Consider the following 103,673-nt stretch of genomic DNA (forward strand, 5'->3'; position numbering starts at 1 on the left):
CGCACGAGCAAGACGAGTGATAGAGTCAAGAAGAATCATTACGTCTCTTCCATGCTCAACAAGTCTCTTTGCTCTTTCTATAACCATCTCTGAAACACGCTTGTGATGCTCTGGGCTCTCATCGAATGTTGAGTAGATAACTTCAACATTTTTGCTGTTTCTCATAGTGTCCTTCATATCTGTAACTTCTTCAGGACGCTCATCGATAAGCAAAATGATAAGATGCATATCAGGATGCGAATAATTTACTGAAGTGGCAACTTCCTTTAGAAGTGTTGTCTTACCAGCTTTTGGCTGAGAAACGATCATACCACGCTGTCCCTTACCAATTGGGCTGACAAGATCAACGATACGCATAGCTACAGAACTGCGCTGACGCTCTAATCTAATACGTTCATTTGGGAAGATTGGTGTCAAATCCTCGAAATTAGGACGCTTTGTAGCAGCATCTGGTGTGTAACCATTTATAGTATCAATAATCATTAAGGCAGCAAACTTATCTGTTGGATTATTAAAACGCTTTTTACCAACAATAATATCTCCGGTCTTAAGATTAAACTTTTTGATTTGTGACTGAGATACATATACGTCATCTGTACCTGGCATGTAGTTATCACAACGAATAAAGCCGAAGCCATCCCCCATAACCTCCAAAATACCACTTGCTGGTATAAGGTTATCCATTGGGATGTCTCTTTCCTGCTTTTCTACCTTTTCAGTTTTCTCTACCTTATCAGCTTTTTCAACCTTTTCAGGCTTTTCAGCCCTCTCTGCTTTTTCTGGCTTCTCAGTTTTTTCTTCTGTAGAAGCAGCTTCAGCATTTTGCTTGTCGATTTCGTCCTGGGCAAGCATAGCCTCAACCAAATCAGCTTTCTTCATAGCAGATGCGCCTTTTATTCCCCTAGCTTTTGCTAAGTCGCGCAAAATTGTTACTGACAAGCTTTCATATTTTTCTCTCATCTAACTCTCCTTTAAATAATATAAACTCTGGAAATTAAAAGTCGAATCGACTATTGAATTAACTTTGATGATAAATGCATTATATAATGAAAATCGTCTTGTGTCTATAAGCAAAATAAGGACGGCAGTAGAAACTGCCGCCATTAATTATTCTTGTAATGATTCCATAATTGGTGGAATTAATTGCTTCTTTCTAGAAACAACGCCTTCTAATAGATAGCTATCTGAAGCAACAGGTAATCTGAAGGCATCGGCAATAATCTTATCTGCCCCATCACCAACAAACAATAACTCTGTTGACTCTTCTAAAATATCTGTAAGCATTACATATACAGCATTTAAATCTGATGAGCCTAATACTGTATCCATGTAATTCTGTATATCATCCTTTATAGCATTTAACTGACTCTTAGATACAGAACTAATCTGTGCAACACCAAACTTTGTATCTCCACTAGTGAAGATCTTGTAATCCTGGTGGAAGATTTGATCTGCTGTACGTCCCTTAAAGTCACTACCTGCTTCAAACATAGATGTTGCAAGCTCTGTAACATCTACACCTGCAATTTCAGCCAACTCCTTTGCTAAAGATTCGTCTGTTGGTGTACATGTAGGTGAACGGAACATTAATGTATCAGAAAGGATAGCTGAACAAAGGATTCCTGCTATCTTCTTAGGTATTTCTACCTTGCGCTCTTTGTACATCAATGTAACGATTGTTGCTGTAGAACCAAGAGGCTGGTTTCTAAATAAGATAGGTGAAACTGTCTCTAATGAGCCTAATCTGTGGTGATCAATAATTTCAAGCACATCTGCCTGATCAATACCATCAACCGCCTGTGATTTCTCATTGTGGTCTACTAAGATAAGTCTCTTCTTCTGCATGTTCAAAAGAAGACGTCTAGACACCATACCAATGTAGTGTCTGTTTTCATCTAAGATTGGGAAGTCACGATGTCTAACTGTCTTCATAACGTCTCTGACATCATCTACATAATCGTCTAATTCGAAGCTAACGATATCTTCCTTCTTCATAAAATACTTGATTGGCATAGACTGATGAATAAGTCTTGCCACTGTAAATGTATCGTATTCTGTAGTAATAAGTACGACCTGATGGTCTTCTGCGAGCTTAATAATATCATCAGAAACCACCGATGTGTTACATACAACCATGCAGCTACATCCAGCTTCAATACAGATGCGCTGACGCTCCTCAACATTACCTACGATAACTAAATCATCTTCTGTGATATGGTCCAATAAAACCTCACGATTGCTGGCAGCAATCACAACAGATCCTTTTACAAAATATGCATGTGGATTACCTGTTACAAGTGAACCATTCAAAGTGCCGATGATATTTGAATACTGAGTACGCGCTCTGGATAAAATGCTGTTGTCATATACATCCATATATGAATATGCAATGTCTCCGTTTACGATAACTCCTTCAAGCTTTCCTGACTTTGCAATTACAGGGAGTGTAACTACGTCATTCTCAAGCATAAGCTCCCAGGCCTGCTTTAGAGAAATGTGACTGTCTACTCCTTCAAGCTCTCTGTACTCAATGTCCATCAACTGAGCACCAACGTCGGTAATAGTCTCTGGCACTTTTACACCAAAGCGTTCCAACACATAGGCTGTTTCCTTATTAAGTTCTCCTGCTTTTTTCGGTACATAGTTCTCGCCTGTGCTAAGTGCATTCTTAAGATATGCATAAGCAATAGCAGCGCAGATACTATCTGAATCAGGGTTTTTGTGACCGATAATTAATATAGAATTCGGCATGGTCCCTCCATTTTTAAACAACTCCTAATGAAAGAATAAGTGAAAATATTGAAACCCCCAATGTAAGTACCAAAAGAACGATTACAACTACAGAAAGCTTTTTAAGAGAGCTGTAATGCTCAACTGCTTTAAGCGCCTGCTCTTCGCTGTTATCATGTTCCTTTAATAAATCTTGAATCAGTCTGTAAAGGTGAACTGATTCTGAATGTGTCTTCTCCGATAGCTCATTTTGGATTGTATCAAGACCTGCAGATACATTTTTAAGTGTGTCCTGAAGGTTCTTGTTATGTTCCTCATAAGACTCTTGATTATCGCTAACTTGGCCCTTAATGTCAAGTTCTAATTGATCCATGTTGTTTTTAACAACCTGCATCATCCTGTCAACCTGAGTTTCAACGTCAGCTACAAGATTGTCTGCTTCCTCCTGTTTCTTAGAAAGCTCTTCCTGAAGCTTAACATTGATTGCTTCCTTCTCCTTGACCAAAGCTTCTAACTCAGCTGCTTTGTGCTCTTTTTGAGCAATAAGCTCCTGAAGCTGTGTAGCCTTATCACGAAATGCATCAATCTGCTGTAAAAGAAGATCTTCCCCATTTTCGATAGGCTGCTGAAGCGATGCTGACTGAGCCTGTTCAGACTCTGCCTGCTGTGGGTGCGCTGGAATAATCACATTTTCCATAGCTTTTTCTCCTCCTAAAATGTAAATTTATCTGCAAAGTATGCATCTAAATCCGCAATAGCAATACGCTCCTGCTCCATTGAATCACGATGACGAATTGTAACCATATGGTCTTCCTCAGAATCGAAATCATATGTGATACAGAATGGTGTACCGATTTCGTCCATACGACGATATCTCTTACCAATTGTTCCTCTATCATCAAATTCGCAGTTGTATTTCTTTGAAAGCTCTGTAAATACTTTCTCTGCACCCTCGTTAAGCTTCTTTGAAAGTGGAAGCACACCAATCTTAACAGGTGCAAGTGCTGGATGGAAGTGAAGAACTGTACGAACATCGCTCTTACCGTCTTTTCCAACTTCTTCCTCATCATATGCAGCACAAAGGAATGCAAGAACTACACGGTCAGCACCAAGTGATGGCTCGATAACGTATGGCAAATACTTTTCATTTGTCTCATCATCGAAGTATGTAAGATCCTGACCAGATACATTCTGATGCTGTGTAAGATCGTAATCTGTACGGCTGGCAATACCCCAAAGCTCACCCCAACCAAATGGGAATAAGAACTCAATATCTGTAGTGCCTGTTGAGTAGAATGAAAGCTCCTCTGGATCGTGATCACGAAGACGCATCTCGTCCTCTTTCATACCAAGGCTGATGAGCCAATCACGGCAGAAGCTTCTCCAATACTGGAACCACTCATCCTGTGTACCTGGCTTGCAGAAGAACTCAAGCTCCATCTGCTCAAACTCACGTGTACGGAATGTAAAGTTGCCAGGTGTGATCTCGTTACGGAATGACTTACCAATCTGGCCAATACCAAATGGTACCTTCTTACGAGATGTACGCTGTACGTTCTTGAAGTTAACGAAAATACCCTGAGCTGTCTCTGGACGTAAGTAAACAGTGTTCTTAGCATCCTCAGTAACACCCTGGAATGTCTTAAACATAAGGTTGAACTCACGGATATCTGTAAAATTGTGCTTACCACATGATGGGCAAGGAACATTATTGCTTTCGATGAATTCTTTCATCTCATCTTTTGACCAACCGTCAACAGATGACTTGAGCTCAATGTTATTCTCTGCAGCAAAATCTTCGATAATCTTATCTGCTCTGAAACGCTCATGGCATTCCTTACAATCCATAAGTGGATCTGAGAATGAACCAAGATGGCCAGAAGCAATCCATGTCTGTGGGTTCATAAGAATAGCACAATCTACACCAACATTGTATGGATTCTGCTGAACAAATTTCTGCCACCAAGCTTTTTTAACATTGTTCTTAAGCTCGACACCAAGATTACCATAATCCCATGTATTTGCAAGTCCACCGTAAATTTCGGAACCAGCATACACAAATCCTCTTGCTTTTGCGAGAGCAATTATTTTGTCCATTGTTTTTTCCATGATAGATTTATTCCCTTCTAATTTGCTTTATATATAATGAAAACCATGTCAGAAGCATCCTCATTACCATCTGCCTGTGAAATAGCAAGTGTATCTGAGTCAATCAGCTCTACATTTGCTGTTGAAACGTAGGTGATTGTGCCTGGGACATTAACGGTAACATTTTCATTTACAACTACAACCTGAGAACCTGCAAATACTGAAGCAGCATCAACGGTATCAGCCTCTAATAATGCATCATCGGCAACCTGGCTATATAATGTAGCAAAATCATAGCCTGCGCTGACAGCATCTTCATATGAACCTGCATATGTCTCATAGGATGTAAACGAACTATAGCAAGCTGCATCCTTGTATGTGGTCTTTATGTATGCCACATCTCCTTTTACAGATAATTTATCTAAGCTAACAGCATTCTTTCCATTTGTTTCATTAAAGCTTGAAATCAAATCCTTAGTGTAAGCCTTAAGATCAGATTTAGAATATACAGATTCATCAAAATCTGTAACTTCTTCAAATACTACACTTCCATCTTCCTTAATTGTAAGAGTAGATGTATCAGCTGACTTACCAAGATTAAATACAAAGCCAAAAACCTTTACCACAAGGAATATAATAAGTGCCAGAATCAAAGCTAAACAAGCACCAAGTATTATACGATTGCGCATAACCTCTCGCTGTCTGCGTCTGCGTCTTGCTTCCTGGAGCTCCTTAGACGCGACTCCATTTCTAGGCCTGCTAGCATTATTTCTAGAGCGCATGCCACTTCCCTGGGATGGCCTATTACTTGTCATAAAAAAACCTCACTCTTATATTTGTGCGACCTATAGTTTAATCTATAGGCGTCCAAAATTCTAGTCAATTCTTCTTCAGTTTCACTATTCAACACAAAAGTATACAACTTTTCGACGCTTGAGGAAACAATAAATTGCATTGCATACAAAGTAGAAGCTGATATTTCTGTTCCAGCTTCTTTTAAAGAACACTCTTTACATATCATTCCATGTCTTTTCAAGGAAAATGCATATAGATTTTCTTTTTTGTCACAGCACATGCAACTAAAGACGTTTGGATACTCTCCATCGATGACCCATGTCTTTAAATCGTATATGTCTCTAAGTAATCTGTGACTAAACTTTCCAGATTCTACAGCCTTTAAACTCTGATATAAAAGAGCCAGACGATTTCTCTCATCAACACCTTCTACAGATAAAAAATCAGCGACCTCTAAAAAATATGAACCAAGGCATACCTTATCGTAATCTGTAGCCAAATCTCTAAAGTAGTTAGATATGTTGGCCTTGCTGATATGATAAGAGTTGCGACCCTCAAATGCATCAAATACACCAAAACAAAATGGTGAGCAGGCTGCAATGAGTGGATTATTCGGCCTTCTGGCTCCTTTAGCGAAGGCTGTAACCCTGCCAGCCTCTTTGGTAAGAATTACCATTCGTTTGTCGAATTCTCCAACATCAGAGACAGAAAGCACCAATCCTGTCAGCGTAACCAGTCCCATTTAGTTTAAGTCCTCTTTTTTGTATCCAAAGCTCTTGAGCTCGAAATCACTATCTCTCCAGTCTTTCTTAACCTTAACAAATAGCTTAAGATTTACCTTTGCATCCAAAAGCTTTTCTATTTCATAGCGGGAATTTGTACCAATCTTTTTAATCATGGCACCACCCTTTCCTATAATAATACCTTTGTGAGAATTTTTTTCGCAGACTATTGTTGCTTCAATATCCCACATAGGTCTTTTGCCAGGACGCTCTTTCATGCTATCAATAAGAATTGCGATACCGTGTGGCACCTCATCGTTAAGTGCATGAAGAGATTTCTCACGAATGATTTCTGCAGTGATTTCACGTAATGTCTGATTAGTAACTGTCTCCTCATCATAAAATGCAGGTCCTTCAGGCAAATGTTTAAATATTGTAGAAAGTAAATCGTCGCAGCCTTCTCCGTGCAATGCAGAAACAGGTACAACCTCTATAAAATCGCATAAATCCTTGAATGCCTGAATTGTCTCACCAACTTTTGCACCATCTGCCATGTCAATTTTGTTGATAACAAGGATAACAGGCGCTTCTACTGTGGATAAAAGCTCTGCAATTTTCTTATCACCTGCGCCTACCTTTGTGTCTGGCTCAATAAGCCAAAGAATCAAATCAACATCGTTGATTGTGCCCTTAGCTGCAGACATCATGTACTCACCAAGCTTATTCTTTGCCTGATGCATACCTGGTGTATCAAGGAAAACAATCTGTCCCACATTCTCATCTGTATATACAGTCTGAATGCGATTTCTTGTTGTTTGTGGCTTGTTACTTGTAATAGCAATCTTCTGACCAATAATATGATTCATAAGAGTACTTTTGCCCACGTTTGGACGTCCTACAATTGTAACAAAACCTGATTTAAAATTATTCATATAATGCTCCTATATTATCAAATATATCTTTGTTGGCTTCCACAACCGATTCGTTACCCACAACACAAATATAGCGCTGTTTCATTGCTGCATCAACCGGTTCAGCTAAAGCTCTGATATCATCCACTGTTGCATCAAGAACTTCGTTTCTAGTACGTTGTAAATCCTCATATGTAATACCTGAAAGATAACAATTTAAGCCGCGCAATCCTCTCTGGGATGGAGTAAGTGGTGTATCCATGCCACTTACAGTACCGATGATATATTTTGTCATATCTCTGTCATCTACATCAAAGTTGCGTAAATAATCGCCAGTCTCCTCAAATACCTTCAAGGTCTCCTTAAGGTTAGGGTCGCGATAAGAAACAAATACCATATCGCCCTGACGGCTAGAATTCATATTACAGCCATATGCTCCGCCCTGTACTCTGACTTTTATCCAGAAGTAATCGTAACCCAAAATAGTATTTAATAGCTTGAAAGCTCCATTATACTTAAATCCTGCTTTAACAAAATCTCCAGCCATTGCTACGTACTGAATCTGAGATGCATCTTTCAGAGCTTCTTTTACGGAATGAACTTCAAATGTATCTTCTCCTTCAAATGGTAGCTTCTCCTGTGCCAGTTTTGGTTTTATTTCGTTGACAAGCCTTCTAGCCTGACTAAGCACCTCAGTCTTTCCTGTAGAGGAAATTATCAGTCTATCCTTAGCAAATATGATTTTGCACAGCTTGTTAAGTTTAGATATAATTTCATCTTTTTTATTATCAAAGTTTTCTTCCAGATCCACTAGGAATCTATAGAATCTAACTCCATTTGCCAAATCTGAAATGTTAGCTTTTCTAGAGAAACCGCTTCTTGCTCTTGTTGCAGCAACCTGGTTGCCTCGGGAATTAAGAATATATTCCATATGAGACTTCTCAGCAGTAATGAGTTCTCTTAGTCTCTTCTCATCACTAAATTTGGTGTGACAAAGCATCTCGAGTGCCAAGTCACAAGCACTGTCCGCCTCTTCATAAATGAATTTAGAACGAACCTCAAATGTTAAACAAACCTTTTCGTGATCATTAAAGATTTCATGAACTGCTGTAGTTGTGTTGATACCACCTGTATGCAGATACATTTCATTAGTGAAATCTGCATAAGTATAATGCTCTGTATCAAGCAAGCCTATGAATCTTTCTAATAGAGATACATAAGGCACCTCAGAAAGTGGCATATCACTTATATCAAACACCATATTAAAATAATGGATGCCATTAGTGCTAACTTTATGATGTAGAATCGTAGTACCATCCTCATCATACTCAGCCAAATCAATCGGACGAGCCTCTCTAGTAAGATCAAAACGGCTAAGCATAGGAATCTTTGCTAAATCTTCCTTTGAGCTTGGAGTCTGCTGATATTCCTTAAGATAAGCTGTATGCTTAACAATCTCATCAATCTCTTCCTTTGAAAGTGAGGCCTTCTTAGCAGCAAGCTTGCTCTTAAGCTCCTCGTCATCCCTTGCTGTAAGTCCCTGCTTTGGTCTGAGAGTTACAATTGATTTATGATTGTTTGAAAGCAAATAAACATCTGCAATATAATCAAAAAGACCATTATCAACTCTAGTTTTAATTTTATCTAAAATCTCAACAGCATGCAGGTGTAGGAACGGTCTATTCTTATCGTAGAGCCAACTGTCAAGCAACTGAAGTCCTATAATAAGCCCCTTTGGTGCGCTACCAAAATCAAGCTCTCTGGCCCTAAACTGTTCTCCGTTAATTGCGGCAAACAATGTCTTTTTATCGATACTCTTTGCAATTTCATTCTTAAGAGTAGTTTCGATTATGTTTACGAATTTATCCTTATCTTCTTCATTTGCACCTCTGGCAACAATTGAAAAGTACATCTGTCGCTGAGAAGATTCAAATGAGCACTCCACATCTTCTGCAATATTAGCATCGATAAGCGCCTTATAAAGCGGAGCTCCTGGTGCCGATACAAGAGCATAATTGAGAATATCAAAGGCTCTGTACATATTAGGATCTAAAACGTCACCTATGCAGACATTATATGAAAGATACGCATTGTTCTTAACATCCTGATCTGCACCAATTGGATAATCGATAGTAAGCTCTACCGGCTTATCAAATGGCTTCTGCATCTGTATCTCAGAATCTACTTCAAGATAATCGTAGTGTCTAAGGTATTTTTTATCCAAATATTCTAATATTTCATCAATATCAACATCTCCATATACGTAGATATAGGAATTGCTTGGATGATAGTATTTGCTATGGAAAGCTAAAAAATCCTCATAAGTAAGACTTGGAATAACCTTTGGATCACCGCCAGATTCTATGGCATAAGTAGTCTCTGGGAACAGTGAATTAAGGATTTGCCTAGATAGTACATCATCAGGAGATGAATAAGCGCCCTTCATTTCGTTGTATACAACACCGTTGATGGTTAAATCGCTTTCAGGATTTTCCATCTCGTAATGCCATCCCTCCTGCTCAAATATCTCACGGTATTTGTAGATATTTGGATGGAAAACTGCATCCATATATACATCGATAAGATTCATATAGTCAGCATCATTTGTGCTGGCAATAGGATAAACTGTCTTATCTGGATATGTCATAGCATTAAGGAAGGTGTTAAGACTTCCCTTAACAAGCTCCACAAAAGGATCCTTCACCGGATATTTATCAGACCCGCAAAGAACTGTGTGCTCAACAATATGTGCAACACCAGTGGAATCCTTTGGAGGTGTTCTGAAACCTATGTAAAAGACCTTGTTTGTGTCATCGTTTGATATGAAACAGATTCTAGCCTTTGTTTTCTTGTGTTCAAAAATAAATCCTAAAGAATCAAGCCCCTCCAACTTTTCTTCTTTAAGTAACTCGTATGCTTTGTTCAAAATTATGCCTTTCTAATTCCCCAATTATAATTGTTTTAAATTTACATCAAGCTGATTGAAGCAAATCTCTATATCAGCTTCATCAAATCTTCTTTTAATTTCTTCAAGTGTTTCCCATTTTACAGGCCAATACTGGCTAGTGGCTACTGCAAAACGAAGCCCAATCTTAACAGAACTATCAGATAAGTCCGCAACGAATGTCTGTATTGGTGCAAGCTCTAATCTATGCTCAGTCTTCTCTGCAATATCCTGAAGAATTTCCTTTGCTCTCTTGATATCACTGTCATAACTGATTCCAACTGTTTCGTTGAAAAGCCTATACTCCTGGGCTGTGCAGTTTGTAAGAGAAGCTGCTGAAAGTGTACCATTTGGTATCTGAACTAATCTACCATCAACCATCTTAAGTGTTGTGTAGATGATATTGATTCTGCTAACTGTGCCTTCCTGGCCAGTTGCATGCTCAATAATGTAATCCCCTACTTTGAATGGATGCATCAAAAGAATAAGAATGCCTCCTGCAAAATTTGAAAGTGCTCCCTGCAACGCTAAACCAATTGTCACACCAAGACCTGCAACTGCCGCAGAGATAGATGTGGTGGTAACGCCAAACAATCCAAGGATTATAGTAATAAGAATGATGTACATAATCCATCTGAGAACAGACTCTAGGAATGTCTCAACACCAGGATCTACGTCCTTAAGGCTCATCGCCTTATGAAAAATCTTTATAATAGCCTTTATAATTCTTGTACCAATAAAAAATACAACTATCGCTAAAACTGCGCACCATAAAAAGCTCCAAAACTTTGGAATCAAGCTTTCTAGCTGCTGCTGAATTACGCCTTTTTGAATATCTTCAACCAAATCTTCTGGTAAAGGTGCCGCTGTATCTGCTGTAAGTAATAACATCATAAATCCTCCCTCTTCGTTACAATCCGTTAAATTATATCACACTTTAGGGCATGAAAAAAGCGGTAGAAATCTACCGCTCGTCTTATATCAAATGTATAAACAGTCCACTTCTAAGCTTTGGCTCAAACCAAGTAGACTTTGGTGGCATCAAAAGTCCTGCATCTGCCACATCAAATAATTCTGTAATACTTGTAGGATACATTGCAAATGCAACCTTGCAATCTGTAGCACAGCGTCTTTCAAGCTCTTCGAGGCCTCTGATACCGCCGACAAAGTCAATTCTATCGCTTGTCTTTGGATCATCGATTCCAAGTAATGGCTCTAACACTAGATTTTGTAATAATGAAACATCAAGACCTTCTACTGGGTCATCGCTAGTGAATTCTTCAAGCACCTGAAGAAGGTACCATGTACCATCCATGTACATGCTAAATTGTCCTTTTTTATCAGGGCGAATTGGTGTATCTGATGTCTTGAGAATGTCCGCTATATTCTCAAGTTCCATCAAGAATTCATCTTCCGCAAGCCCGTTTAAATCCTTTACAACTCTGTTGTAATCATAGATTTTAAGCTCATCATCTGGAAAGAGCACTGATAAAAAGAAATTATATGGTTCGTCTCCCTTATAACCTGGATTCTCCTGGCGGCGTTTCAAGCCCACCTTTACTGCGCTAGCAGCTCTATGATGTCCATCTGCAATATAAATCGAATCCATCTTGTCAAATGTTGTTGCAAGTAGGGCACAGGTCACTTTATCATCAATAACCCAGCAGCGATGTCCAATTCCATCTTCCGCTACAAAATCATAAATTGGAAGTCTGCTTTTTGCCTTTGCAACTATGCTATTTATGGTAGCATCACTTCTATATGCAAGGAAAATAGGTCCAGTCTGTGCACTGCAAGTGTCTACATGACGAATTCTGTCCTGCTCCTTCTCTTCCCTGGTATTTTCATGCTTTTTGATTACACCATTAAGATAATCATCTATTGAAGCGCAAGCAACAATCCCCGTCTGTGAACGGCCATCCATCGTAAGCTCATATACATAATAGAAGTATTGCTCGTCTTGAATAAATCTCCCTTGAGCAACCCATTCCTGAAGCATGCTGGCAGCTTTCTCATAGACCTCGTCAGAATACATATCAACATCAGGCGCGAACTGAGTCTCAGGTCTATCTATTGCTAGAAAAGAATCTGGCTGCTCTTTAACTTTTTCGTAGGCTTCTGCTCTACTGTATACATCATAAGGAAGCGCTGCAATCTTTGCAGCTTCTTCCTTTGTTGGTCTTACCGCTGGAAATGGAACTATATATGCCATTATTTAACCACCCTAACTTTGATTACTCCATCAACCTTCTCAATTTCTGCTATCTGCGCATCAGTAAGCTTTGTTCCAAGATCAAGTAACGTATATGCGAAGTCACCACGGCTCTTGTTGGTCATATCTTCTACGTTTACATCATCCTTACTGAGGATTGTTGTAAATGAAGCGATAAGGCCTGCCTTATTCTTATGAAGAATAGCTACACGGCTCTCTGTCTGGCAGATTCCCATATCGCAATCTGGATAGTTTACAGAATGGCAGATGTTACCATTTTCCATGTAATCCATAACTTCTTTAACTGCCATGATTGCACAGTTATCTTCTGCTTCTTCTGTAGATGCACCAAGATGAGGTGTACAAATAACACCCTTCTTGCCAGCAACCGTTGGATTAGCAAAGTCTGTAACATAATGACGAATCTTGCCTGATTCGATTCCGTTCATAACAGCCTGCTCATCAACAAGTAAATCTCTAGCAAAGTTAAGAATAACTACGCCCTTCTTCATCATCTGAACAGCTTCTTTATTAATCATGCCCTTTGTAGCATCAAGAAGTGGAACATGAACTGTAATGAAATCACATTCTTTGTAGATTTCTTCTACGTTTGTAACATGCTTAACATTTCTAGAAAGATTCCATGCTGCATTAACCGAAATATATGGGTCATAGCCGAGCACTTCCATGCCTAGTCGATTTGCATCATTTGCAACCTTAACACCGATAGCGCCAAGACCAATAACACCAAGCTTTTTGCCTGCAATTTCTGTACCTGCAAAAGCTTTCTTTGCCTTTTCAGCTGTCTTTCCTATATTTTCATCTGACTGATTTTCAAGAACCCAATTGATACCGCCAACGATATCACGTGATGCAAGAAGCATTCCTGCAAAAACAAGCTCCTTTACACCATTTGCGTTAGCACCTGGAGTGTTGAAAACAACGATACCTTCCTCTGCGCACTTATCAAGAGGGATGTTATTAACACCTGCGCCAGCACGAGCGATACAAGCAAGCTTTTTGCCAAGCTCCATGTCATGCATAGCAGCTGAACGTACTAAGCATGCCTCAGCATCGCTGATATTCTCTACCTTCTTATAATCTGTAGAAAAGTTTGTAAGTCCCTTATCAGAAATTGGATTTAAGCAATTATATGTAAACATTCTATATGACCTCCTGTAATTTGCAAGTTACAGAAACAAGCCTTAGCATTTCTCCGCTCAACTAGCATGTTTCGCTTGAGAAATCAAAGAGCTTGTTTCCTACTTGCTCATCTAAATCTCTTATGAATTTGCCTCTTCAAAATTACGCATAAACTCAACAAGCTTCTCTACACCTTCGATTGGCATAGCATTGTAAATAGAAGCGCGCATACCACCAACAGTTCTGTGTCCCTTAAGGTTTACAAAACCTGCTGCTGTTGCCTCTTTTACAAACTTAGCATCAAGCTCTTCGTTTCCAGTAACAAATGGTACGTTCATAAGAGAACGATCTTCTTTTCTTACTGTACCCTTGAAAAGCTTTGAAGAATCAAGATAATCATATAAAATCTTAGCCTTCTTCTCGTTAAGCTCCTTCATAGCTGAAAGGCCGCCGTTTTTAAGAAGCCACTTGAACACCTTGCCACAAATGTAGATATCGTAGCATGGAGGTGTATTGTAAAGGCTGTCATTGTCTGCCTGTGTCTTGTATTTAAGCATTGTAGGTGTGCCTGGAAGTACATCATCGCGGATAAGATCCTCTCTGATAATTACGATAACCATACCTGCTGGTCCTACATTCTTCTGAACGCCACCATAGATGATGCCGTACTTTGTAACATCAACTGGCTCTGAAAGGAAGCATGAACTTACGTCAGCTACCAAATCTTTCCCCTTTGTATTTGGAAGAGTCTTAAACTTTGTGCCATAGATTGTGTTGTTCTCACAGATATACACATAATCCATATCATCTGTAATAGGAAGGTCTGAACAATCTGGAATATAGCTGAATGTTTCGTCAGCTGATGATGCAAGCTCTACTGCCTCACCATACATCTTTGCTTCCTGATACGCCTTCTTTGCCCACTGTCCTGTGATGATATAGCCAGCTTTCTTATTCTTCATAAGGTTCATAGGAATTGCTGCAAACTGCTGGCTTGCTCCTCCCTGAAGGAAAAGAACCTTATAGTTATCAGGGATGTTCATAAGAGTTCTAATATCAGCTTCTGCCTCTTTGATAATGTCATCAAAAACCTTTGAACGGTGGCTCATCTCCATTACAGACATGCCACAGCCCTTGTAATCTAGCATTTCATCCGCTGCTTCTCTTAGGACCTCCTCTGGTAAAACTGCTGGTCCTGCACTAAAATTGTAAACTCTGCTCATTATTCTTTCTCCTTTTCTTTAGAGTTAATCTTCTTCGAAAAATTCGTTGATAGGTGCGCCCGGTGCTACCATTGGCCATACTTTGTCATCAGAATTGATGATACAGTCAATGAGCACAGGCTTCTCGGAGGACAGCGCCTCCTTAAGAGCCGATCTGAATTCTTCTTGAGTAGTAACTCTAATTCCCTTAGCCCCCATAGCCTCGGCTAACATAACATAATCCACTCCGTCATCGAGGACTGTTGCAGAATAATGCTTGTTATAGAAAATTGTCTGCCACTGTCGTACCATTCCAAGTACATGATTGTTAACAACAATCTCTATAATAGGAAGTTTTTCTCGAGATGCAGTCGCCATCTCGTTCATGTTCATTCTAAAGCAACCATCACCAGCAATATTAATTACTTTTTTATCTGGATTTCCTGTCTTGGCTCCAATAGCTGCTCCAAGGCCATAGCCCATTGTTCCAAGACCACCTGATGTAAGTAACTGATGTGGTTTCTTATATTTATAATACTGAGCCGCCCACATTTGATGCTGGCCGACTTCTGTAGTGATAATTGCATCACCCTTAGTCTGACGATATGTTTCAGCAACAATAAACTGACCTGAAAGACCTTCAGCTGGAACCACAAGTGGATACTTTTCTGAAAGCTCTTTAGTGTGCTTCATCCAAGCTTCATGATTCTGCTCGTCAAGAATCTTATTCATTCTAGATAAGATTTCTTTAACATCACCTATGATTGAATGATCTGTCATTATATTTTTATTGATTTCCGCTGGATCCACATCAAACTGTAAAATCTTAGCGTTGCTTGCAAACTTTTCTGGATTACCAAGGACTCTATCTGAGAATCTTGTTCCAATAGCGATAAGCAAATCACACTCAGAAACGCTTAAGTTAGAAGCTTTGCAGCCATGCATACCTAACATCCCAAGGTATCTCTCATCAGTACCATTGAAGGCGCCTTTTCCCATAAGTGTGTCGCACACTGGGGCATCAACAAGCTCAACAAATTTCTTAAGCTCTTTAGCTGCTCCTGCAATTACAGCACCACCGCCAACAAATACTACTGGCTTCTTTGCCTTCTTTATCATATTTACAGCTTCTACCAATGCAGCCTCTGTAATGCTCTTCTTAACTCGACCTACAGGAATAGGCTTCATTGGCATAAACTCACATTTTTTCTTTAAGTCTGTAACATCCTTTGGCACATCAATAAGAACTGGGCCAGGACGTCCGCTCTTTGCAATGACGAAAGCTCTACGAATTGTCTCTGCCAAATCTTTTATATCTTTAACAATAAAATTATGCTTTGTTATAGGCATTGTGATGCCTGAAATATCAATCTCCTGAAATGAATCTTTTCCAAGCAAAGAAACATTTACATTACATGTGATTGCAATCAAAGGAACTGAATCCATGTGAGCTGTAGCAATTCCTGTAACAAGGTTTGTTGCACCAGGGCCACTTGTTGCAAAGCATACACCTACCTTGCCGGTAGACCTTGCGTATCCATCAGCTGCATGTGCAGCCCCCTGTTCGTGGCTTGTAAGTACATGATGAATCTCATCCTTATGCTTATAAAGCTCATCATAAAGATTAAGGATTGCCCCACCAGGATAACCAAATACTGTATCTACCCCTTGTTCTTTCAAACATTCAATTATTATCTCTGAACCATTTAATAACATATCTTTACCTTTCTCGTATCGTATATACGCTGGCTACGTTCGCGAGCACCCCTTCGACTGTTACGCTCACAAGCATTATGATTTCTTCGCTTCGCATAGAAAGCTCCGCTCAAGAAATATAATAGCTTGTTAGCTACAGTCTTAATTATGTATATAATCCGCCAGCTCAGCTAATCTTGCGGCTACTCAACCTAGGCAAGCGCGAGCAGGGGATACCGTGCCGAGCGAGGGAGGACCTACGCCGGCGGTAGGACCCTCGCGAAGGTGCGGAGGGTGCCCTGCGGGAGCACGAAAACCTACGAAGCCGCGCTATTAGAATTCTGGTGTACGAAGGATTGCACCGCGGTTTCCTGAGGTTACCTGAGCTGCGTAGCGGCGAAGGTAGCCTGTGGTTACTTTAGGCTCGCGTGGTTGCCACTTAGCCTTGCGGGCTGCAAGCTCTTCGTCTGAAACTTTAAGTGTCATTGTGTAATTTGGTATATCGATGGCGATAATGTCGCCTTCTTCTACAAGTGCGATAGGACCACCTACGGCTGCCTCTGGCGAAACATGCCCGATGGAAGCTCCACGGCTGGCACCTGAGAAACGACCATCAGTGATAAGAGCAACTGATGAGCCAAGTCCCATACCTGCAATTGCAGATGTAGGATTGAGCATCTCTCTCATTCCTGGGCCCCCCTTTGGTCCCTCATAGCGGATGACTACCACATCACCTTCAACGATTTTGCCACCCTTGATAGCTGCAATAGCATCTTCCTCTGAATCAAAGACTCTGGCAGGACCTTCGTGAACAAGCATCTCTGGAACAACAGCACTACGCTTTACAACAGAACCGTCTGGTGCAAGATTTCCCTTAAGAACTGCAAGTCCACCTGTCTTTGTATATGGGTTATCCACAGGTCTGATAACCTCTGGATTTTTGTTTATCGCATTTGCGATATTTTCTCCAACAGTTTTTCCTGTAACTGTCAAACAGTCTGTGTTGAGAAGTCCGATGTCTGCAAGCTCCTTCATTACAGCCCATACACCGCCTGCCTCGTTAAGGTCTTCCATATATGTAGGACCTGCTGGTGCAAGGTGACAAAGGTTTGGAGTTTTTTCTGATATCGGATTTGCGAATTCAATATCAAAATCAAAGCCAATCTCATGTGCAATAGCTGGAAGATGAAGCATTGAGTTTGTAGAACAACCAAGTGCCATATCTACTGTAAGAGCATTAAGGACTGCTTCTTTTGTCATAATCTGGCGAGCTGTAATGCCCTTGTTATACATATCCATAACAGCGTAACCAGCACGCTTTGCAAGACGGATTCTTTCTGAATATACTGCTGGGATTGTGCCGTTTCCTCTCAAGCCCATACCAAGTGCCTCTGTAAGGCAGTTCATTGAATTAGCTGTGTACATGCCCGAACAGCTTCCGCATGTAGGACAAACATTTTCTACGAAGTTCTCTACCTCTTCCTCTGACATATTGCCAGCAGCATGAGCGCCAACTGCCTCAAACATAGAAGAAAGCGAACGCTTCTGACCACCCACATGACCTGCAAGCATTGGACCACCTGATACAAATACTGTAGGAAGATCAAGACGAGCTGCTGCCATAAGAAGTCCTGGAACATTCTTATCACAGTTTGGCACCATAACAAGCGCGTCAAACTGATGAGCAAGTGCCATACACTCTGTAGAGTCAGCAATCAAATCACGAGTTACAAGGGAATATTTCATTCCTATATGTCCCATTGCAATACCATCGCAAACTGCGATTGCCGGGAAAACAACTGGAACACCGCCTGCCTCAGCAACACCAAGCTTTACGGCATCCACGATTTTATCAATATTCATATGGCCTGGTACGATTTCGTTATACGAAGATACAATACCAACCATTGGCTTTTTCATTTCTTCTGATGTAAACCCAAGTGCATTAAACAACGAACGCGCTGGTGCCTGCTGCATGCCAGCTCTTGCATTATCACTTCTCATTTCTAGACTCCTTTCATAAACGCGGCCATTTTACGTTTCCATGCTCCCGCAAGCCAACTCCCATTGGGAACAAAAGAAACTCCCCGCCGGCGTGGGTCCCCTCTTTTGTTCCCATGGGGCCTTCTTGCTCGCGCCTGCCAAGACTGTGTAGCCGCTTATAAGTATTCTCATCGTAAGCTTGTAACTATCAATCTCTGAGTGTTGCTCAAGGAGAGCTTTCTTCAGCTCGACGGAGCAATATCTCAGGATTGAAAGTGTAACAAGCGTATATTCTAGATAACCTACAGGTTAGCCACGATTAAGTCGCCCATCTCCACGGTGCCGACGCGAGTTACGGCTGAGCCGTCACGAGGCATAATGTCGATTGTGCGATAGCCATCTTTAAGAACCTGCTTTACCGCATTTTCGATAGCATCGGCTTCAGCATCAAGGTCGAAGCTGTAGCGAAGCATCATTGCAGCCGATAGGATTGTAGCTATCGGATTTGCGATACCCTGTCCTGCTATATCAGGAGCGCTTCCGCCTGATGGTTCATAAAGACCAAACTTTGTATCATTAAGTGATGCTGACGAAAGCATTCCAATTGAACCGGTAACCATGGATGCCTCATCACTTAAAATATCTCCAAACATATTCTCTGTAAGAATAACATCAAACTGACCTGGATTCTTAACCAGCTGCATTGCACAGTTATCAACAAGCATGTGCTCATATTCAACTTCTGGATAATCTGCCGCAACTTCCTCAACTATCTTTCTCCAAAGTCGTGACGAATCTAGGACATTTGCTTTATCAACAGAAGTAACCTTCTTGCGACGCTTCATTGCAATATCAAATCCGCGCTTTGCAATACGTCGAATCTCTGTCTCGGTGTATGTCAAAGAGTCACGAGCAACAAGCTGGCCATCTTCTTCTTTTGTGGAGCGTTCTCCAAAGTACAATCCACCTGTAAGTTCTCTCATAATCATCATATCGAATCCATCACCGATGATGTCATCTCTAAGAGGACAAGCTTCCTTCAATTCATCATATAAATATGCTGGTCTGAGATTTGCAAATAGATTTAGACTCTTTCTAAGCTTAAGAAGTCCTGCTTCTGGACGCTTATCTGCTGGAAGCTTATACCAAGGACTGGTAGAAGTGTTGCCTCCAATCGAACCCATGAGGACTGCATGTGACGCCTTTGCTGCTTCGATTGCCTCATCGGTAAGTGGCTCACCTGTGGCATCAATTGAGCATCCGCCCATTAATATTTCAGTATATTCGAATTCGTGACCGAACTTTGTTCCTATGGCATCTAATACCTTAACCGCCTCAGTAACAACCTCCGGACCTATTCCATCTCCCCTAATTACACCTATTTTGTATGCCATATTACTCTGTCTCCTAGATAGTCTTCTATATAATAGTAACATTTTAGTACACTAAAGCGTGAAATTCAAGAAAGTTGAAAGTCATTTTAATATCTTTGACAAAATAGCATAAATACTTCTACAATACTGGTATATGGTTTAGTAAACTTTACCACTTTAAAGTGAGAAAACAATATTGTTATTCACAGTAATTAGGAGAAACCCATGACTTCAAAAGAGAAAATACTAGCATTTCTAGAGACAAATAAAGATACATATACTTCTGGCGAAGCTATGGCAAACGCCCTTGGCTTATCACGTAATGCCATTTGGAAAGCCATAAACGAATTAAGAAAATCAGGTTACCAAATTGATGCTGTAAGCAATAAAGGTTATCAGTTAGCCCAAAGCAATGACATCATTTCAAAGCAAGGTATTCTTTCATATATAAATACAGATATTTCAAATGTCACTGATAATATTTACATACATGACTCCCTTGCTTCTACCAACAGAACCGCCAAAGAAATGGCAATAGCTGGTAGTCCCCACGGAACTCTTGTAATCGCTAAAAAGCAGGAATCAGGCAAAGGCCGCCGCGAGCATAACTTTTTTTCACCTGACGGTGGTATATACATGAGCATAATTCTCTCACCATCAAAGCTTCCTTGCCTTGATCCTGATGTTATAACCGCCTACACTGGCGTATCAGTTTGTAATGCCATTAATGACCTCTGCTCAATCAACCCCAAAATCAAGCCAATCAATGACCTTTTTGTTGACGGCCGCAAAATCTGCGGAATACTTACAGAGTCTGGCATCGAATTTGAGACTGGACTTGTTCAATGGATTGTTGTTGGCATTGGAATTAACTTTGATTCAGATATTAGCGCCTTTCCTACAGAATTGCAGAACATAGTTGGCTCCCTCTACTCTCCTGGGAATGCACCCATCAGTAAAAACCAGCTGATAGCAAATATTTATGAGCGTCTGCTTTGCTGGGATAATCTTGATGCAGATAGGATCAAATCTGAATACAATAAAAGACTGATATGTAAATAATCAACATTCAATCTACATATTAAATGCTTAACCATTCTGATTTAATTTATGCCAACTTATACCCCAGTGCTTTAATATTCTTAAGGTCTTCTTCCATGGATACTCCTTTTACAGTTAGCATGTTTCCAGTGATAGTGGCGTTACAGCCCCCTGTAAAACACTTCATTCCGGAATCTTCGAGTACGTCACGGCCTGCTGCAAATCTGATAAAAGACTTAGGTAAAATGAATTTGAAAATAGCAATGATTCTACGAAGTTCATCCTCACCAATCATTTCTCTATCTTCCATTGGTGTTCCCTGGATAGGCTTTAACATATTAATAGGAATAGACTCTGGTTGAATTTCTGTCAGTGCAAATGCCATATCGATTCTATCCTGCCAGCTTTCCCCTACACCAAAAACTCCGCCGCTGCAAAGCTCAAGGCCTGCCTCATGAACCATCTTCATTACCTTTATTTTGTCGTCTGTAGTATGAGTACTGCAGAGATTTCCAAAGAATTCAGGGCTACTTTCAATATTATTGTGTACTCTCTGAAGACCTGCTTCCTTTAATAATTCAAGGTCTTCTCTATCAATTAACCCAAGTGACACACATGGCTTTAGATTAGTTTCTTTAACAATGCGTTTTATATTTTCAGCAATCTGAGCCACTTCCTTTTTATTGAGTCTACGGCCAGATGATACCTGGCAATACCTTGCCACTCCAATGCCATCATACTTTTTTGCATCTGCAGCCACGTAATCTTCATTTCGTACTTCAAATGAATCTATACTAGCTGATGAGCAGCTAGACTGGGCGCAGAATTTGCAGTTTTCAGAACATCTTCCTCCCTTAACACTAAGGATTGCACACATATCAAATTCATCACCATTAAAATGTTTTCTTAATCTATCTGCCTCATAACAAAGCTCATCAAGTGGCGCGTTCACAAGCTCCAGCGCCTCAGACTTAGTGATACTTCCCCCTGAAATAATCTTTTCTGTTAATGCCTTAATTTCCATAGTATTATTCTCCTTTTTTACACATCAATTTATTTATATATCTTAACCGAATCGTTCAGATTGTCAACCTGTGTAAAACTATAAGTTGACAATCGTTACCTGATTTATTATCCTATAGTTGCTAAAAAATTTACTAATCACACAAGGAGAATATATAATGGATAACACTTTCAACACAGCCACATCATCAAAACAATTACTATCAACTAAACACCTTGTTATATGCGGATTATTTGCGGCAATACTTTGCGTTTCCGCTTATTTAAGCATACCAACACCACTTCCAATGGCACCTAAGATTACACTTATGAACTTTGTTCTTTTCTTAATTGCACTACTATTTCCACTAACAGAGTCATTCTTGATTGGTCTTGTTTGGTTTTTACTTGGAGTCGTTGGCCTTCCTGTATTCATTGGTGGCGGTAGCGGTGTAGGATACCTTATCGCACCTTACGGAGCCTATACATGGGCTTTCCCAATTGTACTCATCGTACTTCCACTTATCCGTGGCAAGAAATACAACCGTGTCTGGTATACAATTTGCGGAATAATTGGTGTACTTATAATAGATGTAATCGGAATGTTTTGGTTACAGCATTCAATGAATTATGATTTAAAGACTGCCTTCTTAACTGGATTCATTCCTTTCATTCCACTAGATTTAGTCAAAGCAGTTGTTGTTGCTCAGATTGTTCCAGCATTCAAAAGAATAATGGAAGTTTAAAATGACCTCTACAATAATATTCACATAACCAAAGGGCCAACCTCCACAAAAGAGGTTGGCCCTATCTTTTTATTATTCAGTAAATAGTGGTGTTGAGTAATATCTGTCACCTGAATCTGGCAATAAAGCTACGATTGTCTTTCCCTTATTTTCTGGCTTTTTGGCAAGCTCAATTGCACCATGTAATGCTGCACCAGAAGAGATTCCAACTGAAATACCTTCCTTCTTAGCAAGAAGCTTTGCAGCTTCAAAAGCATCTGCGCTATCTGCAACAAATATCTCATCATAGATTTTTGTGTTAAGTACATCTGGAACAAAACCTGCACCGATTCCCTGAATCTTGTGGGCACCAGCACGTCCCTCTGAAAGAACTGGTGAATCCTTTGGCTCTAAAGCAACAACCTTAACCTTTGGATTCTGGCTCTTAAGGTACTCACCAACACCTGTAACAGTTCCACCTGTTCCTACGCCTGCAATAAAGATATCTACATTTCCATCTGTGTCTTTCCAGATCTCAGGGCCTGTTGTTTCGCGGTGAGCTGCTGCATTTGCAGGATTTACAAATTGACCTGGAATAAAGCTGCCTTCGATTTCAGCTGCAAGTTCCTCAGCCTTTGCGATTGCCCCCCTCATACCCTTAGCACCTTCTGTAAGAACGATTTCTGCACCATATGCCTTAAGAATATTTCTACGCTCAACAGACATTGTCTCTGGCATAGTAAGGATTGCACGGTAGCCCTTTGCTGCTGCAATAGCTGCAAGACCAATACCAGTATTTCCTGATGTTGGCTCGATAATTACAGAGCCTTCCTTAAGTAGTCCCTTCTTTTCTGCGTCCTCAATCATTGCAAGTGCTACTCTATCTTTTACCGAACCTGCTGGATTAAAGTACTCAAGCTTCACTAAAACTGTAGCCTCAAGTCCTAATTCCTTTTCAATGTTTGTAACCTCAACAAGTGGAGTGTTTCCAATAAGCTCACTTGCACCCTTGTAAATATTTGACATAACATGGTCCTCCATATCCGTTAAATTCTATCTATTACTATATAACTATTAAACACTGGCTGCAAAGCCTTTTTCTGCATTCTGAACATCTTGAATGTGTTCTTCTTCGATTGCTGCAAAGCCATTCTCAAGATCCTCAATGATGTCATCAATATGCTCTGTTCCAATTGAGAGTCTGATTGTAGACTGTGTAATGCCCTGATCAAGTAGCTCCTCTTCTGTGAGCTGTGAATGTGTTGTTGTCGCTGGGTGAATAACAAGGCTCTTAACATCAGCTACATTTGCAAGGATTGAGAAAATCTTGAGATTGTCGATAAACTTAAATGCTGCTTCCTTGCCACCCTTAATTTCAAATGTGAAAATGCTTCCACCATTCTTAGGGAAATACTTCTTATATAATTCGTGATCTGGATGATCCTCAAGTGAAGGATGATTAACCTTTGCAACCTTTGGATGATTCTTCAGGAACTCAACAACCTTTGTTGTATTCTCTGCATGTCTGTCGAGACGAAGTGGTAATGTCTCGATTCCCTGAAGAAGAAGGAATGCATTGAATGGTGAAATTGTAGCTCCTGTATCACGAAGAAGGATTGCTCTAATATATGTAACGAACGCTGCTGGCGCAGTTGCATCTGCAAATGAGATACCATGGTAGCTTGGGTTGGGCTCAGCAATTGCAGGGAACTTACCGCTCTTCTTCCAGTCATATGTGCCAGCTTCTACGATGACACCACCAAGTGTTGTTCCATGTCCGCCAAAGAACTTTGTTGCTGAATGAACTACGATGTCTGCGCCGTGCTCAATTGGGCGTACCCAGTAAGCTGCTCCAAATGTGTTATCAACTACCAGAGGAAGATCATGGCGATGTGCGATTTCAGCGATTGCATCGATATCTGGAATATCTGAATTTGGATTGCCAAGTGTCTCGATGTAGATTGCCTTTGTGTCTTCCTGAATTGCATCCTCAACCTCTTTAAGATTGTGAGCATCTACAAATGTTGCTGTAACACCATACTGTGGAAGTGTGTGTGCTAAGAGGTTATAGCTTCCACCATAGATTGTCTTCTGTGCTACGATGTGTCCGCCGCCTGCTGCAAGTGCTTCGATTGTATAAGTGATAGCTGCTGCACCAGATGCAACTGCAAGTGCTGCTGAACCGCCTTCAATAGCTGCCACTCTAGCTTCTAAAACTCCCTGTGTTGAATTTGTAAGTCTTCCGTAAATGTTGCCTGCATCTGCAAGACCAAATCTGTCTGCTGCATGCTGTGAGTCTCTAAACACATAAGATGTTGTCTGGTAAATAGGTACTGCTCTTGCATCAGATGCTGGATCTGGATTTTCCTGTCCTACGTGAAGTGCTAATGTTTCAAATCTATAATTACTCATAATTTTAATCTCCTTTTTATCAACTTTTTATCTATTACAATTTCAATTTATTTCTAACAACATCGACAACAGCAACAAAGCTGCATTCGCTCTATTCTATAATTATGTCTTACAAAATCAATTAATAACCGCTTCATTTGTACTGCCTGCCTTTCCTTTGTTTTCTTGTTGTGACTATAATATACGTTATTACCTACTAGGTCAATAGGTATTACGATAAGCAAAAATTATAGCTGGCTATAAATTCAATTTATAGCAGAGTGGATAGCGCAGTAAAAAAGCAGATAGGCCCACCTATCTGCTCACCTATCTGCTTTATCTTTATTCATATGCAAAAGTCTTTAAAAATCTTTTTGCTCTTTCAGTCTTAGGCTCTGTAAAGAACCCCTTCACATCATTGGCTTCTTCAACTATGTCTCCCTTGTCAAGAAATATGACCCTATCTGCTATTGCTCTGGCAAATGACATTTCGTGAGTCACTATAAGCATTGTGGAGCCAGCCTTTGCCAATGCAAGCATTGTCTCTAAAACTTCATGAACCATTTCTGGATCAAGAGCTGCCGTGACCTCGTCAAATAACAATATATCTGGATGCATCAAAAGTGCTCTTACTATTGCAACTCTTTGCTTTTGTCCTCCTGAAAGCTGACGTGGATAATAATCCTTTTTCTCTACAAGCCCTACTTTATCAAGAAGCTCTAAAGCCTCTTTTATTGCTTCCTCCTTCGAACGCTTCTGCACCTTAAGAGGGGCGAGGATTATATTTTCCAGAACAGTTTTGTGTGGGAAGAGTTCGTATGATTGGAACACCATTCCTATCTTCTGGCGAAGCTTTGTGATTTCTCTTTTTCCAGCCTCTACAGGAAGACCATCCACCACAATTACACCATCCTGGATTTCTTCCAATCCATTTAGGCAGCGTAAAAATGTGCTTTTCCCGCAGCCTGATGGCCCAATTATCACAACCACCTCACCTTTTTTAACTGTAAGATTTATGTCCTTCAGAACTACATTGTCACCAAATTTTTTCTGTAAGTGTGTAACCTTTAATAATTCGCTCATTACGCCCACCTTTTCTCTAAATATACTGCAAGTCTACTGATTGGCCAGCAGACAATAAAATACAACAGAAATACTACTGCAAAAACACCAAACGCTGCATTTGGCGAAGTCTTTCTATTAGCTTCTATTATCTGTTGAGCCACCTTCAAAACTTCTACTATACCAATCATCATTACAAGAGATGTTGTCTTAATCATACGTGTAATAAGATTGATTGAAAGGGGAATCAGTCTTCTAATTGTCTGTGGAAGGATGATGTAAAAGTAAGTCTGCTTTTTATCCATTCCAAGAGCAAAGGCTGATTCAAACTGAATTTTAGGAATACTTTTTATAGACCCTCTAACTAGATCTCCCATCTCAGCAATTCCCCAAAAGCTAAATACAAATATTGCAGCGCTCTCTGCTGACACATCCCAGCCAAACACTCGAGTAGTACCAAAATATACAATGAACAGCAACACCATCTGAGGCATTATTCTTACAATTTCCAGGTAGATTTTAAGAATGACTTTTAACCACATTTTTTCCAGAGTCATAAGTGCGCCTACCACAAGTCCAAGAATAATGCTAATCACAACTGAAACTATACTGATTTCCACTGATACCCAAAGGCCCTGCAAAAGTCTGATAAAATTGGTTCCTTTAAACAGAACATCAATCCCCAAATTGTCCATAGCGGGCCCTCCTTTCAATAATTGCTCCCAATAAAGAAACGGGAAGTAGCATTATCAAGTAAAATACAACTAAAAGGAACAGGCACTCTATAGTCTTTGCATACATTCCTATTAAATCCTTAGCCGTAAACATCAAATCCATCAAACTGATTGTTGAGAATACTGATGTCTCTTTCAAAAGAAAGATTACATTTGCAAGTAATCCTGGCACGCTCACCGAAACTGCCTGTGGCAGTATCACATGATAGAAAGTTTGGCCATTTGTCATTCCTAGGCTCAAAGCACTTTCAGTTTGAATTGTAGGAATTGATTCCAGTCCACTTCGAAAAGTCTCTATCATGTAGGCTCCACCTAAAAGACCAAGTCCTAAAACACCACAGGTTTCTGCAGTGATTTGTATGCCAACCTTTGGAAGCGCAAAATATATAAAAAATAACTGTACCAAAAGCGGTGTATTTCTAAATATTTCAATATAAATTCCAGTTATAGTTTTAAGCACTGGTACCTTAAAATGAAGAATGGCAGCGCCAATCAGTCCTAAAATCAAGCTTAAGAATATGCCCTGCCATCCAATCTTCAATGTAAGAATTAGTGCTTCTTTATATAACGGAATATACTCTTTAAGTATATCTATATCCATTATTAATCAAATTGCCTTTCGCTTATTTAACTTCTCCACCCTCAACTTGGTTAAAATGCAGTCAAAGAAAACTGCATTTTACGCTGAGCAATAATCTGATGATTATTGCTCAACTACTAGCTCATCCTCATAATCTGCGCCGTATGTATCAAGAAGTGTCTCTTCATAGTCAGCATGGAAGAACTGCTCGCCGCCAAGTGTTTTAATCTCATCATTTAACCATGTGAGAAGTGTCTCATTACCCTTTGTTACTGCTGGAGCAATTGTATCCTGATCACCAAGTGATGGAATTCCAACTGTATAGCCCTCATTTTCTATCGCAAATGCGATAACCTCTGTATTATCGTTTGCCCATGCAACTCCGTTGCCATTTTCAAATGCTGTCTTTGCCTCTGCATACGCATCATACTTCTGAAGCTTGATATCTGGATAATTCTTTGTAAGATATGTCTCTGCTGTTGTTCCTGAAATAACGATAACTTCATCATCAGCGCCTAAATCATCAAGGCTTTCTACAACTGCATCATCAGGTGATACAACTCCAAGGGCTACGTTCATATAAGGAAGTGCAAAATCAACTTCCTGGGCACGCTCTTCTGTTACTGTGAAATTAGCAAGAATGATATCTACCTTTCCAGTCTGAAGATATTCAATTCTATTAGCAGCTTCAGTTGAAACATAATTGATATCAACACCAAGATCCTCTCCGATTCTCTCTGCAAAATATACATCATAACCTGCATACTCACCATTCTCATCTACATATCCAAATGGGCTCTTATCAGAAAATACACCGATGTTGATAGTTCCGCTTTCCTTAATTTCATCAAGTGTTCTATATCCTGCATTTGAACCTGCTGCCTGTGCTGTTGTGTCATCGCCTGCAGCCTTATCAGATGCTCCACCGCATCCTGTAAGTGATGCTGCTAAAAGTCCTGTTACTAAAAGTCCGCTTGTTAATCTCTTTACAAATGTGTTTTTCATTTTTTAATCCTCTTTTCTATATTTTTATGCGCTTAATTTTTCAAAAATCGCCCCCGCGAGAAGCCTATGACCTTCTGCATCCATATGCTCCTGATCCAATTCTGAAGGCTTCGCCACATCAGATGCTGCCAAAAACTTACAATCATATTCCTCTGCCAACTTCTGAAATACAGCCTTTAATTCTTTGGAGGTAACCACTGAGTTTTCATTAAATTCAGGATCATACTGTTTCATCCAAACTCTTTCCCCCAGATGAATAGGTGATATCAAAATGATTTCCATATCACTTTTATATGCTCTAATTTGTTTAAGGAGAATTTCTATGCCTCTACCAATTACGGTAGCGCTTGCATTATATATAGTTTTGCAATCGTTAGTTCCAAGCATTAGTACCACTGTATCGATAGGATAATGTGACTCTAAGAAAACCGGTAAGTAAAGAGAGCCATTTCTTCCGATGCGAGTGTTATCCTCGAAAACTGTCGTTCTTCCACAAAGCCCTTCCTCGACGATTCTGTAATCATTCGTTCCAAGCTTCTTAGTAAGAATTCCTGTCCAACGATCATCGCTTGAATATCTATCACCATTATCTGGTCTAAGTCCGTATGTATTTGAATCACCAAAGCATAAAATGTTTTTCATGTGTTACCTCCTTTCTCGTTTGCTATGTCAGATATATTAAACCACATTACCTACTAGGTCAATAGGTTTTATAATCGCAAAAAATAATAGCTGCTTCTCAATTATATTTATAGCCACAAGCATTCACAGCCATGCTGTGCCCTGCCCCCTCTAACCTCCTACTGCTGCTCACATGAGGGGCGGACATTGAAGTTTATAGTGTACTTTTCAGACTGAGGGGACTTGGTTTCATATTCCGCTTGCTAAGTAACATGACAAAGCAGGTTTTGCATATATAATCACCGTGGCACATTCAACATCGTGTTTTAAGTGACCACTTGCGCTGCCGTCCATGGCAGCGCATGCTTATATATTGCAAAACCTGCTTTTATGTTACTAAGCTCGCTTCAAAATCAACCAAGTCCCCCTCAGTCTAAGAAGTACAATTTATACTATGTTGTGTGTCCGCCAATTAAAAACATTGTTTCAAACTGTACAGACCTGCAAAAGACACATGTAAATAAGGATGCCTAAATGGTCCATTAGAAAAACGTAATATTCATGCAATGTCCCCCCTCATGTGAGCAGCAGCCGACGGTTAGAGTGGGCAGGGCCCTATAAAAACTGTGAATGCTTGCAATCAATGATTGCAATTACCTACTTACCTATCGTAAAATAGGTTAATAAAGATATTAAAAAAATATAGGAGGAGCAAATATGTTTAGTACAAAAGGACGATACGCGCTTCGTGTCATGATAGATTTAGCACAGCAGAATCCTGAAGAATATATTCCTCTTAAGGATATTGCTGAACGTCAAGATATTTCAAAGAAGTATTTAGAGATTATAGTTAAAGAGCTTGTTCATGGTGGACTTGTTGCTGGTGTAAGTGGCAAGGGAGGTGGCTACAAGCTTACAAGAAAGCCTGATGAGTATTCTATTGGAGAGATTATAGAGCTGTTAGAAGGAAGCCTCGCACCCGTTGCTTGTCTTGCAGATGGCGCAACTGATTGCCCTCGGGAAAATGTGTGCAAGACGCTTCCTATGTGGACTGAATTTTATCTACTTGAAAGAGATTTCTTCTATGGAAAGAAGCTCAGTGATTTGGTTAATTCCTAGGGCTAGAAATCAAATAAATTCATTTGATTGTCAATCCAGGATTTCTGTGGGACATCATGAATGATATCGTCTTTACGATAATTGCCCACTAAGAATGGTGAATTATCATCGTGTAGCCTGTTGTTTTGGGCAACATAATCAAGATCATTATTGGCGTAACAATACCTGCAAAAATGCTTACATGTATCATATGCACCTATGTCTGCTCCTAAGTAGCAGGCGCAGGTTGCACGAGCAGGTTTGACATTTGATTTTGGTGCGATGATGTGTGCATCTATTGCTTTTTCATACATTTCTACTGTCATGCATCCGCTGCAATCAGCACCATATCTACCTAAAAAATCGCCTTCGGCACAAGGCTTTACTACCATGTCATTTTTTGCAGCTATCTCAATTATTTTCTGACCAAGCCTCACTTTGTCATCAGCCAATACTGGCACAGCTTCGGGAAAATTTCTCTTTACCTTGTCATATATATCAATAAAGCTTATTACTACATGATTGGTGTAACCTCGCAGGTTTGCAGCCATCTTCGTAAAAGCTTCAATGTGAAAATCCACTGTATATTTCTCATCAATAAAGATTGGGTCGTAGCGCCACCCGATTCGATTGATACCAACAGTCTTAGACAAAAACTTAAAGGATTCCATTACTGTAGATTTCTCTGGAACACCTGGCTCAATGTCTTTTCCATAAGGCGTGATTGTGATGTACCAATACTGTCCATATTCTTTTACAAGATTCAAGTACGGAAAAAAAGGTGCTGGATTCTTGCTGCAAAAGCCAATAGCATCCACCACCTCTGGATTCAATTTGTACCTACTTACCTGGGTAGGATTATAAGGATTACGCACGCATACCATGCCTTCCTTCAGCCTGTTTGCCAACCATTTAGGAAAAAAGGCCGGTATATCGGTGCGTTGCCCCGTATTAATAATCATTTTCTTATCCTTAATAACTTTCTATTAACAATTCGACTAAAGCTGAATATGACGATTCACTAGATTCTATTATATCATCAAATCCATTTTTTCTAATTTCATTACTGCAGCTTTTTCCGATAGAGTATATATAAAATGGAAGCTGCCCTCCTAGCGCATCTATACTTATGCTAGCTGCGCTTCCACTTGTAAATATAGCCCCATCACAGTTCATTATATCTGCTTTATGACTGTCATCTATTGTAAAGGAATTTGGCACATTTTCATAGCTTACAACTTTAGTAAGATTAAAGCGTTCGCTAAGATTATCTTCAAATCCACCTGCTTGCTTGGCCGCACAAATCCAGTAAACATCAGAAGATAGTGTCACTCTTCTATTGATAACATCTGCCAAATCTTTTCCAGACTGCTTCGTAGATACGATATCTGCACGAATACCGAATGAAGCTAATGTGTCATAGGTCTTCTTGCCAACAACTGCAAAATGGCAGTTGTGGATGGCACGCAAATCCTTTCCAGCTACCTCGAACAGATTATAGAAAAAAGCTTTGACACCGTTTGCGCTGGTGAAAGCAATAATGTCATTTTCTGTCATCTTGCTTAGAAAGCTTAAGTCGATACCCTTTGGCATAATCTTTCCTGTTTTAATGGAAATTATTTCTGCACCATTTTCCATAAGCTTCGATTCAAGCTCATTAGTAGAAGCAGGCTTTCTTTCCTTTAACGAATACTCAAAGCTTTCTATCTTTGGCAGAAAATATTTACGACCAAACAATGGCCGCTTTTCGAAGAAATTGAGAGTGTCCGATAGCTTTACTACCTCACCAACCACAATGATTGCTGGAGATTCCAATTCAGCTTCCACCACAAGCTTCTCTATTGTCTCTAAAGTGCCAACGCACTTCTTTTGATGATTTGTGGTTCCGTTTGAAACAACCGCCACTGGAGTGTCACTACTTCTACCTACATTAAGTAATCCCTGCGCAATTTCTCCCACATGGGCCAGTCCCATCAGAAAAACAAGGGTAATCTTCTCATCTGTCAGCTTGCTATAATCAATATCTGTTGCCTTATCTTTTCTACTGTGGGCTGTGATGACCTGAAAACCTTTGGCAAGTCCTCTATGAGTGATTGGAATGCCCGCTGCTGATAGTGCTGCAACCGAAGAACTAATTCCTGGAATAACTTCCACTTCAATTCCTTTATCAATGAGATATAAGGCTTCCTCTCCACCTCTTCCAAATACATATGGATCACCGCCCTTAAGGCGAACTACTAATTTATGCTCACAGGCTTTCTTAAACAAAAGCTCATTGATCTCATCCTGTGGAATTACATGAAAATGATTCTCTTTGCCAACAAAAATCTTTTCACACCCTTGCGGCGTCAAATCTAAAAAACCTTCATTTAAAAGACGATCATAAATTACACAATCTGCCTGTTTTAGAATTTCTGCTCCTTTTAAAGTGAGCAGGCCCCATTCTCCAGGACCTGCTCCAAGTAAAACAACTTTTCCACTCACTATTTATCCTCCAGCTGTCTTCTGATATCAGAAACAGCCCTATCTATCAATTCCTCTGTAGCATCAGCCGCTATCACTTTGGTGTTTGCAAGCCTGCTGCCATCCTCAGTTCCAAATAAGGCTCTAAGCTCATAACCATCCGATGTAACACTGGCGTAAGCGCCTATTGGCAAATGACAGTCGCCACCTATCTTTTTAAGGAATCCTCTCTCCAAAAATGTAATATTTTTGATTGTATCGTCGGAGAATGAATTCACCATATCAAGCAAATCTTTATTATCACCCTTTAGCTCTATAGCGAGTGTGCCCTGCGCTGGAGCCGGAATCATTTCATCCACATCAAAATATGCTGATATTTCATCTGCTCGGCCAATTCGCTTTATGCCTGCCGCTGCAATTACGATTCCATCTAAGTGAGTGCCATCCTCGAGGCCCTCTCTTAGCTTTCTAATTCTTGTATCAATGTTTCCTCTGATTGGAAAAATATTAATATCTGGACGAAGTGATAAAAGCTGATATGAACGCCTTTTGCTTCCTGTGGCAATATTTGCCCCCTTAGGCAGTTCATCAAGGGATTTTACTTTCTTACCATTTATAGGATTAAGAATCAGAACATCCCTGGCATCTTCCCTATTCCATGGATCTGCAAATATCAGTCCCTCTTTTATAGAATCTGGCATATCCTTCATGGAATGCACCGCAAGCTGTATCTCATCATTAAGTAATGCCTGCTCAATTTCTTCTGTAAAAATTCCCTTTGAACCGATTGCATCTAGTGGCCTTGTCTGGTCCAAATCACCTGTTGTTTTTATAACCACTATCTCGTACTCATTATCTGGAAATCTTTCCTTTAATGTATCAAGGACATAATTTGCCTGAGCTAAGGCCAGTTTCGAGCCACGTGTTCCTATCTTAATATTCATTATTACCTCTATGCATTTACTAAAACTATTTTCTTAAATGCAGGTATGAGCTGTGCCGAAAGGCTTGCTGCCAATACACATAGTATGAAATCCGGCAACACAGTAATTAGGCAATACTGAACCACTACTACTGCAAAAGACACTGCTTCACCCACATATAGATTCTTTATTAAATAAAAATATACCGCACCTACACTGTAATATGCAATAAGTCCAATGGTTGCCGGAATAATAAGATAAAGCAGATTTTTGGATGGTAGCTTTTCAGTGTAGTATCCAATTAAAAATGCAGCTAAAATAAATCCTAATAAAAAACCAAATCCTGGGCGTAAAACATAGCCAATTCCACCACCTGCTGCAAAAACAGGAACTCCCGCAAGACCAACTAATATATATGTCAATACGCTAAGACTTCCTAGCTTTTTGCCAAGGATAAATCCTGCTAATAATACAAATAGCCACTGAAAAGTAAAGTGCATTGTATAAAGTGGTAAAGGGATATCTATTTTAATAAAAGCTCCCACTGTTATAAGTGCTGCAAATAATCCTACAAATGATATTTCTCTTGCTGTTAATTTCATTCAATTTCTCCTCATCTAGTAATAATACTTTTCTGAAATGATTCTTAGATCTTCTTTTTCTACATTTTTATCTTCTATATGAAAGCTATTAAGCACCGGATTTGCTGCCATTAATGATAAAATCATATAACTGGCCTTGGAATCAAAGGCCAACCTAATGTCCTCTTCCGAAGGTCTCGACGGAGACTCTGGATGAGAATGCCAATTGCCTAATGGCTTTAAATCAAGACTTCGCATATCCTTAATTGCCAACATCTGATCTTTAGGGTCAAGAGTAAAATGGTCAGTAGAATGATCAATATTCTCTAAGTAGTATATCTTTTCTACAGTAAACCCGCCATCTTTTTCTTTTCCTGCAAGCAATCCACAGGCCTCTTCAGGAAGATGTTCAGTTGCATATGCTACAAGTTCATCGTATATACGATAATCCATTCTAATTATTTTCATTTTTAACCTCAAATCTGCCTGCTGTTTCCTCACAAACCTCCTGCTCATAATCAATAAGCTCTGTGATAGTAGGATTTGCCCCACACACAGGGCAGGTACTGGTGTCATGAGGAAGCTTAATCTTTCTAAAATCCTGATTTACAGCATCATAGGTAAGAAGCTTGCCTGTCAGCAAATCTCCTACGCCAACAATGTATTTAATAGCTTCCATAGCCTGAAGTGAGCCAATAACACCGCCCATAGCGCCAATTACGCCTGCCTGCTTACATGTAGGCACCGCATCCTTTGGAGGCGGATTCTTAAATACACATCTGTAGCATGGACCTTCACCAGGCACGTATGTCATAAGCTGGCCCTTAAAGCGAATAATTCCTGCATGAGAAAATGGCTTCTTCTCCATTACACAAGCATCATTTATAAGGAACTTTGCCGGAAAATTATCTGTACCATCAATAACAAAATCATATTCACGAATCAATTCTCTAATATTTGTTGAATCAACAAATTTGTGGTAGGTAACAACCTCAACATCCGGGTTCATTGCATTCATTGTTTCTTTGGCAGATTTAACCTTTGGCTTGCCTATATCTGCTGTGCTATGAATAATCTGACGCTGAAGATTGGATAAATCAACCTCATCCGCATCTACGATACCGATTTTACCAACGCCAGCCGCAGCAAGATACATTGCTGCCGGTGCACCAAGACCGCCTGCACCAATGATCAATACGCTTGAATTTAAAAGCTTCTTTTGTCCCTTTGCCCCAACTTCCTTAAGGATAATATGGCGGCTATAACGTTCAATCTGCTGATCTGTCATTGCCATTAGCAGCCACCTCCCATGAAGTAAAGAAACTCAACACTATCGCCTTCATTTAAGACTGTAGTATCTCTATTTTCTGTTAATATAAATTCATCATTAATAGAAACTGTAACATACTGAGGTGTCTCCACTTTCTCAAGCTCAATAAGCTCTGGCAGTGTTAACCCGTCCTTATATTCCTTCTTTTCTCCAGCAACAGTAATTGTCATAACAAATATCCTCCTGATTCATTAAATATATTCTTCAATCCAATCCACTAAATCATCATAGTCTCTTGGGCCAACCTGCTTTCCAACAGCCTTTCCATCTTTAAATAAGATAAGCGTTGGATTAGCCTTAATTTCATATTCTTCTACAAGCTTTGTATCATAATTAGTATTTACCTTAAACACGTTAAGCTTGCCTTCATACTCTTCCTCAATGACACAAAGTGTAGGCGCCAGCTTCTTACATGTAATGCATGAGTCTGAATAAAAATCCACCACAACTGGCACATTACTCTCAAGAACCTTTGCAGAAAAATCATCTGTATAAATTCTCACTGCCATACTATTCCTCCACCTTTCTCACAAACAAAGTATATGTTCCATCCTCATTATCAATTAGCTTCAAAATCTGATGGCCATCCTCCTTAAAGGAACGAGGCACGTTCTGAACTGGCTCACCATCATTCATGCGAACTGCCAACACTTCGCCATCCTCAAGCTCCTCTATTGCCACCTTCGCAGTAACAAATGTAAGCGGACAAACCTTATCCGTAATATCTACCTGCTCATCAAATTCTAAAACTTCACTCATATTCTACCTCCAGTCCGTCGGTTACGCTGACAAGCCTTAGTATTTCTCCGCTCAGCTGAAGAAAGCTTCGCTTGAGAAATCAAAGAGCTTGTCAACTACCGACTCATCTAATAATTTACTGTTCCATACGCCTTGTCCAGCACTTCGCGGAGGCCTTCGTCGCCGAGGCGAGTAAGGGTTCCGCGGAAGCGTTCAGATGACTTCGCGTTAGCCTCGAAGTAATCGATGGCTGCATCTGTGACGCGGAAGAGCGTTTCCTTATCACGAATGATTGGAACAAGCTCTTCGGCTTTGTGTATTTTGTTGCCAAAGGTGCCTCCAAAGGATACGATGTATCCCGGTGTGCCGAGCCAAGCATCTGTTGGGCAACTCTTTACGCAACGAGCGCAATGATTACACTTGCTCTCATCAATTTCAACCTTGCCATCCTTCATTGAAAGGGCGCTCTCACGGCAAGCCTTAACGCATACTCCGCAGGAAATACAAGCATCTTCCTTGTACTCTACAGTCATGCCGCCCTTGATTCCTACATCATTTTCCTCTGCCTTTAAGCAGTTATTCTGGCATCCTGTTACGCCAAACTTAAATTTATGTGGAAGCTCTCTACCAAAATATCTTGCATCCAATTCCTTTGCCAAAGTGTATGTGTCAATACATCCACTTGGACAGATTTCCGAGCCCTGACAGGCTGTAATAGTACGGACTCTAGGTCCACATACGCCGGCTCCAACTCCACCTGCTGCAAGTTCTTCTTTTACCTTATCCAAATCATTTACATGAATAAAAGGAATCTCTATTCCCTGGCGAGATGTCATATGCACATAGCCGTGACCATACTTTTCTGCCACATCAGCTACTGCCTTAACCCCCTTAACATCTAAATTTCCGCCCACAACCTGAATTCTTAGTGAGCCATATCCTTTTTGTACCTGCTTCATGAAGCCGCCAGCCTTCAAAGCCTTATAATCTATCTTTTCTGCCATATTTACTCCTTTTCTTACGAGACGCTTCTTAGTTTTTTAGTTTTACATGCTCCCGTAGGGCACCCTCCATACCTTCGCATGGGCGCCCTCCCGCCGGCGTAGGTCCTTCCCATGCTCGGCATGGCGCTCCCTACTCGCGCTTGCCCAGATCATGAGCGTCTCTAATTTAATCAGACACTAGAAAATCTAACTTATTGCGTTACGGAAGTCTTCGATGATATCTTCCACATCTTCGATTCCTACACTGATGCGTATTAAATCATCGTAAACCCCAGCATCCTCAAGTTCCTTCTGCGTACTATGTAACGAAATAGTCGAAGAGGGATGCACAACCAAAGTTTTTGTATCTCCTATATTTGATAGTATGTATGGAATGGTGAGCTTATTCATTATTTCGAAGGCTCGTTTTTTAGAGCCTGTTCTAATAGTAAGGATTGCCCCGTATCCATTTTTTAATATCGTATTTGCGATAGTGTGCCAATTGCTGGACTCAAGTCCTGGATAATTGACCTGTATATCTGAATAAGTCTCCTGCAACCAGCTTGCTAGCTTTAATGCATTGCTACATTGCTTATCCATTCTAAGTCCAAGTGTCTCTAGCCCTAGTACATTCAAGTATGCATTAAATGGTGAAAGACATGTTCCAATATTTCTGTATAATCCACTTCGCATTTTCGATATATATGCAAATGGCCCATACTTTATGTACTCTCCTAAGACTGGATAGCGTTCTTTTGTCCATTTAAAATGTCCGCTATCCGTAAGCACACCACTTATTGAATTACTGCTTCCATTGATGTACTTTGATGAAGAATTCACTACAATATCAGCCCCATGGTCTAATACTCTTATTAAATATGGGGTGGCCGTGGTATTGTCAATTATCAGCGGCACGCCATGACTATGAGCAATTTTTGCAAGCCTATCTACATCAGTTACGTCCAAACAGGGATTCCCGATGGTCTCTGCAAATACCACCTTGGTCCGCTCATTAAATGCGGCTTCAATTTCTTCCCAATCGTTGTTCTTTACATATTTTGTCTTAATTCCAAAAGCCTCAATGTCTCTAAACAAATCTATGGATCCACCGTATAGACTTGCACTTGATATTATTTCATCTCCTGCCTCTAAAATATTTAGTAGCGCCATTGACAATGCTGCCATGCCCGATGCACAGGCTACCGATCCTATTCCACCTTCGAGCTTTGTAATTCTCTCTTCAAAGGATGATACAGTAGGATTAGCCACCCTCGTGTAACAGTAGCCCATCTTCTTATTCTCAAAGATTCCCGCTAAATCTTCTGCTGATTCCTGGGCAAATGCACTACTTTGAAATATAGGAGGAAATGTTGCTCCATTTGGCTCTTTTTTTACTCCATCATGAAGTAATTTAGTATTAAAATTCATCCAACATACTCCCTTATTCTCCAATTGCCTACTAGGTTGATAGGATAATAACAAATAATAGCCTCCGCTTCAATATCTGCAGTTCCTAAATAAAATTAGAGCTAGCTATAAATCAAATCTATAGCTAGCTCTATCAAAAAAACTATATCGTTTATACGAATTATTTATTTGTCATATTCATCAAGGAAATGATGTTTAACCCCATCCTGCTTATAGGCAATTACTGTGGCAAGATTTACGTTTTCAACACTGCGGAAAATATTAGATTCCACGTATGGATTTACCTTCTTAAGTTCAGCAATCAGGTTTCTGGTCTCAAGGCGCTTTGATGCACTGGTTCCATCAACTGAACAGCTGTCACATGTCTCCGTAAAATGACACGCGCACTGCAAGAAATGAAGCCCATTATATCTTTGCCAAGCAATGATGTCATCCTGTCGAACAAGATATAAAGGTCTAATAAGTTCCATTCCCTCGAAATTTGTAGAATGAAGCTTAGGCATCATTGTCTGAATCTGTGCACCATAAAGCATTCCCATAAGAATAGTCTCTATAACATCATCATAATGGTGACCAAGGGCTATTTTGTTGCAGCCAAGTTCCTTTGCCTTTGAATACAAATGTCCTCGACGCATTCTAGCACAAAGATAACAAGGATTTTTGTCAACTGTATCTACAGCATCAAAAATATCACTTTCATAAATGACAATTGGTATGCCCATAAGCTTTGCATTACTTTCGATTAAGCGACGATTAACCTCACTATAGCCTGGATCCATTACTAGGAATGTCAATTCAAAATTAACCTTCTGATGACGCTTTATTTCCTGAAAAAGCTTTGCCATCAGCATGGAATCCTTACCACCAGAAATGCACACTGCAATGTGATCCCCTTCTTTTATAAGCTCATATGTCTTACAGGCTCTTGCAAATGGAGAGAAAAGGCTTTTATGAAATTTCTTTCTAATACTCTTTTCTATCTCGGCAGTCTTTTCACTAATCTCATCCTCGGCCTCGCTGTTTTGCTTATCCATCATGGCCGAAAGATAACTATTGTAGCCACCCGTTAGACTTACAGCATCAAAACCCTGTTCAGATAAAATATCTGCATCCTCCATTGAAATCTGGCCTCGAACGCAGTACAAAACAATCTTCTTTGACTTATCAAGCTTTGCCACCACACCATCTAAATCAGTTTCAAACAATTCGTGGGTAATACTGATAGCCCCAGGAATCATACCATATTTAAGGCTTCCCTCATTTCTGGTATCAACAAGTATATATTTATCCTTGTTAAGTTTTGTAAGCTCTTCGAATGTTATTTCCTTCATATTTACCTCTATATTAAAACGCACCAAAAGCAGATGGAAACCATCTGCTTTTATTTTCCTATCTAATTAATAGGCTTTTATATTATTTTCTTTTTGGTGTTTTGTCAAATAAAATCGCCGCCTACTGCAAGATCACCATGAATTCCTGATGCCTTATATACAAAATCTGCTGCCTCATTAACAGTGATTTTATCAGCCTCAATCCAATCACTGTAATAGCCTCTGGTCTCTCTGAAAATAGATGTATCTACAGTAGGATATGCTGCAAGTAACACTAGCACTCCCGCATCATTTAAGTGTTTGACAATACCCTTTATTCCATGGGTTGAAGTAGGCGCAAACAGATAGGTATGACGCCCTCTATTGCTCAACTCCCTTTCCACTTTCTTAACAAGATTTAAATCTATTCCAGCTCTTCCTATAGGAAATTCGACAGTAATTGCTCTTTGCCCCTTCCAATTACTTCTTGCTTCCCTGTCTATTTCATGGCTTGCCTCAAAGCCATCCTCCTTGTAAATCTGTGTAACAACACCACAAGCCGATGTCATATTTGTAACTCTATCAATAAGAATAAGCTCGCCAAGGGTTTTGTGAGTTTCAAATGTAGATAAAACAATATTGTCCGCCAGCTTTAGTTCGCAAACAGCAATCTCATTTTTCTTTAATGTGGATGCTTCACGTTTTTCCCCTGTATTAACATCTATTGTGTTCCTAATATCCTTAACAACTCCAGGTATCAGCTTTGTGCCAAGCTTCACGAAGAAATTCTTTCCCTGCTCAAGCTCCTCATCATCCATCCATAAAAGAGTTGCCTCTAGTGAACTTGAAACACCAAGCTCTACATCTTTTGCAAGGACACAGCCTCTTGATACATCTACTTCTCTATCAAGCTGGACTGTTACAGCCTGGCCTATGGTGATTTCATCTACCTCTTTATCTAAAACATGAAGACTCTTTACCTTTGCCTGCTCTTTGCTTGGCAAGATGACTACTTCATCTCCTACCTGCAGGCTGCCTGCCTCCACCTGCCCCTGGAAGCCTCTGAAAGTATGATTTGGTCTGCACACCCTCTGCACTGGCAAATAGAATCCCGTTTCTGTTGTACTTGCAGACACATCCACATTTTCCAAATACTCAAGTAACACTGGGCCTGTATACCAATCAATGTTTTCAGAACGTGTTGTAACATTATCTCCTTCTGTGGCTGACACTGGGATAATAACAACATTTTCAAGCTTTAGCTCTGCTGCAAGCTCGTTGATTTGTTCTGTGATTTCTTCAAAACGGGCCTTGCTGTAGGAGACCAAATCCATTTTGTTTACCGCAAATGCGAAGTGTCTAATTCCCATTAGCGAACAGATTCTGGCATGTCTCTTTGTTTGTACCAGCACCCCTTGCTTTGCATCTATAAGGATTACAGATAAATCCGCAAAAGATGCACCTACAGCCATGTTTCTTGTGTATTCTTCATGGCCTGGCGTATCTGCAACGATAAAGCTTCGATTGTCAGTGGTGAAATATCGATATGCAACATCTATTGTGATGCCCTGCTCTCGCTCTGCCATCAACCCATCTAAAAGCAATGAATAGTCAATGGCGCCACCTCTACTTCCAACTTTAGAATCAAGCTCCAACGCCTTCTCCTGATCTGCATAAATCAGCTTTGCATCATATAGAATATGGCCTATTAAGGTAGACTTTCCGTCATCAACGCTACCACATGTTATAAATTTTAGTAATTGCATTCTAGAAGTACCCCTCTCTCTTTCGTCTTTCCATTGAACCTGCAGCCTCATTATCGATTACTCGTGTTGTACGCTCACTTGATACTGCGCTTAAGGTTTCTTCTATGATTTCATCTAACGTATCTGCATCTGACTCAACACCGCCAGTAAGTGGATAACATCCTAATGTTCTAAATCTCACCTTCTTATTTACTATTTCCTCACCTGGCAAAAGTCTATCTTTCAGTCTGTAATCATCAACCATAATGATATTGTTGTCTCGATAGATTACAGGTCTCTCTTTTGCAAAATACAATGAAGGTATTTCTATATTTTCTCTTTTGATATATTGCCAGATGTCTTTTTCAGTCCAATTTGAAAGAGGGAATACTCTCACCTCTTCGCCCTTAAAAAGCTTTGTGTTAAATAACTTCCACATCTCTGGACGCTGATTCTTTGGGTCCCATGCATGAGCCGAATTTCTAAATGAAAAGATTCGCTCCTTTGCTCTTGATTTTTCCTCATCTCGCCTACCGCCACCAAAAGCGGCAGTAAATCCATATTTATCTAGTGCTTGTTTTAGAGCCTGAGTCTTCATGATATCTGTGTAGGCGCTGCCATGATCAAATGGGTTGATTCCTTGCTTAACACCATCTTCATTTATATATTCAAGCATCTCTAATCCATATTTTTCAGCCACATGGTCGCGAAATTCAATCATCTCCCTAAACTTCCATGTGGTGTTTACATGTAAAAATGGGAAAGGTGGTTTTTCTGGATAAAAAGCCTTAAGCGCCAAATGTAGCATTACCGAACTGTCTTTTCCAATTGAATAAAGCATTACTGGCTTTTCGCACTCTGCTGCAACCTCACGGATAATATATATTGCCTCAGCTTCTAGCTCATCAAGATGTGTAAAGTTACTCATTTCATACCTCGCTTTAGTATTTGTTTGATTCTTTAGTATTAATTGTGATTGTCTTTATACTTCCATCGACAGCTGTCACAATCCAGTGTCGTAAATCTCCCTGCTGCTTCGTAGAAAGAATAGAGCCCTTTCCACCAATATCTGCTCCAAGGAAAAACTCAATGGCACCTGTAGCGCATTCCTTTAGACAGGACGTGCAACCCCAGCAATCCTTTTCTCTTTTGATTTCTGCCTTGCCATCCTTTAATTTGATTAGATTTCCAGGACAAGCCTCTATACATCTTTTGCACCCTACACAGGACGTTTGATTAATTCTAATGCTCATCTACCACACCTCCTGCATAGCCAATTGTTCCATCATCATTAAAGGAAAACTCAAGTGGACTGTAATCCCCTACCAAAAGAGGTCGTTTTATTATTCTGATTTCATCATCTTGCTTAACAGAATTTATGTAGGCCTCAAAGCTTTCACTTACTTTAGTATGACTCATGTTTTCAGCAAAGCTGTGCCATCTGGTTTCCTTTCGAGCTTTCAGATGCTCTATCAACGATAAACAGACGGTAAGTCTTTCCTTGATTTCGTAGATTTGTAGCAAATCATCTGTATCGGTGGCCTGCAATGCTTCTAGCACAGGATAAAGGCCTTTGATTTTAGTGGTTGCCAGTTCAAGTCCTGTTTCATTAAACTGATATCCCTTCGTGATGCCTCCGGCATATTCATCCATTATCTTTTGCATAGCTTCTTCCACTTGAGAAATAGTAATGTTTGAAGCTGTGTTATCAAAATAATGCTTATAGTCTGATATGATTTTCTTCCAAGAATCATTCTGCTCCTGTTTAAAATCATTTTTCAGATACTCTTCTATTCCCAAAGCAGCCAGCTTTCCTTCTGCCAATGCTCCAGTAACATATTTTTGAGGAGCACCACCTGCCACATCACCTGCTGCATATAATCCTTGGACGGTAGTAGCACGATTGTTATCAACCCAATATCCACTTGCAGTATGACCGCCTACAATATATGGCTCGGTACCTTCTATTTCTACATTCTGTTCAGCTGGTCCCTGGCCTCCTTCCAACCATTTCAAGGTTTGGGATGGAGCCATGTTAAGATATGCCTTGTATAAATCTTCTTCCTGTTCTTTTGAAATAACATCTGTTTTTAAATAGCAAGGCCCTCTGCCTTCAGCATTTTCTTTGGTAGTTCCATATACTCTTTCGCAGGTGGCAACGCCGTATTTTGTCTCATATATTTCACCCAGGCCATTCATCTGCTTTGCCTTAACTCCTTGGGCTATGGTTCCAGTGGGTGCAATTGTATCCTTGCATCTTAAAGCTATGAATCGCATCTCAAAAGTAGTCATTTCAGCTCCTGCATTAATTCCCATTGCATAGCCAGCGCCAGTATTAAATGGTGGATACCACATTTTGTGCCTTGAAAAGCCTGGATTGTTAGGTCGATATAGCCCTGCTGCCCCTCCAGTAGCCATCAGAATAGCCTTTGCAAAAATCGCATAGGCTTTCTTCTCATTAACGTCAAAGCCTACCGCTCCGTATATACGATTATTCTCAACTAGCAAATCTGTAATATTAACATGATTTAACACTGAAACATTTTTACTTTCCGAAGCCATCTTGGCTAAGATAGGCTTTATATTTTCCCCATTAATCTTTATATTTCTATTTCCACGAGTGACATATTTTCCATTCTCATCCTTTAGAATTACCAGACCATTATCCTCAAGAGTATGGGTTACCTCATTAAGGTTTTCCGAGATTGATAAAAGTAAATCCTCTCTTACAATGCCTTTGGCATCATTCTTACAATAATCAACGTAATCCTGAGGCACTCTACCTTCTGTGATATATGCATTGATTGCATTTACTCCAGCTGCCAGGCATCCGCTTCGCTTTATATTTGCCTTTTCAGCAATTAAGACTTTATATTGTCCTTCAAGTCCCAAGGTGTACGCACTATAGCAGCCTGCTGTACCGCCGCCTACAATAAGTACATCTGTGTTTATCTTTTCAACTAATAGATTTTCTAGCATATTAAATTCCTTAAATTACAACTTCTTCATCCTTCAGTGAACTGTTAGTCTCTAAAATAACTTCATTTCCTGATACTACGTATAAACGATATATAAATACATCAACCTTTTCGCCAACTTTTATTTCTGCATCATTTATACTTCTGATGGCTGAAATAAGATTGCCATGTATTCTAGCTCGCACTTCAATGTTGCTGCCTCTGAATATTGTGTCTTCCACAATAGCTTCCTCGGCTGAACTAGCAAACTGAACGCTTTCCCCTTTTTTGAAAATGCTTACAAACTCTGGACGAAGATATGCAATTGAATCATCAGATTGCTTATCGAAATGCTTAAACTGCTCATAGTTTTTCACTTCAACAGAATTACCGATAAACTGAGCAACAAAAGGTGTGGCAGGATTCTTGTAAAGTTCCTGCGGTGTGCCTGCTTGCTCAACTTTGCCTTGGTTTGTCACTATAATCTCATCTGCAACTTCTATTGCTTCATCCTGATCATGAGTCACAAAGATGCTTGTAATCTGAAGCTTTGTAATCATTTCTCTTAGCCATGTACGAAGCTCTGATCTTACCTTTGCATCAATAGCAGCAAATGGCTCATCCAAAAGAAGAATCTGAGGATTTGGAGCTAAAGCCCTTGCAAAAGCTACACGCTGTCGTTGGCCTCCTGATAGTTGACTAGGAAATCTTTTTTCCAATCCCTGGCAGTCAATAAGTGTGAGTAGCTCTGTAACTCTCGCCTTAATTTTATCCTCAGGAATTTTCTTTACCCTTAGTCCAAATGCAATGTTGTCATATACATTCATATATCTAAACAATGCATAGTTTTGGAAAACAAAGCCTATTCCTCTTTCACTACCAGGTGTGTTGTTTACCACCTTGCCATCTATCAGTATTTCTCCTGAGTCTGGATTTTCAAGTCCTGCAATCATTCTAAGAATTGTAGTTTTTCCACTTCCCGAAGGGCCTAAAAGTGCTACGAGCTTGCCCTTTTCTATAGAAATATTAATATCCTTTGATGCATGAAACTTTTTAAAATGTTTATTTATATCTCTTAATTCAACATATCCCATAACAGTTGCCCTCTCTATTTATTTAGGTCTAATTCTTTCTGCCCTCTTTTTTCTATTACAAGCCTAAGTATCAACACAACTATGGCAAGTACCACCAAAATCGATGATGCTGCAAAGGCTCCTGTGAAATCATAGCCTTGATACAACAGCTCTATATACAAAGGCAAAGTATTTGTCTTTCCTCTTAAGTGGCCAGATAAAACGGATACCGCGCCAAACTCTCCCATAGCTCTTGCGGTACAAAGCACTACACCATATAAAAGTGCCCACTTAATATGAGGAAATGTAATCTTCCTAAAAATAGTAAAAGTCTTTGCCCCCATCAGTGCTGCCGCTTCTTCCTCATCTGTTCCCTGGGAGGTAAGAACTGGTATTAATTCTCTTGAAATAAATGGAAATGTAACAAAAATGGTAGCAAGCACAATTCCAGGAACAGCAAATATAATCTGTATTCCATATGAATCTAAAATAGGATATAAATCACTTTGCCTACCAAATGTAAGAACATATATCAAACCTGCAATAATAGGTGAAACGGTTACAGGCAAATCAATAAATGTAGATAATACTTTCTTCCCCTTAAACGCATACTTTGTTATTAACCAGGCTGCTGCAATGCCAAATATCGTATTTACGATAACCGCCCATATTGTTGCCTGAACAGTTAGTAATGCCGCCTTGATTGCATATTCATCGGATACAGCTGTCAAATACCCCATGATTCCATCTCTAAGTGCAGTTACCACTATATAAATGAGTGGCAATATCAAAAACACTCCTAAAAAGACAAAGCTTACGGTTATGAAAAAAAATTTTAAAACTCTATTTTCTTTTCTTAGTTCCATATCAAATCCCCCTAGATTTTTCCATTAACTCTCTTGGATACACTAGCTTGTACAATAGCATTGATTGATAAAATCACTATTGATATTCCAAGCATCACAAGAGCTATGGAAGTTGCAGCTGAGTAATCATATTCCTGCAGTTCAGACATGATTAGAAGTGGTGCGATTTCTGTCTCATAGGGAGTGTTTCCCGCAATAAAAACAACACTTCCGTATTCTCCAATACATCTTGCAAAGGCCAAGGTAAATCCCGAAATTATCGCTGGAAGAATTTCTGGAAAGATGACTTTTGTAAAAGTTGTCTTTGCATCGGCCCCTAAAATAAATGCTGCTTCCTCATACTGAATATCTATTTTTTCAAGCACCGGCTGAACCGATCTAACCACAAATGGAATGCCAATAAAAATCAACGCAACTGTTATACCTATTCTTGTATAGGCTATCTGAATTCCAAAAAGCTTATAAAAAATCTGTCCTACCCATCCATTAGTAGTAGTTAGATGTGTTAAGGATATGCCAGCTACAGCTGTTGGCAGAGCAAATGGCAATTCAATTATTCCATCAATAAATCTCTTGCCCTTAAAATCATATCTAACTAAAATCCATGCAAGTATTATTCCCATCACTACATTGACTAAAGATGCAATAAATGCAGTTGAGATTGATACAAAATATCCCGATAAGATTCTTGGTCTCGTTACCGTATATACGAACTCAGAAAAACTAAGCTTTGCAGAAAAGACTACTAATGAACACAAGGGAATCAATACCACAATACTTAATATGGTTATTGTTATTCCCATTGATATTCCAAATCCAGGTATTACGCTTTTATGTCTATTCATATTCACAATCCTCTCTGAAAAACTTTGGAATGGGTTGCCCCATTCCAAAATTGCTTTTACTGTTCATAAATACTGTCAAAGTTTGCTCCATCAGCAAAATGTGTAGCGCGTGCCTTTGTCCAGCCACCAAAATGATTAATATCTGTAAGTGTGATATTGTCGTTAATCCACTTGCCATCTGCTGGTACCTCTGTAATAGTGTTTGAATCAGCTGTAAATACATACTTGTCATAGATTGACTTTGTGCTTGGACGATAGAAATTCTGTGCCTCTATCTCCTGTGCCTCATCTGAATACAGATAGCTTAAATATTCTTTTGCTACATCTTCTGTGCCATGCTTCTTTGCTACTTCATCAACTACAGCAACTGTTGGCTGGCATAAAATAGACACTGAAGGAACTACAATTTCATACTCCCCTGGATATTCCTGAAGTGAAAGGAATGCCTCATTCTCCCAAGCAATCAGAACATCACCCTGCTTATTCTCTACAAATGATGTGGTTGCACCTCTTGCACCAGAATCAAGAACTACTACGTTTGCATATAATTGTCTGATTGACTCTAATATCTCATCTTCGCTCTGTCCCTGCTGCTCGAAATAATACCAGGCTGCAAGGTAATTCCACATTGCTCCACCAGATGTCTTTGGATTTGGTGTGATAACGCCTACATCCTTACGTGTTAAATCGTCCCAATCATTAATATTCTTTGGATTACCTGAACGTACAAGAAATACGATTGTTGATGTGTATGGAGAACTATCTACATCAAACTCAGATGTGAATCCATCATCAATGAGTCCTGCATCTGCAACTACCTGAACATCACCCTCAAGTGCAAGTGTAACAACATCTGCCTCAAGTCCGTTTGCAACTTCAAGAGCCTGCTTTCCAGATCCACCATGTGACTGTGTAATCTCTACTGTCTGTCCAAACTCTTCTTCATAATGCTTTGCAAACAATTCGTTGTATGCTGCGTAAAGCTCTCTGGTTGGATCGTATGAAACATTTGTGAGCTCTATCTTTTCTCCCCCAGCCTTTGGAACATCTTCTCCATCGATTGAAGCTGTTCCTCCTTTACTTCCACATCCAACAACGCTAGCCCCAAGTGCTGCGATTAAAATCAAAGATAACAATTTCTTTTTCATATTCACTACCTCCGCTCTGTTTTATTAACTACTTATCTACTAGGTTGATAGGATTATATGTTACAAAGCCTGTAAATTCAATACTTCTAGCTCCTAAAGAAAATGAGAACCCGTTATAGATTCAATCTATAGCAGGCTCTCACGGCGTAAAAAAGCAGGTGCGAAAAGCACCTGCCATCGTTTTTATTAATCATTAAAATAGTGTTGAAGTATCAAACTCTTCGTCAATCATTCCAGCTTCATACATGAAATCTGCTGTTCTCTGGAATCCAGCCTTATCTTCATCTGTGATTTCCAGTGAGAAATCATAATACTGGTACATATCCTTTACAGCAGCCTCATCTAGATCGAGCTCTGTTGCAACAGCTGCCAGAGCTTCATCTTCATTTTCTGAGATATAGCTTAAGATTTCTTTCTGAGCACTCTCAAGCTTTTCAATAACTTCTGGATGAGCCTCATAGAATTCATTTGTTACTGCAACAGCGATGATTGCGTTGATAAGACCTTCGCCGTCTGTCACAAGATTGTAGCCCTGTGACTGTGTCTGATATGCTGCCGCACCTGCAAGTAATGCACAGTCAATGCTTCCACCTTCAAGTGCTGCCTTTGCATCAGGAATTCCCATGTTTACAAAATTAACATCATCTATTGAAAGTCCTGCTGTAGCAAGATATGCTGCAAGTAACTCATGAAGATTAGTACCTGTAGGTCCAGCGATTGTTTTGCCAACTAAATCCTCTGGACTCTTAATTGAGTCATCCTTTGCGAATAAGCAAAATGCCTTTGGAGAGCGGCTATACATATTTACAACCTTGATATCTCCACCATTTGCAGCTGAAAGAATTACAGATGTTGCTCCAACTGCATAAAGCACCTGCACATCACCTGAGGCAAGTGCCTGTGTCTGGTCTGCACCAGAAGTAATCTCTGCATAATTTACTTTTGTGCCCTCAAAAGCCTTCTCAAAAATCTTTTGATCCTTATCAATAATAGATGGTACGTTTAGGGGTGATGTTACATATGTGAATGTAAGCTCATCTAAAGCTTCCTCCGAAGCTGCTGTATCAGCTGATTCTGTTTGGCCAGCATCGTTATTTGCTGCTCCCTCTTTGCTACTTCCGCAGCCAACAAAAAGGCTTACGGCAAGGCTCGCTACAAGCATTGTCGAAATTATTTTCTTTAACATTCTTTTCCTCCTTAGAAAATGTAATTGTATTTTTAAATTGCTCTAAAATCTGTTGTTTTATTGCAATCATTGACGGATTCATTAAATCTCTAACTGAGTCTGACTCGGGTATATTAAAGGACTTTTTAATCCTTCCATTTTCAATAAGAACGATATTGTTGCCTAGAAGTAAAGCCTCATCAATGCTATGGGTAACAAAAAGTATACTCATATGCTGCTTGTGCTGCATTTCCCTCAACTCATTTTGCATCTGCTCTCTAGTAAAATAATCCAAAGCTGCAAAAGGCTCATCCATCATTATAAAGGATGGTTTGTAAGCCATAGCTCGTGCTATTGAAACCCTGTGCTGCATTCCTCCTGACAGCTGATTAGGGTAGGAATTGTCAAAACCTCTAAGGCCAACAATATTAATCAGATTTCTGATTTCATTGTCCGTAATGCCTATTTTCTTTCCACTAAATTTAATGTTGTCGTAAACTGACAACCATGGCATTAATCTTGGCTCCTGAAAAACAAAAGCCATTCTGGAATCACCTTCATATTCAATCTGGCCAGCATCTGCCTTTTCAAGCCCTCCGATAATACGAAGCAACGTAGTCTTACCACATCCGCTTTTGCCTAAGATTACGGTAATCTCCTTAGGATGAAGCTCTAGAGAGATATCATCAAGAACAGTAGTATTTTTGCCATTTACTGGAAAACTTTTCGATATGTTTTTTACATGAATTTCACCTATTGCCATCCGTTCTCTCCAACACCCTTTAATACTACTTTTATTATCATTCCAAATAGCTTATCTGAAAGATAACCAATGGTTCCAATCAGAATAATTCCAATGATGACCTTATCTGTTCTGGACATCTGCTGGGCAAAAAGTATCATATGGCCAAGTCCTGATGCTGCTGCAACCATCTCGGCACCTATAATCGCCCTCCAGCTGTACCCCAGCCCGATTCTCATTCCAACTAAAATATCTGCTGCTGCATAAGGAAGAATGATTCCAAATAATTTTTCTTTTGCTGAGTAATCGTAGACATCTCCCACCTCTAACAGTTTTTCATCACAGCCTAGGATACCTTTTACAATATTAAGGTATATTGGGAAAAATGACGCAAGTACAATGATTATTATTTTGGACGTTTCCCCAATTCCATACCAAAGAATTAATAAAGGTATTAAGCTAAGAGGTGGTACATTTCTAAAGAATTGAACAAGAGGCTCATACCATATCCTGCTGTTTGGTAACAGCGATGTGAGTGTTCCTAAGAAAAATGCTAATATAAACGCAATAGTAAAGCCTTTTAATACTCTGATAAGACTTATGATAATATCTTCCCATATGTCTCCCGATTCAAGCAGTTTAAGAAACGTGTTCCAAACCTTGCCTGGTGAAGGCAGGACATATTCACTGAAGGTGCCAGATGCACATACTGCCGACCATGCGAAAATTATAATCAGTATTGTGATTACTGGTGCTATATATTTTTTGTATTTATTCCAAAAACTATTCATTATGTTTAGCAAACTCCATTCACATTACAGTATACTCTTTTAGAACCACTTTGACACACTCTAAATCAAATCTGTAATACTGCATTTCAAAACTCTGCTGAGTGCTTCCAACGTGGATACAGAAGCTTTTCGAATATCCTTTGCACCAATTTCATACTGCTGCAATGTCCTGAGATTGACATCCGCAGCTTTTGCCAGCTCACTTTGTGACAAGCCAAAGAGCTTTCGATACATCTGTAGTCTATTGACTGCATCTGCATGTTCAGCCCTGGAATTTATATAATCCACAATTTTTTGCTCATCCATCTCATGATATGGGTTGTATCTTTCTCTTAATTCTTCAGCGGTGATTATGTTTTGTATTTCTCTAAAGCTTTTTCCTGTGTACCACTGATAGTAGGCTAGCACCCAGCCTGTCCAATAATCTTCTTTGGGCGCAATAAAAGATTTGGTAACCGCCTTTAAATCTGCAGCACCAGTCTTAAGAACTATTTCCTGTGTAAGCTCTGGCCCCGATTTTCCAACAATATACTTAGGATTTCCTACCTCAAACTGTGCTGCTATTCCCGAATTTATAAATAAGCTCATAAAAAAATTCAGCTTAAATTTATAATCCCTAGCAGCTGTTTGAAATGCCTCCGCCAGATTAATCATTGCATCATTTAAATATATTTGATTGTATGAATTAACCATGGGACTCCTCCCTTCTTACCAAATCCAAAAGATATACTCCATCCTTATCCATCTTACCTGAAATACTAATAAAATCCTCTCTAGCCTTATTATCTCGAACCATTTTTTGAGGAAAATACACTGTATAGTCTACTGGCACTGCTTCTTTAAATTTTAGTTTCGAAAATGCTTTCTCGCTCTTTATAAAATATTGTTGTCCCAATTCACCAAGATACATTGACTGTTCAAGCTGATTAAGGCTAATTGCATTTGATAAAAAAGCTCTGGCAAAAGAAAAATATGAATCATCAGCCCTATAACCAATTATTAAATCATAATCTTCAATATTTAGATGATAGTGAGACTTGAGATAGTTAAATCCCTCACTTGCTAAGGGGCTGTTCACACTAAAAGTTCTATGTTCTAGTAGAACTGTAAGCCAATGCAATATAGAATACTTTTCATCATTTAGATTAAGAATCTTTAGCCCCTTATCATCTATTTCATAGACATTAACAAATCCATCTCTTTTATCATCAACCGCCCACTCTTTGGCAAGTTCGAGATGCTTTGTGCAATAGAAACCCTGCCCGTAGTCATTGAATGGCTTACCATATCCAAACTGAGGGGTACTAATTATTCTATCTGATCCATGATATAAAACTAATTTGCTCAATATAATCACCATTCTTTCAAAAAATAAAGCTATACTTCTACAGAAGTACAGCTTTATTATAACTCTGTAGAAGTATAGCTTCAAGAGATTGCTAAAAATCCCTTGGCAAAGCCAAGTTCTTGTGGGCTTTTTCCTTAAGTAGCCCACAAGAAGTCATACATAGTTTTTACTTCCTTTCTCTTTGATACAAGAGGTATACTAACATCTAAAGTTAACTTTAGGTCAAGCTTTTTCTTGCACATTATTTTATATCATGCTAAAATCCACGTAATTAAAGTATTTTTGTAGTACAAGCTTTTGGAGGTCTTATGATGTATACAATTGGCCAAGTTTCAGAAATGTTTAATATCCCTATTTCAACTTTGCGCTACTACGATAAGGAAGGTTTCTTTCCTAATATGGAGCGCCAGTCTGGAATAAGAAAGTTTTCAGATGCAGAAATTTCAGCATTACATTTAATTGAATGCCTAAAATGTTCTGGCTTAGAAATCAAAGAAATCAAGCAGTTCATGGAAATGACTACAAAGGGAGCTGAAACCTACGAAGCTAGAAAGAAGCTCTTTGAAACAAGACGTGCCGCTGTGGAAGCTGAAATTGCACAACTTCAAAGCACTCTGGATATGCTTAAATACAAATGCTGGTACTATGAAACAGCCATAAAGGATGGAAATGAAGATGGAATCAAAGCCATGCTTCCTGACAATCTTCCACCTGAGATTCAAAAGCTTTATGACAGTGGAAATGGGCATAAAGCCTAAATCCCTAGCATATTACTTAGATAAGAAAGAGTTTTGCTTTGCAAAACTCTAGCAGTGCGAGCCGGCAATTGCTGTAAGCAATTATCTTCCTATGCCGGCGAGACACATCCTTCAAGCGCAGCTTGTTTTTACTTTATAGGAAATACAGAGTAATTTCCTATAAAGTAAGAAAAGCTCGAGCAATACTTATGAATATTGCTCGAGCTTTTCTTTGTCAATTTTTCCTTCAGCAATCATGTTAGAAACCCAGAGTTTAAGGGACTCTACTGTTAAATCTATTTGATCAAGTTGCTTCTGAATAGCCACAAAATCCTCAATTTCATCATCAGAAATCACTCCATCTGCTGTGATATCAATTAGTCGTTCTTTCTGGTTGTTGAGAGAATTAAGTGCTGAGAGCATACCTAGAACAATCTCTGGAAGCGAAGAAATTTTTACTTCCGGAACAGATTCCTGACCGATTCGACACTCATGTGTACAGTAGTGGTTGCATAGATCTTGTCGCTTATAAGCATTTGCTAAATCTACCACATCCTCAGGGTATATAGCTACTTTGCCTGTTTCTATCTTTTCCAATCGGCTTTCCGATATTGTTCCTATTAATTCACTGGCTTGAGCCCTTGTTAATCCAGCTTCTTCTCGAGCCTTGAAATATATGCTTTTATCTTCTTTTATTGATTTTCTTCCCATTGTGGTGTCCCCCTTTACTATAATCCATTATATCTATTTTGCTAAAAAAGAAAAATAGGGTATAAATATTTGCCTAATTAATGATATACTAATCAGCATTTACCTAATAAAATATAAGCAAGAACAGAGAAATATTAAAAAGAGGTACTAATCTATGACGGTACAAGATCGAATCAAAAGATGTAAAATACTGATGCTCATGGATGAGTATCCCGAGTTAGCAAAAGAAATCGGATTATCAAATGAATCCTTTTTTACTAACAACAAGTCTGATAATGTAGAGGTTTTAAAAGAGCCAGATATCGGATTCTAATCTGGACTAATATTTAATAGAAATAAGAGGTAATTGATTATGAATGGAAAAAGATTATACAAAAGCAATAACAAAAAAATCTGCGGTGTTTGTGCAGGTATAGCAGAATACTTTGACATTGATCCAACGATAGTTAGATTAATATGGGCAGCTTTTACATTAGCTGGAGGTAGCGGAATCTTAGTATACATCATTGCAGCACTGGTTATGGACGATAATCCAATGAATATCGTTTAAGGAGGGATTACTATGACATTATTATTTTTCGTCTTATTTTTTATTGTATTTGGGAAAATGATAGGTTTTGCATTTAGAGCTACCTGGGGAATATTTAAGTTGATGACTTACATCGTATTTCTACCATTCATATTGGTAATGCTAGTGTTCGGTGGCTTGCTATATATTGCATTTCCACTCCTTGTAGTTGTTGGGCTATTTTCACTAATAGTAAAAGACTAATTAATGCACTGCATTAATTAGTCTTTTATTTGTTCATTTCAACTGATTTAATTACTTTCCGTCTGAGAAGCTAGTGAAGAAACTTCTTTCTACTTCTGGCTCGCCGTATTTTTCTTTGGCATCGGCAAAAGCCTTTATCATGAATGCCATATTTCGAGCTAGATTTCTCATAGTCTGCAAGCCTTCTAAATCTTTTCTTACATCATCTGCTGTAAATCCATGAACTTGATTCCAATATGTACTTGTAGCAATTGGCATTCCACTAATTGAAAAATACTTGTTTAACACATCAAATGATGCCGAATTGCCACCGCGTCTGGCACTTACAACAGCCGCACCTACCTTAAGATGCTTAGAAAAAGATGTGCTATAGAATAACCTATCCATAAATGAAAGAATTGTCCCATTAGGAGATGCATAATAAACAGGACTACCTACTACTAGCCCATCTGCTTCCTCAAATTTTGGTGCAACTTCATTTACCAAATCATCAAAAACACATTTACCAAGCTCTTCACATTTGCCACAAGCGATACATCCTCTGATGTTTTTATTTCCAACATTAATAATTTCTGACTCAATTCCTTCTTTTTCAAAAACCTGAGCCATTTCTTGTAATGCTGTTGCTGTGCAGCCATTTGATTTTGCACTTCCGTTTAATAATAGTACCTTTGCCATAATAGACTCCTTTTTTGTAATCTAAAAATATTATTTAATCCATAATAAAATGATTATTAAACTCCTCTTGCGCTGCCGACATTTCATGTGCTCCATACGCACATAGCATAACATCAATCTCATAGTTTGGATATTCATCTATAAATCTCTTATAAGCTCTGCAGCATTGTTTTGTTGATTCAGCAACTGGATTTTTTAAATTGCCACCAAATATGCCAGCACTAATAAGAGGAAATGATATGCTATGATATCCATTATCCATCATAACTACCAGCGAATTGTAATATGCGTCATAAAGTGCATTAAATGCAGTTGGCGTAACTGCAAAATTAGGCCCAATGGCATGAATAATTGCTTTGGCATTAGATAGTCTAAACGCTGGTGTGATAACTGCAGCTCCATCACTTAAAGGTGTCTTATATCTGCCACATGCCTCGCTTAATTCTTGTATGCCAGCTTTATCAAAAATAACTCCGCATATTCCTCCACCTGCCCAAAGACCTGAATTTGCAGCATTTACAATTATATCTGCCTTTTGATCTGCACATGAACCATTAATTAAACTAATCTTACTCATTTCACCACCTCTACCTTCGCAGACTTCTTGCGAGACAAACAGAGCAAACTCCCGCAAAAATCTGGCTTCGCCTGATACGCCTTTGCATAAATGCAACGCTTAGTCAAATACGATTATATTTTACTTGTAAAATTGACTTTAGTAATGAATAACAAGTAGAGATTTCTTATCAAAATGTAAAGCTACTTGTAATTCGGATAATTATATTTAATTACAAGTAGTTTTTAATCACCAGGTTTTAGGAACTACTTGTATTTATAAAAATATGCCACTATCACAAGTAGCCAGCATTGCAATGTTACCAAATCCTACTTGTGATAAGCATAATACAAATAGTCGCAAGTAGTGGATAATATGAACAATTATAATACTACTTGTGATATAAAGAAAAATAACGTTCACAAGTAGGATTAAAAGAAAAAGTATTGAAAGCTACTTGTATAACACAATTTTTTTATTTCACACAAGTAAATTAATAACAATCGTTAGTATATTAGCGCAAAATTGTTTGAATCATTGTGAGCCACTCATGAAATAAGCCCACCAAAACCTTTATATGCCTATCGCCAGTCCTCTAAGCCTTCATTGAGTATGTGAATGTGGCATGCTTTCATAGCCTCTATTGCTGTATCGTGGCTTTGAGGGGTAACACCTGCACATCCCTTGGCATCAACAAATATTCTAACATTTGGTAATACAGATTTAATTAGTAGAGCATTTGATATTACGCAAATATCAGTACATACTCCTACGATTTCAACAGATTCTACATCGCCTTCTTTACCCTCAAAAAATTGGGCTAGCTCTTTTGAGCCGAATGTGTTTTTATTGAATATATTTTTCTTATCAACATAAGGCGCTAATTCTGAAGTGATTTCCCACCCTTGGGTATTTTCAATACAATGTGGTACAGGTAGATTTGCACCTTCCTCTGTAGACATATAGTTTTCCTGATGCGTATCCCTTGTAAAAATAATATGAGTATCGGAATCTACATGATCCAGTTTATCTTTGATGTACTTGATAACTTGAACACCCTCATCATTTTTTAGTGCCCCCGTCAAAAAATCATTTTGCATATCGATTACTACTAAATACTTATCCATATCGGTCCCCCTTTGTCTTTTATAATCATCTTATATGATTAATTAAACAGATAGCAAGTCATAATTCAAGGTTGCCCGTAAAAAAGGGCGCCCTGCTGGCGCCCATTCTATTATTCTTCATAATCTAAGAATTCTATTGAATCTATTATTTCTGCTAACGTATCGCTTACGAGATAGTTCTGTTCCTCGTCCTCTCCCATGTGTTCAGTAAACTCAAATACAAGAGCTCCATCCATATAATCTCTTGCAACAGCTGTCATATATAATCCAGAACCATCTGTACTTGGAGCGGACTGTACCCAATAGCTTTTAACATCTTCTGTTCCAGGGAATGTACCTTCAGAATATGTTACTGCATCGCCGTATGGCTCTCCAAGTGTTTTGATTATACCTTCGGCATTGTCATCAACAGTATATGTAACTGTAATCATATTTGTTCCTGCAGATTCGCCAGTAAACACAAATGTGGTGATTGGGCCGCCTTCATTTACCTGAATTAATTCAGGATTGTAATGTACGCTCCAACCGTTTGCATCCGTATATACGAAGTGCTCACCATTAGCTTCATTTACATAATTTACTGCGCTAAATGTATCTACATCCACACCTTCAACAGGTTCAAAAACAAGCTCTATACCATCATCAAATGAGCCCTTAACTATTCCATTCTCACAAGAAATAACCTTAAACTCTTCATCAATTGGATCAATACTTCCTATATGAAATGTAACGCTATCTTCTTTTTGCTCGCACTCAAAATAATTTGCTGTATTTGCAACTCCATCTTCGATACTTCCCGAGCCATCTCCAAAGAATACATAAAAATATGTCTTTTCTGGATTTTCAGCCTCTGCAGCATAATTTACATAAACACCCTTTGTAAATATTTCCTCTGCTGCTTCAGTCCCTTTATCCACATTTTTTGACTCTTCTTTAGCATCAGCTCCACAGCCTACAACCGAAGTAGCCGAAAGCATTGCAATTGAAAGTATAGCAACCATCTTTTTTACATTAGCACAAAACATGTTTATTCCCTCCAACTAGATTCATTGTTTTCGTTTACATGGGAATATTATCACAAGTTTTGTCACATTAATGTCACACCCTAGTGCATATGGCAAGACTCAACCTCTGGATCAGGGAAATCCTTTGGATCATATTCGATGCCATTCTTGTCATAGTAATTCTTTACAGCAGACTTTATTGCCTCCTCTGCTAACACAGAACAATGAAGCTTGTGTGTTGGCAGACCGTCAAGCGCTTCCGTAACTGCTTTATTTGTAAGCTGAAGTGCCTCATCAAGTGGTTTGCCCTTAATAAGTTCTGTAGCCATTGAACTAGATGCAATAGCGCTGCCGCAGCCAAATGTTTCAAACTTTACGTCATCAATAACCTTGTCATCATTAATCTTTAAATATATCTTCATGATGTCGCCACAGACAGGATTTCCAACTTCCCCAACACCATCTGCATCCTCTATCACTCCTACATTTCTAGGATTTCTGAAATGATCCATAACCTTTTCACTATATAATGCCATTTTTTATTCCTCCAATTACTTTTATGTTTTATTAAGCTACAGAATGCTCTGCAAAAATATGTGGTCGTTTTCCACTTACTAAATCACCCCAGAATGGTGAGAATCCTCTTAAGTATTCAACAACCTCTGAAACCGATTTGATGATATAGTCAACCTGTTCCTCTGTAGCATCTTCGCCAAGAGAAATACGAAGTGACCCATGAGCAACCTCATGCGGTCTTCCGATAGCAAGAAGCACATGGCTTGGATCAAGTGAGCCTGATGTACATGCTGAACCAGATGAAACTGCAACGCCCTTATCATCTAACAAAAGAAGCAATGACTCGCCTTCGATACCCTCAAAACAGAAGTTTACATTTGACTTTACTCTCTGATTTCTATCCCCGTTTAACTCTGAATAAGGTATCTTTGAAAGTCCCTCAATTAATCTATCCTGAAGCTTCTCGAACTTGGCATTGTTCTCATCAATATGTGCAACTGCATCTTCAAGTGCAACAGTCATTCCTACAATACCAGCAAGATTTTCTGTGCCTGCTCTCTTGCCTCGTTCCTGGGCTCCACCGTTAATAACATTTGTAAGAACTATTCCGCCTCTTGCATAAAGAACACCTACACCTTTAGGTCCATGGAATTTGTGAGCTGAAATTGAAAGCATATCAATATTCTGCTCCTTAACATCAATGTGAAGATGACTCACAGCCTGAACAGCATCTGTATGAAAAATTACACCGGCCTCTTTACATACGGCACCAATTTCAGCGATAGGCTGAATTGTACCAATTTCGTTATTGGCATACATGATAGTAACTAAGGCTGTATCCTCGCGGATTGCGTTTTTTACTTCCTCAGCTGTAACTACACCATTAGTGTGCACATCGAGAAGTGTTACCTCAAAGCCTTCCTTTTCAAGTGCTTGTAGTGTGTGAAGAACTGCATGATGCTCAAACTTAGTTGAAATGATATGCTTCTTTCCCTTTTTCTCGCCAATTCTTGCCGCCGAAATAATGGCCTGGTTATCCGCCTCACTTCCACCTGATGTAAAGTAGATTTCTCTAGGAGCTGCCCCGAGAATCTTTGCTACTCTTTCTCTTGCCTCCTCAAGAACCTCCTTAGCCTTCTGTCCTACTGAATACAAACTAGATGGATTTCCATAAACCTCCGTAAAATATGGTAGCATAGCTTCTACAACCTTAGGACTTACGGCTGTAGTTGCTGCGTTATCTGCATATACAAACATTATTAGTTCCTTCCTTTCACATATTTGCTAATCACCTATCAATTAGCTATGTAAAAGAAAATATCACCTATAACCTACTTAGTCAATAGGTTATAGGTGATAAATTGTCTTGTTGATATATATTATCAATATGTTAAATTGATTCGAACTCTTCTACAATTTCCTTTTCAGGAGCTGGTGTAATTAAGCTTACGATTACACATAAAAGCATAGCTACAATAAATGCAGGAAGCAGCTCATAGATTCCAAAAATACCGCCCATTGGCTTAATCAAAAACTTCCATACGAAAATCATAATTCCGCCGCCAAGCATACCTGCGATTGCACCGTATCTGTTTGCTCTCTTCCATGTAAGTGCAAGTATCATAATTGGACCAAATGCAGCACCAAAACCGGCCCATGCAAATGATACAATACCAAATACTGAACTGTTAGGATCTCTAGCTATAAACACTCCAATTCCTGCAATAATAACAAGCACTATTCTAGCCATTACCATCTGCATGTGTTCTGAAAGCTCGATTCCAAAAGTCTCATGTAAGATATTTTCAGAAACTGATGATGAAGCAGCAAGCATCTGTGAATCACATGTAGACATTGTACATGCAAGAATTCCGGCTAAGATAACACCTGCTAAAAGTGATGCTGCAAAACCATGCTCTGCTAAAGTCTGGGCGATGATAACGATTGCACGCTCTGAATCTTCAAGCTCTGCAAGGGCACCAACGTGAACCATTGTACGTGTCATAACACCGATAAAAATTGCAACGCCCATTGCTATAAATACCCATACAGTAGAAATACGACGGCTCAATTTTATTTTCTCTGGATCTTCAATAGCCATAAATCTCAAAAGAATATGTGGCATACCAAAATATCCTAAGCCCCATGCCATGGTAGAAATGATAGTAACAATTCCACCATAAGAAACCCTAGATGCATTAGTAAAATCGTGAGTAGCAAGCAAGCTGATATATCCGTCTAAAGATGTAGCGAAGTTATTAACCACATCTATTCCACCTACGCTAGATAAGCCAAAGCATACTACTGCAATAAGTGCAACTGTCATAATAATCGACTGAACAAAATCAGTAACTGACGCAGCTGTAAATCCACCTGTTGCTGTATATCCAATGATAACTGCTGCAGAAACAATCATGGCGATTGTGTAATCTAATCCAAACAATGATGAAAATAGCTTTCCACATGCAGCAAAACCTGAACCAACATATGGGATAAAGAATACAACTATTATTGCTGATGAAATCAATAATAATGTGTGACTCTTATCTCTAAATCGATGTTCGAAGAAATCTGGAATAGTAACCGAATCATTCTTCTCAGAGTATTTACGAAGCTTTTTCGCTACCAATAACCAGTTGAGGTATGTACCAATTCCAAGACCTAACGCAGTCCAGAACACATCACAAATACCACTTGCATAAGCTATACCAGGCAATCCCATGAGAAGCCATGATGACATATCTGATGCTTCAGCACTCATGGCTGTAACAAAAGGCCCTAGCTTTCTTCCTCCTAAATAATAATCTCCAACCGTGTGGTTGTCTTTTGCAAAAGTAGCACCCATGATCAACAATGCTGCCAAATAAACTACTATCGCAATTACGATACCAAGTGTTGCCATATTAATCTCTCTTTCTAATTTCTATTTTAGGTAATTTGCAAGAAACTGTTTTGTTCTTTCATTTGACGGGTTATCAATAACCTGCTCAGGAGTTCCCTGCTCTGCAATTACACCACCATCCATAAATATTATCTCATCTGATACTTCTCTGGCAAATCCAATTTCATGAGTAACAATAATCATGGTTGTATGCTGACTTGCAAGTTCCTTTATAACCTTTAAAACTTCTCCTGTAAGCTCAGGATCAAGGGCTGATGTAGGCTCGTCAAAGCATAATATATCCGGGCTAAGCGCCAAAGCTCTTGCTATAGCAACTCTTTGCTGCTGTCCACCAGAAAGCTGATGAGGGTAATTATCCATCTTTTCTGACAACCCCATTTTTGTAAGCAGTTCTTTTCCTCTTTCAATTATCTCATTGACCTCTTCTTTTGATTTGGCCTCGAGCTTAGGTGCAAGTATTACATTTTCTAAAGCAGTATACTGCGGGAAAAGATTAAACTGCTGAAATACCATTCCAAAATGATGACGATTCTTTCTAATTTGAACATCAGTCAATTTAGCATTGTCTGCAAAGAAAAGTAAATCTTCATTTACTGATATTGTGCCATCATCTGGCACCTCCAAAAAATTCAGACAACGGAGAAGTGTTGTCTTTCCTGAACCAGAACTTCCTAAAATAGAAAGAGTCTGTCCCTTCTCCATGCTAAATGAAATGCCCTTTAGTATTTCATCATCATCAAATTTTTTCTTTAATCCGTTAACTTCTAAAATTGCCATATTCTTCTCACTTATTATTTGTTATTTGAAATAGCTGAGTCTCTTTTCTATATAACCAAATAGCAGTGTCAATAATCCGCTAAAGACTAGATAGAATACTCCAGTGTAAAACAGAGGCCAGATTATACCTGCACTCTTGATGAAACGTTCGCCCTCCCAAATAATTTCATAAAACGCAATAACTCTGGCAAGGGATGTATCCTTTACCAGGGTGATAACTTCGTTTGAAATTGGCGGAACGATTTTCTTTATTACCTGAAACAATACAATTTTAAAAAATGTCTGTCGCTTAGTGAGGCCTAAGACTGCAGCTGCTTCGTACTGTCCTTTTGGAATAGACTGAATACCACCTCTAAAAATTTCACTGAAATAGCAGGCATAGTTGATTACAAAAGCTACAAGAGCTGCTGTGAATCGGCCGCTATCTCCAGAGCCCCAGAGGTTGACTCCAAGAAAAACTCCTGGTCCATAGAAAATAATAAGAAGTTGTAGCATCAGAGGTGTTCCTCTGATAATCCATATAATAAACCTGATTGGTAAACGAACTATACTACTTTTGTTCATGGAACCAAAGCTTATTATAAGTCCTAATGGTAATGAAAATAATAGTGTTAATGAAAATAATTTGAGGGTTCCGAAGAACCCCTCTAATAGTGATATTGTTACGTTTGTAAACATATTGCGTCCTTAGTTAATTATTTTTATTGAGCAACGATTGCTTCTTGTACTCCGTATGTAGTGGCAATCTTTTCCATTGTGCCATCGTCATACATTGTTTTAAATTGATCATTGATGAATGCAGCTAAGTCTGAACCCTGACGGCAGCCTACACCGTATTCCTCTGTAGTAAGCTCTACTGTATGTGTAAGATTATCATAGCTAGTACCTTCTCCAACCATAGCACCTGCCATTAAAAGATCGATTATGCACGCATCTGATGTTCCTGCAGAAACTTCCATTACTGCGTCAGACTGTGACTTAACAGCAACATAATCAAATCCATTTTCTTCTGCAGCTGCTTCACCAGCAGAACCTGATTCAACAGCAAAGCTAAGATCAGCTGCTGTGTCAACACTTGTTACATCTGCGGCTTTATCCTTATTAACTACAACAACCTGTGCATTATTAAGGTAAGGAACTGTGCACTCCATTGAATTCTCAACTTCAGGAGTAAGAGTCATACCATTCCATACAACATCAATCGACTTATTCTGAAGCTCGAGGATTTTGTTATCCCAATCGATTTCTACGAATTCAACATCTACTCCAAGTGCTTCTGCTACTTCTCTTGCAAGATCTGCATCATAGCCAATCCACTCTCCATTGTCATCCTTGTAATCCATTGGAGCGAAATCTGTGATACCAACGATTAATGTGCCCTTGTCCTTGATATATTCAACATCGCTTTCTGCTGTATCAGCACCATTTGCTGCATCTTTATTGTCTGTAGCTGAAGAACCACAAGCTACCATTGAAAGTCCCATCATTAATGCTAGTGTACTTGCTAAAAACTTTTTCCTCATTATATAATCTCCTCAATCCATTTATTCACTTTATTGTGATAAAGCATTAAATTAGTGTACTTATACACTTTAGCATACTAAAGCATTATTGTAAACTACAATTTAATTTTTCTACTGCTGGAATTATATTTTCTTTTTGAATCTTGCTACAGGATATTAAAATAGTTGCTGTATTTTCACCGTATTCCATAATATTTAACTTAACTTTACTTTTCTCAAGCCTTTCTTTAATGCCAGCGCCCTGAAGTTTTATTCCCATCTCCATTCCACTATCACCCATAAAGATGTCCGCGTTGTCACCAAAGTTTTTCTGCATTATCTTATACATCATTTTTCGCTTGCCTTCATAAAAACGTTTCATCTTTTTAATGTGCCTGTTTAGATGTCCGTCCCTCAAAAACTGTGCCAAGGCAATTTGTTCTGCCAAAGATGCAGTCTGATTATAATAATCCCTAATCTCGTTATACATCTCCTTAGTTCCTTTTGGCAAAATCAAAAAACTGATTCTGACACTAGGCAAAAGAATTCTTGAAAATGAACCTAAAAAAGCTGTGTTTTCACCACCAGTCATTGCATATAAACTGGGCGTTGGTTTGCTTGAAAAAACAAACTCATTTTGATAATCATCCTCTATGATTAGATGGTTGTTTTTCAAGGCATGCTCTATCAGCTCATGACGCCTTTTCATGGTCATGACCTCTCCCCATTTAGTCATGTATGATGGTGTCACATATATAACATGGCTTTCCTTATCACGATAATTTACATTAAAGCCTGCGTTCTTAAATGTCATTGCGCCATCGGCAAAGCTTTTTGTAGGAAAAGATATACTTTTCTCTCCAGGGATTAAGGAAATCAGTATTGGCAATAGATTCTGAAATCCTGCACCAATTACAATCTCTTCTGGGCTGCAGATTATATTTCTATTCTTTCTAACATAGGACGCAATCTCTTGCCTTAAATCATCTTCTCCCTGATTTTTGGCATACGCAAGCAATCTATCTTCCTGTCTCAAAGAGGATTTCATATATCTTCTCCACAAATCAAGGCAAGATACTTCCTTATCCTCTCCAATAGTCGACAAATCATATTGATAGCTTTGATTTTCCTTATTTATTGTATTGAAATTATCTTCATATTGCTCACCCTTGGAAAATCTCGAAACAGTTTCTGAGACAAAATATCCAATTTTTTCAACTGAGTAGATATAACCATCTGCCGCCAGTTGCAAATATGCTGTTTCTATTGAAGTTTTACTAACCCCCAATGTCTTTTCTGATTCCCTGATTGATGGCATTCTATCCCCTGGCTTTAGGCTTGCATTAAGAATCTGATTTACGTAAAAACTATATACCTTTTCGTATACTTTCATATCTGTCCCCTAAATTATTTTCATTTTTGCTCATTTTTATAATAACAGGTTGGTGATATTATAGCTCCAACATAAAATTTAGAAAAGAGCTTTTTTCACGTAATCAATCTTAGACGCAGGAGGTATATTTGTTATGACTGACACTTCAGTAACTAAAAATGCTACTAATTCAGATAGCGTTAAACTCACTATCACCGCTGCTTTATTTGCCGCTCTAACTTGTATTGGAACAATGATAATTAAAATTCCAACGCCAACACTTGGGTATATACATCCTGGCGATGGCTTCGTTTTGTTATCTGGACTTTTGCTTGGACCTCTATGGGGTGGTCTTGCTGCTGGCATCGGCTCAGGACTTTCAGATTTAATCGGAGGCTATTTCATATATGTGCCAGCAACCTTTATAATCAAGGCTTTAACAGCCATCGTGGCATATTTCACTTTTAGATTTTCAAGTAAGCTACTAAAGTCAAAATCAAACATCTCAGCAATTATTTTTAGCGGTATAATCGGGGAAGCTGTTATGATATTTGGTTATTTTATATTTGAAATATTCATGTTATCTATTGTAAATAAAACAACACTTTCTGCAGGCGTCATTGCATCCCTCGCAGGTATTATTCCAAATATCATCCAAGGAGTATTTGGAGTAATAATATCAACAACTCTATATCCACTTTTAAATCGTTTGAGCAAATAAAATAGCCCCTGACAGTTGTCAATTAAGCAACTATCAGGGGCTTTATATTTTATATTAGTTAATCTGATATGAATTATATGCAACCTTCTTAGACTTGATTACATTGATAATCATAGGAACAGCTCCTAATGCTGTAAATAAATATACAAGTAAAAGTGAGCCAATGAAATCAGATGTAACTCCTGCGCCATCTATTAATGCACTAAAGTTCTGGAATACCTCTGCAAATGACCAACCAACCTCTTTTGAAATTGTGATTGTCCAATCAATCTTTTCAGCCAAATATGTCATAACAACCATGAAGATGCAGCAAACAACAATGCCCTTTGTGCTGAGCTTCTTTGCCATGAACTCGTATCCCTTTACAGTACATACACCCATTACAATACCAGAGACAACTGAAACATATCCCATCTGACCAATAATGATGATTGCAATAAGGCCAATTAATGCGCCAAGAAATGCACCAACAATACCGCCAATAAAGTTCTCATTTGTGTTGCTCATCTCAACCTCAGCCTGCTGTAATGACTGGCTGATATTTGTGTAGCAATCTCCACATAAGAATGATACACCACCACCAATGTAGTAGCTTCCGATATTTGAAACTGGCTTACCACAGCCTTCACATACATCTTCAAATCCGTTTAATCTAAATGCATCTGTCATTCCCTTGATTGCGGAAATAAGATTCTCAATTACCTTCTTAGATGTCATTCCAGTAACATTTGCTACGACATTGTTCTTCTGAACTGCAAGAGCAGAAATACCAGGGATTGACTTCTTCATATTCTTGAGAAGATCCTTTTCAGGGAACTGTCCGTTCTTTCTTACTGAGGCATATACTGTGTAAAAATTGCCTGTGTAGATAGCATATAAATGATATCCGTTATATTGTCCTAAAAGTGCACCAACATTCTCGTCGCAACGTAATCCGGTCTCTGCTGATACTGCTTCAAAGACTTTTTTTATAGTGCCGTTCATATATTTTCTCCTTTTTCTTAAAATCCTTACATATAATAATTATTATTTTTGTGATTGTCAATAGGTATTCAATTAATACTTTATTTTATTTTTATGTGGCAAAAAAAAAGCTTGCTTTCCCAATGAAAGCAAGCTTTTTAGCATTTTCTATTTTGTAGCAGCAGGTGCTGGAGCAACAGCGATTACCATTCCGCTTTCATCAGTTTGATACAAATTAGTACCAACCTGAATTACCTGATTAACTACAAGCTTTCCATCAGCTCCGAAGAGGAAGTCACCTGCGCCAATCTTAACTGTCTGGCCTGCAATAAGCTTTCCATCAGCTCCTGCGTAATATACACCTTCCTTAGTCTGAACAAGACCTGTCATCATAGCACCGTCTGTTCCAAAGAAGTATGTAGCATCACCGATTGTCTGCATTCCTGTGAGCATCTTTCCATCTGCTCCGAAGTCATATGTAACGCCATTGACATTAACAACACCAACCTGCATCTGGCCTGCTTCGTTGAAGTAATATACAGCGCCATCGATTGTTGCCAATCCTGTTACTCTATGAGCATCCTTTGGATCTAAGTAGTATGTGCCAGTAGCATCTGTCCACCAGCCTCTATACATCTTACCACCATCGTTTGGATTGAACATGTATGTCACACCATCGATATCAACCCATCCAACCTGCAAGAAACCTTGCTCGTTGAAATAATACATATCCTTATCGATAACACAAAGACCAACTAACATATGTCCATCTGTTGTGTCTAAGTAACGAGTACCAACTGTTGGATCTGTCCACCAACCTGTATATAACTTACCATTATCAGCTGGGTTAAATAAGAATGTATATCCGCCAAGCTCTAACCATCCAGTCTGTAACTGTGCTGCTTCGTTGAAGTAGTAGATACCACCATCAATTGTGCTAAGTCCTGTAGCTGCTGCAGCTGTGCCTGGTGTGAAGTAATATGCTCCAGTCTCATCTGAGTACCAGCCATATGTAACAATACCTGTAGCAGGATCAGTGTGATACTTTGTACCAGCTACATCTACCCAACCGAACTGTTTACGGAAATTGTTAAAGAAATATGCATTTCCACCACCCAGGTCAAGCACGCCTGCCTGTGGAATAAATGCTGTATAATCCTTTGCTGCAAGGTTAACATCTACTCTACCATTGATACCTGCAACAGATCCGCTAGAAGAATACTGCCAAATTGCCCAACCAGCAATGTCATTGTGATCTGAGTATTGTGCAATCCACTTGTCGTATGCTAATGCAGATGTGAAATGTGATTTATAGAAATTTGTGTATGTGTAAAGCATTGGAGTGTATCCAGCTGATGAAATAACACCACAGAAGGCATTTGCCATTGCTGTACATGTATTTGCATCAAGACCCTTTTGAACACTGTCCTCTATATCAAAAGCTACTGGGAAATTGATATTGTATGGCTCAATCCACTTTAAAACCAATTCAGCTTCCTGAGCTGCTGCCTCAACGCTAGTAGCGTATGAGTAAATATAAACACCAGTACGAATACCTGCAGCCTGAGCGCCCTGAACGTTTGCTGCGAAATATGGATCCACACCGCTCTTTGTACTACCAACCTTGATGAAAGCGTATGAAACACCTGACTGTGCAACTGCGCCCCAATTGATGGCCCCCTGATACTTTGATACGTCAATACCCTGTGCGCCTGCAGCCTTAGCAGTGACAGATACTGACAAAGTCATGCACACTGCTAACATTAAAGCAGCTACAGACTTGACAAACTTTGTAGCTTTTAATTTTTTCACTTCGCTATACCTCCTAATAATCCTAATTTTAATTTTATAATAAGCCGATACCAAGGTCAATAAACCTCAGCAGTTTTATACTACATTTGGTGTCTAACCACCTTATATTCATCGCCATTAACAAAATATGGACAATCCTTATAATGCCCCGTCACTAATCTGACATAGTCATCCTCGTCCATATCCATCTCGCAGTAATACTGCTCATCTTCTTCGTCCCAGACAAAATTGTTGCAATACTCACATGCAACTCCACTGGATTTTTTTACCTTACTATTACCAGCCATCTAATAAAACCTCCAACAAGCACAGCACAAAGAATTGTGCCAAGCATTATTGCATACATATACTCCTGATGCTTCTTGCCCCATGCAGAATTCATAACCCCCATGTAAAGCCCTAAGCCAACAAGAATTGCTATTACATTAATAAGCATATTAACTGTATCCATATACAACCTCTATTTAGAATAAGCTAGCAATAAGTGTAATAATCTTGGTGCCTGCACCCATGATAACACCTGCAAGAACAACACCTGCCATAGTAGCCTTAACACTTCTCTTGAAATCCATATCTAGAATAGATGCTGCAAGTGTCCCTGTCCATGCACCTGTACCAGGTACTGGGATACCTACAAATAAGAAAAGCGCAATGTAAAGACCATTTCCTGCCTTTTCCTTAAGCTTTTCTCCACCCTTATGTCCTTTTTCAAGACAGAAAGTGAAGAACTTTCCAATAACTGGCTTATCCTTTCCCCACTCAAGAACCTTTCTTGCAAAGAAAAAGATAAATGGCATTGGAAGCATGTTACCAATAATTGCAATAATATAGCTCTGTAAAAGGGGCATATTATTTATAACCGCATAAGGAATAGCTCCTCTAAGCTCAACTAATGGTACCATTGAAATCAAAAACACTATTACGAAATTTAACATTTATTATTTATACTCCTTTAAAATACTATCTAATTCATTAATAAATATCTGCATCTCCTCATCAGTTCCGATGCTAATGCGCAGATAATCAGCTATGCGCTCAGGCTTCGAAAAATGTCTAACATAAATGCCACGCGCCTTAAGCTGCTCAAATATATATGTAGCTTCTACTGATTCATGCTTTGCAAAAATAAAATTGCTCTTTGAATCAGGGAATGTAAAGCCTAGCTCTGTAAGCTTTTGCTTTGTCCACTCTCTTGTATTTACTACATCTACAAGTCTTGCTTTAAAGTACTCATCATCCTCAATTGAGGCAACTCCAGTTGCAAGGGTAATGCAATCCATAGTATATGAATTAAATGAAAACTTGCAATCTGATAAGAATTTAATAAGTTCCTTAGAACCAACAGCATATCCAATTCTATTTCCAGCCATGGCTCTAGATTTAGAGAATGTCCTAACCACTAAAACATTATCGTATTTACGAACAAGTTCTATGCAAGAATCTGCTCCAAAATCCACATAGGCCTCATCGATTATAATGACACACTCTGGGTGGGCCTTTATGATATTCTCAAAAAACTCGACTGGCTCTGCTATTCCCGTTGGTGCATTAGGGTTTGGTATTACAATACCTCCACAAGGCTCTTTGTAATCCTCTGATAGAATTTTGAAATTAGAATCCAATGCTTTTGTGGTATAAGGTATTCTAAACAAATCAGCCCATACATCATAAAATGAATATGTAATATCAGGGAAAAAGACAGGCTCCTTTGAATTAAAAAATGTAAGAAAGCTCATAGCAAGTACATCATCTGAGCCAACTCCTACAAAAACATTTTCCTCATCAAATCCATGATATTTTGCAATAGCTGAAATAAGCACACTGCAATTTGGGTCTGGGTACTTTCTCAGTAAATCTACCTTAAACTCTGATATAGCTTTACCCACCAAAGGACTTGGTGGGTATGGATTTTCATTTGTATTGAGCTTTATTACTTTTGTCTTTGGCTGCTCGCCTGGAGTGTAAGGTACTACTGTTCTAACATTATTCTTCCAACTCGTCATTATTTTTTCCTCACAAAATGCTATTGTTGAACAGTTCCATCAGTAACTGTCGGATCGACAGTTGCTGGATCTATAGCTGCAGGGTCTTCAGCTGGCAAAATACCATCTGCTATTGCCTGCTGCTTTAATGCTTGAAGTGTTAACTCCGCATTAACAAGCTGATCATAGTTTGTAACTAATGCCTTTTGCTCCTCTGAAAGTGCCTCGTAAGCTGCTCTTGCTGCTGCAATCTGAGGTTCAGATTCAAGTGTTACAGTTTCTATCTCTGAAATCAGGTCAATAACATTAACCTGAGGATTTGACATAACGTAGTTCTGCTCCTCTGTGTCACCAGTATAGAACACTAAAACTGGCCATCCGGCGTCAACTATATTGTATATTTCTTCTGCTGCAGAAAGTGGTAGGTTAACACAGCCATGGCTACCACTGTTTTTATAAATAGTGCCGCCAAAGCTTGAACGCCATGTAGCATCATGCAAACCTTCACCCATATTAAAAGGCATCCAGAAGTTAACATGTGATTCGTAATTATCGCCTCTAAGTGTGGCATCTTTTTGCTTGTATGCAATAGGATAAACACCAGTATGAGTGCCGTGGTTATTTGAAATCTTTCCAGAAACGCAAGGAGTATCAAATACCATCTCGCCATCCTTATATACATATACATGCTGCTCTGTAAGATTTACCTCAACGTATGAATTGCCGTAATCATGCTCACCATGGCTTGTTCCGTAGTAAAGGTAAGTGAAATCACGAGTGACATCTTCACCACCTTCAAGATCAGCGATTATAGCATCTATCTCACCTTCGTAAGCAATTCTCCATCCAAAAGAACCTGCTGGAACCTCAATGCTTTCACCTGAAGTTGTAGTGAATTCCTTTTTCTTGCCATAAGTGTTGTATTTATCACCCATGGTATTTACAAATTCTCCGATGGCATCACGATCAAATGAGACTTTAAAATCGTCATCTACTTTAAACCAAGTAGCCTTTGTTGCAGCTGGTATCTCCTCTTTGAAGCCCTCACCTAAATCATAATGAATATCTGTATCCATGTAGTCATTAAGCTTTTTAAGAGCTGCCTTGATATTATCATCATCAGCCTTAACATCTGGCTTATTGTAACAAGTGCCATCAGATAGATTGATTACAGTCTGAAGATTTTCAACAGCGTAGATGATTGCTTCCTCTACACCCTCTTCATCAATTCTATCGCCATAAACTTCATCTACGATGTAGAATTTTTCTCCATCAAAATCGATATATGCATCCTTTGATTCTTTTGTAGATTTTTGATGACTGAAATCCAAGCTTGATGCAACTGCCTTTACCTTTGCGCTATCATATGCATTTCCAGTGGCAGTGTAGTATTCAGCTGGGAAAAATAATCGTACAACCCAGTTAAATCCTGTCTGTGTATCAAGAATGTCCTGAACCTGAGAAGCATCATAATTAACACCCACACCAAGATCGCTAGAGCTGACCTCATTTATGACATTGTTATCTGCATCAATAAAAGATATTGTGTATTTATCTGCACTATTAACTATCTTTTCGTAAGTGGCTTCGGCGCCCTTAAATGATGCTCCAACACCATTTACCTTACTTCTGATGTAAAAATGGCTTCTGAAAAATAAGCTTCCCAACAAATAAACAATCAAAATAATACCCAGAATAATACCGAGCTTTGCATATTGTATTTGTCTATCAAAAAGAGAACTTTTGAATTTTTTCTTTTTCTTGCTCATGATTAATCCTTCTATCTAAACGTACGTAGAATACTCCGTTTCCTAGTTTACCGGAAATCTGAAAATAAAAACGACAAAAATTCGCCCTTTACTAAGGGATAATTTGACTAATTCCTCCTAAAACTCTTTAGCTCGTCAATGCTGAACTCATAGGCTTCATTGCAGAACTGGCATTTAACCTCAACTGGCTTGCCATCAGCAATAATACTGTCCATATCTTCTTTACCAAGTGAAGCCAGACTCTTAATAACACGTTCTCTTGAGCAATCACACTTGTATCCTACTTCGTGTGTCTCCATGAACTGTAAATCAAGACCTGCCAATACTGTCTCAAGCATCTGCTCCGGTGTCTTTCCACTAGATAACATATCTGTAACTGATGGAAGTGTTTTAAGATTTTCTTCAATCTGTGTAATAACTTCTTCTGGTGTAAATGGCATAAGCTGAACAATGAAGCCACCAGCGCAGCTTACTGTATTGTCTTTGTTCATAAGAACACCAAGACCTACAGAAGATGGGATTTGCTCAGAAACTGCATAATAGTATGTTAAATCCTCTGCGATTTCACCTGTCTGTAACTCAACTGTACCTACATATGGCTCCTTAAGTCCCATGTCCTTTATTACACGCATGATACCTAAGTCTATTGCACCACCTACATCAAGCTTTCCATTCTTTGGTGGTAAATCTACTACAGAAACATTAGGGAATCCCTTTACTTCTCCTTTGCTATTAGAAGTAACTGTGATACCTTTCATCGGACCGCTTCCCTGAATCTGGAGAGTCACCAAATCGTCATCCCCCTTTAGCATTACGCCCATCATTGAACCTGCAGAAAGCATTCTTCCTAATGCCGCTGTAACAATTGGAGATGTATTGTGTCTTTCTCTGGCTTCCTCAACCATATCATGACTAGTGATGGCAAATGCTCTCACTGAGTCATTTGCTGCTGTTCCTCTTACTATATAATCTCTCATTTACTTACCTCTCTTGCTATAAAATATAATCTATCTGAATCATCCTTTGGTGCTTCCATTGTAGCTACATCAAGCACCTCAAGAAGTTGTAACCCGCTTTGTTCTATTGCGCTCACCACTTCGTTCTTGGAAAAAGCATGCTGTAAATGCTCCTCCTCGTAACGATCAAATGTGCCTTCGTTATTAGCTTCATAAATTGTTAGATAGTAATAATTATCCTTTGTTGTTTCATCATAATCATTTTCCCAAATAAAGCTGCCCTCTTCGCGATTTTCAGCGATAGTACTGGTTCCAAGCTTTTTATAATAGTTTTCTGTTTTGATATCGAAAATGAATAACCCCTTTGGGTCGAGATAATTATTTACAAGCTTGCATACTGTAAGAAGTTCCTCATTGTCCCTTAAATAATTGATACTATCACACACACTGACAACTGCGCCAACAGTGCCATATAGTTCGAAGGAACGCATATCCTGACATAGATAAAGGATTCCCTCGGAATCCTCTTGCTCTTGCGCCTCCATCAGCATGTCATAAGAATTATCTATACCAATCATATCGTGACCAAAGTTTTTAAGTCTTCTAGTCATCTGACCAGTCCCACACCCCAGGTCACAGACAATGTTCATAGGCATATTATACTTTTCAAAAAGATTTTTTATATTAGTAGCCCAAGTGTCGTATGGAATATTATCCATGTACATATCATAAACTGGGGCAAAACCTGTATAAGCTTCCATTCTATACCCTCTTAGATAAGAATCCTGTAATTTTGCGAACGATGTCAAAATCATTCTGTATTTCTTCTACTTTTAAACGATTTTCTTCAGAGAAACCAACTAAAATATTATGATTTGCCTCTGAAAGATAATCAATAATACCGTCTATATCACTTTTGATATTTTTAGGACACTTGATATAATGCCGCTTTCCTGCCGTAATGTAAAGAGTGTAAGTGATAGAGAAATGATGCCATAAAAACTTGTGCATAGTAGAATACTTATAAATCCAAATAATAGCATCAATAGGAACAATTGCAACACCATAACTGCTAGTTTCAATAAAATAATGCTCTGTAATAAACATATCCTCTGTAGCCAACTGTGGAAGAGTTGCCAGTTCCTCTTCTGCCTCAGCTAATATCTCCGCTGGCTTACCGTATGCTCTTGTTTTTTGAACTGGAAGCGACAATACAGGATATGCAATATATACGCTATAAACAAGTATTGATACCAGGCTATATATTCCAAATATCACATAAAAATACTCAAATGCTCTTGCCGCAATGCTTGTGGCATCAGGCTCTGACAGTGAGTAAGATGATACGGTAGATAAAATACCTTCCTCGTTCCAATTCAAATCATTTGCCAGATTTGTAAGAAGAGTCTTGGCCGCAACCGAATCGTATATTATTTCAGCTTTTATTGATAGCTCTTCTATTGTAGGCTCGCCCTGATTACAAGTATCCGGATCCAACAAAACTACTACGCACTCAGAATTAATCATGGTGTAATAATAGTAGCCTCTTGTTCTATCAAGCCATTTACTGGTATATCCAGTAAAATAAAGGTTTTTTAAATCAAACTTAGCGTATAATTCTTTTGAATTATACATTTCATATAGGCTGATTTGTTCTTCCTGATAGTTCTTTGGAAATATCATGCTGCCAATAGGAAAAATGATAGTAAGAACAATTAGAATCACTAAAAATATAATAGGTGATAAAAGCTTATTTTTATAATATGTCTTTATAGACCTTGTTATTAAATGCTCAAGTGAATCCATAACCACTCCGTAAAATTTTATTTATGAGACTCAAGCCATCCTAAAATATCATTATATACCTGTTCTCTATCAAGTTCATTTAAAATTTCATGTCTATCACCAAGGTATAGCTTAAGTGTAACATCCTTTATTCCTGCCGTCTTATATGCATCTGCACAAGCCTTAGGACCAGCTCCCATATTTCCTACTGGATCGGCATCCCCCGAAAGGATTAGAATAGGGATTCCTTTTCTCATGGTATCAAGGCATAATCTTGTGGCAACATATTTTGTTGCCTCGATAAGTCCTTTATATGCATTTAACGAGAATATATAGGAGCATAATGGGTCGTGGTAATACGATTCAACATTACGTGTATTCTTAGAAAGCCACGATCTTCCATAGTCTTTTCCATAACAATCATATAATCTGTATGGTTTATCATATATAGCGTCGCGCAAAAATGTGCTTCTATAATTCTTGCCTTTAAAAAGAGATAGCACTTTGATAATAGCAAGTCCCAGATTTGATCTGAAAGCCGGCTCCTGTCCTGTGCCTAAGATAATGGCGCCACTTAGCCCCTCTATATATGCTGATTTGACAGATAAGAATTTTCTGAGCATGTAAGAGCCCATTGAATGCCCGGCAATAAAATATGGTAATGCTGGATATGCCTTTTTAGTCATCGAATAATGAATGTACATATCCTCAACCATATAATCAGATGGATGTTCTCCAGACATTATGCCAAGCTCCTCAGGCTTTTCAACAGAATGGCCATGCCCAATATGATCATGTCCAACCACTATATATCCTTTTGAAGTAAGAAACCTGGCAAATTCATCATATCTTTCGATATATTCAACCATTCCATGAACAAGCTGAACCACTGCAATCCCATCGCCATTAGGCAACCATTTTCTGCAGTGAATAACCGAATGTCCATCGCTGGAATCAAATGTATAAACCTCCTGATTTTCCATTTTTCTAACCTCTCACCCCTTGTTTAGAATTGCTTTCATTCTAAATGATTTATCTTATATATTCAATAAGTTCAGTTATTTGAAGTTCTCAATCATAACCTGAACAGATTTATTCCCTCTAAACTCATTAATAGAAGGCTCATACACTATATCTACTGTAACGCCATTGGACTTTCCAGAGAATAATCCATCAAATGCTGCCGCACCAAATTTGGATGATACACATTTTTCAAACTCTAAAACATTTCTAAACATCAAACCTGTGATAGCTCCGCCCTTTTCTGTTTGAAGTGTCAACCTTAAATATTGTCCATCTCTACCAATATAAGCGGCATTTCTAACAGGAACATTTTTAAGAGCAAATAGTGGCTTGGTATTACCTGTACCAAATGGAGCCAGTAAATCAATGCTTTCTACTAGCTCTGTTGTGATATATGAAAGAGGCATATCGCAATCAATACGAATAATTTCCTGCATATCATCATCAGTCAAAGCGCAATTTGAATTTAATCTTTCGCGTAATTCATCAATCTTTTCCTTAGGCAAGGATACTCCTGCCGCCATAGGATGTCCACCAAATTTAGTAAATATATCCTTCACTGCTGTTAGTTCTTCAAACATATTATAGGCAGGTATCGAACGACCGCTTCCTTTGGCGCCATCCTCTGCATCAGTTATAACAAGAACTGGTTTGTTATAAGCTTCCCTGATTCTTCCTGCTACAATTCCTGCCAGGCTCTCATGAAGCTCTGGAATATAGACAACCAATACCCTGTCATCCTTAAGACTGCTTCCCTCGATAAGTTCTTTTGCCTTATCAATTCCAACCTGAGTCATGCTCTTTCGTTCAGCATTTAATTCCACAAGTTCATTGGCCATGGTAAGAGCTGAGGTACTATCTTCTTCCATTAAAAGCTCTATTGCACGGCTTGCGGTATCTAATCTGCCACTGGCGTTGAGACATGGGCCAATTACAAATCCCAAATGATAGCAGGAAAGTGGCTTTCCTTTAAGCTCTGTTCTTGCAAGAATAGCGTTAAGTCCAATGTTATCTGTCTTTTCAATGGCCTTTATTCCCTGGTATACAGTGGCTCTGTTTTCACCCTTAAGCTCCATTACATCACACACAGTTGCTATACTGGCAAACTGAAGAAATGCATCGGATTCTTCTTTGTCTATTCCTAAGAATTCATACAAAACTTCTACCAGCTTCCATGCTACCTGAGCGCCGCATATACCCTTAAAAGGATAATCACAATCATCTCTTTTCGGATCTACCACAGCATCTGCATTTGGAAGCTTTTGGATTTTGGTGACTCCATCATCTGCCAGTTCAAACGGAACCTCGTGATGATCTGTAACAACAAATGTCATTCCAAGCTCCTTGGCCAAATCAATTGCAGGAGCAGCCGCTATACCATTATCACATGTGATGATAAATCTCACTCCATCATCATAAGCTTGCTGCACCATATCAGGGTTAATGCCATATCCATCTATCATTCTATGTGGAACTGCGTAATCTACATCTCCACCGGCATTTCTTATTGCAGTTGTAAGAATGTATGTAGACATTATTCCATCCACATCATAATCACCAACTACTCTAATTTTAGCACCTTCATCTATGGCCTCCATCAGCAATTCGCAGGCATTATCCATATCCGCAAATAAATGAGGATCAGGAAGATTATCTAAAGTTGGGTGTAGGTATTCTTCCATTTCTTCATATGTGTGCAAGTCTCGGTTTACCATAAGACGGACAATAACCGGGTCAACCTTAAGTTTCGCACTAAGCCCTGCGTAATCTGCAGCCTTTCGCTGTAAAATCCATTTACTCATTCATATTCTCCGTTAAAAAAAATCCGCGACTTCCGTCGCGGAATTTAGTCGTTTTAAGTATTATGCTAAAGCGGCTGTTATAATAGCCATTGAGTATACTTCCTGTGCATTGCATCCACGTGAAAGATCGTTGATTGGTGCGTTAAGTCCAAGAAGGATTGGGCCGTAAGCATCGAACTGACCAAGACGCTGTGCAATCTTGTAACCGATGTTACCTGCATTGATATCTGGGAAGATAAATGTGTTTGCATGACCTGCCACTGTTGAGTTAGGACACTTTGTCTTTGCAACACGTGGAGAAACAGCTGCATCAAACTGAAGCTCGCCATCGATATCAAGCTCAGGATACTTCTCTTTAGCCTTTGCTGTAGCTTCACGCATCTTATCAACATCTTCGCCCTTTCCTGAACCAAGTGTTGAGTATGAAAGCATAGCAATCTTTGGATCTACACCGAAAATCTTAGCACAAGCTGCTGTCTCACCAGCGATTTCAGCAAGCTCATCAGCGTTTGGCTTAATGTTGATAGCGCAGTCACCCATTGCAAGAACTTCTCTATCACCAGTAGCTGAGTTACGTACCATGATGAAGCATGAAGATACGATACTGTTGCCTGGCTTTGTCTTAATAACCTGAAGTGCTGGACGAACTGTATCAGCTGTAGAGTATGTTGCGCCACCGAGAAGTGCATCTGCAACACCCATCTTTACAAGCATAGTACCGAAGTAGTTAGCTGCTGAACATGTAGCCTTTGCCTGCTCCATTGTAACGCCCTTTGATTTTCTAAGCTCGCAGAAAAGCTCACACATCTCATCAAATCTGTCGTAGTTTGCTGGGTCAATGATAACAGCTCCACGGATGTTAAAACCAGCGTCCTCTGCAGCTGCCTTTACTTCTGCTTCGTTACCAATAAGAATTGGCTGAAGGAAATCTGAACCTAAAAGACGGCTAGATGCCTCAATAATACGTGGATCTGTACCTTCAGTAAAAACGATTTTCTTAGGATCCTTTTTAAGGATGTCAATTAATGCTCCAAATCCTGCCATTTTTAATTTCCTCTTTTCTTTCTTTTCTTTAATTTATTAAATATTAATTAGTTACATCAAACACTTGCTAGTTTACTACTTTTTTGTGAAAAATGGATGGTATTTTACAATGTTTTTCATTTTGTACTTTTTTGTATTTTTGCTTTTTCTCTATTCCATTAGCTTTATATTGTTTATTCTCAAATATTGTCTATACTATATTGATAAACATTACTATATTTAGGAGTACTTATGCTTTATAGAAAACAAACAGGTTACAATGAATTCAAATGCATTGCAGATAAATGTCCAAAGAGCTGTTGCGTGGGCTGGCAGATTGTTATAGATGAAGCTAGCATCAACAAATACACCGAGTCCACTGGTGATTTTTCAGACAGACTAAAATCATCTATTAATTTCTCTGAGGAATGCTTCAAACAACATAACACCAGATGTGCCATGCTAAACGATAATGGACTTTGTGATTTGCAAGCTACACTTGGCGAGGATTACCTTTGCAACACTTGTAAGATGTTTCCAAGACACATTGAGGAATTTCAGGATATAAGAGAATACTCTCTTTCCCTTTCCTGCCCTGAGTTCACTCGAATGCTATTGGAGCCTGATTATGTATTTGGCATATCTGAAACTGTAGATTCTGTTGAAGATAATCCTGAAGAATTCGAAGATTTCGATTTTATTCTGTTTGATAAATTGGAATATGCCAGAGATAAAATGCTTAAGATTGCTGCAGAAAAGGATTTGCCTTTGCAGGAGCGAATGAATATTATTGCCTGCATGGCGCTCAAACTACAAGAGCTTTACGATGAAGGCGATATCTTTGAAATGGATGATGTGGATCCCGATGGCACTTTTGATTGTACTGGCACCAGCGCTATGCTCTCATTAGATAATTGCATAAAGGGTTTTGATACATTAATAGCGATGGAAGTACTAGAGGAATCTTGGCGCGAATCCATAAAAGCAGCCAAGGCTTTTTGGACAGAAAACACTAATAATTTCACTTTATGGAAAGCAACAATGTATCCAGAAGCTGAGCAGGAATTTATTTTTGAGAAAATTCTAGAATCATTGCTTTACACCTATTTCTGTGGAGCTGTTTACGATGGTCAAATCTATGCCAGAGCCATGATTGCTGTACAAAGCGTAAGATGGCTGATGATGCTAGACGCCTCAAGCACCATCAGCCTCGCTGAAACCATATATCTCTATTCCAGAGAAGTAGAGCACTCTGATTTGAATATGAACAGATTAATCGAGTATTTTGAAGATGAATTGTAATATTCATTCAATTAATATCTCAAACTATAATCTAATATAGTCCCTACTTCTCACTAATCACACCATCATCCCCGACAGCCACATTACTTGAAATACTTTCTACATAACTGTAGCCTGCTGCATCAACTGCAGTGCAGGCGCCTGAGGCCTGGATTGGAATGATGCGGTAAGTCACATTATTATTTTCATCAATTGCAAATTCTACAGCTCCGCCGCCACCAGATTTGATAGTCTGATTGAAAATAAAGTTGCCAAGGCTGTAGAAAATTGGCTTGCCATTGTACATTTCAACAGGCTGCAAGCAGTGGCTGTGCATTCCTATTACAGCGTCTGCTCCTGCATCAATAAATTTGTGAGCATCATTAGGCTGATAATCTGTAAGCTCTGTAGTGTGTTCGGTTCCCCAATGAACCATGACAAATAGATAATCTACCTGGCTGTCTGCCTCCTGTATGGCATTTAGCAAATCAGCTTCGTCATAAAAGCAAAATTCCCCTGGCTGAGAGTTAAGGACATTCCAGCTACCAACAGGAATAACATGACTTGCCGCAAGGAAGCCGTAGGTGCGTCCTGCTGCATCTGTCTTTATGATGAGCTTGCTTGCTTCTTCAAGACTGTTTCCCGCACCAGTATAATCGATACCGGCATCGCTTAAGGTTGTAAAAGTGTCTGTCAATGCATCGTGTCCAAAATCTAACACATGATTATTTGCAAGGCCTGCAATATCTACCCCAAGATCATTTAAAATACTCACATATGAAGGATTAACCCTGAATGTATATTGCTTATCAGGAGCCTTTTGACCTCGCTCAGAAAAGCAAAACTCATTATTAATCATTGTAAATGTGGCATCATTTAATAATGATTGAATATCGGAAGATGCAACACCATCTATTCCATTTGTATCATATGCGGCCTGCACATATTCGCTAAGCTCAACATCTCCAGTAAAAACAATAGATGTGTTTAAGTCGGCTGCAGATACTTCTGGCTCCTTCAGGGCAGGTTCCTCTTTTTCCACAGTTTCAACGGATGCCGCAGGTGCCTCTTCTACTGCTGCAGTACCGATAAGCCATCCCAGCTCTTCCTCCATACCTTGCTGAGCCGCAAAGGCCTGGGCAGCATCATTAAGAGGACCATGTTCGCCAAATGCATACCAACATCCAGCACCAATAATCACCAACACTAAAACCGTCTTAAATACTACTGTCAAAAATTTTTTCATAATATTCTACCTAAATCTATTTTTTTCTGCATCGTAATGGTAATCAATCATTGCAAGCTTTTCAATGATTGCATCCCCATCTACTTCGTTATCTTCAACCAGCGCATTAAAGCTACTATAATAATCGCGTAATGCAGTGTTGACTACTGATAATAGCATCACTGGATCCTTTGGAAAATTCATTTAATAACTCCTATCTTTTCAAACTGCTTCAATTATACAGATTTGTAAACAAACAATGCAAGCTTTGATTGTAGCTATAAACTCAAGAAGGATGTAGCTTAGCTACATCCTTCTAAAAATACAATTTATTATTCCTTTACATATAAAATATCCAAAAACTCCTTCAGAAGTGATAAAATACTTGCTGATAGATTTTCAAAATCTTCAACAAGCAACTATCTTTAGGAGGATAATCATGGAAAGTTTATTAGCTTTCATTACTGCAGTGTGCGGTAAAATTCAGGTCGTCTCAGATCTATTCTGGGATTTTCCTACAAATTTTGAATGGTATGCAAATATTCCTATCTTAGGTAATTTTTCACTTGCTATCATTCTTCTCATCGGATCCGGTATCTATTTCTCTATCCGACTTAAGTTTATTCAGGTAAGAAAATTCAAACATGGTATTAGCGTACTGAAAAACAGCAAGGCCAAGACTGGAATCTCACCACTTGCCTCATTTTTCTTATCAACTGCCATGCGTGTAGGTCCTGGTAACATTCTAGGTGTTACTGGCGCCGTTTCAGTAGGTGGTCCTGGCGCACTACTTTGGATGTGGATATCTGCATTCTTTGGTATGTCTACTGCTTTTGTAGAATCAACTCTTTCTCAGATATTTAAAGAAAAGAAAAACGATGAATATATCGGTGGTATGGCTTTTTACGGCAGAAGACTTATTAAGAACTCTGCTATTGTTGGTATTATTCTTTCATTAATGTACATAATCTACGCCATTTTATGTTTCCCAGCTCAGGGCTTCAATACAGTTTCAGCTATGGGACAGATTGCCAGCATTATTAGCGGCACAGAATTGCCCACGACTCACGCTATTTATTGGATTGGATTTGTAATTGTAATTATAGCAACATGCGCTGTTTCATTTGGTGGAACAAGAAAGATTTCAAAAGTAACAGATGTGCTTGTTCCAATCATGGCGATTGTATATGTACTTACAGTATTAATTCTTATCCTTATTAACATCCCAAGAATACCATGGTTCTTCTATGCAGTATTCACTGAAGCCTTTAAGCCAGAGGCTGTCTTCGGCGGCGCATTTGGTATCGCTTTGATGCAAGGTGTAAAAAGAGGTCTTATGTCTAATGAGGCTGGTCAAGGTACAATTACAATGCCTGCCGCAGCATCAGATGCAGCACATCCTTGTGACCAGGGTTGTGTTCAGGCCATTGGTGTATTCTTAGACACAATAGTAATTTGTACTCTTACTGCTTTTGTTGTAATCATGGGAAGAGTTTGGCTTACAGATGACGGTGCTGCTTGGTTTGAATTAGGAAAGTTGCCAAAATATCTTGCATCAGTCGCAGAACTTACTCCTGGTACTGCATTTAACAGCTTTGTTACTCTTTTAGTATCACTTTGCTTCGGACTTTTTGCTTTTACATGCTTATTAGGTTTCATGTCATTCTCTGAAATCTGTGCAAACCGAATTAGCAAAAGCGCTGTATTTATCAATGTTATTCGTGTAATTGATATTGCTGTTATCTGTTTTGGTATGCTTACATCAATTGTTGGAATGGATTTAGGTGCCCTTTGGGATTTATCTGATTTTGCCAATATTTTGATTGCATACTGCAACATTCCACTTCTCTACATTGGATTTAAGTACGTAAAAAGAGCCCAAGAGCACTTCGAAAAGGCTGATGGGACTCCATTTACATCTAAAGTTGTTGGAATTGATGTTCCTGTCTGGGACGACAAGGCAAACAAATAATATTGTTGCTTGATGAGGCAAGCTATTTGTTCTGGATATTTTTATACCAGCAAAAGCCATCTCTACCATTTTCTTTAATTTGGTAGAGAGCCTCATCGGCACATTTTATTAACTCCTCTAAATTTTCCGCATCTAAAGGAAATCTAGCAATACCCGCACTAAAGCTCATTTCCTCATCAAATACCACAGTCGAATTCAATTTTATACCATGAACTTCTTTCAATGCCTTTAGCATTTTAGTATTTACCACCTCTTCCGACTCCATATCGATAAGGGCAATAAATTCATCTCCTCCAAATCTAAAGATTACACTATCGTTTCCTAAGCAATCAGTTAGAATATCCGTAAATTTTATTAGAAGATCATCACCTGCGTCATGGCCTAATGTATCATTTACTATTTTGAAATGATCAACATCAATAAATACAAGAGCTGTATTTCGTCCTTTTGTAATCCTATCCTTGGCAAATAATTGAAATGCTCTTCTATTAAATAGACCTGTTAATGTATCGTGCTCTGATATTTCTTCTAATAACTGGTTCTCTCTTCTATTTAATTGATACATAGAAATAACCAGTATTATTACTATTATCAATAATATAATTACAAAATTAAGTACATAATTTCTAAAATGTCCCATTGCATCTGACAATTTGCTGCTAGGAATTCGGACAATGAGATACCAGCCTGGCATTGTCGCTATTTTAGTAGACGATTGGGTGTAATGCACGCCATTGTAATAGTAAGAGATTGAATTATTGCTTTCACCATTCTTAATAGATTCAAGCCATTTATTAAACTGCTTTCCTGCTGGATCATCTAACGACTCCTTCACTAAGTATTCATTATTCCATCTGCCTACCGCATTTTCGTCACTGGAAACGCAAATAATCGAATTAAGAGATTGTGAATTTAACAATTCCACATCTATATCTTTGTCCATTGAATCAGTATATGCAATTTCTTCTAAATCCCTAAAACGATGTGTGATAAACACCCAACCCTTTTCATTATTACCATACGTAAACTTTGAGAACATTGTAACCACTGGCTGTCCACACAACATTGAACGATATGGTACGGACATAGATACAGGATCAGCTAATTCTGCAGTTGCCATAAGATTCCACTTATCAAACTCTCTTTTTTCAGCATCTGTGGCATATATATTCTTATCAGCATCAATTATTCCAATGCTCAAAAACTGATCCTTTTCAATAGAATCTATATTTAAGCTATTATATGCCTCTTCTGCATTGCGATAGTCTTGTATCGATAGTACTGTTGCAACTCCCTGAGTTGTTGTATTCATTGAATCTATGGCAATATTCATCTTTTCAGTCATAATAGTGCAGATTTCATCTGAAAGATTTTGGTCATGAGTTGACATCAGCTTGTTAAATGAAGCTATAAACAAAGAAATAGCTACAATAAATACTATCAGACATAATCCCAATATGATGAAGAGCGATTTTCCTCTTCTTTTCGGCCCAACTCTATCCATTCGCATTTACTTAGCCCTCAATATTGTTTTAGCATTTCTGCAACAGATGAATCTTGCATACTTTCGCTATTAACTATCATTACACCTGTGTCTACAAATTTCCCTACTATATCCTTCCCATTTATGATATCTATTGCAGACTGAACGCCTCGATAGCTCATTTCATATTGCCTTTGTAAGATTGTTGAAGCTATATACCCGGAATCCCCAATTAATGATTTAATCTCATCTGAATAATCAAAGCCAACGACGACTATATTCTTATATCCAGAGTCATATACTACTTTTGATACTGCCCTGGTAGGAGTATTATTTGTAGCATACAAGCCAGCAATATCCTTATTTTTTGTCAAGAAATTTCCCACAATTTCTTCACCACTTGCCACATCGCCATTGCAATTCATGATTTCTGTGTTAATCATCCAGCTTGTAGATGCATTTTCCGACCAATATTGAAAGAATCCCGAAAGCCTTTCTGTTATTGTTTGGGTTGATGCAGCCCCAACTAATATGCCAACCTCGACTGTATCATCCTCATTATGCCCTGCATTTTTTAGCTGCCTTATCATCTCCTCAGCTGCCTGCTGTCCTGCCAGATAATTTTCAGTCATATAACAAATATCAAACTCTTCTGAGTTGATTACCGTATCAACCAAGACCACAGGAATTCCCATATTGTGTATTTCTTCTATTTTAGGGACCATTTCCGTCGAATCATTAGGAGCTAATATAATTGCATCAGCTCCATTCGCTACTGCCTCATCTAAAAGCTCTATCTGCCCTTCCCAATATGTATCATTGCTAGTCCCTGCATAATACACATTACATCCTAAATCTTTTCCAGCATCCTTTGCGCCTTCTACTACGGTTTGCCAATATTCACTATTAACAACCTTTGTAATCAAGTAAATATTAGGCCGACCGTCCTGTATATCTGTAAGCGCCACGAATTCACTGATTGTCATTTCAGGATTATTATATTTTTCTTCTGTGTTGGCCGCAGTACACCCTATGGCTCCAAAGCACACAGCAAATATTAAAATAAAGCTATAGAGTTTATTCATGTCTTATACCTTTAATGATAGTTAAACAACCTCATTTATAGTATATTGCGTCAAAATCTAATTATCAATAAACTCACAAAATGTTCAGAAAATTAGCGGCCCCATTGGACATCACTATTCACCGTTTTTTAAAGCCCCGCCTACCCAGCCGCCGTCAGCTTGGCACATGAGGGGACATTGCAAGAATATTGCGTTTTTCTAATGGACCATTTATGCATCTTTATTTACATGTGTCTTTTGCAGGCCTGTACAATTTTGAAAAAGGTTTTTGGTTGGCGGACACACAACCCAGTGTAAAGTGTACTTCTTAGACTGCGGGGGACTTGGTTGATTTTGGAGCGAGCTTAGTAACATAAAAGCAGGTTTTGCAATATATAAGCATGCGCTGCCAAGGACGGCAGCGCAAGTGGTCACTTAAAACACGATGTTGAATGTGCCACGGTAACTAGATATGCAAAACCTGCTTTGTCATGTTACTTAGCAAACGGAATATGAAACCAAGTCCCCTCAGCCTGAGAAGTACATAAAAAACTAAAGTGTCCGCCACCTAAAAAACATTTTTCAAAATGGTTCATTCCGCAACAAGACACATGTGCAATGCATAAATTTGGTCCATAAGAAAAACTGCAATATTCGCAAAATCATCCCCTCATGTGCCAAGCTGACGGCGGCTGGGTAGGCGGGGCCAGAATGGGATTACGGTGAATAGTAACTTTTATCATCTATTCAAATAATCTACATATGTCTTGCAAGCAATCAAGACGCTTATATAATATCTTACTCAACCGTTCGTCAGGTTCTGTTAAATCTGGAATCATAATAACGTTACAGCCTGCCCTATAGGCGCTCATACATCCATTTGGAGAATCTTCTACCGCAATTGTATTCTCTGGCGGAATATTAAGCTCCTTGCAGGCAAATGCATATATATCTGGTGCTGGTTTGCCCATCTCTACCATATCAGCGCAGACGACCGCATTAAAATAATCGTATAATCCCAGCTTTTTAAGATATCTTTCTGCTCTTTCTTTATCATTAGCAGTTACCAGAGAAATAAAGATATTGTGCTCTCTAAGCCAAGCCAATGTTTCTTTTGCTCCAGGCTTAAGCGGAATACCCTGCTGGCGTAAAATATCCTCTACCATCTTTTTTCTGTACTCGCGCACTGCCCAATAATCAAATTCAGGACCGTACCATTCCTTAAACTGTTCAATAGCAAATGGTCGCCCCAAGGATCTAAGCATAAGTGGCTTCTCTTCAGACATTTCATATCCAAAATGAGCTAGTGTTTCTGGCCAGGCCTTTTGATAGAATTTTTCTGTATCAGTAAGTGTTCCATCTAAATCAAAAAGTACTGCTTTAATGTTTTCTTTAGTCATTCTATCTCTCCCAAAATATGTAATTCCAATAACGCAAAAAGTTGCCCTGTTAGGTATTATAACCTTTACAGGGCAACTTTGAAATATCACTTAGAAGAGTATTATACCTGGAATATGTTAATCAAATCTTCAATCTTAACTGAAGACTCAGATACTACTGTTGCACTGCTATCAACACCACGTGAGTTAGCTGCAACCTGCTCAGCGCCTTCTGCAAGAGATGATGCTGTAGCACTAACCTCTTCAGTACTAGCTGATTGCTCTTCAGAAATAGCAGCCATAGATGTAGCAATCTCATCAACACTGCCAATCTTATCAATCATATCACCAACTGTAGCACTTGCTTCGTCGAGACTCTTGAAAATCTTCTCAAATGTTTCGCCAGCCTGATTTACCGAATCCATGCTAGTGTTGATTTCTTCGACATTTGCCTCAGCCTTAGCTGAAAGCTCTGCAATCTGTGCTGTGATTTCCTTAATAATTTCAGAAATCTGCTGTGTACTCTCAGCTGAGTTCTGTGCCAAAGCACCAATCTCATCAGCAACAACTGCAAATCCTCGACCTGCCTCGCCTGCGCGAGCAGCCTCGATAGAAGCATTTAATGAAAGGAGGTTTGTCTGGCTAGAAATAGAGTTAATCATATCAACAATTGAGTCAATCTGCTTAGCAGACTCATCAACTGTATTTACAACGTCATTCATTTCACGCATAGACTGAGCAACGCTTGTCATACCTGACTGTACAGCCTGCATATCTCTCTGACCTTCTCTTGCTGTAGAAACAAGACCGTCCATTGTCTCTTTTGTTGTCTCTGACTGCTGTGTCAAATCGCTTACCTGCTGAGCAAGATTTGTTGCATTCTCTGCCAAATCGCCTACAGCACTTGCCATATCATCCATTGTAAGCTGAATCTGCTGCATTGCATGTGCCTGCTCATCTGCACGCTCATTCAAATCACCAGATACTGTCTTACTATTTGTAGCCTCTGCAGCAAGCTGCTCTGTCATATTTTTAATTTCTGTCAGTGTATTTCTCATCTGGCCTACATAATCATGCATATTGTTGTTCATAGTGCCAATTTCATTTCCGCCACCTTCTGGAATCTCAACTGTAAAGTCACCATTTGCAATTCTTGTAATATTTTCAGTAAGTCCCTTAACAGGCTTAGCTATCAAACCATTAACAAGTTGTAAGAATATAATAGACATAACAATCAACATTACAACTGCTATAATCACACTGACAATTACAAATTTTGTTAGTGGAGCTAACACATCATCCTGTGCAACATAAGAAATAAGTGTCCACTCTGTTCCTTCTACATTGTCAAATGAAACGAAGTACTTCTTTCCATCGTTTCCTTTGATTGTTTCAACATCACTGCTTCCGCCTGCTGATACAACACTTTGGAGACTCTGGAGAAATTTATCGTCTGTGTGTTCTGAGGCATCTGTTCCAACATAATCTGCATTTACATCACCAATAATTTGTGAGCCCTGAACAAGCATACTAGAACCAGTTTCGCCTGGAGTATATTCACTTACCATCTGTGAAATACCTGCAAGGGCAATATCTGTTGACATAACGCCCTTACGTCCATCAATTAAATTTACTGATCTGGAACCACAAACTACCATTGCACCTGTAGTTAAATCAAGCGAAGGTGCGCCAAGTACTATTTCAGAATTGCCATCACCATTCTGATACCAACCTCTTGTTGTTGCATCATACTCACTTAAATCAGGGAACCATCCACTACCATCGTAGAATTCTGTTCTTCCGATTGCGATATATGCATCTGTAACAACTCCTGGATACTCGTTTAGAGATTCAATCAAAACCTCATTAATCTGATTTCCATCTTCATAATAAGATTTCTCAATCACATCAGCCACACCATCATAATACTTTGTCATGCCTTCAATGGACTGCGAAATATCAGCGGCATTAGCTCTTGATTCCTGATGTAATCCTTCAGTAGCCTCGTCCACAATGACATTTCTAGCCTGTACAGCTAAAAGAATTGTTAAAATTGCGATAGCTCCAATCATCAAAGGAACCATTACCACTGCAAGCTGAGTACTAATGTGCTTTTGTTTGGTTTGATTCTTTGCCATACTTTCCCTCCAATTGATACATATATACTTTTACTATATAAGCTAATTTTAAATTTAGCACAAATTTCATGAGGAAATAAACATCATTCAGTGACTATTCTGTGAATTCCACATACATCTATTTATTTTCAAATAATACACAATTTTAGTCTGATAATTGCTTATTAAATATGATATTATATGTATTGTAATAAGAAAAAAATTATGGGGTTATAGAAAGGGGTAAACATGTTAAAAGACTATACTAAAATTCCTGCTCCACTTAATTCAGATGTGGCATTAAAAATCATTCCAGGTCATTTTGCTACCAATCATTCCCATATTACCAATTATATGGAAATCGGAACAATGAAAACCAGATGTAATGAGGCCGCCGGAGTTGCTCAGCTTCTTGCTATGCACTACTCTGTTTCAACACCTGTGGACACCATCGTTTGCGCAGATGGCATGGAAGTAGTTGGCACATTTCTTGCTCAGGAGCTCACAAAAGCAGGCGTTGCAAATTACAATCAGCACAAAACTATATATGTCACTTCGCCAGAGCCTGCACCTAACGGACAGAGTATTTTCCGTGACAACATGCAACTAACTGTAAGAGACAAAAATGTACTATTACTTTTTGGATCTTTAAGCACAGGCCGAACAGTTGAAAGCCTTGCTGAATGTGTTAAGTACTATGGTGCCAAAATAAGTGGTGCCTGCGCTATCTTCTCCGCTGTTAGAAAAATCGAAGATATCGAAATTAACGCAGTTTTCCATGACGAAGACATCCCAAATTATCAGTCATATCCACTTCACGAGTGTCCTCTATGTAAAGCCGGCACTCCAATCGACGCAATCGTAAATTCATTTGGATATTCCGAATTACGATAGCGTATAAGTGTAAAACTTGTGAAAGTAAAATAAGGCAAATCCGTAGGTAACAAGCTATTGTAGCTCTCAAACGAAGCGTGTTTCTGAGTTGAGAGTTATAATGCTTGTAACCGTAACGGATTTGCCTTTTATATTGCTTATTACGTAGCGAAGTCTACGTGTTGCACTCCGCCAGCGCGACCATCTGACTCATGAAGAAATATTCCAGACTCTCTGATTGCCGCTCTTGCTCTTTGCTCATCATCATGATGAATAAATTCTGTTGGCACTCGGCCTAGATAAATTGCCCCCACATCTGATTGATTTAATGTGTATAGCTCCATTTCACCACTTTCATTCATTGACCATACTCTCAACTTTTCAAATATAGGATCATTTTCATCTATCCATCCATTGCCATCTTCATCAAATACAGCTAGTTCTCCAAATCCATCACCTGTTTTGGCACCAAACAATTCACTTCCATCATTTATTTCACCGTCATCATTTCTGTCTAAAGCCAGGAATCCACTGCCATTCGCGAGCTTATTTATTTCATCCTTCTTACCGTCCATATCTAAATCAAAATAGAAGGTTTGATTAGATACCTTTGTAGGCGAATCCTTTAGATTAATTACAAGCGGGTCAACAAACTTCGAAAACATTGATTCAACAGAATGATACTCTTCATGGAAAGATTCCGACATTTCAAATCCATAATCAAATTCTAATGTCCTGCCATCGGCTGTTATTGCCGTACCTTTCGAAGCAAATGATAGCTCTTGACTCTCTGTCCTTTCATAGCTAGTACTAATTGTTGTAATGTAGCCTCCATTGGTATCGAATAAATCTTTAAGCATATCACTGAAGCTTTTATCTTCTCCCAAAATCTTTCCAATCAGAAGCATCCTAATAAGATAATGTAATGCCTGAAGTCTTGTTTGCCTATCTGCACCAATGGATTCAACAGTGCCATCCTCTCCTACTTCCTGAATCTCACCGTTTTCTCCTAATGCATAATTAAGCGATGAAAGAAAACCACCATCCTTTCCTACTGCAATCTCATCAGTCTTTGCACCGTCTTCATCAGATGTGCCAACCTCCATCGGTTGTTTAAATACAATATTTCCCATTCTTACAACTGGGGTTGTGGAAACCTGATGGGTTGCCTTTGTTGTAGCTGAATAGCTACTTTTCGAGGTCATGGAAACCTCTGAGTTTTGAATTACCATGTTCTTTCCTCCTCCATAAATAAAATTACATTTATAAAGGGAAAGTCCGTTTTCCATATCACTTTTGTTTACAAAAACAAAAAGACCAAGGAAGCAAATACCTCCTTGGTCAAAGTGAATATCATCCGTGTAATTATATATCGACATAAATGTCATCTTCTTTAACAGACGCTGCACCTTTTCTTAAAAGAACAATTCCAAAATATGTAAGAATCAATGAGAACAATACCCAGAAGAAGAAAGATATTACATTGCTACCTCCTACTGGAAGGAATGCTGAACCTATTGTTCCAATAACGTTGTAAACTATATGAATTATGATTGTAACTAAAAGATTATCATAAATATGCATTATATATCCCATTCCAAGTCCAAATACAAATGCATAGCAGCTTTGAAGAGCATTCATATGATATGCACCAAACAAAATAGCCTGAACTATAATGGCCATATAATATGACATTACCTTTTTAGCAGCAGATAATGTGATGCCTCGGAAAATGATTTCTTCCATTACAGGGCCTAAAACTAATGCATATACCGCCATCATAACTGTCATTTTATTACCAATGCCTGCTGTGTCCATAAGCTCCTGATATTCTTGTAGCCAGTCAGGAAAAGCTGATGATAAAGCACTCATTAAAAATAGAGTTACATATTGTATTCCTATACAGAATACAATAATACCAGCGACTGTAGCTGGCACACTCTTTGAAATGCCCTTTGGACTATATGACCTTCCTTTCATAAATAGAGAATGAAATATGCATAAAAATGTAATAATGCCCACAATCGTGTACACAACGAATATACAATTCTGAGCTGTATCAGAAAGCATAGTTGAATAAACTTTAGTCATAAGCTCATTCCATGTTGTACCTTTAAAGGTACCTAAGGCATAAACTGCACCGCCTTCCATAACTATTATTGTAACAATAAACTGTAATACAAAAGCAATAACACATGGAAGAAAAATCCATGATACATACTTTCTTTTGTTAGCATTATTCTGATTCATTTTTTAGTCCTTACTTCTAATTAATGTAAATCCAGCTTGTCTAAATGCCAGATATCATCTACATATTCCTGAATAGTTCTATCTGATGAGAACTTTCCGACATGTGCAACATTCTCAAGTGCCATCTGTCCCCATTTGAATCTATCCTTGTATGCTTCCTGGATTTTCTCATGAGCCTCACAATATGAAGCAAAATCCTTAAGCACGAAATATGTATCAGCCTTTGCTGTACACTGGGTGTTCAGCAATGAATTGTAAAGTGGTCTAAACAATTCTGGGTTTTCAATACTATAATTGCCATTTACAAGCTGTTGTAAAACCTTTTGGATGCGGTAATCTGAATTCATAACATCCATAGGATTGTAATCATTGTTCTTCTCATGAGCAATTACTTCATCTGAACTCATTCCGAAGATAAAAATGTTCTTGCCGCCTAGCTCCTGATACATCTCAACATTGGCGCCATCCATTGTACCAATTGTAACTGCACCATTAAGCATGAACTTCATGTTACCTGTACCAGATGCCTCTTTTGAAGCTGTAGATATCTGTTCAGATACATCTGCTGCTGCAAAAATCCACTCAGCATTAGATACTCTATAATCCTCGATAAATACAACTTTAAGCTTGTCATCAATGGACTTATCATTGTTGATAACTGCAGCTACGTTATTAATAAGCTTGATGATAAGCTTAGCGTTCTCGTAGCCTGCTGATGCCTTTGCACCAAAAATAAATGTTGTTGGATAGAAATCCATTTCAGGATTTTCTTTTATCTGATTGTATAAGTACATTACATGAAGAATATTTAAGAGCTGTCTCTTATACTCATGCAATCTCTTAACCTGAACATCGAAGATTGAATTAGGATCCACATTGATGCCATTGTGCTCCCAAATATATTTAGCCAGACGCTTTTTGTTCTCTAGCTTAATCTCCATAAATTCTTTAATAGAACGCTGATCATTGATATATCTTTCAAGCTTTTGCATCTGAGATAAATCTGTAATCCAGCCTCTACCAATTTTTGAGATTACCCAGTCAGAAAGCTTGTAATTACCATGCATCAAGAAACGTCTCTGAGTGATACCGTTAGTCTTGTTGTTGAACTTATCTGGATACATCTCATAGAAATCATGTAAAGAAACATTCTTTAGGATTTCTGTGTGAAGAGCAGCAACACCGTTTACTGAGAAACTAGCTGCTATAGCCATGTGCGCCATCTTAACCTGACCATCTGCAAGGATTGCCATACGAGCAACTCTAGCATCATCACCTGGGAACTTAGCACGAATCTCCTCACAGAATCTACGATTAATCTCTTCAACTATCATGTAAATACGTGGAAGAAGATTTTTGAAGATATCCTGTGGCCATTTCTCAAGAGCTTCTGACATGATTGTGTGGTTGGTGTATGCAACACAGTGAGTTGTAATATCCCATGCCTCATCCCAGCCGAGACCGCGCTCATCCATAAGCAGACGCATAAGCTCTGCAACTGTAAGTGTAGGATGAGTATCATTCATCTGGAATACAACCTTTTCAGGAAGCTGCTTAATATCGCTGTGATGACGGAAAAACTTAGCAATTGCACGCTGCAAAGATGCAGATACAAAGAAATACTGCTGCTTTAATCTAAGCTCCTTACCTTGAATATGATTATCATTTGGATAAAGTACCTCTGTAAGGTTGCGAGCCAGATTCATATCTTCAACAGCTTTGTTATAGTCACCGCGCTCAAATGAATCTAAGCGGAACACTTCCTTTGGCTTAGCATCCCAAATCATGAGAGTATTTACCATTCCATTGTCAAAACCAGTAACTGGCATATCGTATGGAGTAGCAATTACAGAATTGTATCCCTCATGTATATATTTTGTAGTTCCATCTGGCTGAGCGTCGTAACGCACCCAACCACCAAATTTTACTTCGAACTCGTACTCTGGACGCTCTAACTCAAATGGATAGCGTGTCTGTAGCCAGTTATCAGGAACCTCTTCCTGGTATCCATCTACGATTTTCTGTTTAAACATACCGTAGTGATATCTGATACCGCATCCATATGCAGGATAGCGCAAAGTAGCAAGAGAATCTAAGAAGCAGGCTGCAAGTCTTCCCAAACCACCATTTCCAAGTGCTGGATCGGGTTCCTGATCCTCAATAGCATTAATATCAACTCCAAGATTGTCTAATGCATCCATGACCTCAGTATAGCCACGCATGTTAATCATGTTGTTACCTAGGAGTCTTCCAATCAAGAACTCCATCGACATGTAATACACGCACTTTGGATCCTGTTTATTGAATTCCTTCTGAGTGTTAAGCCAGTTGTCAATGACAACCTCATTAACAACTTCAGAACAAGCCCTGTAGATTTCCTCTTCAGTAGCCTCAGTAAATTCCTTTCTAAACATGTTCTTAACACGATTCTTTATCTCGCGTTCAATTTCCTTAGTGCTTGGCATCTGCCTCTTCATATCTCTTACCCCTCCTTATTCTCGCTCGTTACGGCTAGCCACGACGTGTTACAGCAAGTGTTACTGTTTCGCCGTTGATGTTCCATTCTTTAGAGTGCTCACCAGCTGTGCCTTCTTCGATAGAATCTGCAAGAACTTCACCAGCGATGATTTCCTTGTTCTTAGCGAAGATTTCGTTAGCCTTTGGTGTGCCAGCGTATGCTACGCTGATGCGATCCATAACTTCGAAGTCTGCTTCCTTACGCATTGTCTGAATCTTTGAAACGATTTCTCTTACGAAGCCTTCCTCAAGAAGTTCTTCTGAAAGATTTGTATCGAGAACTACTGTTACGTAGTTGTCTCCATCTGCTACGAAGCCTTCTGTCTGAGCCATAGAGATAAGTAAATCCTCCTCTGCAAGCTCGATAGATGCGTCAACCTCAGGCAATTTTAATACCCCATTTGCCTTAAGCTCTGCATAAGCTGCGTTGCCATCAAGTGATGCAAGTGCCTTCTGAATACCGCCAAGGAACTTACCATACTTAGGTCCTACTGTACGAAGCTGTGGCTTGAATGAGTATGATGTAAATGCTGAGACATCTTCTGTGAATGTAGCCTTCTTAACGTTAAGCTCATCCTCGATGATTGAAACATACATGTCATCAAGCTCGTGCTCAGCCTTGATGTACATCTGACCGATTGGCTGTCTATTCTTAATCTGTGCTGTGTTACGGCAAGCACGTCCGTGAACTACTATCTTAAGAAGCTCATCCATGTCTTCCTCAAGCTTCTTGTCAATGAATGCTTCATTAACTGCTGGGAAGTCGCAAAGATGAATTGACTCTGGAGCTGTCTTATCTACTGAGCGAACCATATTCTGGTAGATTTCCTCTGTCATAAATGGAATCATTGGCGCTGCAGCAAGTGAAATATCCTTTAAGCATGTGTAAAGAGTCATGTAAGCGTTAATCTTATCCTGCTCCATACCCTTTGCCCAGAATCTATCACGGCAACGACGAACATACCAGTTAGATAAATCATCTACAAATTCATCTAATGCTCTAGCTGCTTCTGGAATCTTGTATGCTGAAAGATTATCATCAACAGCCTTGATTGCTGAATTAAGACGAGAAAGAATCCACTTATCCATAACTGCAAGCTTACTGAAATCAAGCTCGTACTTTGTAGGATCGAACTCGTCGATATTTGCATATAAAATATAGAAAGCGTATGTATTCCAAAGTGTTCCAAGGAACTTTCTCTGGCCTTCCATAACAGCATTCTCACCAAATCTCTTTGGAATCCATGGTGCTGAAGATGTGTAGAAGTACCATCTGATAGCATCTGCCCCCATCTTCTCAAGAGCATCGAATGGATCAACAGCGTTGCCCTTAGACTTAGACATCTTCTGTCCATTCTCATCCTGAACGTGACCAAGTACGATTACGTTCTCGTAAGGAGCCTTGTTGAATAATAATGTTGATTCAGCCATCAACGAATAGAACCAACCACGTGTCTGGTCAACAGCCTCAGAAATAAACTTAGCTGGGAACTGCTGCTCAAATACTTCCTTATTTTCGAATGGATAGTGATGCTGAGCAAATGGCATCGCACCTGAATCGAACCAGCAGTCGATAACTTCTGGTACACGCTTCATTGTTCCCTTACACTCAGGACATGTGCATGTAACCTCATCGATGTATGGACGGTGAAGCTCGATAGACTCTGCATCAGCGCGGCCTGAAAGCTCTGCTAATTCCTTGCGGCTACCGATTGAAATCTGCTTACCACAATCTGGACACTCCCAAATGTTGAGTGGAGTTCCCCAATAACGGTTACGTGAGATACCCCAGTCCTGAACATTCTCAAGCCAATCACCGAAACGTCCCTTACCGATGTTCTCTGGAATCCAGTTTACAGTGTTGTTATTCTTAATCAGGTCATCCTTAACTTCTGTCATCTTGATGAACCATGATTCTCTAGCGTAGTAGATAAGTGGTGTATCGCATCTCCAGCAGTGTGGATATTCGTGCTCGAACTTAGGAGCATCGAAAAGCTTGCCTTCCTTATCAAGATCCTTAAGAACCTCAGGATCTGCCTTTTTAACAAAGAGTCCAGCATATGGAGTCTCTTCTGTCATTTCACCCTTGCCATCAACAAACTGAACAAATGGAAGCTCGTACTTACGACCAACCTTTGCATCGTCCTCACCGAAAGCAGGAGCAATGTGTACGATACCAGTACCATCTGACATAGTAACGTATGTATCACAAGTTACGAAATGAGCCTTTTTGTGCTGCTTTTCAGCGGCTACGCCAGCACACTCAAAAAGTGGCTCATATTCTTTATATTCAAGGTCTGTTCCCTTGTATGTTTCTAGCACTTCATAAGGCTTAACACCTTCTTCAGTAGCTATCTTTGAAAGAACCTTGTCAGCAAGTGCTTCTGCAAGGATGTATGTATATCCATCAGCAGCCTTTACTTTAATATATGTCTCATCAGGGTTAACGCAAAGCGCAAGGTTAGATGGAAGTGTCCATGGTGTAGTTGTCCATGCAAGGAAATATGCATCCTCACCCTTAATCTTGAAACGAACTACTGCTGAACGCTCCTTAACTGTCTTATATCCTTGAGCAACCTCTTGTGCAGAAAGAGGTGTACCACAACGTGGGCAATATGGAACAATCTTGAATCCCTTATAAAGAAGCTTTTTGTCCCAGATTGTCTTAAGTGCCCACCACTCAGACTCAATAAAGTTATCATCGTATGTGATATATGGATTATCCATATCAGCCCAGAAACCTACTGTGCCAGAGAAATCCTCCCACATACCTTTGTATTTCCATACGGATTCCTTACATTGCTTAATGAAAGGCTCCATACCATACTCTTCAATCTGTTCTTTTCCGTTAAGACCAAGAAGCTTTTCAACCTCTAGCTCTACAGGAAGACCGTGTGTATCCCAACCAGCTTTTCTAGGTACAAATTTACCTTTCATTGTCTGGTATCTAGGAATCATATCCTTGATTGCACGTGTCTCAACGTGTCCGATGTGTGGTTTACCATTTGCTGTTGGAGGACCATCATAAAATGTGTAAGTCTCTCCCTCTTTTCTTGAATCCATTGACTTCTGGAAGATGTCATTTTCTTCCCAGAACTTTAGTACCTGCTTCTCTCTCTCAACGAAGTTCAGGCTTGCGTCTACCTTGTTGTACATATAAGTAATTCCTTTCTATGAGGATATCCTTTCTCGTCAGATATCCCTTCTCTTACTATTAAAAAATGCCACAAGCGGCACCTTTAACCAAAACTAAAGTGTATCGCCATAATCAACTTCAGGATGTTCGCCTTCATCGATGTTGCCATCAAACAAATTCTTCATATCATCCCCTTTTGGCTCTTCGAATATGTTATATTCCTCTTGATTTTCTTCAATGCCATAATAATCGTAGAAGAATTCCATACCCTCTTTATCATCAGCTAGTACTGCTATATTATCAGCATTGTTAAAAATAAAAGCCCACGAAAACAAGCACATGGCTATACTGAAAACAGATGCAATGATACCAGTTATTGCAAACACCTTACCCCTTTTTTGGCGACGTGTAGCAATAAATATTATTCCTAATATTATAGAAATAAGAGCACCTATTAAATTGATGCCTGATAAGAAAAAGATTAAAGATAATACACCAAATACAAATGAAAATACAGCCAAACCAATGCGCTGATTTACCTCAGGCTGTGGCTGTGGTTGCTCCTGGTACTGAAACTGAGGGGCTTTATAGCTCCCCTGCTCAATGTTATCTTCGTCTTCAAACATATAATCTTCGTTCATAATACACCTACAAATACTAATATTAACCTAATCCTAATTATTCTAACTGTTTATGCCCTGTTTATCAAGATAATTCACGAATCAAATTTACCATTTCAATAGCTCCCTGAGCACATTCAAAGCCTTTATTTCCAGCCTTTGTGCCTGCTCGCTCTACCGCCTGTTCAATTGTATCAGTTGTAAGTACACCAAACATAACGGGTATGTCAGCACCTAAGCTTACATTCGCTACTCCCTTTGACACTTCAGAGCAAACATAATCATAATGTGAAGTCGCTCCTCGAATTACTGCTCCCAAGCAGATTACAGCGTCATACTTTTTGCTCTCTGCCATCTTTTTTGCAATAAGAGGTATTTCAAAAGCTCCTGGAACCCAAGCCACTTCAATATCTTCATCTTTTACATTCTCTCTTTTCAATCCATCGATTGCACCACCCAACAATTTTGATGTAATAAACTCATTAAAACGTGCAACAACAATTCCTACCTTAATGTCCTGTGATACTAACTTTCCTTCATATACTCTCATCTTTCTTATCCTCCTATATTTCAGCTCACTTAGAGCAATTTTAAACTTCTAATAAATGTCCCATTCTTTTTTTCTTAGTTTTTAAATAAAAGATATCATGTATATTTGCTTCTATTTCAATCGGTACACGCCTAGCTATATTCATTCCATAATCAGACAACTGATATACTTTATCCGGATTATTTGTTAGTAATTCAAGAGAATGTATTCCAAGGTCTCTTAAAATCTGGGCTCCTGTGTAATACTCTCTCATATCCCCAGGAAATCCCAAGGCAATATTTGCATCTAATGTATCCATTCCTTCATCTTGAAGCTTGTATGCTTTAAGCTTATTTACAAGACCGATTCCTCTTCCCTCCTGTCTCATATAAAGCAAAACGCCTCTGCCTTCCTTCTCTATTGCCTTCATCGCTGCTTCGAATTGCTGTCCGCAATCACATCGCATAGATCCGAATACATCACCAGTCAGACATTCTGAATGAACTCGACATAAAACATTTTCCCCATCGCTAATATCTCCTTTTACCAAAGCCACATGATGCTCTCCATTGATTTTATTGATATAACAATGTGCTTTAAAATTCCCATAACGTGTAGGCATATTTGCAATAGAAACACATTCCACCAGTTTGTCGTATACCTTACGATATTCAATCAGCTGAGGGATTGTAATAAATGTTATCCCCATATTTTTAGCTAGCTCTTTTAATGCTTCACCTCTCATCATGCTTCCATCTTCAGCCATAATTTCGCAGCATAGTCCGCATTCCTTTAGCCCTGCAAGCTTCATTAAATCAACGGTTGCTTCTGTATGTCCTGGTCGCTCAATAACACCACCAGCCTTGGCTACCAATGGGAACATATGCCCTGGTCTTCTAAAATCTAAAGGATTTACATCATCACTAACAGTGCATCTAGCAGTGAGACCTCTTTCTGCCGCAGAAATTCCTGTAGTAGTATCCACATGATCAATCGATACCGTAAATGCGGTTTCATGATTGTCTGTATTGTGGCTAACCATCGGTGGCAAAGCCAGCTTTGTTGATATCTCCTGACTCATAGGCATACATATAAGACCTTTTCCAACCGATGCCATAAGATTGACGTTTTCTGTTGTTGCAAACTCAGCAGCACAGATGAAATCGCCTTCATTTTCCCGGCCTTCATCATCCATTACCAAGATAACTTTTCCCTCTTTTAAATCTTCAATTGCCTTTTCAATTAACTCTTTTTCCATCATTATTCCCTTTCTTTAGTATTCTAAAAACCATTAGCTAAAAGCATTTCTTTTGTTAGTTCTGATGAAGATGTATTGTTCCCTAATATCTTTTTTACATATTTGCCAATTACGTCATTTTCCAGATTGACAGTATCTCCAACTCTTTTATATCCTAAAACAGTTTCCTTTAAGGTATGTGGAATAATTGAAACCTTAAAGCTTTGTCTAGATACTCCTGCCACAGTTAAACTTATACCATCGATTGCAATAGAACCTTTTTCTACTATTCCATCTAAAATCCCTTTATCCCCTCCTATTTCAAACCAGACTGCATTATCGTCTTTACGAATATTTTTTATTATTCCGGTGCCATCGATATGGCCACTTACGATATGGCCTCCAAAGCGACCATTTGCTGGCATTGCTCTTTCAAGATTCACCATACATCCACTCTTTAATGAACCAAGGCTCGATCTTAAAAAAGTCTCGTTCATCACATCAGCCTCAAATCTATCTGGACCATAATCGACCACTGTTAAGCACACTCCATTAACTGCGATACTATCCCCAAGATGAATATCTTCTAATACTTTTTTGCAGTTAATGAAAATCCGCTGATTTTTGCTGCCACGACTTACTCTATTTATATTTCCAAGTTCTTCAACAATGCCTGTAAACATCAGTAAATCACCTCATTTTCTATGATTAAATCCTCACCAGCCCAAGAAGTACTTATCGGCTTAAGCTTTATTGCATCTGTAATATCGCTTATCCCGATTCCCTCTACTGGAGACTTGCTATTGCCACCGAATATTTTCGGAGCAATATGTATATGAATTTCATCTACTATTTTGCTTTCTAGAGCACTGTAGTTTATTGTTCCCCCTCCTTCTAACAAAATGCTATCGATATTACATTCCCCAAGCTTCTGCATGAGAATATTCAAGTCTATCCCCTTTTTTCCTTGAGGTACTTTTAAGATTGTGCAGCCTCTTTTTTCAAACTCCTGAATCTTCTCTTTATCCTCACAAGATGTGGCTATAATTGTGGATATCTCATTAGCAGTGGTAACCACTTTTGCGTCTAAAGGTGTTCGTAAATACGAATCACATATAATTCTTACTGGATTATTTACAGGTTCATTCAGTCTGCAGTCCAAAGAAGGATCATCTACAATAACTGTAGAAACTCCAACCATTATTCCTGATAGTCGCTTTCTCAATCTATGAACATTCTCCCTGGCTTTATCGCCTGTTATCCACTTTGATTCCCCTGATATTGTTGCTATCTTTCCATCCGCTGTCATTGCATATTTCATTACAACATAAGGCATTTTAGAGCTCATATATTTATTGAAAACACGATTTAAAGCCCTACATTGTTTTTCCATTATTCCAACTTCAACACTTATTCCATTATCTCTGAGTATTTGTGCGCCTTTTCCAGCAACGATTGGATTAACATCTAGCGTTCCTATAACGACTTTTGTGATTCCATTTTCTATTATTGCTTCAGTACATGGTGGCGTTTTACCATAATGGCAACAAGGTTCAAGTGTTACATATAACGTTGCACCTTTTGGTGAATTACCTTTAGAAATGCAGTCCTTAATAGCATTTCGTTCAGCATGCAACTGGCCATATTTTTGATGATATCCTTCGCCAATAACAGCTCCATCCTTAACAATCACAGCGCCAACCATAGGATTAGGGTTAACAAATCCCTCTCCCTTTTTGGCTAGCTCTATAGCTTGCTCCATATATATTTTGTGTTCCATTATTCCTCCTATTTTCTAGATAATAAAAAAGCCTTGGATTTCTCCAAGGCAAAAATACTTTTGGCGTTTATATAAAACCAAAATGATTTACATCCGTAAAATAAAAATGCCCTGAGATAATAATCCCAGAGCATAAAATTTCACTGATAAACATTATATCTTCTTTCATCCAGACTATACTGTCGGCTTCGGAATCTCACCGAATCATGCCTTGCGGCTCGTGGGCTATACCACCGGTAGGGAATCACACCCTGCCCTGAAGATGCTATTCAATTGAACTGATTGTACGACAGTTTGTTTTATACGTCAAGAAAAAACTATACTAAAGTGGGTGAAAAAAAAAGAGATAGGCAATCTATCTCTTTTTCTTTTAAATAAGCGTGCGTGAGAAGATTCGAACTCCCGACACCTTGGTCCGTAGCCAAGTGCTCTATCCAGCTGAGCTACACACACACATTAAGTAGCGAGAGGGGGATTCGAACCCTCGACACCACGGGTATGAACCGTGTGCTCTAGCCAACTGAGCTATCTCGCCATATGAATCGGGGTGACAGGATTCGAACCTGCGACCCCCTGGTCCCAAACCAGGTGCTCTAGCCAAACTGAGCCACACCCCGATATAAAAGCCGATGATCGGACTCGAACCGATAACCTGCTGATTACAAATCAGCTGCTCTGCCAATTGAGCCACATCGGCAAAAAAATTGAAACTGAGCTCCCCAAGTAGGACTCGAACCTACGACAACTCGGTTAACAGCCGAGTGCTCTACCAACTGAGCTATTGAGGAATACAAACAATAGCAAAAACTATTGAGTGGAGACGGAGAGATTCGAACTCTTGACCCCCTGCTTGCAAGGCAGGTGCTCTCCCAACTGAGCTACGCCCCCATATTTACTATTTATGAAAAATAGCAAGCTTTTGGCTTGCTTATAAATTATAAAATTTATAGCAACCTCAAAACTTCATACAGTAAATTTCAGAATTACATCCTAACTACACATTTCCTTTTTAGAATAAACCTTCGATCTATTAGTATTCATCAGCTGAATGTGTTACCACACTTACACCTTGAACCTATCTACCTTATCGTCTATAAGGGATCTTATTTCCTTAAAGGAAGGGGATATCTCATCTTGAGGGGGGCTTCACGCTTAGATGCCTTCAGCGTTTATCCCGTCCAGACTTGGCTACTCAGCTATGCCGTTGGTCGACAGCTGATACACCAG

At 39.0% G+C, this 103,673-nt stretch carries 99 protein-coding genes, 6 tRNA genes, 1 rRNA gene and 1 riboswitch (1 of these 107 only partly in view); of the genes, 11 read left to right on the forward strand and 95 right to left on the reverse strand.

Going from position 1 to position 103,673, the window contains the following annotated elements; translation table 11 throughout:
- The 15 genes from rho to leuB form a co-directional block, all read right to left on the reverse strand.
- Window positions 1-960, reverse strand: the 5' portion of a protein-coding gene (gene rho, locus T498_RS0104410; RefSeq protein ID WP_028234876.1) for a transcription termination factor Rho. The gene continues 450 nt to the left of window position 1, outside the view; 960 of the gene's 1,410 nt are visible here — the first part of the coding sequence; its start codon is at window positions 958-960; its stop codon lies off the left edge, out of view.
- Between the two features lie 147 nt (window positions 961-1,107).
- Window positions 1,108-2,751 (reverse strand): putative manganese-dependent inorganic diphosphatase, encoded by a 1,644-nt coding sequence (locus T498_RS0104415; RefSeq protein WP_028234877.1) that lies wholly within the window; start codon window positions 2,749-2,751, stop codon window positions 1,108-1,110.
- 13 nt (window positions 2,752-2,764) lie between these two features.
- Complete coding sequence (locus tag T498_RS0104420; protein ID WP_028234878.1) at window positions 2,765-3,427, reverse strand: hypothetical protein; 663 nt, start codon at window positions 3,425-3,427, stop codon at window positions 2,765-2,767.
- A 14-nt stretch (window positions 3,428-3,441) separates the two neighbouring features.
- A complete protein-coding gene (locus tag T498_RS0104425; protein ID WP_028234879.1) occupies window positions 3,442-4,839 on the reverse strand; it encodes a glycine--tRNA ligase in 1,398 nt (465 codons plus the stop codon).
- 17 nt (window positions 4,840-4,856) lie between these two features.
- On the reverse strand, window positions 4,857-5,633 hold the full coding sequence (locus T498_RS0104430; RefSeq protein ID WP_028234880.1) for a hypothetical protein: 777 nt from the start codon (window positions 5,631-5,633) through the stop codon (window positions 4,857-4,859).
- Entirely contained in the window at window positions 5,630-6,355 is a 726-nt protein-coding gene (recO, locus tag T498_RS0104435) for a DNA repair protein RecO (RefSeq protein WP_028234881.1), read from the reverse strand. Before recO ends, T498_RS0104430 begins: the two co-directional genes overlap by 4 nt.
- Window positions 6,356-7,267 (reverse strand): GTPase Era, encoded by a 912-nt coding sequence (era, locus tag T498_RS0104440; protein WP_028234882.1) that lies wholly within the window; start codon window positions 7,265-7,267, stop codon window positions 6,356-6,358. It abuts the gene before it with no gap.
- Window positions 7,260-10,172 (reverse strand): insulinase family protein, encoded by a 2,913-nt coding sequence (locus tag T498_RS0104445; RefSeq protein ID WP_242839203.1) that lies wholly within the window; start codon window positions 10,170-10,172, stop codon window positions 7,260-7,262. The genes era and T498_RS0104445 overlap by 8 nt, the downstream gene beginning before the upstream one ends.
- A gap of 24 nt (window positions 10,173-10,196) precedes the next feature.
- Window positions 10,197-11,084, reverse strand: coding sequence for a mechanosensitive ion channel family protein (locus tag T498_RS0104450; protein ID WP_028234884.1), 888 nt, complete (start codon window positions 11,082-11,084; stop codon window positions 10,197-10,199).
- A gap of 82 nt (window positions 11,085-11,166) precedes the next feature.
- Entirely contained in the window at window positions 11,167-12,402 is a 1,236-nt protein-coding gene (locus T498_RS0104455) for a DUF1015 domain-containing protein (protein ID WP_028234885.1), read from the reverse strand.
- Window positions 12,402-13,565: a 3-phosphoglycerate dehydrogenase family protein gene (locus tag T498_RS0104460; RefSeq protein ID WP_028234886.1), complete on the reverse strand. Its 1,164-nt coding sequence runs from the start codon at window positions 13,563-13,565 to the stop codon at window positions 12,402-12,404. The genes T498_RS0104455 and T498_RS0104460 overlap by 1 nt, the downstream gene beginning before the upstream one ends.
- 120 nt (window positions 13,566-13,685) lie before the next feature.
- Window positions 13,686-14,768: a 3-phosphoserine/phosphohydroxythreonine transaminase gene (gene serC, locus T498_RS0104465; protein ID WP_028234887.1), complete on the reverse strand. Its 1,083-nt coding sequence runs from the start codon at window positions 14,766-14,768 to the stop codon at window positions 13,686-13,688.
- 24 nt (window positions 14,769-14,792) lie between these two features.
- A complete protein-coding gene (ilvB, locus tag T498_RS0104470) occupies window positions 14,793-16,463 on the reverse strand; it encodes a biosynthetic-type acetolactate synthase large subunit (RefSeq protein ID WP_028234888.1) in 1,671 nt (556 codons plus the stop codon).
- 312 nt (window positions 16,464-16,775) lie between these two features.
- Window positions 16,776-18,446 carry a dihydroxy-acid dehydratase gene (gene ilvD, locus T498_RS0104475; RefSeq protein ID WP_028234889.1) on the reverse strand — a complete coding sequence of 557 codons (1,671 nt, stop codon included), beginning with the start codon at window positions 18,444-18,446 and terminating at the stop codon, window positions 16,776-16,778.
- Window positions 18,447-18,727: 281 nt separating this feature from the next.
- Window positions 18,728-19,819, reverse strand: a complete 1,092-nt coding sequence (gene leuB / locus T498_RS0104480; RefSeq protein ID WP_028234890.1) for a 3-isopropylmalate dehydrogenase — start codon at window positions 19,817-19,819, stop codon at window positions 18,728-18,730.
- A gap of 204 nt (window positions 19,820-20,023) precedes the next feature.
- On the opposite strand from leuB, the gene T498_RS14850 reads away from it, so the two are divergent.
- Window positions 20,024-20,860 (forward strand): biotin--[acetyl-CoA-carboxylase] ligase, encoded by an 837-nt coding sequence (locus tag T498_RS14850; RefSeq protein ID WP_051524591.1) that lies wholly within the window; start codon window positions 20,024-20,026, stop codon window positions 20,858-20,860.
- A gap of 46 nt (window positions 20,861-20,906) precedes the next feature.
- Here the strand turns inward: T498_RS14850 and bioB are convergent, their stop codons facing one another.
- Entirely contained in the window at window positions 20,907-21,863 is a 957-nt protein-coding gene (bioB, locus tag T498_RS0104490) for a biotin synthase BioB (protein WP_028234891.1), read from the reverse strand.
- A gap of 157 nt (window positions 21,864-22,020) precedes the next feature.
- On the opposite strand from bioB, the gene T498_RS0104495 reads away from it, so the two are divergent.
- Window positions 22,021-22,587, forward strand: coding sequence for a biotin transporter BioY (locus T498_RS0104495; protein WP_028234892.1), 567 nt, complete (start codon window positions 22,021-22,023; stop codon window positions 22,585-22,587).
- Window positions 22,588-22,659: 72 nt separating this feature from the next.
- Here the strand turns inward: T498_RS0104495 and cysK are convergent, their stop codons facing one another.
- From cysK to T498_RS0104530, 7 genes are all read right to left on the reverse strand, one after another.
- Window positions 22,660-23,592 (reverse strand): cysteine synthase A, encoded by a 933-nt coding sequence (cysK, locus tag T498_RS0104500; protein ID WP_028234893.1) that lies wholly within the window; start codon window positions 23,590-23,592, stop codon window positions 22,660-22,662.
- A 48-nt stretch (window positions 23,593-23,640) separates the two neighbouring features.
- A complete protein-coding gene (locus T498_RS14855) occupies window positions 23,641-24,978 on the reverse strand; it encodes an O-acetylhomoserine aminocarboxypropyltransferase/cysteine synthase family protein (RefSeq protein ID WP_051524592.1) in 1,338 nt (445 codons plus the stop codon).
- Window positions 24,979-25,299: 321 nt separating this feature from the next.
- Window positions 25,300-26,040 carry an amino acid ABC transporter ATP-binding protein gene (locus T498_RS0104510; protein ID WP_028234894.1) on the reverse strand — a complete coding sequence of 247 codons (741 nt, stop codon included), beginning with the start codon at window positions 26,038-26,040 and terminating at the stop codon, window positions 25,300-25,302.
- On the reverse strand, window positions 26,040-26,714 hold the full coding sequence (locus T498_RS0104515) for an amino acid ABC transporter permease (RefSeq protein WP_028234895.1): 675 nt from the start codon (window positions 26,712-26,714) through the stop codon (window positions 26,040-26,042). The genes T498_RS0104510 and T498_RS0104515 overlap by 1 nt, the downstream gene beginning before the upstream one ends.
- A complete protein-coding gene (locus tag T498_RS0104520) occupies window positions 26,695-27,354 on the reverse strand; it encodes an amino acid ABC transporter permease (protein ID WP_028234896.1) in 660 nt (219 codons plus the stop codon). Before T498_RS0104520 ends, T498_RS0104515 begins: the two co-directional genes overlap by 20 nt.
- 102 nt (window positions 27,355-27,456) lie before the next feature.
- Window positions 27,457-28,338 (reverse strand): transporter substrate-binding domain-containing protein, encoded by an 882-nt coding sequence (locus tag T498_RS0104525; protein WP_028234897.1) that lies wholly within the window; start codon window positions 28,336-28,338, stop codon window positions 27,457-27,459.
- Between the two features lie 24 nt (window positions 28,339-28,362).
- Window positions 28,363-28,980 (reverse strand): GDSL-type esterase/lipase family protein, encoded by a 618-nt coding sequence (locus T498_RS0104530; protein WP_028234898.1) that lies wholly within the window; start codon window positions 28,978-28,980, stop codon window positions 28,363-28,365.
- A gap of 696 nt (window positions 28,981-29,676) precedes the next feature.
- Between T498_RS0104530 and T498_RS0104540 the strand changes: the two genes are divergently transcribed.
- A complete protein-coding gene (locus T498_RS0104540) occupies window positions 29,677-30,078 on the forward strand; it encodes an RrF2 family transcriptional regulator (RefSeq protein WP_028234899.1) in 402 nt (133 codons plus the stop codon).
- 2 nt (window positions 30,079-30,080) lie between these two features.
- On the opposite strand, the gene T498_RS0104545 is transcribed toward T498_RS0104540, so the two are convergent.
- From T498_RS0104545 to T498_RS0104665, 25 genes are all read right to left on the reverse strand, one after another.
- Window positions 30,081-31,019: a DUF1848 domain-containing protein gene (locus T498_RS0104545; protein WP_028234900.1), complete on the reverse strand. Its 939-nt coding sequence runs from the start codon at window positions 31,017-31,019 to the stop codon at window positions 30,081-30,083.
- Window positions 31,020-31,029: 10 nt separating this feature from the next.
- Window positions 31,030-32,541, reverse strand: a complete 1,512-nt coding sequence (gene cobA / locus T498_RS14860) for a uroporphyrinogen-III C-methyltransferase (RefSeq protein ID WP_036977791.1) — start codon at window positions 32,539-32,541, stop codon at window positions 31,030-31,032.
- Complete coding sequence (hemC, locus tag T498_RS0104555) at window positions 32,541-33,464, reverse strand: hydroxymethylbilane synthase (RefSeq protein WP_028234901.1); 924 nt, start codon at window positions 33,462-33,464, stop codon at window positions 32,541-32,543. Before hemC ends, cobA begins: the two co-directional genes overlap by 1 nt.
- An 8-nt stretch (window positions 33,465-33,472) precedes the next feature.
- Window positions 33,473-34,045 carry a biotin transporter BioY gene (locus T498_RS0104560; protein WP_028234902.1) on the reverse strand — a complete coding sequence of 191 codons (573 nt, stop codon included), beginning with the start codon at window positions 34,043-34,045 and terminating at the stop codon, window positions 33,473-33,475.
- Window positions 34,046-34,060: 15 nt separating this feature from the next.
- Window positions 34,061-34,492 (reverse strand): M67 family metallopeptidase, encoded by a 432-nt coding sequence (locus T498_RS0104565; protein WP_028234903.1) that lies wholly within the window; start codon window positions 34,490-34,492, stop codon window positions 34,061-34,063.
- Complete coding sequence (thiF, locus tag T498_RS0104570; protein WP_028234904.1) at window positions 34,479-35,318, reverse strand: thiazole biosynthesis adenylyltransferase ThiF; 840 nt, start codon at window positions 35,316-35,318, stop codon at window positions 34,479-34,481. The genes T498_RS0104565 and thiF overlap by 14 nt, the downstream gene beginning before the upstream one ends.
- Window positions 35,318-35,524: a sulfur carrier protein ThiS gene (gene thiS, locus T498_RS0104575; RefSeq protein ID WP_028234905.1), complete on the reverse strand. Its 207-nt coding sequence runs from the start codon at window positions 35,522-35,524 to the stop codon at window positions 35,318-35,320. Before thiS ends, thiF begins: the two co-directional genes overlap by 1 nt.
- Before the next feature lie 21 nt (window positions 35,525-35,545).
- Window positions 35,546-35,863 carry a thioredoxin family protein gene (locus T498_RS0104580; RefSeq protein WP_028234906.1) on the reverse strand — a complete coding sequence of 106 codons (318 nt, stop codon included), beginning with the start codon at window positions 35,861-35,863 and terminating at the stop codon, window positions 35,546-35,548.
- 1 nt (window position 35,864) lies between these two features.
- The gene (locus T498_RS0104585) at window positions 35,865-36,113 is read right to left on the reverse strand and encodes a sulfurtransferase TusA family protein (RefSeq protein WP_028234907.1); all 249 of its coding nucleotides are present in this window, start codon (window positions 36,111-36,113) and stop codon (window positions 35,865-35,867) included.
- 107 nt (window positions 36,114-36,220) lie between these two features.
- Entirely contained in the window at window positions 36,221-37,096 is an 876-nt protein-coding gene (locus T498_RS0104590; protein ID WP_028234908.1) for a 4Fe-4S binding protein, read from the reverse strand.
- Between the two features lie 186 nt (window positions 37,097-37,282).
- A complete protein-coding gene (locus T498_RS0104595) occupies window positions 37,283-38,503 on the reverse strand; it encodes an O-acetylhomoserine aminocarboxypropyltransferase/cysteine synthase family protein (protein WP_028234909.1) in 1,221 nt (406 codons plus the stop codon).
- A gap of 164 nt (window positions 38,504-38,667) precedes the next feature.
- Window positions 38,668-39,834 carry an ATP-binding protein gene (locus tag T498_RS0104600; RefSeq protein WP_028234910.1) on the reverse strand — a complete coding sequence of 389 codons (1,167 nt, stop codon included), beginning with the start codon at window positions 39,832-39,834 and terminating at the stop codon, window positions 38,668-38,670.
- A gap of 104 nt (window positions 39,835-39,938) precedes the next feature.
- The gene (locus tag T498_RS14865) at window positions 39,939-41,579 is read right to left on the reverse strand and encodes a sulfate adenylyltransferase subunit 1 (protein WP_242839204.1); all 1,641 of its coding nucleotides are present in this window, start codon (window positions 41,577-41,579) and stop codon (window positions 39,939-39,941) included.
- 1 nt (window position 41,580) lies between these two features.
- A complete protein-coding gene (gene cysD / locus T498_RS0104610; RefSeq protein WP_028234911.1) occupies window positions 41,581-42,486 on the reverse strand; it encodes a sulfate adenylyltransferase subunit CysD in 906 nt (301 codons plus the stop codon).
- A gap of 13 nt (window positions 42,487-42,499) precedes the next feature.
- On the reverse strand, window positions 42,500-42,811 hold the full coding sequence (locus tag T498_RS0104615; protein WP_028234912.1) for a 4Fe-4S dicluster domain-containing protein: 312 nt from the start codon (window positions 42,809-42,811) through the stop codon (window positions 42,500-42,502).
- Window positions 42,801-44,537 (reverse strand): adenylyl-sulfate reductase subunit alpha, encoded by a 1,737-nt coding sequence (locus T498_RS0104620; protein ID WP_028234913.1) that lies wholly within the window; start codon window positions 44,535-44,537, stop codon window positions 42,801-42,803. Before T498_RS0104620 ends, T498_RS0104615 begins: the two co-directional genes overlap by 11 nt.
- Before the next feature lie 10 nt (window positions 44,538-44,547).
- Window positions 44,548-45,609, reverse strand: a complete 1,062-nt coding sequence (locus T498_RS0104625; protein WP_028234914.1) for a sulfate/molybdate ABC transporter ATP-binding protein — start codon at window positions 45,607-45,609, stop codon at window positions 44,548-44,550.
- A gap of 14 nt (window positions 45,610-45,623) precedes the next feature.
- Entirely contained in the window at window positions 45,624-46,454 is an 831-nt protein-coding gene (gene cysW / locus T498_RS0104630) for a sulfate ABC transporter permease subunit CysW (protein ID WP_028234915.1), read from the reverse strand.
- Between the two features lie 11 nt (window positions 46,455-46,465).
- Entirely contained in the window at window positions 46,466-47,299 is an 834-nt protein-coding gene (gene cysT / locus T498_RS0104635) for a sulfate ABC transporter permease subunit CysT (protein WP_028234916.1), read from the reverse strand.
- A gap of 56 nt (window positions 47,300-47,355) precedes the next feature.
- Window positions 47,356-48,447, reverse strand: coding sequence for a sulfate ABC transporter substrate-binding protein (locus T498_RS0104640; RefSeq protein WP_028234917.1), 1,092 nt, complete (start codon window positions 48,445-48,447; stop codon window positions 47,356-47,358).
- Between the two features lie 193 nt (window positions 48,448-48,640).
- Window positions 48,641-49,633 carry an ABC transporter substrate-binding protein gene (locus T498_RS0104645; RefSeq protein WP_028234918.1) on the reverse strand — a complete coding sequence of 331 codons (993 nt, stop codon included), beginning with the start codon at window positions 49,631-49,633 and terminating at the stop codon, window positions 48,641-48,643.
- Window positions 49,560-50,375 carry an ABC transporter ATP-binding protein gene (locus T498_RS14870; RefSeq protein ID WP_081779680.1) on the reverse strand — a complete coding sequence of 272 codons (816 nt, stop codon included), beginning with the start codon at window positions 50,373-50,375 and terminating at the stop codon, window positions 49,560-49,562. The genes T498_RS0104645 and T498_RS14870 overlap by 74 nt, the downstream gene beginning before the upstream one ends.
- Window positions 50,366-51,145, reverse strand: a complete 780-nt coding sequence (locus tag T498_RS0104655) for an ABC transporter permease (protein ID WP_028234919.1) — start codon at window positions 51,143-51,145, stop codon at window positions 50,366-50,368. Before T498_RS0104655 ends, T498_RS14870 begins: the two co-directional genes overlap by 10 nt.
- A 60-nt stretch (window positions 51,146-51,205) precedes the next feature.
- Complete coding sequence (locus T498_RS0104660; RefSeq protein ID WP_028234920.1) at window positions 51,206-51,838, reverse strand: helix-turn-helix domain-containing protein; 633 nt, start codon at window positions 51,836-51,838, stop codon at window positions 51,206-51,208.
- Entirely contained in the window at window positions 51,831-52,493 is a 663-nt protein-coding gene (locus T498_RS0104665; RefSeq protein ID WP_028234921.1) for a DUF3990 domain-containing protein, read from the reverse strand. Before T498_RS0104665 ends, T498_RS0104660 begins: the two co-directional genes overlap by 8 nt.
- 311 nt (window positions 52,494-52,804) lie before the next feature.
- Between T498_RS0104665 and T498_RS0104670 the strand changes: the two genes are divergently transcribed.
- On the forward strand, window positions 52,805-53,251 hold the full coding sequence (locus tag T498_RS0104670) for a MerR family transcriptional regulator (protein WP_028234922.1): 447 nt from the start codon (window positions 52,805-52,807) through the stop codon (window positions 53,249-53,251).
- 186 nt (window positions 53,252-53,437) lie between these two features.
- On the opposite strand, the gene T498_RS0104675 is transcribed toward T498_RS0104670, so the two are convergent.
- Entirely contained in the window at window positions 53,438-53,941 is a 504-nt protein-coding gene (locus T498_RS0104675) for a helix-turn-helix domain-containing protein (protein ID WP_028234923.1), read from the reverse strand.
- Window positions 53,942-54,095: 154 nt separating this feature from the next.
- Here T498_RS0104675 and T498_RS16680 point away from each other — a divergent pair, with 154 nt between their 5' ends.
- From T498_RS16680 to T498_RS0104690, 3 genes are read left to right on the forward strand one after another with little or no spacing between them, the layout of a single operon-like run.
- Window positions 54,096-54,254 carry a hypothetical protein gene (locus tag T498_RS16680; protein ID WP_155951014.1) on the forward strand — a complete coding sequence of 53 codons (159 nt, stop codon included), beginning with the start codon at window positions 54,096-54,098 and terminating at the stop codon, window positions 54,252-54,254.
- Between the two features lie 39 nt (window positions 54,255-54,293).
- Entirely contained in the window at window positions 54,294-54,491 is a 198-nt protein-coding gene (locus T498_RS0104685; protein WP_036977795.1) for a PspC domain-containing protein, read from the forward strand.
- A gap of 12 nt (window positions 54,492-54,503) precedes the next feature.
- Entirely contained in the window at window positions 54,504-54,713 is a 210-nt protein-coding gene (locus tag T498_RS0104690; RefSeq protein WP_028234925.1) for a hypothetical protein, read from the forward strand.
- Between the two features lie 51 nt (window positions 54,714-54,764).
- Here the strand turns inward: T498_RS0104690 and T498_RS0104695 are convergent, their stop codons facing one another.
- The 11 genes from T498_RS0104695 to pdxR form a co-directional block, all read right to left on the reverse strand.
- On the reverse strand, window positions 54,765-55,391 hold the full coding sequence (locus tag T498_RS0104695) for a flavodoxin family protein (RefSeq protein ID WP_028234926.1): 627 nt from the start codon (window positions 55,389-55,391) through the stop codon (window positions 54,765-54,767).
- 34 nt (window positions 55,392-55,425) lie between these two features.
- Entirely contained in the window at window positions 55,426-55,968 is a 543-nt protein-coding gene (locus T498_RS14875; protein WP_051524594.1) for a macro domain-containing protein, read from the reverse strand.
- 560 nt (window positions 55,969-56,528) lie between these two features.
- A complete protein-coding gene (locus tag T498_RS0104705; protein WP_028234927.1) occupies window positions 56,529-57,074 on the reverse strand; it encodes a cysteine hydrolase family protein in 546 nt (181 codons plus the stop codon).
- Between the two features lie 110 nt (window positions 57,075-57,184).
- A complete protein-coding gene (locus tag T498_RS0104710; RefSeq protein WP_028234928.1) occupies window positions 57,185-58,099 on the reverse strand; it encodes a hypothetical protein in 915 nt (304 codons plus the stop codon).
- Between the two features lie 80 nt (window positions 58,100-58,179).
- Entirely contained in the window at window positions 58,180-58,614 is a 435-nt protein-coding gene (gene nifU / locus T498_RS0104715) for a Fe-S cluster assembly scaffold protein NifU (protein WP_028234929.1), read from the reverse strand.
- Between the two features lie 31 nt (window positions 58,615-58,645).
- Window positions 58,646-59,851, reverse strand: a complete 1,206-nt coding sequence (nifS, locus tag T498_RS0104720; protein ID WP_028234930.1) for a cysteine desulfurase NifS — start codon at window positions 59,849-59,851, stop codon at window positions 58,646-58,648.
- Window positions 59,852-59,984: 133 nt separating this feature from the next.
- Window positions 59,985-61,496, reverse strand: a complete 1,512-nt coding sequence (locus tag T498_RS0104725) for a sodium/proline symporter (protein WP_036977797.1) — start codon at window positions 61,494-61,496, stop codon at window positions 59,985-59,987.
- A gap of 21 nt (window positions 61,497-61,517) precedes the next feature.
- Entirely contained in the window at window positions 61,518-62,273 is a 756-nt protein-coding gene (locus tag T498_RS0104730) for an amino acid ABC transporter ATP-binding protein (RefSeq protein WP_028234932.1), read from the reverse strand.
- A gap of 21 nt (window positions 62,274-62,294) precedes the next feature.
- Complete coding sequence (locus tag T498_RS0104735; protein ID WP_028234933.1) at window positions 62,295-62,951, reverse strand: amino acid ABC transporter permease; 657 nt, start codon at window positions 62,949-62,951, stop codon at window positions 62,295-62,297.
- A 23-nt stretch (window positions 62,952-62,974) separates the two neighbouring features.
- Complete coding sequence (locus tag T498_RS0104740) at window positions 62,975-63,796, reverse strand: transporter substrate-binding domain-containing protein (RefSeq protein WP_028234934.1); 822 nt, start codon at window positions 63,794-63,796, stop codon at window positions 62,975-62,977.
- 85 nt (window positions 63,797-63,881) lie between these two features.
- Complete coding sequence (pdxR, locus tag T498_RS14880) at window positions 63,882-65,168, reverse strand: MocR-like pyridoxine biosynthesis transcription factor PdxR (protein ID WP_051524595.1); 1,287 nt, start codon at window positions 65,166-65,168, stop codon at window positions 63,882-63,884.
- A 133-nt stretch (window positions 65,169-65,301) separates the two neighbouring features.
- Between pdxR and T498_RS0104750 the strand changes: the two genes are divergently transcribed.
- Complete coding sequence (locus tag T498_RS0104750; protein WP_051524596.1) at window positions 65,302-65,868, forward strand: ECF transporter S component; 567 nt, start codon at window positions 65,302-65,304, stop codon at window positions 65,866-65,868.
- A gap of 54 nt (window positions 65,869-65,922) precedes the next feature.
- Here T498_RS0104750 and T498_RS16120 read toward each other — a convergent pair whose 3' ends face one another.
- The 13 genes from T498_RS16120 to pta all read right to left on the reverse strand — a co-directional run bounded on the left by T498_RS16120 (window position 65,923) and on the right by pta (window position 79,004).
- Window positions 65,923-66,852 (reverse strand): hypothetical protein, encoded by a 930-nt coding sequence (locus tag T498_RS16120; RefSeq protein WP_051524597.1) that lies wholly within the window; start codon window positions 66,850-66,852, stop codon window positions 65,923-65,925.
- Between the two features lie 147 nt (window positions 66,853-66,999).
- A complete protein-coding gene (locus tag T498_RS0104760) occupies window positions 67,000-68,643 on the reverse strand; it encodes a glycoside hydrolase family 25 protein (protein WP_028234936.1) in 1,644 nt (547 codons plus the stop codon).
- 80 nt (window positions 68,644-68,723) lie between these two features.
- Entirely contained in the window at window positions 68,724-68,930 is a 207-nt protein-coding gene (locus tag T498_RS0104765) for a DUF6472 family protein (protein WP_028234937.1), read from the reverse strand.
- The gene (locus T498_RS0104770; protein WP_028234938.1) at window positions 68,909-69,094 is read right to left on the reverse strand and encodes a hypothetical protein; all 186 of its coding nucleotides are present in this window, start codon (window positions 69,092-69,094) and stop codon (window positions 68,909-68,911) included. Before T498_RS0104770 ends, T498_RS0104765 begins: the two co-directional genes overlap by 22 nt.
- A gap of 13 nt (window positions 69,095-69,107) precedes the next feature.
- The gene (locus T498_RS0104775) at window positions 69,108-69,578 is read right to left on the reverse strand and encodes a COG2426 family protein (RefSeq protein WP_028234939.1); all 471 of its coding nucleotides are present in this window, start codon (window positions 69,576-69,578) and stop codon (window positions 69,108-69,110) included.
- 3 nt (window positions 69,579-69,581) lie between these two features.
- Window positions 69,582-70,646, reverse strand: a complete 1,065-nt coding sequence (locus T498_RS0104780) for a pyridoxal phosphate-dependent aminotransferase (RefSeq protein ID WP_028234940.1) — start codon at window positions 70,644-70,646, stop codon at window positions 69,582-69,584.
- Between the two features lie 20 nt (window positions 70,647-70,666).
- Window positions 70,667-72,394: a L,D-transpeptidase family protein gene (locus T498_RS0104785; protein ID WP_028234941.1), complete on the reverse strand. Its 1,728-nt coding sequence runs from the start codon at window positions 72,392-72,394 to the stop codon at window positions 70,667-70,669.
- A 107-nt stretch (window positions 72,395-72,501) separates the two neighbouring features.
- Window positions 72,502-73,371 (reverse strand): Hsp33 family molecular chaperone HslO, encoded by an 870-nt coding sequence (gene hslO / locus T498_RS0104790; protein WP_028234942.1) that lies wholly within the window; start codon window positions 73,369-73,371, stop codon window positions 72,502-72,504.
- Window positions 73,368-74,111 (reverse strand): class I SAM-dependent DNA methyltransferase, encoded by a 744-nt coding sequence (locus T498_RS0104795; RefSeq protein WP_028234943.1) that lies wholly within the window; start codon window positions 74,109-74,111, stop codon window positions 73,368-73,370. The genes hslO and T498_RS0104795 overlap by 4 nt, the downstream gene beginning before the upstream one ends.
- A gap of 1 nt (window position 74,112) precedes the next feature.
- Complete coding sequence (locus T498_RS0104800; protein WP_028234944.1) at window positions 74,113-75,156, reverse strand: DUF6709 family protein; 1,044 nt, start codon at window positions 75,154-75,156, stop codon at window positions 74,113-74,115.
- A 17-nt stretch (window positions 75,157-75,173) separates the two neighbouring features.
- Complete coding sequence (locus tag T498_RS0104805) at window positions 75,174-76,118, reverse strand: alpha/beta fold hydrolase (protein ID WP_028234945.1); 945 nt, start codon at window positions 76,116-76,118, stop codon at window positions 75,174-75,176.
- A 75-nt stretch (window positions 76,119-76,193) separates the two neighbouring features.
- The gene (recJ, locus tag T498_RS0104810) at window positions 76,194-77,960 is read right to left on the reverse strand and encodes a single-stranded-DNA-specific exonuclease RecJ (RefSeq protein WP_028234946.1); all 1,767 of its coding nucleotides are present in this window, start codon (window positions 77,958-77,960) and stop codon (window positions 76,194-76,196) included.
- A gap of 60 nt (window positions 77,961-78,020) precedes the next feature.
- Complete coding sequence (pta, locus tag T498_RS0104815) at window positions 78,021-79,004, reverse strand: phosphate acetyltransferase (RefSeq protein WP_028234947.1); 984 nt, start codon at window positions 79,002-79,004, stop codon at window positions 78,021-78,023.
- 231 nt (window positions 79,005-79,235) lie between these two features.
- Between pta and fliB the strand changes: the two genes are divergently transcribed.
- Window positions 79,236-80,285: a flagellin lysine-N-methylase gene (gene fliB, locus T498_RS0104820; RefSeq protein WP_028234948.1), complete on the forward strand. Its 1,050-nt coding sequence runs from the start codon at window positions 79,236-79,238 to the stop codon at window positions 80,283-80,285.
- A 43-nt stretch (window positions 80,286-80,328) separates the two neighbouring features.
- On the opposite strand, the gene T498_RS14890 is transcribed toward fliB, so the two are convergent.
- Window positions 80,329-81,510, reverse strand: coding sequence for a CapA family protein (locus tag T498_RS14890; RefSeq protein WP_051524598.1), 1,182 nt, complete (start codon window positions 81,508-81,510; stop codon window positions 80,329-80,331).
- 6 nt (window positions 81,511-81,516) lie between these two features.
- The gene (locus T498_RS0104830; protein ID WP_028234949.1) at window positions 81,517-81,693 is read right to left on the reverse strand and encodes a DUF4250 domain-containing protein; all 177 of its coding nucleotides are present in this window, start codon (window positions 81,691-81,693) and stop codon (window positions 81,517-81,519) included.
- 235 nt (window positions 81,694-81,928) lie between these two features.
- Between T498_RS0104830 and T498_RS0104835 the strand changes: the two genes are divergently transcribed.
- The gene (locus tag T498_RS0104835; protein ID WP_028234950.1) at window positions 81,929-83,461 is read left to right on the forward strand and encodes an alanine/glycine:cation symporter family protein; all 1,533 of its coding nucleotides are present in this window, start codon (window positions 81,929-81,931) and stop codon (window positions 83,459-83,461) included.
- Between the two features lie 22 nt (window positions 83,462-83,483).
- On the opposite strand, the gene T498_RS16125 is transcribed toward T498_RS0104835, so the two are convergent.
- The 4 genes from T498_RS16125 to T498_RS14900 form a co-directional block, all read right to left on the reverse strand.
- On the reverse strand, window positions 83,484-84,971 hold the full coding sequence (locus T498_RS16125; protein WP_028234951.1) for a GGDEF domain-containing protein: 1,488 nt from the start codon (window positions 84,969-84,971) through the stop codon (window positions 83,484-83,486).
- An 11-nt stretch (window positions 84,972-84,982) separates the two neighbouring features.
- Window positions 84,983-86,029 carry an ABC transporter substrate-binding protein gene (locus tag T498_RS0104845; RefSeq protein ID WP_028234952.1) on the reverse strand — a complete coding sequence of 349 codons (1,047 nt, stop codon included), beginning with the start codon at window positions 86,027-86,029 and terminating at the stop codon, window positions 84,983-84,985.
- A gap of 722 nt (window positions 86,030-86,751) precedes the next feature.
- A complete protein-coding gene (locus T498_RS0104850) occupies window positions 86,752-87,408 on the reverse strand; it encodes an HAD family hydrolase (protein WP_036977799.1) in 657 nt (218 codons plus the stop codon).
- A 101-nt stretch (window positions 87,409-87,509) separates the two neighbouring features.
- Window positions 87,510-89,525, reverse strand: a complete 2,016-nt coding sequence (locus tag T498_RS14900) for a methyl-accepting chemotaxis protein (protein ID WP_051524599.1) — start codon at window positions 89,523-89,525, stop codon at window positions 87,510-87,512.
- Window positions 89,526-89,753: 228 nt separating this feature from the next.
- Here T498_RS14900 and T498_RS0104860 point away from each other — a divergent pair, with 228 nt between their 5' ends.
- A complete protein-coding gene (locus tag T498_RS0104860) occupies window positions 89,754-90,398 on the forward strand; it encodes a phosphoribosyltransferase (RefSeq protein ID WP_028234954.1) in 645 nt (214 codons plus the stop codon).
- A 140-nt stretch (window positions 90,399-90,538) separates the two neighbouring features.
- On the opposite strand, the gene T498_RS16130 is transcribed toward T498_RS0104860, so the two are convergent.
- From T498_RS16130 to T498_RS0104940, 16 genes are all read right to left on the reverse strand, one after another.
- On the reverse strand, window positions 90,539-91,609 hold the full coding sequence (locus tag T498_RS16130) for a hypothetical protein (RefSeq protein ID WP_155951015.1): 1,071 nt from the start codon (window positions 91,607-91,609) through the stop codon (window positions 90,539-90,541).
- 133 nt (window positions 91,610-91,742) lie between these two features.
- On the reverse strand, window positions 91,743-92,627 hold the full coding sequence (locus tag T498_RS0104870; RefSeq protein ID WP_028234955.1) for a CPBP family intramembrane glutamic endopeptidase: 885 nt from the start codon (window positions 92,625-92,627) through the stop codon (window positions 91,743-91,745).
- A gap of 20 nt (window positions 92,628-92,647) precedes the next feature.
- Window positions 92,648-95,104: a glycogen/starch/alpha-glucan phosphorylase gene (locus T498_RS0104875; protein ID WP_028234956.1), complete on the reverse strand. Its 2,457-nt coding sequence runs from the start codon at window positions 95,102-95,104 to the stop codon at window positions 92,648-92,650.
- A 34-nt stretch (window positions 95,105-95,138) separates the two neighbouring features.
- Window positions 95,139-98,300 carry an isoleucine--tRNA ligase gene (gene ileS, locus T498_RS0104880; RefSeq protein WP_028234957.1) on the reverse strand — a complete coding sequence of 1,054 codons (3,162 nt, stop codon included), beginning with the start codon at window positions 98,298-98,300 and terminating at the stop codon, window positions 95,139-95,141.
- A 93-nt stretch (window positions 98,301-98,393) separates the two neighbouring features.
- Window positions 98,394-98,921, reverse strand: coding sequence for a DUF4190 domain-containing protein (locus tag T498_RS0104885; protein ID WP_028234958.1), 528 nt, complete (start codon window positions 98,919-98,921; stop codon window positions 98,394-98,396).
- Window positions 98,922-98,985: 64 nt separating this feature from the next.
- The gene (gene ribH / locus T498_RS0104890) at window positions 98,986-99,450 is read right to left on the reverse strand and encodes a 6,7-dimethyl-8-ribityllumazine synthase (protein ID WP_028234959.1); all 465 of its coding nucleotides are present in this window, start codon (window positions 99,448-99,450) and stop codon (window positions 98,986-98,988) included.
- Between the two features lie 40 nt (window positions 99,451-99,490).
- Entirely contained in the window at window positions 99,491-100,690 is a 1,200-nt protein-coding gene (locus tag T498_RS0104895; protein ID WP_197019914.1) for a bifunctional 3,4-dihydroxy-2-butanone-4-phosphate synthase/GTP cyclohydrolase II, read from the reverse strand.
- Between the two features lie 20 nt (window positions 100,691-100,710).
- The gene (ribE, locus tag T498_RS0104900) at window positions 100,711-101,349 is read right to left on the reverse strand and encodes a riboflavin synthase (protein ID WP_028234961.1); all 639 of its coding nucleotides are present in this window, start codon (window positions 101,347-101,349) and stop codon (window positions 100,711-100,713) included.
- Window positions 101,349-102,446, reverse strand: coding sequence for a bifunctional diaminohydroxyphosphoribosylaminopyrimidine deaminase/5-amino-6-(5-phosphoribosylamino)uracil reductase RibD (gene ribD, locus T498_RS0104905; protein ID WP_028234962.1), 1,098 nt, complete (start codon window positions 102,444-102,446; stop codon window positions 101,349-101,351). The genes ribE and ribD overlap by 1 nt, the downstream gene beginning before the upstream one ends.
- 153 nt (window positions 102,447-102,599) lie before the next feature.
- A riboswitch (FMN riboswitch) is annotated at window positions 102,600-102,714 on the reverse strand.
- Between the two features lie 111 nt (window positions 102,715-102,825).
- Window positions 102,826-102,899 (reverse strand) — tRNA-Arg (locus tag T498_RS0104910).
- An 8-nt stretch (window positions 102,900-102,907) separates the two neighbouring features.
- Window positions 102,908-102,981 (reverse strand) — tRNA-Met (locus T498_RS0104915).
- 7 nt (window positions 102,982-102,988) lie between these two features.
- Window positions 102,989-103,063: transfer RNA gene (locus tag T498_RS0104920), tRNA-Pro, on the reverse strand.
- A 7-nt stretch (window positions 103,064-103,070) separates the two neighbouring features.
- Window positions 103,071-103,143 (reverse strand) — tRNA-Thr (locus T498_RS0104925).
- 18 nt (window positions 103,144-103,161) lie between these two features.
- Window positions 103,162-103,234: transfer RNA gene (locus T498_RS0104930), tRNA-Asn, on the reverse strand.
- 27 nt (window positions 103,235-103,261) lie between these two features.
- A tRNA-Ala gene (locus T498_RS0104935) sits at window positions 103,262-103,334 on the reverse strand.
- Window positions 103,335-103,456: 122 nt separating this feature from the next.
- Window positions 103,457-103,673, reverse strand: a 23S ribosomal RNA gene (locus T498_RS0104940); the annotation flags it as partial.

Source organism: Pseudobutyrivibrio sp. MD2005 (assembly GCF_000621865.1).
Classification (GTDB): domain Bacteria; phylum Bacillota; class Clostridia; order Lachnospirales; family Lachnospiraceae; genus Pseudobutyrivibrio.

Excerpts from the sequence above, each read along its gene's own strand:
- T498_RS0104415 (WP_028234877.1), bottom strand. The coding sequence starts at position 2,751 with ATGCCGAATTCTATATTAATTATCGGTCACAAAAACCCTGATTCAGAT.
- T498_RS0104420 (WP_028234878.1), bottom strand. The coding sequence starts at position 3,427 with ATGGAAAATGTGATTATTCCAGCGCACCCACAGCAGGCAGAGTCTGAA.
- T498_RS0104425 (WP_028234879.1), bottom strand. The coding sequence starts at position 4,839 with ATGGAAAAAACAATGGACAAAATAATTGCTCTCGCAAAAGCAAGAGGA.
- T498_RS0104430 (WP_028234880.1), bottom strand. The coding sequence starts at position 5,633 with ATGACAAGTAATAGGCCATCCCAGGGAAGTGGCATGCGCTCTAGAAAT.
- recO (WP_028234881.1), bottom strand. The coding sequence starts at position 6,355 with ATGGGACTGGTTACGCTGACAGGATTGGTGCTTTCTGTCTCTGATGTT.
- era (WP_028234882.1), bottom strand. The coding sequence starts at position 7,267 with ATGAATAATTTTAAATCAGGTTTTGTTACAATTGTAGGACGTCCAAAC.
- T498_RS0104450 (WP_028234884.1), bottom strand. The coding sequence starts at position 11,084 with ATGATGTTATTACTTACAGCAGATACAGCGGCACCTTTACCAGAAGAT.
- T498_RS0104455 (WP_028234885.1), bottom strand. The coding sequence starts at position 12,402 with ATGGCATATATAGTTCCATTTCCAGCGGTAAGACCAACAAAGGAAGAA.
- T498_RS0104460 (WP_028234886.1), bottom strand. The coding sequence starts at position 13,565 with ATGTTTACATATAATTGCTTAAATCCAATTTCTGATAAGGGACTTACA.
- serC (WP_028234887.1), bottom strand. The coding sequence starts at position 14,768 with ATGAGCAGAGTTTACAATTTTAGTGCAGGACCAGCAGTTTTACCAGAG.
- ilvB (WP_028234888.1), bottom strand. The coding sequence starts at position 16,463 with ATGTTATTAAATGGTTCAGAGATAATAATTGAATGTTTGAAAGAACAA.
- ilvD (WP_028234889.1), bottom strand. The coding sequence starts at position 18,446 with ATGAGAAGTGATAATGCAAGAGCTGGCATGCAGCAGGCACCAGCGCGT.
- leuB (WP_028234890.1), bottom strand. The coding sequence starts at position 19,819 with ATGGCATACAAAATAGGTGTAATTAGGGGAGATGGAATAGGTCCGGAG.
- T498_RS14850 (WP_051524591.1), top strand. The coding sequence starts at position 20,024 with ATGACTTCAAAAGAGAAAATACTAGCATTTCTAGAGACAAATAAAGAT.
- bioB (WP_028234891.1), bottom strand. The coding sequence starts at position 21,863 with ATGGAAATTAAGGCATTAACAGAAAAGATTATTTCAGGGGGAAGTATC.
- T498_RS0104495 (WP_028234892.1), top strand. The coding sequence starts at position 22,021 with ATGGATAACACTTTCAACACAGCCACATCATCAAAACAATTACTATCA.
- cysK (WP_028234893.1), bottom strand. The coding sequence starts at position 23,592 with ATGTCAAATATTTACAAGGGTGCAAGTGAGCTTATTGGAAACACTCCA.
- T498_RS14855 (WP_051524592.1), bottom strand. The coding sequence starts at position 24,978 with ATGAGTAATTATAGATTTGAAACATTAGCACTTCACGTAGGACAGGAA.
- T498_RS0104510 (WP_028234894.1), bottom strand. The coding sequence starts at position 26,040 with ATGAGCGAATTATTAAAGGTTACACACTTACAGAAAAAATTTGGTGAC.
- T498_RS0104515 (WP_028234895.1), bottom strand. The coding sequence starts at position 26,714 with ATGGACAATTTGGGGATTGATGTTCTGTTTAAAGGAACCAATTTTATC.
- T498_RS0104520 (WP_028234896.1), bottom strand. The coding sequence starts at position 27,354 with ATGGATATAGATATACTTAAAGAGTATATTCCGTTATATAAAGAAGCA.
- T498_RS0104525 (WP_028234897.1), bottom strand. The coding sequence starts at position 28,338 with ATGAAAAACACATTTGTAAAGAGATTAACAAGCGGACTTTTAGTAACA.
- T498_RS0104530 (WP_028234898.1), bottom strand. The coding sequence starts at position 28,980 with ATGAAAAACATTTTATGCTTTGGTGATTCAAATACATACGGACTTAGA.
- T498_RS0104540 (WP_028234899.1), top strand. The coding sequence starts at position 29,677 with ATGTTTAGTACAAAAGGACGATACGCGCTTCGTGTCATGATAGATTTA.
- T498_RS0104545 (WP_028234900.1), bottom strand. The coding sequence starts at position 31,019 with ATGATTATTAATACGGGGCAACGCACCGATATACCGGCCTTTTTTCCT.
- hemC (WP_028234901.1), bottom strand. The coding sequence starts at position 33,464 with ATGAATATTAAGATAGGAACACGTGGCTCGAAACTGGCCTTAGCTCAG.
- T498_RS0104560 (WP_028234902.1), bottom strand. The coding sequence starts at position 34,045 with ATGAAATTAACAGCAAGAGAAATATCATTTGTAGGATTATTTGCAGCA.
- T498_RS0104565 (WP_028234903.1), bottom strand. The coding sequence starts at position 34,492 with ATGAAAATAATTAGAATGGATTATCGTATATACGATGAACTTGTAGCA.
- thiF (WP_028234904.1), bottom strand. The coding sequence starts at position 35,318 with ATGGCAATGACAGATCAGCAGATTGAACGTTATAGCCGCCATATTATC.
- thiS (WP_028234905.1), bottom strand. The coding sequence starts at position 35,524 with ATGACAATTACTGTTGCTGGAGAAAAGAAGGAATATAAGGACGGGTTA.
- T498_RS0104580 (WP_028234906.1), bottom strand. The coding sequence starts at position 35,863 with ATGGCAGTGAGAATTTATACAGATGATTTTTCTGCAAAGGTTCTTGAG.
- T498_RS0104585 (WP_028234907.1), bottom strand. The coding sequence starts at position 36,113 with ATGAGTGAAGTTTTAGAATTTGATGAGCAGGTAGATATTACGGATAAG.
- T498_RS0104590 (WP_028234908.1), bottom strand. The coding sequence starts at position 37,096 with ATGGCAGAAAAGATAGATTATAAGGCTTTGAAGGCTGGCGGCTTCATG.
- T498_RS0104595 (WP_028234909.1), bottom strand. The coding sequence starts at position 38,503 with ATGAATTTTAATACTAAATTACTTCATGATGGAGTAAAAAAAGAGCCA.
- T498_RS0104600 (WP_028234910.1), bottom strand. The coding sequence starts at position 39,834 with ATGAAGGAAATAACATTCGAAGAGCTTACAAAACTTAACAAGGATAAA.
- T498_RS14865 (WP_242839204.1), bottom strand. The coding sequence starts at position 41,579 with ATGCAATTACTAAAATTTATAACATGTGGTAGCGTTGATGACGGAAAG.
- cysD (WP_028234911.1), bottom strand. The coding sequence starts at position 42,486 with ATGAGTAACTTTACACATCTTGATGAGCTAGAAGCTGAGGCAATATAT.
- T498_RS0104615 (WP_028234912.1), bottom strand. The coding sequence starts at position 42,811 with ATGAGCATTAGAATTAATCAAACGTCCTGTGTAGGGTGCAAAAGATGT.
- T498_RS0104620 (WP_028234913.1), bottom strand. The coding sequence starts at position 44,537 with ATGCTAGAAAATCTATTAGTTGAAAAGATAAACACAGATGTACTTATT.
- T498_RS0104625 (WP_028234914.1), bottom strand. The coding sequence starts at position 45,609 with ATGGGATATGTTGAATTAAGAGATATAAATAAACATTTTAAAAAGTTT.
- cysW (WP_028234915.1), bottom strand. The coding sequence starts at position 46,454 with ATGGAACTAAGAAAAGAAAATAGAGTTTTAAAATTTTTTTTCATAACC.
- cysT (WP_028234916.1), bottom strand. The coding sequence starts at position 47,299 with ATGAATAGACATAAAAGCGTAATACCTGGATTTGGAATATCAATGGGA.
- T498_RS0104640 (WP_028234917.1), bottom strand. The coding sequence starts at position 48,447 with ATGAAAAAGAAATTGTTATCTTTGATTTTAATCGCAGCACTTGGGGCT.
- T498_RS0104645 (WP_028234918.1), bottom strand. The coding sequence starts at position 49,633 with ATGTTAAAGAAAATAATTTCGACAATGCTTGTAGCGAGCCTTGCCGTA.
- T498_RS14870 (WP_081779680.1), bottom strand. The coding sequence starts at position 50,375 with ATGGCAATAGGTGAAATTCATGTAAAAAACATATCGAAAAGTTTTCCA.
- T498_RS0104655 (WP_028234919.1), bottom strand. The coding sequence starts at position 51,145 with ATGAATAGTTTTTGGAATAAATACAAAAAATATATAGCACCAGTAATC.
- T498_RS0104660 (WP_028234920.1), bottom strand. The coding sequence starts at position 51,838 with ATGGTTAATTCATACAATCAAATATATTTAAATGATGCAATGATTAAT.
- T498_RS0104670 (WP_028234922.1), top strand. The coding sequence starts at position 52,805 with ATGTATACAATTGGCCAAGTTTCAGAAATGTTTAATATCCCTATTTCA.
- T498_RS0104675 (WP_028234923.1), bottom strand. The coding sequence starts at position 53,941 with ATGGGAAGAAAATCAATAAAAGAAGATAAAAGCATATATTTCAAGGCT.
- T498_RS16680 (WP_155951014.1), top strand. The coding sequence starts at position 54,096 with ATGACGGTACAAGATCGAATCAAAAGATGTAAAATACTGATGCTCATG.
- T498_RS0104685 (WP_036977795.1), top strand. The coding sequence starts at position 54,294 with ATGAATGGAAAAAGATTATACAAAAGCAATAACAAAAAAATCTGCGGT.
- T498_RS0104690 (WP_028234925.1), top strand. The coding sequence starts at position 54,504 with ATGACATTATTATTTTTCGTCTTATTTTTTATTGTATTTGGGAAAATG.
- T498_RS0104695 (WP_028234926.1), bottom strand. The coding sequence starts at position 55,391 with ATGGCAAAGGTACTATTATTAAACGGAAGTGCAAAATCAAATGGCTGC.
- T498_RS14875 (WP_051524594.1), bottom strand. The coding sequence starts at position 55,968 with ATGAGTAAGATTAGTTTAATTAATGGTTCATGTGCAGATCAAAAGGCA.
- T498_RS0104705 (WP_028234927.1), bottom strand. The coding sequence starts at position 57,074 with ATGGATAAGTATTTAGTAGTAATCGATATGCAAAATGATTTTTTGACG.
- T498_RS0104710 (WP_028234928.1), bottom strand. The coding sequence starts at position 58,099 with ATGTTTTGTGCTAATGTAAAAAAGATGGTTGCTATACTTTCAATTGCA.
- nifU (WP_028234929.1), bottom strand. The coding sequence starts at position 58,614 with ATGGCATTATATAGTGAAAAGGTTATGGATCATTTCAGAAATCCTAGA.
- nifS (WP_028234930.1), bottom strand. The coding sequence starts at position 59,851 with ATGTTTGTATATGCAGATAACGCAGCAACTACAGCCGTAAGTCCTAAG.
- T498_RS0104725 (WP_036977797.1), bottom strand. The coding sequence starts at position 61,496 with ATGGCAACACTTGGTATCGTAATTGCGATAGTAGTTTATTTGGCAGCA.
- T498_RS0104730 (WP_028234932.1), bottom strand. The coding sequence starts at position 62,273 with ATGGCAATTTTAGAAGTTAACGGATTAAAGAAAAAATTTGATGATGAT.
- T498_RS0104735 (WP_028234933.1), bottom strand. The coding sequence starts at position 62,951 with ATGTTTACAAACGTAACAATATCACTATTAGAGGGGTTCTTCGGAACC.
- T498_RS0104740 (WP_028234934.1), bottom strand. The coding sequence starts at position 63,796 with ATGAGGAAAAAGTTTTTAGCAAGTACACTAGCATTAATGATGGGACTT.
- pdxR (WP_051524595.1), bottom strand. The coding sequence starts at position 65,168 with ATGAAAGTATACGAAAAGGTATATAGTTTTTACGTAAATCAGATTCTT.
- T498_RS0104750 (WP_051524596.1), top strand. The coding sequence starts at position 65,302 with ATGACTGACACTTCAGTAACTAAAAATGCTACTAATTCAGATAGCGTT.
- T498_RS16120 (WP_051524597.1), bottom strand. The coding sequence starts at position 66,852 with ATGAACGGCACTATAAAAAAAGTCTTTGAAGCAGTATCAGCAGAGACC.
- T498_RS0104765 (WP_028234937.1), bottom strand. The coding sequence starts at position 68,930 with ATGGCTGGTAATAGTAAGGTAAAAAAATCCAGTGGAGTTGCATGTGAG.
- T498_RS0104770 (WP_028234938.1), bottom strand. The coding sequence starts at position 69,094 with ATGGATACAGTTAATATGCTTATTAATGTAATAGCAATTCTTGTTGGC.
- T498_RS0104775 (WP_028234939.1), bottom strand. The coding sequence starts at position 69,578 with ATGTTAAATTTCGTAATAGTGTTTTTGATTTCAATGGTACCATTAGTT.
- T498_RS0104780 (WP_028234940.1), bottom strand. The coding sequence starts at position 70,646 with ATGACGAGTTGGAAGAATAATGTTAGAACAGTAGTACCTTACACTCCA.
- T498_RS0104785 (WP_028234941.1), bottom strand. The coding sequence starts at position 72,394 with ATGAGCAAGAAAAAGAAAAAATTCAAAAGTTCTCTTTTTGATAGACAA.
- hslO (WP_028234942.1), bottom strand. The coding sequence starts at position 73,371 with ATGAGAGATTATATAGTAAGAGGAACAGCAGCAAATGACTCAGTGAGA.
- T498_RS0104795 (WP_028234943.1), bottom strand. The coding sequence starts at position 74,111 with ATGGAAGCTTATACAGGTTTTGCCCCAGTTTATGATATGTACATGGAT.
- T498_RS0104800 (WP_028234944.1), bottom strand. The coding sequence starts at position 75,156 with ATGGATTCACTTGAGCATTTAATAACAAGGTCTATAAAGACATATTAT.
- T498_RS0104805 (WP_028234945.1), bottom strand. The coding sequence starts at position 76,118 with ATGGAAAATCAGGAGGTTTATACATTTGATTCCAGCGATGGACATTCG.
- recJ (WP_028234946.1), bottom strand. The coding sequence starts at position 77,960 with ATGAGTAAATGGATTTTACAGCGAAAGGCTGCAGATTACGCAGGGCTT.
- pta (WP_028234947.1), bottom strand. The coding sequence starts at position 79,004 with ATGGCAGGATTTGGAGCATTAATTGACATCCTTAAAAAGGATCCTAAG.
- fliB (WP_028234948.1), top strand. The coding sequence starts at position 79,236 with ATGCTTTATAGAAAACAAACAGGTTACAATGAATTCAAATGCATTGCA.
- T498_RS14890 (WP_051524598.1), bottom strand. The coding sequence starts at position 81,510 with ATGAAAAAATTTTTGACAGTAGTATTTAAGACGGTTTTAGTGTTGGTG.
- T498_RS0104830 (WP_028234949.1), bottom strand. The coding sequence starts at position 81,693 with ATGAATTTTCCAAAGGATCCAGTGATGCTATTATCAGTAGTCAACACT.
- T498_RS0104835 (WP_028234950.1), top strand. The coding sequence starts at position 81,929 with ATGGAAAGTTTATTAGCTTTCATTACTGCAGTGTGCGGTAAAATTCAG.
- T498_RS16125 (WP_028234951.1), bottom strand. The coding sequence starts at position 84,971 with ATGCGAATGGATAGAGTTGGGCCGAAAAGAAGAGGAAAATCGCTCTTC.
- T498_RS0104845 (WP_028234952.1), bottom strand. The coding sequence starts at position 86,029 with ATGAATAAACTCTATAGCTTTATTTTAATATTTGCTGTGTGCTTTGGA.
- T498_RS0104850 (WP_036977799.1), bottom strand. The coding sequence starts at position 87,408 with ATGACTAAAGAAAACATTAAAGCAGTACTTTTTGATTTAGATGGAACA.
- T498_RS14900 (WP_051524599.1), bottom strand. The coding sequence starts at position 89,525 with ATGGCAAAGAATCAAACCAAACAAAAGCACATTAGTACTCAGCTTGCA.
- T498_RS0104860 (WP_028234954.1), top strand. The coding sequence starts at position 89,754 with ATGTTAAAAGACTATACTAAAATTCCTGCTCCACTTAATTCAGATGTG.
- T498_RS16130 (WP_155951015.1), bottom strand. The coding sequence starts at position 91,609 with ATGGTAATTCAAAACTCAGAGGTTTCCATGACCTCGAAAAGTAGCTAT.
- T498_RS0104870 (WP_028234955.1), bottom strand. The coding sequence starts at position 92,627 with ATGAATCAGAATAATGCTAACAAAAGAAAGTATGTATCATGGATTTTT.
- T498_RS0104875 (WP_028234956.1), bottom strand. The coding sequence starts at position 95,104 with ATGAAGAGGCAGATGCCAAGCACTAAGGAAATTGAACGCGAGATAAAG.
- ileS (WP_028234957.1), bottom strand. The coding sequence starts at position 98,300 with ATGTACAACAAGGTAGACGCAAGCCTGAACTTCGTTGAGAGAGAGAAG.
- T498_RS0104885 (WP_028234958.1), bottom strand. The coding sequence starts at position 98,921 with ATGAACGAAGATTATATGTTTGAAGACGAAGATAACATTGAGCAGGGG.
- ribH (WP_028234959.1), bottom strand. The coding sequence starts at position 99,450 with ATGAGAGTATATGAAGGAAAGTTAGTATCACAGGACATTAAGGTAGGA.
- T498_RS0104895 (WP_197019914.1), bottom strand. The coding sequence starts at position 100,690 with ATGATGGAAAAAGAGTTAATTGAAAAGGCAATTGAAGATTTAAAAGAG.
- ribE (WP_028234961.1), bottom strand. The coding sequence starts at position 101,349 with ATGTTTACAGGCATTGTTGAAGAACTTGGAAATATAAATAGAGTAAGT.
- ribD (WP_028234962.1), bottom strand. The coding sequence starts at position 102,446 with ATGGAACACAAAATATATATGGAGCAAGCTATAGAGCTAGCCAAAAAG.